The organism is Thermomonas alba (assembly GCF_022419205.1).
GTDB classification, from domain to species: Bacteria; Pseudomonadota; Gammaproteobacteria; order Xanthomonadales; family Xanthomonadaceae; genus Thermomonas; species Thermomonas alba.
Window position 1 is genome coordinate 1 of record NZ_JAJOZU010000002.1, and the last position, 114462, is coordinate 114462.

At 69.4% G+C, this 114462-nt stretch carries 104 protein-coding genes, 1 tRNA gene, 1 other RNA gene and 1 pseudogene (1 of these 107 only partly in view); 57 read left to right on the forward strand and 50 right to left on the reverse strand.

The genetic code is table 11. The annotated features are described in order from the left end of the window. Nucleotides 1-314: 314 nt before the first annotated feature. Nucleotides 315-761: a DUF192 domain-containing protein gene (locus ML342_RS02515; RefSeq protein WP_240125362.1), complete on the forward strand. Its 447-nt coding sequence runs from the start codon at nt 315-317 to the stop codon at nt 759-761. Nucleotides 762-785: 24 nt separating this feature from the next. On the opposite strand, the gene ML342_RS02520 is transcribed toward ML342_RS02515, so the two are convergent. Continuing rightward, nucleotides 786-977 carry a rubredoxin gene (locus ML342_RS02520; protein ID WP_240125363.1) on the reverse strand — a complete coding sequence of 64 codons (192 nt, stop codon included), beginning with the start codon at nt 975-977 and terminating at the stop codon, nt 786-788. 96 nt (nt 978-1073) lie between these two features. Between ML342_RS02520 and hemL the strand changes: the two genes are divergently transcribed. Both hemL and ML342_RS02530 read left to right on the forward strand, forming a co-directional pair. Next, the gene (gene hemL, locus ML342_RS02525) at nt 1074-2369 is read left to right on the forward strand and encodes a glutamate-1-semialdehyde 2,1-aminomutase (protein WP_240125800.1); all 1296 of its coding nucleotides are present in this window, start codon (nt 1074-1076) and stop codon (nt 2367-2369) included. Beyond that, on the forward strand, nt 2366-3493 hold the full coding sequence (locus ML342_RS02530; protein WP_240125364.1) for a trans-sulfuration enzyme family protein: 1128 nt from the start codon (nt 2366-2368) through the stop codon (nt 3491-3493). The genes hemL and ML342_RS02530 overlap by 4 nt, the downstream gene beginning before the upstream one ends. A gap of 169 nt (nt 3494-3662) precedes the next feature. Here ML342_RS02530 and ML342_RS02535 read toward each other — a convergent pair whose 3' ends face one another. The 3 genes from ML342_RS02535 to ML342_RS02545 are packed head-to-tail and all read right to left on the reverse strand — an operon-like array spanning nt 3663 to nt 6195. Next, nucleotides 3663-4886 (reverse strand): acetylornithine transaminase, encoded by a 1224-nt coding sequence (locus ML342_RS02535; protein WP_240125365.1) that lies wholly within the window; start codon nt 4884-4886, stop codon nt 3663-3665. Nucleotides 4887-4891: 5 nt separating this feature from the next. Continuing rightward, nucleotides 4892-5326 carry a VOC family protein gene (locus ML342_RS02540; RefSeq protein WP_240125366.1) on the reverse strand — a complete coding sequence of 145 codons (435 nt, stop codon included), beginning with the start codon at nt 5324-5326 and terminating at the stop codon, nt 4892-4894. Between the two features lie 47 nt (nt 5327-5373). Continuing rightward, a complete protein-coding gene (locus tag ML342_RS02545; protein WP_240125367.1) occupies nt 5374-6195 on the reverse strand; it encodes an SDR family oxidoreductase in 822 nt (273 codons plus the stop codon). Nucleotides 6196-6256: 61 nt separating this feature from the next. On the opposite strand from ML342_RS02545, the gene ML342_RS02550 reads away from it, so the two are divergent. After that, a complete protein-coding gene (locus tag ML342_RS02550) occupies nt 6257-8182 on the forward strand; it encodes a bifunctional DedA family/phosphatase PAP2 family protein (RefSeq protein ID WP_240125368.1) in 1926 nt (641 codons plus the stop codon). A gap of 21 nt (nt 8183-8203) precedes the next feature. On the opposite strand, the gene mpl is transcribed toward ML342_RS02550, so the two are convergent. Then, nucleotides 8204-9565 (reverse strand): UDP-N-acetylmuramate:L-alanyl-gamma-D-glutamyl-meso-diaminopimelate ligase, encoded by a 1362-nt coding sequence (gene mpl / locus ML342_RS02555; protein ID WP_338064977.1) that lies wholly within the window; start codon nt 9563-9565, stop codon nt 8204-8206. Nucleotides 9566-9694: 129 nt separating this feature from the next. Then, nucleotides 9695-10273: an adenylate kinase gene (locus ML342_RS02560; protein WP_240125369.1), complete on the reverse strand. Its 579-nt coding sequence runs from the start codon at nt 10271-10273 to the stop codon at nt 9695-9697. Nucleotides 10274-10378: 105 nt separating this feature from the next. On the opposite strand from ML342_RS02560, the gene ML342_RS02565 reads away from it, so the two are divergent. The 8 genes from ML342_RS02565 (at nt 10379) to ML342_RS02600 (ending at nt 16930) form a co-directional block, all read left to right on the forward strand. Beyond that, complete coding sequence (locus ML342_RS02565) at nt 10379-11632, forward strand: 6-phosphofructokinase (protein WP_240125370.1); 1254 nt, start codon at nt 10379-10381, stop codon at nt 11630-11632. Between the two features lie 67 nt (nt 11633-11699). After that, entirely contained in the window at nt 11700-12491 is a 792-nt protein-coding gene (locus ML342_RS02570; RefSeq protein ID WP_240125371.1) for a CsgG/HfaB family protein, read from the forward strand. Nucleotides 12492-12585: 94 nt separating this feature from the next. Further along, nucleotides 12586-12810, forward strand: coding sequence for a DUF167 domain-containing protein (locus ML342_RS02575; protein ID WP_240125372.1), 225 nt, complete (start codon nt 12586-12588; stop codon nt 12808-12810). Between the two features lie 139 nt (nt 12811-12949). Further along, nucleotides 12950-15082: a sodium-translocating pyrophosphatase gene (locus ML342_RS02580; RefSeq protein ID WP_240125373.1), complete on the forward strand. Its 2133-nt coding sequence runs from the start codon at nt 12950-12952 to the stop codon at nt 15080-15082. Between the two features lie 63 nt (nt 15083-15145). After that, entirely contained in the window at nt 15146-16141 is a 996-nt protein-coding gene (locus ML342_RS02585; RefSeq protein ID WP_240125374.1) for a GGDEF domain-containing protein, read from the forward strand. Between the two features lie 106 nt (nt 16142-16247). Further along, nucleotides 16248-16454 (forward strand): cytochrome oxidase putative small subunit CydP, encoded by a 207-nt coding sequence (gene cydP / locus ML342_RS02590; RefSeq protein ID WP_240125375.1) that lies wholly within the window; start codon nt 16248-16250, stop codon nt 16452-16454. A 75-nt stretch (nt 16455-16529) separates the two neighbouring features. Beyond that, complete coding sequence (cydX, locus tag ML342_RS02595; RefSeq protein WP_114960595.1) at nt 16530-16655, forward strand: cytochrome bd-I oxidase subunit CydX; 126 nt, start codon at nt 16530-16532, stop codon at nt 16653-16655. An 11-nt stretch (nt 16656-16666) separates the two neighbouring features. After that, the gene (locus ML342_RS02600; RefSeq protein ID WP_240125376.1) at nt 16667-16930 is read left to right on the forward strand and encodes a cyd operon YbgE family protein; all 264 of its coding nucleotides are present in this window, start codon (nt 16667-16669) and stop codon (nt 16928-16930) included. Between the two features lie 27 nt (nt 16931-16957). Here the strand turns inward: ML342_RS02600 and ML342_RS02605 are convergent, their stop codons facing one another. Genes ML342_RS02605 through ML342_RS02645 form a run of 9 tightly spaced genes read right to left on the reverse strand, consistent with a single transcriptional unit; the run spans nt 16958 to nt 25758 of the window. Beyond that, nucleotides 16958-18088 (reverse strand): NAD(P)/FAD-dependent oxidoreductase, encoded by a 1131-nt coding sequence (locus ML342_RS02605; RefSeq protein WP_240125377.1) that lies wholly within the window; start codon nt 18086-18088, stop codon nt 16958-16960. Further along, entirely contained in the window at nt 18085-18606 is a 522-nt protein-coding gene (locus ML342_RS02610) for a protein tyrosine phosphatase family protein (protein WP_240125378.1), read from the reverse strand. Before ML342_RS02610 ends, ML342_RS02605 begins: the two co-directional genes overlap by 4 nt. Beyond that, entirely contained in the window at nt 18603-18962 is a 360-nt protein-coding gene (locus tag ML342_RS02615; RefSeq protein ID WP_240125379.1) for a carboxymuconolactone decarboxylase family protein, read from the reverse strand. The genes ML342_RS02610 and ML342_RS02615 overlap by 4 nt, the downstream gene beginning before the upstream one ends. 15 nt (nt 18963-18977) lie before the next feature. Beyond that, nucleotides 18978-19415: a thioredoxin TrxC gene (gene trxC / locus ML342_RS02620; RefSeq protein WP_240125380.1), complete on the reverse strand. Its 438-nt coding sequence runs from the start codon at nt 19413-19415 to the stop codon at nt 18978-18980. Beyond that, a complete protein-coding gene (locus ML342_RS02625; protein ID WP_240125381.1) occupies nt 19412-19888 on the reverse strand; it encodes an OsmC family protein in 477 nt (158 codons plus the stop codon). The genes trxC and ML342_RS02625 overlap by 4 nt, the downstream gene beginning before the upstream one ends. Before the next feature lie 20 nt (nt 19889-19908). Next, on the reverse strand, nt 19909-23163 hold the full coding sequence (locus ML342_RS02630) for an efflux RND transporter permease subunit (RefSeq protein WP_338064978.1): 3255 nt from the start codon (nt 23161-23163) through the stop codon (nt 19909-19911). Beyond that, nucleotides 23156-24244 carry an efflux RND transporter periplasmic adaptor subunit gene (locus ML342_RS02635; RefSeq protein WP_240125382.1) on the reverse strand — a complete coding sequence of 363 codons (1089 nt, stop codon included), beginning with the start codon at nt 24242-24244 and terminating at the stop codon, nt 23156-23158. Before ML342_RS02635 ends, ML342_RS02630 begins: the two co-directional genes overlap by 8 nt. Then, nucleotides 24231-24437 carry a YgaP family membrane protein gene (locus ML342_RS02640; RefSeq protein WP_240125383.1) on the reverse strand — a complete coding sequence of 69 codons (207 nt, stop codon included), beginning with the start codon at nt 24435-24437 and terminating at the stop codon, nt 24231-24233. Before ML342_RS02640 ends, ML342_RS02635 begins: the two co-directional genes overlap by 14 nt. Nucleotides 24438-24477: 40 nt before the next feature. Continuing rightward, nucleotides 24478-25758: an NAD(P)/FAD-dependent oxidoreductase gene (locus ML342_RS02645; protein WP_240125384.1), complete on the reverse strand. Its 1281-nt coding sequence runs from the start codon at nt 25756-25758 to the stop codon at nt 24478-24480. Between the two features lie 154 nt (nt 25759-25912). On the opposite strand from ML342_RS02645, the gene ML342_RS02650 reads away from it, so the two are divergent. Next, nucleotides 25913-26269 (forward strand): ArsR/SmtB family transcription factor, encoded by a 357-nt coding sequence (locus ML342_RS02650; protein WP_240125385.1) that lies wholly within the window; start codon nt 25913-25915, stop codon nt 26267-26269. A gap of 40 nt (nt 26270-26309) precedes the next feature. Here ML342_RS02650 and recG read toward each other — a convergent pair whose 3' ends face one another. From recG to ML342_RS02680, 6 genes are all read right to left on the reverse strand, one after another. Then, nucleotides 26310-28403, reverse strand: coding sequence for an ATP-dependent DNA helicase RecG (gene recG / locus ML342_RS02655; RefSeq protein WP_240125386.1), 2094 nt, complete (start codon nt 28401-28403; stop codon nt 26310-26312). 40 nt (nt 28404-28443) lie between these two features. Next, nucleotides 28444-28827: a RidA family protein gene (locus ML342_RS02660; protein ID WP_240125387.1), complete on the reverse strand. Its 384-nt coding sequence runs from the start codon at nt 28825-28827 to the stop codon at nt 28444-28446. Between the two features lie 64 nt (nt 28828-28891). After that, nucleotides 28892-31069, reverse strand: coding sequence for a RelA/SpoT family protein (locus ML342_RS02665; protein ID WP_240125388.1), 2178 nt, complete (start codon nt 31067-31069; stop codon nt 28892-28894). 142 nt (nt 31070-31211) lie between these two features. Further along, on the reverse strand, nt 31212-31511 hold the full coding sequence (gene rpoZ, locus ML342_RS02670) for a DNA-directed RNA polymerase subunit omega (protein ID WP_240125389.1): 300 nt from the start codon (nt 31509-31511) through the stop codon (nt 31212-31214). Nucleotides 31512-31609: 98 nt separating this feature from the next. Beyond that, the gene (gmk, locus tag ML342_RS02675; protein ID WP_240125390.1) at nt 31610-32245 is read right to left on the reverse strand and encodes a guanylate kinase; all 636 of its coding nucleotides are present in this window, start codon (nt 32243-32245) and stop codon (nt 31610-31612) included. Nucleotides 32246-32249: 4 nt separating this feature from the next. Next, nucleotides 32250-33116, reverse strand: a complete 867-nt coding sequence (locus ML342_RS02680) for a YicC/YloC family endoribonuclease (RefSeq protein WP_240125391.1) — start codon at nt 33114-33116, stop codon at nt 32250-32252. Between the two features lie 65 nt (nt 33117-33181). On the opposite strand from ML342_RS02680, the gene rph reads away from it, so the two are divergent. The 6 genes from rph (at nt 33182) to pepQ (ending at nt 39781) form a co-directional block, all read left to right on the forward strand. Further along, on the forward strand, nt 33182-33910 hold the full coding sequence (rph, locus tag ML342_RS02685; protein WP_240125392.1) for a ribonuclease PH: 729 nt from the start codon (nt 33182-33184) through the stop codon (nt 33908-33910). Beyond that, nucleotides 33907-34497, forward strand: coding sequence for an RdgB/HAM1 family non-canonical purine NTP pyrophosphatase (gene rdgB / locus ML342_RS02690; RefSeq protein ID WP_240125393.1), 591 nt, complete (start codon nt 33907-33909; stop codon nt 34495-34497). The genes rph and rdgB overlap by 4 nt, the downstream gene beginning before the upstream one ends. 32 nt (nt 34498-34529) lie before the next feature. Then, on the forward strand, nt 34530-35690 hold the full coding sequence (hemW, locus tag ML342_RS02695; RefSeq protein ID WP_439655152.1) for a radical SAM family heme chaperone HemW: 1161 nt from the start codon (nt 34530-34532) through the stop codon (nt 35688-35690). Between the two features lie 108 nt (nt 35691-35798). Continuing rightward, nucleotides 35799-38063 (forward strand): DUF1631 family protein, encoded by a 2265-nt coding sequence (locus ML342_RS02700; RefSeq protein ID WP_240125395.1) that lies wholly within the window; start codon nt 35799-35801, stop codon nt 38061-38063. Next, nucleotides 38053-38394 carry a PilZ domain-containing protein gene (locus ML342_RS02705; RefSeq protein ID WP_240125396.1) on the forward strand — a complete coding sequence of 114 codons (342 nt, stop codon included), beginning with the start codon at nt 38053-38055 and terminating at the stop codon, nt 38392-38394. The genes ML342_RS02700 and ML342_RS02705 overlap by 11 nt, the downstream gene beginning before the upstream one ends. 67 nt (nt 38395-38461) lie before the next feature. Continuing rightward, nucleotides 38462-39781: a Xaa-Pro dipeptidase gene (pepQ, locus tag ML342_RS02710; RefSeq protein WP_240125397.1), complete on the forward strand. Its 1320-nt coding sequence runs from the start codon at nt 38462-38464 to the stop codon at nt 39779-39781. A gap of 13 nt (nt 39782-39794) precedes the next feature. Here the strand turns inward: pepQ and ML342_RS02715 are convergent, their stop codons facing one another. Continuing rightward, entirely contained in the window at nt 39795-41117 is a 1323-nt protein-coding gene (locus ML342_RS02715) for an aminopeptidase P N-terminal domain-containing protein (RefSeq protein WP_240125398.1), read from the reverse strand. Between the two features lie 9 nt (nt 41118-41126). Beyond that, nucleotides 41127-41660 carry a UPF0149 family protein gene (locus ML342_RS02720; RefSeq protein WP_240125803.1) on the reverse strand — a complete coding sequence of 178 codons (534 nt, stop codon included), beginning with the start codon at nt 41658-41660 and terminating at the stop codon, nt 41127-41129. Nucleotides 41661-41756: 96 nt separating this feature from the next. Here ML342_RS02720 and ML342_RS02725 point away from each other — a divergent pair, with 96 nt between their 5' ends. From ML342_RS02725 to ML342_RS02770, 10 genes are all read left to right on the forward strand, one after another. Further along, a complete protein-coding gene (locus ML342_RS02725; protein ID WP_240125399.1) occupies nt 41757-44054 on the forward strand; it encodes a putative bifunctional diguanylate cyclase/phosphodiesterase in 2298 nt (765 codons plus the stop codon). Nucleotides 44055-44064: 10 nt separating this feature from the next. Then, complete coding sequence (locus ML342_RS02730) at nt 44065-44286, forward strand: TIGR02449 family protein (RefSeq protein WP_240125400.1); 222 nt, start codon at nt 44065-44067, stop codon at nt 44284-44286. Then, nucleotides 44283-44567, forward strand: a complete 285-nt coding sequence (locus ML342_RS02735; protein WP_275672367.1) for a cell division protein ZapA — start codon at nt 44283-44285, stop codon at nt 44565-44567. Before ML342_RS02730 ends, ML342_RS02735 begins: the two co-directional genes overlap by 4 nt. Before the next feature lie 65 nt (nt 44568-44632). Further along, nucleotides 44633-44816: non-coding RNA, 6S RNA (gene ssrS / locus ML342_RS02740), on the forward strand. 27 nt (nt 44817-44843) lie between these two features. Beyond that, nucleotides 44844-45440: a 5-formyltetrahydrofolate cyclo-ligase gene (locus tag ML342_RS02745; protein ID WP_240125401.1), complete on the forward strand. Its 597-nt coding sequence runs from the start codon at nt 44844-44846 to the stop codon at nt 45438-45440. Continuing rightward, nucleotides 45437-45907 carry an EVE domain-containing protein gene (locus ML342_RS02750; protein ID WP_240125402.1) on the forward strand — a complete coding sequence of 157 codons (471 nt, stop codon included), beginning with the start codon at nt 45437-45439 and terminating at the stop codon, nt 45905-45907. Before ML342_RS02745 ends, ML342_RS02750 begins: the two co-directional genes overlap by 4 nt. Nucleotides 45908-45957: 50 nt before the next feature. Next, nucleotides 45958-46605: a ribose-5-phosphate isomerase RpiA gene (gene rpiA / locus ML342_RS02755; RefSeq protein WP_240125403.1), complete on the forward strand. Its 648-nt coding sequence runs from the start codon at nt 45958-45960 to the stop codon at nt 46603-46605. Between the two features lie 53 nt (nt 46606-46658). Then, nucleotides 46659-47339 (forward strand): TetR/AcrR family transcriptional regulator, encoded by a 681-nt coding sequence (locus ML342_RS02760; RefSeq protein ID WP_240125404.1) that lies wholly within the window; start codon nt 46659-46661, stop codon nt 47337-47339. Between the two features lie 137 nt (nt 47340-47476). Next, on the forward strand, nt 47477-48130 hold the full coding sequence (locus ML342_RS02765) for a protein-L-isoaspartate O-methyltransferase family protein (protein WP_240125405.1): 654 nt from the start codon (nt 47477-47479) through the stop codon (nt 48128-48130). 16 nt (nt 48131-48146) lie between these two features. Further along, a complete protein-coding gene (locus tag ML342_RS02770; protein ID WP_240125406.1) occupies nt 48147-49475 on the forward strand; it encodes a TolC family outer membrane protein in 1329 nt (442 codons plus the stop codon). A gap of 84 nt (nt 49476-49559) precedes the next feature. Here ML342_RS02770 and waaA read toward each other — a convergent pair whose 3' ends face one another. After that, the gene (gene waaA / locus ML342_RS02775; RefSeq protein WP_240125407.1) at nt 49560-50849 is read right to left on the reverse strand and encodes a lipid IV(A) 3-deoxy-D-manno-octulosonic acid transferase; all 1290 of its coding nucleotides are present in this window, start codon (nt 50847-50849) and stop codon (nt 49560-49562) included. Between the two features lie 43 nt (nt 50850-50892). Here waaA and lpxL point away from each other — a divergent pair, with 43 nt between their 5' ends. Continuing rightward, complete coding sequence (lpxL, locus tag ML342_RS02780; RefSeq protein WP_240125408.1) at nt 50893-51801, forward strand: LpxL/LpxP family Kdo(2)-lipid IV(A) lauroyl/palmitoleoyl acyltransferase; 909 nt, start codon at nt 50893-50895, stop codon at nt 51799-51801. Here lpxL and ML342_RS02785 read toward each other — a convergent pair. The 5 genes from ML342_RS02785 to ML342_RS02805 all read right to left on the reverse strand — a co-directional run bounded on the left by ML342_RS02785 (nt 51792) and on the right by ML342_RS02805 (nt 55817). After that, on the reverse strand, nt 51792-53099 hold the full coding sequence (locus tag ML342_RS02785; RefSeq protein WP_240125409.1) for an O-antigen ligase family protein: 1308 nt from the start codon (nt 53097-53099) through the stop codon (nt 51792-51794). The genes lpxL and ML342_RS02785 overlap by 10 nt on opposite strands. Further along, complete coding sequence (locus ML342_RS02790; protein ID WP_240125410.1) at nt 53096-54205, reverse strand: glycosyltransferase; 1110 nt, start codon at nt 54203-54205, stop codon at nt 53096-53098. The genes ML342_RS02785 and ML342_RS02790 overlap by 4 nt, the downstream gene beginning before the upstream one ends. A 13-nt stretch (nt 54206-54218) precedes the next feature. Then, complete coding sequence (locus tag ML342_RS02795; protein ID WP_240125411.1) at nt 54219-54416, reverse strand: zinc-finger domain-containing protein; 198 nt, start codon at nt 54414-54416, stop codon at nt 54219-54221. A 78-nt stretch (nt 54417-54494) separates the two neighbouring features. Next, nucleotides 54495-55202: a pirin family protein gene (locus ML342_RS02800; RefSeq protein ID WP_240125412.1), complete on the reverse strand. Its 708-nt coding sequence runs from the start codon at nt 55200-55202 to the stop codon at nt 54495-54497. Nucleotides 55203-55226: 24 nt separating this feature from the next. Further along, nucleotides 55227-55817 carry a malonic semialdehyde reductase gene (locus ML342_RS02805; RefSeq protein ID WP_240125413.1) on the reverse strand — a complete coding sequence of 197 codons (591 nt, stop codon included), beginning with the start codon at nt 55815-55817 and terminating at the stop codon, nt 55227-55229. 92 nt (nt 55818-55909) lie between these two features. Between ML342_RS02805 and ML342_RS02810 the strand changes: the two genes are divergently transcribed. Next, on the forward strand, nt 55910-56881 hold the full coding sequence (locus ML342_RS02810; RefSeq protein ID WP_240125414.1) for a mitochondrial fission ELM1 family protein: 972 nt from the start codon (nt 55910-55912) through the stop codon (nt 56879-56881). Here the strand turns inward: ML342_RS02810 and glnE are convergent. From glnE to groES, 4 genes are all read right to left on the reverse strand, one after another. Further along, nucleotides 56855-59692: a bifunctional [glutamate--ammonia ligase]-adenylyl-L-tyrosine phosphorylase/[glutamate--ammonia-ligase] adenylyltransferase gene (gene glnE, locus ML342_RS02815; RefSeq protein WP_240125415.1), complete on the reverse strand. Its 2838-nt coding sequence runs from the start codon at nt 59690-59692 to the stop codon at nt 56855-56857. The genes ML342_RS02810 and glnE overlap by 27 nt on opposite strands. 253 nt (nt 59693-59945) lie before the next feature. Next, nucleotides 59946-61580, reverse strand: a complete 1635-nt coding sequence (locus tag ML342_RS02820) for a phytoene desaturase family protein (RefSeq protein WP_439655137.1) — start codon at nt 61578-61580, stop codon at nt 59946-59948. Between the two features lie 106 nt (nt 61581-61686). After that, nucleotides 61687-63321 (reverse strand): chaperonin GroEL, encoded by a 1635-nt coding sequence (groL, locus tag ML342_RS02825; protein WP_240125417.1) that lies wholly within the window; start codon nt 63319-63321, stop codon nt 61687-61689. Nucleotides 63322-63375: 54 nt separating this feature from the next. Then, on the reverse strand, nt 63376-63666 hold the full coding sequence (gene groES, locus ML342_RS02830) for a co-chaperone GroES (RefSeq protein WP_240125418.1): 291 nt from the start codon (nt 63664-63666) through the stop codon (nt 63376-63378). Nucleotides 63667-63858: 192 nt separating this feature from the next. Here groES and cutA point away from each other — a divergent pair, with 192 nt between their 5' ends. From cutA to gstA, 14 genes are all read left to right on the forward strand, one after another. Beyond that, the gene (gene cutA / locus ML342_RS02835; protein WP_240125419.1) at nt 63859-64188 is read left to right on the forward strand and encodes a divalent-cation tolerance protein CutA; all 330 of its coding nucleotides are present in this window, start codon (nt 63859-63861) and stop codon (nt 64186-64188) included. A 4-nt stretch (nt 64189-64192) separates the two neighbouring features. Beyond that, complete coding sequence (locus ML342_RS02840; RefSeq protein ID WP_240125420.1) at nt 64193-66505, forward strand: protein-disulfide reductase DsbD family protein; 2313 nt, start codon at nt 64193-64195, stop codon at nt 66503-66505. Further along, on the forward strand, nt 66505-67122 hold the full coding sequence (locus ML342_RS02845) for a TlpA family protein disulfide reductase (RefSeq protein ID WP_240125421.1): 618 nt from the start codon (nt 66505-66507) through the stop codon (nt 67120-67122). Before ML342_RS02840 ends, ML342_RS02845 begins: the two co-directional genes overlap by 1 nt. A 167-nt stretch (nt 67123-67289) precedes the next feature. Continuing rightward, nucleotides 67290-67730, forward strand: coding sequence for a type II 3-dehydroquinate dehydratase (gene aroQ / locus ML342_RS02850; protein ID WP_240125422.1), 441 nt, complete (start codon nt 67290-67292; stop codon nt 67728-67730). Between the two features lie 27 nt (nt 67731-67757). Beyond that, complete coding sequence (gene accB, locus ML342_RS02855) at nt 67758-68240, forward strand: acetyl-CoA carboxylase biotin carboxyl carrier protein (RefSeq protein ID WP_240125423.1); 483 nt, start codon at nt 67758-67760, stop codon at nt 68238-68240. Nucleotides 68241-68296: 56 nt separating this feature from the next. Then, nucleotides 68297-69664 (forward strand): acetyl-CoA carboxylase biotin carboxylase subunit, encoded by a 1368-nt coding sequence (accC, locus tag ML342_RS02860; RefSeq protein ID WP_240125424.1) that lies wholly within the window; start codon nt 68297-68299, stop codon nt 69662-69664. A 127-nt stretch (nt 69665-69791) separates the two neighbouring features. Continuing rightward, nucleotides 69792-71468, forward strand: a complete 1677-nt coding sequence (locus ML342_RS02865; RefSeq protein ID WP_240125425.1) for a GGDEF domain-containing protein — start codon at nt 69792-69794, stop codon at nt 71466-71468. Nucleotides 71469-71474: 6 nt separating this feature from the next. After that, nucleotides 71475-72302 (forward strand): hypothetical protein, encoded by an 828-nt coding sequence (locus tag ML342_RS02870; protein ID WP_240125426.1) that lies wholly within the window; start codon nt 71475-71477, stop codon nt 72300-72302. Between the two features lie 29 nt (nt 72303-72331). Next, complete coding sequence (prmA, locus tag ML342_RS02875; protein ID WP_240125427.1) at nt 72332-73258, forward strand: 50S ribosomal protein L11 methyltransferase; 927 nt, start codon at nt 72332-72334, stop codon at nt 73256-73258. Continuing rightward, on the forward strand, nt 73255-73761 hold the full coding sequence (locus ML342_RS02880; protein WP_240125428.1) for a DUF3426 domain-containing protein: 507 nt from the start codon (nt 73255-73257) through the stop codon (nt 73759-73761). The genes prmA and ML342_RS02880 overlap by 4 nt, the downstream gene beginning before the upstream one ends. Nucleotides 73762-73840: 79 nt before the next feature. Further along, entirely contained in the window at nt 73841-74101 is a 261-nt protein-coding gene (fis, locus tag ML342_RS02885; protein WP_240125429.1) for a DNA-binding transcriptional regulator Fis, read from the forward strand. Between the two features lie 54 nt (nt 74102-74155). After that, nucleotides 74156-75772, forward strand: coding sequence for a bifunctional phosphoribosylaminoimidazolecarboxamide formyltransferase/IMP cyclohydrolase (gene purH, locus ML342_RS02890; RefSeq protein WP_240125430.1), 1617 nt, complete (start codon nt 74156-74158; stop codon nt 75770-75772). A 148-nt stretch (nt 75773-75920) separates the two neighbouring features. Further along, nucleotides 75921-77210, forward strand: coding sequence for a phosphoribosylamine--glycine ligase (gene purD, locus ML342_RS02895; protein ID WP_240125431.1), 1290 nt, complete (start codon nt 75921-75923; stop codon nt 77208-77210). Between the two features lie 93 nt (nt 77211-77303). Next, nucleotides 77304-77912, forward strand: coding sequence for a glutathione transferase GstA (gene gstA / locus ML342_RS02900; RefSeq protein ID WP_240125432.1), 609 nt, complete (start codon nt 77304-77306; stop codon nt 77910-77912). Nucleotides 77913-78040: 128 nt separating this feature from the next. Here gstA and ygiD read toward each other — a convergent pair whose 3' ends face one another. Together ygiD and ML342_RS02910 are read right to left on the reverse strand one after the other, a co-directional pair. Continuing rightward, nucleotides 78041-78847, reverse strand: coding sequence for a 4,5-DOPA-extradiol-dioxygenase (gene ygiD / locus ML342_RS02905; protein ID WP_240125433.1), 807 nt, complete (start codon nt 78845-78847; stop codon nt 78041-78043). 23 nt (nt 78848-78870) lie between these two features. Further along, nucleotides 78871-79992 (reverse strand): NADH:flavin oxidoreductase/NADH oxidase, encoded by a 1122-nt coding sequence (locus ML342_RS02910; protein ID WP_240125434.1) that lies wholly within the window; start codon nt 79990-79992, stop codon nt 78871-78873. Nucleotides 79993-80193: 201 nt separating this feature from the next. Between ML342_RS02910 and ML342_RS02915 the strand changes: the two genes are divergently transcribed. Then, on the forward strand, nt 80194-80970 hold the full coding sequence (locus ML342_RS02915; RefSeq protein WP_240125435.1) for a hypothetical protein: 777 nt from the start codon (nt 80194-80196) through the stop codon (nt 80968-80970). A 223-nt stretch (nt 80971-81193) separates the two neighbouring features. Here the strand turns inward: ML342_RS02915 and ML342_RS02920 are convergent, their stop codons facing one another. From ML342_RS02920 to ML342_RS02940, 5 genes are all read right to left on the reverse strand, one after another. Beyond that, nucleotides 81194-83821 (reverse strand): TonB-dependent receptor plug domain-containing protein, encoded by a 2628-nt coding sequence (locus tag ML342_RS02920; RefSeq protein ID WP_240125436.1) that lies wholly within the window; start codon nt 83819-83821, stop codon nt 81194-81196. Between the two features lie 173 nt (nt 83822-83994). Continuing rightward, nucleotides 83995-84837 (reverse strand): NYN domain-containing protein, encoded by an 843-nt coding sequence (locus ML342_RS02925; protein WP_240125437.1) that lies wholly within the window; start codon nt 84835-84837, stop codon nt 83995-83997. Next, complete coding sequence (locus ML342_RS02930) at nt 84834-87650, reverse strand: class I SAM-dependent DNA methyltransferase (RefSeq protein ID WP_240125438.1); 2817 nt, start codon at nt 87648-87650, stop codon at nt 84834-84836. Before ML342_RS02930 ends, ML342_RS02925 begins: the two co-directional genes overlap by 4 nt. 57 nt (nt 87651-87707) lie before the next feature. Next, nucleotides 87708-88397, reverse strand: coding sequence for a hypothetical protein (locus ML342_RS02935; RefSeq protein ID WP_240125439.1), 690 nt, complete (start codon nt 88395-88397; stop codon nt 87708-87710). Continuing rightward, nucleotides 88384-88917 carry a MarR family transcriptional regulator gene (locus ML342_RS02940; RefSeq protein ID WP_240125440.1) on the reverse strand — a complete coding sequence of 178 codons (534 nt, stop codon included), beginning with the start codon at nt 88915-88917 and terminating at the stop codon, nt 88384-88386. The genes ML342_RS02935 and ML342_RS02940 overlap by 14 nt, the downstream gene beginning before the upstream one ends. Before the next feature lie 136 nt (nt 88918-89053). Here ML342_RS02940 and ML342_RS02945 point away from each other — a divergent pair, with 136 nt between their 5' ends. After that, nucleotides 89054-90970, forward strand: a complete 1917-nt coding sequence (locus ML342_RS02945; RefSeq protein ID WP_240125441.1) for an MFS transporter — start codon at nt 89054-89056, stop codon at nt 90968-90970. A gap of 30 nt (nt 90971-91000) precedes the next feature. On the opposite strand, the gene ML342_RS02950 is transcribed toward ML342_RS02945, so the two are convergent. Genes ML342_RS02950 through erpA form a run of 3 tightly spaced genes read right to left on the reverse strand, consistent with a single transcriptional unit; the run spans nt 91001 to nt 93193 of the window. Continuing rightward, the gene (locus ML342_RS02950) at nt 91001-91882 is read right to left on the reverse strand and encodes a hypothetical protein (protein ID WP_240125442.1); all 882 of its coding nucleotides are present in this window, start codon (nt 91880-91882) and stop codon (nt 91001-91003) included. A gap of 10 nt (nt 91883-91892) precedes the next feature. Then, nucleotides 91893-92825 (reverse strand): NAD(+) diphosphatase, encoded by a 933-nt coding sequence (gene nudC, locus ML342_RS02955; protein ID WP_240125443.1) that lies wholly within the window; start codon nt 92823-92825, stop codon nt 91893-91895. Then, nucleotides 92822-93193, reverse strand: a complete 372-nt coding sequence (gene erpA, locus ML342_RS02960) for an iron-sulfur cluster insertion protein ErpA (RefSeq protein ID WP_240125444.1) — start codon at nt 93191-93193, stop codon at nt 92822-92824. The genes nudC and erpA overlap by 4 nt, the downstream gene beginning before the upstream one ends. A gap of 283 nt (nt 93194-93476) precedes the next feature. On the opposite strand from erpA, the gene ML342_RS02965 reads away from it, so the two are divergent. After that, on the forward strand, nt 93477-95171 hold the full coding sequence (locus ML342_RS02965) for an EAL domain-containing protein (RefSeq protein WP_240125445.1): 1695 nt from the start codon (nt 93477-93479) through the stop codon (nt 95169-95171). Continuing rightward, nucleotides 95168-97483, forward strand: a complete 2316-nt coding sequence (locus ML342_RS02970; RefSeq protein ID WP_439655138.1) for an ATP-binding protein — start codon at nt 95168-95170, stop codon at nt 97481-97483. Before ML342_RS02965 ends, ML342_RS02970 begins: the two co-directional genes overlap by 4 nt. A gap of 13 nt (nt 97484-97496) precedes the next feature. Here ML342_RS02970 and queD read toward each other — a convergent pair whose 3' ends face one another. Beyond that, a complete protein-coding gene (gene queD, locus ML342_RS02975) occupies nt 97497-97850 on the reverse strand; it encodes a 6-carboxytetrahydropterin synthase QueD (RefSeq protein ID WP_240125446.1) in 354 nt (117 codons plus the stop codon). Between the two features lie 69 nt (nt 97851-97919). Further along, a tRNA-Met gene (locus ML342_RS02980) sits at nt 97920-97996 on the reverse strand. Nucleotides 97997-98117: 121 nt separating this feature from the next. Here ML342_RS02980 and ML342_RS02985 point away from each other — a divergent pair. The 6 genes and pseudogenes from ML342_RS02985 to sppA form a co-directional block, all read left to right on the forward strand. After that, a pseudogene (locus ML342_RS02985) lies at nt 98118-98609 on the forward strand (RNA pyrophosphohydrolase); the annotation flags it as partial. 205 nt (nt 98610-98814) lie between these two features. Continuing rightward, nucleotides 98815-99216, forward strand: a complete 402-nt coding sequence (locus ML342_RS02990) for a phasin family protein (RefSeq protein WP_240125447.1) — start codon at nt 98815-98817, stop codon at nt 99214-99216. A 245-nt stretch (nt 99217-99461) separates the two neighbouring features. Further along, entirely contained in the window at nt 99462-100655 is a 1194-nt protein-coding gene (locus ML342_RS02995) for an efflux RND transporter periplasmic adaptor subunit (protein WP_240125448.1), read from the forward strand. Between the two features lie 83 nt (nt 100656-100738). Next, nucleotides 100739-103915: an efflux RND transporter permease subunit gene (locus tag ML342_RS03000; protein WP_240125449.1), complete on the forward strand. Its 3177-nt coding sequence runs from the start codon at nt 100739-100741 to the stop codon at nt 103913-103915. Nucleotides 103916-104528: 613 nt separating this feature from the next. Further along, entirely contained in the window at nt 104529-105917 is a 1389-nt protein-coding gene (locus ML342_RS03005; protein WP_240125450.1) for an MATE family efflux transporter, read from the forward strand. A 73-nt stretch (nt 105918-105990) separates the two neighbouring features. Continuing rightward, nucleotides 105991-107892 (forward strand): signal peptide peptidase SppA, encoded by a 1902-nt coding sequence (gene sppA, locus ML342_RS03010; protein ID WP_240125451.1) that lies wholly within the window; start codon nt 105991-105993, stop codon nt 107890-107892. 25 nt (nt 107893-107917) lie between these two features. Here sppA and ML342_RS03015 read toward each other — a convergent pair whose 3' ends face one another. After that, complete coding sequence (locus ML342_RS03015) at nt 107918-108148, reverse strand: hypothetical protein (protein ID WP_240125452.1); 231 nt, start codon at nt 108146-108148, stop codon at nt 107918-107920. 62 nt (nt 108149-108210) lie between these two features. On the opposite strand from ML342_RS03015, the gene ML342_RS03020 reads away from it, so the two are divergent. Then, the gene (locus ML342_RS03020; protein WP_240125453.1) at nt 108211-108990 is read left to right on the forward strand and encodes an SDR family oxidoreductase; all 780 of its coding nucleotides are present in this window, start codon (nt 108211-108213) and stop codon (nt 108988-108990) included. A 30-nt stretch (nt 108991-109020) separates the two neighbouring features. Here ML342_RS03020 and acs read toward each other — a convergent pair whose 3' ends face one another. Beyond that, nucleotides 109021-110964: an acetate--CoA ligase gene (acs, locus tag ML342_RS03025; protein WP_240125454.1), complete on the reverse strand. Its 1944-nt coding sequence runs from the start codon at nt 110962-110964 to the stop codon at nt 109021-109023. 199 nt (nt 110965-111163) lie between these two features. On the opposite strand from acs, the gene ML342_RS03030 reads away from it, so the two are divergent. After that, entirely contained in the window at nt 111164-113278 is a 2115-nt protein-coding gene (locus ML342_RS03030) for a M13 family metallopeptidase (RefSeq protein WP_240125455.1), read from the forward strand. A 139-nt stretch (nt 113279-113417) separates the two neighbouring features. Here the strand turns inward: ML342_RS03030 and ML342_RS03035 are convergent, their stop codons facing one another. The 3 genes from ML342_RS03035 to ML342_RS03045 form a co-directional block, all read right to left on the reverse strand. Continuing rightward, nucleotides 113418-113630 (reverse strand): cold-shock protein, encoded by a 213-nt coding sequence (locus ML342_RS03035; RefSeq protein WP_240125456.1) that lies wholly within the window; start codon nt 113628-113630, stop codon nt 113418-113420. A gap of 247 nt (nt 113631-113877) precedes the next feature. Continuing rightward, on the reverse strand, nt 113878-114213 hold the full coding sequence (locus tag ML342_RS03040) for an EF-hand domain-containing protein (protein WP_240125457.1): 336 nt from the start codon (nt 114211-114213) through the stop codon (nt 113878-113880). Next, a protein-coding gene (locus ML342_RS03045) for a DesA family fatty acid desaturase (protein ID WP_240125458.1) crosses the window boundary here: on the reverse strand, nt 114210-114462 show its final stretch. The gene runs 950 nt beyond the window's last position; only the last 253 of its 1203 coding nucleotides appear in the window; its start codon lies beyond the right edge, outside the window; its stop codon occupies nt 114210-114212. The genes ML342_RS03040 and ML342_RS03045 overlap by 4 nt, the downstream gene beginning before the upstream one ends.

Below are 114462 nucleotides of genomic sequence, written 5' to 3' on the forward strand. Positions count from 1 at the left end.
CGCATCAGCGCCCGAGTGAGCCGCCCATCATACAGGAGTTTCGACGACTGTCAACACCCCGCGATGAACTTCTTTACCACCCCGCCTCGGAAACCATAGCCCCTCGGCAAGGGCGCGCATCATACCCGGAACCATATGCCTGTCAAGCACCGGATACTGCTCTTGCCCTGACCGCCGCCGACTTGGGCCGGCGGCGACAGGCCGCGCATGATGCACGTGACCGCACGCGATGAGAAGACTTGACGTGTTGACGAAGTGCGTGCAGCGCGCGAGTCTGCGATAGAGTCGGCTGTCCCCTTCATGGAGCCTTCCCCGTGCGTCGCCTCGCTCTCCTCGCGCTTCTTGCCCTGTCCAACACCGGCTGTGCGGACACCCAAGAACCCTGGGTGGAACTGGCCGGACGCCGCTACAGCGTAGAGCTGGCGGTGGACGACGCCCAGCGCGCGCGCGGGCTGATGTTCCGCGACGCGATGGCGCCGGACCACGGGATGCTGTTCATCCACGAGGCGCAAGAGCCGCAGGCATACTGGATGAAAAACACCAAGATTCCGCTGGACATCCTGTACTTCGACAACGACCGCAAGCTGGTGGCGCAGCAGCGCAACGTGCCGCCGTGCACGCTGGGCGATGCCTGTCCAGCCTATCCGAGCAAGGCGCCCGCGCGCTACGTGCTCGAGCTCAACGCCGGCCAGGCCGATCAGCTGAAGCTGCAAAACGGCGCCGTTCTGGTCTTTGGGCCCGGCATCCCCGCCAGCAAGTGAGGATGGCGCGTCGCCGCCGCGGCATCAGCCCTCGTAGAGCTCGAAATCATCTTTGGTAACGCCACAATCCGGGCACGTCCAGGTCTCCGGCACGTCTTCCCAGCGCGTGCCCGGCGCCAGGCCGTCCTCGGGCGCGCCCAGCGCCTCGTCATAGACGTAGCCGCAGACCACGCACATCCATTTGCGATAGGGGCCAAGAGAGTCGGAAGCGGGCATCGGAGCGATAATCAGACGAACACGCCGCGATTGTCCCACCGCCGGATGGCCAGCGAAAGCGGCTGCTCCCTTCTTCCCGAGACTTCCGCCATGCCCATGCACACTGAAGGTTCGCACGCCCTGTTCACCCGCGCCCAGGCTCTGCTGCCCGGCGGCGTCAACTCGCCGGTGCGCGCCTTCAAGTCGGTCGGCGGCGAGCCGTTCTTCGTGCAGCGTGCCGAAGGCCCTTACCTGTACGACGTGGACGGCAACCGCTACATCGATTACGTCGGCTCGTGGGGCCCCATGATCGTCGGCCACAACCACCCCAAGGTGCTGGAGGCGGTGATCGCCACCGCCCGCGACGGCCTGTCCTTCGGCACCCCGAATCCGCTCGAGGTGACGATGGCCGAAACCATCACCCGCCTGGTGCCCAGCTGCGAGATGGTGCGGATGGTGAACTCCGGCACCGAAGCCACCCTGTCGGCGATCCGGCTGGCGCGCGGCGCCACCGGCCGCAGCCGCATCGTCAAGTTCGAGGGCTGCTATCACGGCCACGGCGACAGCTTCCTGGTGAAGGCCGGCAGCGGCGCACTGACCTTCGGCGTGCCGACCTCGCCGGGGGTACCGAAGGCGCTGGCCGACCTCACCCTCACCCTGCCATACAACGATTTCGACGCCGCCACGGCCCTGTTCGACGCCTGCGGCGAGGAAATCGCGGCGCTGATCATCGAGCCGGTGGTCGGCAACGCCAACTGCCTGCCGCCGCGCGAGGGCTACCTGCAGCACCTCCGCGCGCTGTGCACGCAGCATGGCGCGCTGCTGATCTTCGACGAGGTGATGACCGGCTTCCGCGTCGCGCTCGGGGGCGCGCAGGCGCGCTACGGGGTGACGCCCGATCTCACCACTTTCGGCAAGATCATCGGCGGCGGCATGCCGGTCGGCGCCTACGGCGGGCGCGCCGAGCTGATGCGGCAGATCGCACCCGCGGGCCCGATCTACCAGGCCGGCACACTGAGCGGCAACCCGGTGGCGATGGCGGCCGGGCTGGCGATGCTGGAGCTGGTGCAGGCGCCCGGCTTCTACGCCGCGTTGGAAGCAAAAACCAATGCGCTCTGTGACGGCCTGGAAGCGGCCGCGCGCGAGGCTGGCGTGGCGTTCACCACCCAGCGCGTGGGCGGCATGTTCGGGCTGTTCTTCAGCGCCGAGAGAGTAGATACCTTCGCGCAGGCGATGGCCTGCGACATCGCCGCATTCAACCGCTTCTTCCACGCCATGCGCGAACGCGGGGTGTACCTTGCGCCATCTGCGTTCGAGGCCGGCTTCATCTCCAGCGCGCATGACGACGCCACCATCGCCGAAACGCTCCGCGCCGCGGAAGCCGCGTTCCAGGCCATCGGGAGCGCCGCATGAGCACGCACCTGCCGGGCACCCTCGCGGTGCATGCCGGCCAGCAGCCCGACCCCGCCACCGGCGCGGTGGCCCCGCCCATCCACCTGTCCACCACCTTCCGCCACGGCCCCGCCGGCGAGCGCCTGGGGGGCTACGAGTACCAGCGCGAGGGCAATCCCACCAACGATCGCCTGCGCGAGGCGCTGGCCGCGCTGGAAGGCGGCGCCACCGCGCTGACCTTCGCCTCCGGCATGGCGGCGATGACCACCCTGCTGGAATCGCTGCCGGCAGGCAGCCGCGTGCTGTTCCCCGACGACTGCTACAGCGGGCTGCGCATGCTGTTCAGCGAGTTCCTGCCGGAGCGCGGGCTGGTGGTCGAAACCATCGACATGGCCGACCTCGACGCCGTGCGCGAAGCGTGCGCGAGGCCGCTGTCGCTGCTGTGGGTCGAAACCCCGTCCAACCCGCTGCTGAAGGTCTACGACATCGCGGCGCTCGCCGACCTCGGCCACGCCGCCGGCGCCCTGGTGGTGGCGGACAACACCTTCGCCACGCCGCTGCTGCAGCGCCCGCTGGCACTGGGCGCGGACATCGTGATGCATTCGACCACCAAGTATTTCGGCGGCCATAGCGACGTGCTGGGCGGCGCGCTGGTGTTCGCGCGCGACGACGACTTCACGCGCAAGGTGGCGCACCGGCTGCACATCACCGGCGCGGTGCTGGCGCCGTTCAGCGCGTGGCTGATCCTGCGCGGCTGCCGCTCGCTGGGCGCGCGCATGGCCATGCATTGCGCGAATGCGCGCAGGCTCGCCGCATTCCTGGCGGCGCATCCGGCGGTGGCGCGGGTGAACTGGCCGGGTCTGCCCACGCATCCAGGGCATGCGGTCGCGGCGGCACAGATGCGCGACTTCGGCGCGATGCTCAGCATCGAGCTGCGCGGCGGCCGCGAGGCCGCGCTGGCGGTGGCCGGCAGGCTGCGCCTGTTCACCAATGCCACGTCGCTGGGCGGCTGCGAGTCGCTGGTGGAGCACCGCGCCTCGGTGGAGGGGGCGAACCCGCGGTCGCCGCAGAACCTGCTGCGGATCTCGGTGGGGCTGGAGGACGCCGACGACCTGATCGCCGACTTCGCGCAGGCCCTGGGCTAACAAGGAACCTCTGATCAACTTCAGAGGTTCCCGCCGGCCAGGGAGGCCGGCCACGCCTCCATCATGCAAGGGATCGATGATGTGTGTGAGCCGAGTCCGGGCCTGCACCGGACTCGGCGTGGGCTGACAACGCCTGGATGGCGTTGTTCAGACCTTCCCCAAGGGCGGCTCAGCCGCCCACGAACGCCGCGAGCGCCTGCCGCAGGCGCGCCAGGCCGTCCGCCACTTCGTCATCACGGATGTTGAGCGCGGGCACCAAGCGCAGCACGTCGGGACCGGCCTGCAGCAACAGCAGGCCGCATTCGGCCGCGAGGTCGCCGATGGCGCCGGCCTGACCGGCGTGTTCGGGCTTCAATACCGCGCCCAGCATCAGCCCACGACCGCGCACCTCGGCGAACAGGCCGAACTCGCGGTTCAGCGCCTGCAGGCCATCGCGGAGCGCCTGCGACTGTCGCGCGACGTTCGCGACGATCTCCTCCGACGCCAGCCGCCGCAGCGCCACCCGCGCCACCGCCGCAGCCAGCGGATTGCCGCCGAAGGTGGTGCCGTGCGCGCCCACCACCATCGCACCCGCCACCTTCGGACCGGCCAGCAGCGCGCCGACCGGAAATCCGCCGCCGAGCGCCTTGGCCAGGGTCACGATGTCCGGCACCACGCCGTCCTGCCAGTGCGCGAACAGCGTGCCGGTACGGCCCATGCCGCACTGGATCTCGTCCAGCACCAGCAGCGCGTCGCAGCGGTCGCACAGCGCGCGCGCCGCCTGCAGGTAGCCAGGCGCGGCCGGCAGCACACCGCCCTCGCCCTGCACCGGCTCCAGCATCACCGCGGCCACGTCGCCGCCGGACAGCGCCGCTTCGAGCTGCGCGATGTCGTTGAAATCGACGTAGCGGAACCCCTCCGGCAGCGGCTCGAACCCCTGCTGGTACTTCGGCTGCGCGGTGGCGGTGACGGTCGCCAGCGTGCGGCCGTGGAAGCTGCCGCGGCAGGTGACGATCACCCGCCGCTGCGGAGGCCGGCCGGCATTGGCGGCCCACTTGCGCACCAGCTTGATCGCGGCCTCGTTGGCCTCGGCGCCGGAATTGCACAGGAACGCGCGCTCGGCGAAGCGCGAGGCGGCCACCAGCTCCTGCGCCAGGCGCAGCGGCGGCTCGCTGACGAACACGTTGCTGGTATGCCACAGGCGGCCGGCCTGCTCGACCAGCGCGGCGGTCAGCTCCGGATCGCAGTGGCCGAGGCTGCAGACCGCGATGCCGGCGGCGAAGTCCACGTAGTCGCGGCCGCTGCTGTCCCACAGGCGCGCGCCCTGGCCGCGCGCCAGCACCAGCTGGCGCGGCGCGTACACCGGCAGCAGTACGTCGCGCGCGAGCGCGAGCAGATCCTCCGCGTGGGTCATCGCGCTCACCAGACGCCGGTGTTGGGCATCGACGCCCAGGGTTCCTGCGGCGGCAGCGCAGGCCCCTGCTGCAGCAGCTCGATCGAAATCAGGTCGGGCGAGCGCACGAACGCCATGTGGCCATCGCGCGGCGGACGGTTGATGGTGTAGCCCATCTCCAGCAGGTGCTGGCAGATGGCGTAGATGTCCGCGACCCGGAACGCAAGGTGGCCGAAGTTGCGGGCGCTGCCGTAGTCCTCGGTGTTGCCGTTTGCGTCCGGCCAGTTGTAAGTCAGCTCGATCTCCGCCTCCGGGCTTTCGTCGGCGGCCAGGAACACCAGGGTGAACTTGCCCTGCGGGTTCTCCATCCGGCGCACCTCGCGCAGGCCCAGGCCATCGCAGTAGAAGCGCAGCGAGGCCTCGAGGTCGCGCACGCGCACCATCGTATGCAGGTACTTCATGGTGGGATCTCCGTGGGGGAATACACCATGATCCCATGACGCCGGGGTCAAGGCTCGACGTAGAGGTCCGGCAGCAGCGGCTGCGACGGATCCACCGCATAGCCGGAAAAATCGGTGACGCCGGCCTCGCGCAGCACGTCCTCGTCGATCAGGAAGCGCCCGCTGAAGCCCGCGGCCGGGCGCACCAGCACCGCGTGCGCGGCATCCGCCATGATCGCCGGGGTGCGCGCGTTGCTGGCGCTCACGCCGGGAATCATGTTCAGCGCATCGGTGGCGATCAGGGTGCGCGGCCACAGCGCATTCACCGCCACGCCCTGCGGCCCGAACTCGGCGGCCAGGCCCAAGGTGACGAAGCTCATCCCCATCTTGGCCAGGGTGTAGGCGGTATGCGGGCCCCACCACTTCGGGTCCAGCGAGGGCGGCGGGCACAGGGTGAGGATGTGCGGGTTCGGAGCCTGCAGCAGGTGCGGCAGGCAGGCCTGCGCGCACAGGAAACTGCCGCGGCTGTTGACCTGCTGCATCAGGTCGAAGCGCTTCATCGGCGTGTCCAGCGCGCCGCGCAGCCAGATCGCGCTGGCGTTGTTGACCAGGATGTCGATCCCGCCGAACGCGTCCACCGTGGCCGCGACCGCCGCGCGCACCGCGTCTTCGTCGCGGATGTCGCACTGCAGGGCCAGCGCCTTGCCACCGGCGGCCTCCACCGCAGCGGCGGCGGTATGGATGGTGCCCGGCAGCTTCGGATTGGGCACCGCCGACTTGGCGGCGATCGCCACGTTGGCGCCGTCGCGCGCCGCGCGCAGCGCGATCGCGAGGCCAATCCCGCGCGAGGCGCCGGTGATGAACAGGGTCTTGCCGGCCAGCGTGGACATGCGCATTCACTCAGATTCCTCGACATGCGGAAGTGTAGCCTGCGGCACCTATAATCCGGCCATGCCCAGCGCCTGGTTCGACAACGCCGTTGCCTGGATCGGCGCGCACCCGCACGCGGCGGGCCTGCTGATCTTCCTGATCGCCTTCAGCGATGCCCTGATCGTCCTGGGCGCGTTCGTGCCGGCGCTGCCGCTGCTGATCCCGGTCGGCGTGCTGATCGGCATGGGCACCCTGTCCGGGCCATACGCGGCGGCCTGCGCCGCGCTTGGCGCGCTGGCCGGCGATGGCCTGAGCTACTGGATCGGCCGCCGCTGGGGCGATCGCCTGCGCGGCATGTGGCCGTTCCGGCGCTATCCGCAGATGCTGGAACGCGGCGAGGGGTCGTTCCGCCGCAATGCCTTCAAAAGCATTTTGATCGCGCGCTACGTGGGGCCGATCCGCCCGTTCGTGCCCGCCATCGCCGGGATGGCGGGCATGCCGACCGTGCGCTACCTGCAGGCCAGCCTGCTCGCCTGCGTGAGCTGGGCGGTGCTGTTCCTGCTGCCCGGCTGGGTGCTGGGCCAGGCTTACGAAGCCGTGGCAGCCGTCGCAGACAAGCTGGTGCTGGTGCTGCTCGCCCTGCTGGCCGCGCTGGCGTTGGCGTGGGCCATGGTGCTGTACGGCTGGCGCTGGTTCGCCCTGCACGCCGACAGTCTGCTGGCACGGCTGCTGCGCTGGAGCGACCGGCACCCGCTGCTGGGCCGCTATGCCGCCGCGCTGATCGACCGCCGCCGTCCGGAAACCGCGCCGCTGCTGCTGCTGGCGGTCTGCCTGTTCGCGGTGGCCTGGCTGTGGGCCTGGCTGAGCGCCGCGCTGGTGCTGCGCGGCGGCCCGCTGCGGCTGGACCACGACGTGCACGCGCTGATGTTCGCGCTGCGCAACCCACTGGCCGACCGCATGATGGCCGCGCTGGCCGGGCTGGGCAGCGCGCCGGTGCTGGGCAGCGCGTTCGCGGCCGCGCTGCTGTGGCTGCTGTGGCGGCGGCGCTGGCTGGCGGCGGGACACTGGCTGGGCGCGGCCGCGGTCGGGCTGGGGCTGACCGCCGGGCTGGACGCGCTGGTGGACATGCCGCGCCCGCCCACCGCCGCCGCCGGCTTCGGCTTCCCCTCGATCGCGGTGACCATGACCACCGTGGTGTTCGGCTTCTTTGCGGTGCTGATCGCGCGCGAACTGCCCGGACGGCAGCGGGTATGGCCCTACCTGCTGGCCGGCATCGCCACCGCGCTGGTCGGCTTCGCGCGCCTGTACCTGGGTGCGCACTGGCTGTCCGACATCCTCGGCGGGGTGCTGCTGGGCAGCGCGTGGCTGCTGCTGATCGGCATCGCCTACCGCCGCCGCCGCGAGCGCGCGTTCTGGATGCGGCCGCTGGCGTGGACGTTCTACGGCGCGTTCGCGCTGGCCGCCGGCTGGCACGCCCCGCGCAGCGCGGCGCAGACACTGGCGCAGTTCCAACCGCCGCCACCCGCGCGGGTGCTGACGCTGGCGGACTGGCGCGCACACGGGATCCATGATCCGCGCCACCGCTTCGACCTGGAGATCGCAGGGCCCCTGGACGTGCTGCAGCAGCGCCTGCTGGCGCAGGGCTGGCAGGTACAGCCGGCGGCCGACTGGCTGGCAGTGCTGGGCCTGCTGGACGATGGCCTGACGCCCGCGCAGCGGCCGGTGCTGCCGCTGGCGCTGGATGCCCGCCCGGAGGCGCTGCTGCTGCGCCGCGCCGATCCGGTCGATCCTGAACGCATCGCCGTGCTGCGCCTGTGGCCGGCGCCGGCGCGGCTGGCCGATGGCACCCCGCTGTGGGTGGCGCGCTACGATCAGATGCGGCTGCGGCGGCGACTGCGCCTGCTCACACTGTGGACGCCAACGACCCCGACCCACGCGCTGCCGCCGGAACTGGCGACTCTTGCGGATGCGGATCGCCGTCTGCAGCTGGTGGCGCACCCGCGCTGACAGGCAGACCGCGCAACGATTTCATTGCGCGCGAAGGGCGTGCAGGAAGCGCCGCGGCGCGCCGTCGAAACCGCCGTTGGACATGAACACCACGTGATCGCCGGCGCGCGCGCGCGCCACCAGCGCCGCGATCAAGGCCTCGGCATCCGCCACCGCCACGCCCTCGCCGCGCAGCGCCGCGATCACCTTGCCGGCGTCCCACGGCAGCTCCGGTCGCGCCAGAAAGACCACGGCATCCGCCAGCTCCAGCGACGGCGCCAGCGCATCCGCATGCGCGCCCAGCCGCATCGAATTGCTGCGCGGTTCCATCGCCACCAGGATGCGCGCCGGCCCCACTTTCGCACGCAGCCCGGCCAAGGTGGTGGCGATCGCGGTAGGGTGGTGGGCGAAATCGTCGTACACGGTGACGCCAGCGTGCGCGCCCACCACTTCCAGCCGGCGCTTCACGCTGCGGAAGGCGGCCAGCGCCGGGAGGACGGCGGCAACGTCCACGCCCACCGCTGCGCAGGCCGCCAGTGCGGCCAGGCCGTTGAGCACGTTGTGGTCGCCAAGCAGCGACCATTCGACCCTTCCCATCTCGCGCCCGCGATGGAAGACGGCGAAGGCGCTGCCATCCTCGCGCAGCTTGCGCGCGCTCCATTCGAAAGCAGCATCGAAGCCGAACCGCTCTACCGGCGTCCAGCAGCCCATCGCCAGCACTTCGGCCAGGCGCTGGTCGTGGCCGTTGACGATCAGCCGGCCGCATCCCGGCACGGTACGCACCAGGTGGTGGAACTGACGCTGGATCGCGGCCACGTCGGGAAAGATGTCGGCGTGGTCGTACTCCAAGTTGTTGAGGATGGCGACCCGCGGCCGGTAGTGGACGAACTTGCTGCGCTTGTCGAAGAAGGCGGTGTCGTATTCGTCGGCCTCGACCACGAACTCACGGCCAGCGCCCAGCCGCGCCGACACCCCGAAGTCCTCGGCCACGCCGCCGATCAAAAAACCCGGAGCACGCCCGGCACGGTCGAGCAGGAACGCGAGCAGACTGGTGGTGGTGGTCTTGCCGTGGGTGCCGGCCACCGCCAGGGTGGTGCGCCCGGGCAGCACGCGCTCGGCCAGCCACTGCGCGCCGGAGGTGTAGCGCATTCCGGCGTCCAGCACGTGCTCCACCGCCGGGTTGCCGCGCGACAGGGCATTGCCGATCACCACCTCGTCGCAATCACCGGCGAGATTGGTGGGCGCATAGCCTTGCTTCAGCGCGATGCCCAGCTGCTCGAGCTGGGTGGACATCGGCGGGTAGATGTTGGCGTCGCTGCCTTCGACCGCATGGCCAAGCTCGCGCGCCAGCGCGGCCACGCCGCCCATGAAGGTGCCGGCGATGCCGAGGATGTGGAGTTTCACGTGCGACTCCCGAAATGATCCAGACCAAGGCTCGAAGCAGGCGAAGCGGCGCGGGGCCGGCCTCGCGACGAAGCGAGCATCGGGGCACGACGTGCAAGACCCCGCCGCTTCGCCGGTCGCCCACGAAAGTCAGCCGACCTCGTGCCCGCTCTGGATCGCTTCCACGATCCGGGTGAACACCTCGTCCAGCGAGCCCACGCCATCCACCACCGCCAGGCGCCCACGCTGACGGTAGTAGTCGATGACGGGCGCGGTTTTTTCGTCGTATACCTTCAGGCGATGGCGCACCGACTCCGGGGTGTCGTCGGCGCGCCCCTCGATCTTGGCACGCTCGGCCAGCCGCGCAATGATCTGCTCGTTGTCCACCGCCAGCTGCACGGCGAAATCGAAAGATTGCCCCAGCTCCTGCAGCAGCGCATCCAGCGCGGCCGCCTGGGCCAGGTTGCGCGGATAGCCGTCGAGGATGAAGCCGTTGCGGGCATCCTCGCGCGAGAGCCGGTCCTTGAGCATGCCGAGCAGGATCTCGTCACTGACCAGATCGCCGCGGGCCATGACCTCGCCTGCCTGACGGCCGAGCGGGGTGCCGGCGGCGACCTCGGCGCGCAGCAGATCGCCGGTGGAGATGTGCGGCACCTGCAGATATTCCTTCAGCCGTGCCGCCTGGGTGCCCTTGCCCGACCCCGGCGCGCCCAATAGAACCAGTCGCATCGATTGACTCCTGATGTAATGTCATTGCAGGGCGGCGCTAGACTGCACCTGCCTGCTGCTTGGTCAGCTTACCGCATTCAGCCCAGCCCCCGCCCGGAGACCGTCATGCCGACCGGCAATCTACTCTACGCACAGAGCGGCGGGGTCACCGCCGTCATCAACGCCACCGCTGCCGCGGTGCTCAAGGCCGCGCGCGCGCGCAGGGTGCGCGTGCTGGCGGCGCGCAATGGCATCCTCGGCGCGCTGCGCGAGGATTTGATCGACGCCTCCGCGCTCACCGCCACCGAGATCGAGGGCCTGGCGCACACCCCCGGCGGCGCGTTCGGAAGCTGCCGGGTGAAGCTGAAGTCACTGGCCGAGGACCGCGCCAAGTACGAGCGCCTGCTGGAAGTGTTCCGCGCCCACGACGTGCGCTGGTTCCTCTACAACGGCGGCAACGACTCCGCCGACACCGCGCTCAAGGTCTCGCAGCTGGCGGCCGAGTTCGGCTATCCGCTGACTTGCGTGGCCGTCCCCAAGACCATCGACAACGATCTGGCCGTCACCGACTGCAGCCCCGGCTTCGGCTCGGCCGCCAAGTACACGGCCGTGTCGGTGCGCGAATGCGCGCTGGACGTGGCGGCGATGGCGGAAACCTCCACCCGGGTGTTCGTGTACGAGGCGATGGGCCGGCATGCCGGCTGGCTGGCCGCCGCCGCCGGCCTGGCCGGGACCGGGCGCAATGATGCGCCACACCTGATCCTGTTCCCAGAGCGGGTGTTCGACGAGGCCGATTTCCTGGCCCGAGTGGATGCGGTGGTCAAGCGCGTCGGCCACTGCGTGGTGGTGGCCAGCGAGGGCATCCGCACCGCCGACGGCCGCTTCGTGGCCGAGGCCGGCGGCCATGACAGCTTTGGCCACGCCCAGCTGGGCGGCGTGGCCGCCTATCTGGCCGGGCGGGTCAAGGACGCACTGGGCCACAAGGTGCACTGGGCGCTGCCCGACTACCTGCAGCGCTCGGCCCGTCATCTGGCTTCACGGACCGACCTCGAGCACGCGATGGCGGTCGGCCGCGCCGCGGTGGAGTGCGCGCTGGCCGGACAGAATGCGGTGATGCCGGTGATCGTGCGCGATGGTGATGCGCCCTACCGCTGGCACGTGGACATCGCACCGCTTGCGGATATTGCCAACCGCGAAAAAACCATGCCCACGCGCTTCATCCGCAAGGATGGCTATGGCATCACCGCGGCCGCCCGCCGCTACCTCACGCCGCTGGTCGCCGGCGAGGCCCATCCACCGTATGGCCGGGATGGGCTGCCGGATTACGTTGTCCCCCGCATGCGGACGGTTCGCCGGCGGTTGCCGCGCTGGGGCCGCTGAGTCGCCAATGTCCCTATAGCTCGCCGTCGGCATACCCTCCACCATCCCCCCATCCGACAGGATCCCCATGAACCGCTACCTCACCACTTCTTTCCTGGCCCTTGCCTTGAGCGCCTGCCTCCCGGCGCATGCGCAATGGAGCAAAAAGCAGAACGACCCGCAGGGCGCCGCCGCCGGCGCCAACTCGCAGGGCGCCGCCGCCAACCTGGAGCACTGCGCCGAGCCGATGGGCACGATCGCGGTGGTCGAGGAGCAGGAAGGCGACTGGTACCGCTACCTGACCACCGACCTGCGCCTGCCCTCGACGGTGCCGGTGATCCGCATGCTGATCCAGCAGTCCAACTGCTTCGTGGTGGTCGAGCGCGGCCGCGCGATGCGCAACATGATGCAGGAACGCGCGCTGATGGACAGCGGCGAACTGCGCCAGGGCAGCGACTTCGGCAAGGGCCAGATGGTCGCCGCCGACTACACCCTGAATCCCAGCATCAACTTCTCGCAGAGCAACGCCGGCGGCATCGGTGCAGCGCTGGGCGCGTTCGGCGGCCCTCTTGGCGCGGTGGGGGCATTGGTCGGTGGTCTGAAGTTCAAGAAAGCCGAAACCATGCTGACCATGATCGACAACCGCTCCGGTGTGCAGATCGGCGTGGCGCAGGGCAACGCCACCAAGACCGATTTCGGGCTAGGGGCCGGCGGCGGTTTCGGCGCGCTCGGCGGCTACAGCAACACGCCGGAAGGCAAGGCGCTGGCGGCCGCGTTCGCCAATGCCTACAACAACCTGGTGCGCGCGATGCGCGACTACAAGCCGCAGCAGGTCCAGGGCGGCCTCGGCAAGGGCGGCAAGCTGAAAGTCGGCAACTGATTGCCTCCCGCAGATTTTCCCGCAAACGCACGAACGCCCGGCCAACGCCGGGCGTTTGCTTTCGTGCTCACACCGGCCATGCGATCCTGTGCATATGCCGATCCTCATGATCAAGGCCAAACCCAACAGCCGCATCTCCGCGCTCACGCGGCAGGAGGACGGCACGTGGCTGGCGCAGCTGAAATCGCCACCGGTGGACGGCAAGGCCAATGCCGAGCTAATAGCGTTGGTGGCGCAGCACTTCGGCTGCGCAAGATCACAGGTGCTGGTGAAAACCGGTGCCGGCGCGCGCCTGAAACGCGTCCAGATCCCCGATTGAACCGGCCCGCTGGATGTGCGGTTGCAGCATCCCCCACTGCCGCAAGTCTCGCCCAGGTATGCGATAGTCAGGCCGTGTCCGCCGCGCGGCGGGCGCGACAACCTGCTGTCTTCCATTCGAATACCCGGGGAGGGGTTTCATGCTGGAGCAATATGGTTTGGTGCTGGCGCTGGCCTGTGCCGTCGTCGCAATCGCATATGGCCTGTGGGCCGCCCTTTGGATCGATCGGCAACCCGCCGGCAACGAGCGCATGCAGCAGATCGCCGGCGCGATCCAGGAGGGCGCGCGCGCCTATCTCAACCGGCAGTACACCACGATTGCCGTCGCCGGCGTGGTGCTGCTGCTGCTGATTGGTTTCTTCCTGAGTTGGCATACCGCGATCGGGTTCGCGATCGGCGCGGTGCTGTCCGGCGCAGCCGGCTACATTGGCATGAACGTGTCGGTACGCGCCAACGTGCGCACCGCCGAGGCCGCGCGCAGCGGCATGGGCCCGGCGATGAACGTCGCCTTCAAGGGCGGCGCGATCACCGGCATGCTGGTGGTCGGCCTGGGCCTGCTGGGCGTGGCCGGCTACTGGTACGTGCTCACCCACCCGATGGGCGCGACCCAGGCCGAGGCGCTGCACGCGCTGGTGGGCCTGGCCTTCGGCAGCTCGCTGATCTCGATCTTCGCGCGCCTGGGCGGCGGCATCTTCACCAAGGGCGCCGACGTCGGCGCCGACCTAGTGGGCAAGGTCGAAGCCGGCATTCCCGAGGACGACCCGCGCAACCCGGCGGTGATCGCCGACAACGTGGGCGACAACGTGGGCGACTGCGCCGGCATGGCCGCCGACCTGTTCGAGACCTACGCGGTGACGGTGATCGCCACCATGCTGCTGGGCGGGCTGATGGTCGCCAGCGTCGGCCAGCATGCGGTGCTGTATCCGCTGGTGCTGGGCGGCGCGTCGATCCTCGCTTCGATCATCGGTACCTTCTTCGTGAAGGTCTCCGGCAGCAACCCCAACATCATGGGCGCGCTGTACCGCGGGGTGATCGTGTCGGCCGCGCTCGCGGCCGTCGCCTTCTACCCGATCACCACCCAGCTGATGGGCGACTCCAGCTTCGGGGCGATGAACCTGTACGGCTGCGCGCTGATCGGCCTGGCGCTCACCGGCGCCATCGTCTGGATCACCGAGTACTACACCGGCACCCAGTACGCGCCGGTGAAGCACGTCGCGCAGGCCTCCACCACCGGCCACGGCACCAACATCATCGCCGGCCTCGGCGTGTCGATGAAGGCCACCGCGCTGCCGGTGCTGGCGGTGTGCGCCTCGATCCTCGGCGCCTACACGCTTGGCGGGCTGTACGGGATCGCAATCGCCGCCACCTCGATGCTGTCGATGGCCGGCATGATCGTGGCGCTGGACGCCTACGGGCCGATCACCGACAACGCCGGCGGCATCGCCGAGATGAGCGAGCTGCCGCCGGAGGTGCGCAGCGTCACCGACCCGCTGGACGCGGTGGGCAACACCACCAAAGCGGTCACCAAGGGCTACGCCATCGGCTCGGCCGCGCTGGCGTCGCTGGTGCTGTTCGCGGACTACACCCACAACCTGCAGACCCAGCATCCCGATGCGACCTTCACCTTCGACCTGTCCAACCACATGGTCATCATCGGGTTGCTGATCGGCGGCCTGATCCCGTATCTGTTCGGCGCGATGGCGATGGAAGCCGTGGGCCGCGCGGCGGGCAGCGTGGTGGAGGAGGTGCGCCGCCAGTTCCGCGAGATCAAGGGCATCATGGACGGCAGCGGCAAGCCGCAGTACGACAAGGCGGTGGACATGCTGACCAAGTCGGCGATCAAGGAGATGATCCTGCCCTCGCTGCTGCCGGTCGTGGTGCCGGTCGTGGTCGGCCTGACCCTGGGAGCGCAGGCGCTGGGCGGGCTCTTGATCGGCACCATCGTCACCGGCCTATTCGTGGCCATCTCGATGACCACCGGCGGCGGCGCGTGGGACAACGCCAAGAAGCACATCGAGGACGGCCACTTCGGCGGCAAGGGCTCCGAGGCGCACAAGGCGGCGGTGACCGGCGACACCGTCGGCGATCCCTACAAGGATACCGCAGGCCCCGCAGTGAACCCGCTGATCAAGATCATCAACATCGTGGCGCTGCTGATCGTGCCGCTGCTGCCGGTCACACCCGCCACGCCGGTCTCCAGCGCCACCCCGGCGGCCACGACCGTCAGCGCGCCTGCGCCAGCGGCCATGCCAACCGGCGGAACATCGCGCTGATCCTGCCGCGCCGCTCGCCTACACGGCGGGCGGCGCGCATCGTAATCAAGCCTGCGATCGACCATGAAAGCCGCGCTCTCCAACGTCCTGTTCCGGCTGCGCAATGACTTTCAGCTGAGCATGATCTCGGTGCTCGGCGCGATCGGCGTACTGGCCATCCTGCCGTTCAGTCTTCTGCGCTTCTGGCAAGGCAACCCGGTGGCCGGCACCGCCGATCTGCTGGTGGCCAGCGCCATCTGCGGCAGCGCGCTGTACGCCTGGCGCAGCGGCAAGCTCGACCGCGCCGGGGTGATCATCGCGCTGTGCAATACGGCCGGCAGCCTGGCAGTGGAAGTCCTGCTGGGCAAGCCGGGTCTGTACTGGATGTACGTGGCCATGCTGGCCAACTTCTTCATCGTCGGCCGCAATATCGCCGTCAGCCTGGCCCTGGCCGGGATCGCGCTGGCGCAGTTCATCCCCGGGGCATTCGATGATCCCGTGCAGCGCGCCAGCGTGATCACCACGCAGCTGCTGGTCGCGCTGTTCGCGTTCATTTTCGCTCACCGCACGGCCATACAGCATCAGATGCTGGAACGCCTGGCTACTCACGATGCCTTGACCGGCGCCCGTAACCGCCGCGCTCTGGAGCAAGAGCTGGACATCGCCATGGCCACCGGCGCGCGCCAGATGCGTCCGAGCGCGCTGCTGCTGCTGGACCTCGATCACTTCAAGCAGGTCAACGACCGCTACGGCCATGAAGCTGGCGACCAGGTGCTGTGCCAGTTCGTGGACCTGATCCATGCGCATACCCGCGCTGGTGATCGCCTGTTCCGCTACGGCGGCGAGGAGTTCGTACTGCTGCTCGAGAACACCGGCATCGCTGGCGCCCAGGCGGCCTTCGCCAAACTGCAGGCGCTGGTCCACGCCAGGCTGCGCATCCAGCAGATGCCGGTGACCATATCGGCCGGGGCTGCCGCCTTGCACCCGGGAGAAACGCGCGAGCAGTGGCTTGCGCGCGCCGATGCCGCGCTGTACCGGGCCAAGCAGAACGGCCGCGACCGCCTGGAAATCGCGGATTGATCGCGCTGGACATTTTGTCCCACGGTGGCTTGCGCTCTTGTATATTAGAAAAAGCTGAAATAATGTGCGCAGGGTTCCTGAAGAGCAAACCTCCATGCATCCGGCGATGGCGAACCCCCCATCCCATGGCACGACGCCGCCCTCCCCTTGGGCCTGGCTGCGACGCCACCTGCTGCTGTTGATCGCGATCAAGCTGTCGCTGCTCGCCCTGCTCTACGTCCTGTTCTTCGGGCCCGGCCAGCGCCCGGCAGTCGATGCCGACGCGGTGGCCCGCCAGCTGCAATCCTCTTCCGTTCCCTCGTCTTCGAGGTAAGCCGTCATGCCCGATGCGCGGGCAGGTGACCCGCGCGCACGTCGAAGAACAAGCCCGCAATGGAGGTGGCTACTGATGTGGTACTTCTCGTGGATCCTCGGCATTGCCTTCGCGGCGGCCTTCGCCATCCTCAATGCGATGTGGTACGAGATGAAGAGCGACCGCGCGCGCGGCGTGAAGGCGCCGTTCGAAGCGCCCTAAAGGGGACGACGATGGCACGCCTGGGCTCCCTGCTGCTGGGCGCGCTGCTCGCGCTCGGCCTGCTCATCCTGCCCGCGGCGCGCGGGCGGGAACTGAGCGCCGCCGAACACGGCTGGATGACCCTGGTGCTGCTGGCGGTCTGCGCCCTGTTCGTGCACGGCAGCGGCTTCCGCTTCGAGTCCGGCATGCTGCGCCGGCTGTTCTCCCCGTGGCTGCTGTGGCCGCTGGCGCTGGCCTGTACTGCTGGCTTCGCCTGGCGCGCCGCGGGCGGGTGAAGCCCGCGGGTGCCCGCATGCCGCCGCTCAGCGGTACTGGCGCAGATAGCGCTTCTCGAACGCGGCCTTGGCCCAGTGCATCAGCCGCAGCGGCGGCAGCGCGCGCGCACTGTCCCCCTTGCGGCTGACCAGCAGGCCGCGATCGAGGGTGTCCACGATGCACACCAGCTCGGCGGTGAACGCTTCCTCCACCGGCTCGCCGCGCAGGGTGCGCAGCAGGTTGCGTGCCGCCACCCCGGCCTGCAGATCGGCCTGATGCGCCTGCTTGGGCAACCAGTCCGGGCCGGGGAAGCTGCCGCCATCGCCCGCGACGAAGGTGCAGGCCACGCCCGGTACCCGGCACTGCGCATCGCCCTGCACGAACCCGCCCGGCGAGCGCGGCAGCGTGGTCGCATCCAACCAGGCCTGGCCGGTCAACCCGGGCATGAAGACGGTCATCGCGCTGTCGAGGCGGGTGCGCTCCAGCTGCACCGCGTCGGCCTCGAAACGCACCGGCTTCTCGCCCAGCACGGTGTCGATGCCGCGCTTGCGCATCTCGCCCAGGATCATGCCGACCGCCTTCTCGCCCAGCCGCTGGCCGGGCTTGTCGGAGGGGCTGAAGAACACCAGCCGGAAACGCTCGCGGCGGCGCTGCCGGCGCAGCAGGGTGTCGATCCCGAACAGGAACTCGAACACCGGGCCGCCGCGCATGGCGACCGGCTCGTTCGGATTGGCGCCAAAGCCGAAGCACAGCGTGCCGCCCTGCAGCGCCGCCAGGCGGTCGCGGATGGCCTCGCCGGCGGCGATGCCATCGCAGGGGATGATGGCGTGCTCGATCCCCGGCAGCTTGCGCAGGAAGCGCGCGCCGGTGGCCAGGATCAAGCCGTCGTTGCGGACATCGCCGGCGTCGGTGTGCAGCACCCGCGCGTCTTCCGACAGCCCGGTGGCCTGCGCCTGGTGGAAGTGGATGCGCTGGCGGGCGAGGAAGCGGTCCAGCGGCACCACCAGGTCCTCGCGCCGGCGAGTGCCGGCGGGCAGCCAGATGCTGCCCGGCAGGTAGTGCAGCTCGGCGCGCGGCGCGACCAGGGTCAGCTCGGCCTCGGGCGCGTGCCGACGCAGGGTGCGCAGCGCGGTCAATCCGGCGAAACCGGCGCCGACCACGGTGATGCGCGGATTCATTTCGCCTCCGGCGCGCTCAGGCCCAGATGCTGCCGCAGCAGCGCTTCCAGATGGGTCAGCCCGGCCGCCTTGCCCAGGGCCAGCGCCTGCTCCGCCGCGGCGTGATCGAGCTCGAACTGTTCCAGCGCCAGCAGCGCGCCGGCGCGGTTGCCGCTGGAGCAATGCACCAGCACCCCGCCGTGGGCCGGCGCCAGCACCGCGTGCAGGGCGCGCGCGTTGGCGTCGGTCAGGCCCTGGCCGCCGTCCACCGGGATGTTGACGTAGCGCAGCCCGGCAGCGCGCACTTCGGCGGCCTCGTCGCGCCCCTTCAACTCGCCCGGCACGCGCAGGTCCACCACCGTGCGCACCCCGCGCGCCTTCAGCGCGCGCCAGTCGCCCGGCGCCGGCTGGCCGGAGGTGTACAGCCCCGGCAGCGGCTCGTGCAGTTGGACTTCGGTCACTGCCGGCGGCGGCGCATGCGCGCAGCCGCTGGCCACGGCCACCGCCAACAACACGCTGAGCAATGCGCGCGACCTCATGCCTCGGCCTCCTGCGGGGCAGAGAGCTCGTCGAAGGCGCGCAGCGCCTCGGCGGCATAGATCATCGACGGCCCTGCGCCCATGTAGATCGCCATCGACAGGGTTTCCAGAACTTCCTCGCGGGTCGCGCCGGCCTTGATCGCGGCCTTGGCGTGGAAGCCGATGCAGCCGTCGCAGCGGGTGGCGATGACGATCCCCATCGCGACCAGCTCCTTGGTCTTCACGTCCAGCGCGCCGGGCTTGAGCGCCTCGCGCGCGAGCATGGAAAAGCCGCGCATCGGCTCGGGGGCGCCCGCGCGCAGCTTGGCGATGGCCGCATTGAGATCGTCGATCAACTCCGGATAGGACTGGCTCACGCTCCGCTCCTCGGGTCAAAGATGCTGACGCGTCCAGCGCACGATGTCGGCGGCGCCCATGGCCCCGGCCTGGCGCGCCAGCTCGCGCCCGCCGCGGAACAGGGCGAGCGTGGGAATGCTGCGGATGCCGAAGCGCGCGCCCAGCGCCGGCTGCGCCTCGGTATCCACCTTCGCCAGCCGCACATACGGCTCCAGTTGCGCCGCCGCGGCCTCGAACTGCGGGGCCATCATCCGGCACGGGCCGCACCACGGCGCCCAGAAATCGACCAGCACCGGCAGCTCGGCGCGCTCCACGTGGGCATGGAACCCGGCGGCATCCAGCGCCACCGGCTTGCCGGCAAACAGCGCCGCGCCGCATTTTCCGCACTTGGGACGCTCCGCCAGCCGCGCCTGCGGCACGCGGTTGAGCGCGTGGCAGGCCGGGCAGGCCACTAGCAGGCTGGGGTCCCTCATGCCGCACCCTCGCTGATCCCGGTGACGAAGGCCTGGCCCTCGGCATCGATCACCCGTACCTCGACGTCGATGCCCTCGCGCACGCTCTGGGTGACGATGCAGAACTGCTCGAACTGCGCCAGCACGCGCTCGAAATGCTCCAGCTTCGCCGCCGAATCGGCGAGGCGGATGGTCACCTCCGCGCGCGGGATGCGCCAGCGCCCGGCTTCGTTGCGCGCCTTGTGGGCGACGATCTCGGTGCGGATCGGGCCGGGCGCGTTCTTGAACTTGCGCAGCGCGAACAGCAGGCTGGCGGACAGGCAGTTGGCCACGCCCGCCAGCAGCAGGTGCGAGGGATTGGGCCCCGCGCCGCCGCCCAGCGGCGGTGGCTCGTCGGTGTGCAGCGCCTCCAGATCGGTGCCTTCGAAGCGGATCCGGAAGGCATAAGGACCCTCCTGTTCCAGCACCAGACGAATGCCCGCGTCTTCACTCATGCGTTTGCTCCCTTCGTCGGTCATGATGCCGCAGTATGGGCCTGCTGGCGCTTGCGCAGCACGTAGTACAGCAGCGGGATCACCACCAGCGTGAGCAGCGTGCTGACGAAGATGCCGAAGATCAGCGAGATCGCCAGCCCGTTGAAGATCGGGTCGTCGAGGATGAAGAACGCGCCCAGCATCGCCGCCACGCCGGTCAGCGCGATCGGCTTGGCGCGCACCGCGCAGGCGTCGATCACCGCCTCCACCAGCGGCACCCCGCGCGCGGTCTCCTGGTTGATGAAGTCCACCAGCAGGATCGAGTTGCGCACGATGATGCCGGCCAGCGCGATCATGCCGATCATGCTGGTGGCGGTGAACTGCTTGCCCAGCAGCGCATGGCCCGGCATCACCCCGATGATGGTCAGCGGGATCGGCGCCATGATCACCAGCGGCACCAGGTAGCTGCGGAACTGCGCCACCACCAGCAGGTAGATCAGCACCATGCCGGCCGCGTAGGCGATGCCCATGTCGCGGAAGGTTTCGTAGGTGATCTGCCACTCGCCGTCCCACTTGATGGCGTAGTCGCTGGTATCGGCCGGCTGCGCGATGAAGGTCTGCGCCAGGGTCTGGCCCGCCACCTTTTCTTTATCCAGCTTGCCGACGATCCCGAACATGCCGTACAGCGGACTGTCGAGCTTGCCGGCCTCATCTGCGGTGACGTACACCACCGGCAGGCCGTCCTTGTGGTAGATCGCGCCGTCCCAGCGCGCCCGCACCACCCGCACCAGCTCCGACAGCGGCACCAGCTGGCCCTGCGCGCCGCGCACCTTCAGCGCCAGCAGCGAGGACAGCGCCGCCTGATCCTGCGCCGGCAGGCGCAGGCGCACCGGGCGCGGGTACTTCGAGGCGCCGTCGTGCACGTAGGTGGCATCCAGCCCCGAGACCGCCATCGCGATAGCGTCGGCGATGGCGGACTGCGGCACGCCCAGGCGCGCGGCACGCTCGCGGTCCACCACGATCTGCTCGCGCGGCGCCTCCGCCTCGACCGTGGTGTCGATGTCCACGATGCCTTCGGTGCGTGCGAACGGCCCCTTGGCCAGCGCCAGCGCGACCTTGCGCTGGCCGGCGTAGTCCGGCCCGTAGACCTCGGCCACCAGCGGCGACAGCACCGGCGGGCCCGGCGGCACTTCCACCACCTTCACCGAGGCGCCGTACTTCTCGCCCAGTTTGGCCAGCATCGGCCGCATCGCCAGCGCGATCTCGTGGCTCTGGCGCTTGCGATGGTGCTTGTCCACCAGGTTGATCTGCAGATCGCCCATGTTCGCCGCGCTGCGCAGGAAGTACTGGCGCACCAGACCGTTGAAGTTGATCGGCGAGGCGGTTCCGGCATAACCCTGGTAGTTCAGCACTTCCGGCACCGTATCCACTGCCGCGGCCAGCTCGGTCAGCAGCGCGTTGGTCTGCTCCACGGTGCTGCCCTCGGGCATGTCGACCACCACCTGCACTTCCGACTTGTTGTCGAACGGCAGCATCTTCAGCACCACCAGCTTGAACACCGCCAGCGACCCCGCCAGCAGCACCAGGCCCACCATCGAGGCGAACAGCAGGTTGCGCTTGCGGTCGGCGCCATCGCCGCGCAGGAACGGCGACATCACCCGCTGAAACAGGCGATGCAGCCAGGTCTGCTGATGCACCTCGTGATCATGATCGGTCGCGGCGGCGTGGCCGTGGCGGGCCAGCAGCTTCAGCGACAGCCACGGCGTGACGATCAGGGCAACCGCCAGCGACAGCAGCATGCCGACCGATGCGTTGATCGGGATCGGCCGCATGTACGGGCCCATCAGCCCGGACACGAACGCCATCGGCATCAGCGCCGCGATCACCGTCAGCGTGGCCAGGATGGTCGGCCCGCCGACTTCGTCTACCGCCAGCGGAATGACCTCACGCAGGCTGCGTTTGCGCCCATCCGCATCCGGAATGGCCAGATGCCGGTGGATGTTCTCCACCACCACGATGGCATCGTCCACCAGGATGCCGATCGAGAAGATCAGCGCGAACAGCGACACCCGGTTCAAGGTAAAGCCCATGACCTTGGACGCGAACAGCGTCAGCGCCAGCGTCAGGATGACAGCGCTGCCGACCACGATGGCCTCGCGCCAGCCCAGCGCGAACAGCACCAGCAGCACCACGCTGCCGGTGGCGAACACCAGCTTCTGGATCAGCTTCTGCGCCTTGTCGCTGGCGGTCGCGCCGTAGTCGCGGGTGACGCTGACGTGCACACCGGCCGGGATCAGCTCGCCCTTCAGCTGCTGCACGCGCGCGGCCACGGCACGGGTGATGTCGGAGGCATTGCTGCCCGGCTTCTTGGCGATGGCGATGGTGACCGCCGGTGAAATACCCGCCTGCGGTCCCGGGCGTCCTGGCGGCGCGCCGTACCAGACGTAACGGCTGGCGAGATCGCCGCGCGGCTCGATGCGGGCCACGTCGGAGAGCAGGATCGGCTTGCCGTCGCGGCTGCCGATCACCAGGTTGGCGACATCGTCGGCATCGGCCAGATAGCGGCCGGCGGTCACCGGCACCACGCCCCGCGCCGCGTCCACGCGCTCGCCGGCCTGGTGCACCAGATTGGCCGCCTGCAAGGCCTGGGCGAGATCGTTGACACCCATGCCATAAGCGGCGAGCTTGGCCGCATCCAGCGTCACCAGCACGCTGCGGTCGGGCGCGCCGATGGTGTAGATGTCGCGGGTGCCGGGAATGCGCTTGAGTTCGGCCTCCAGCGTGTGCGCGACCTCCGCCAGCCGGGTGGCGTCCGTATGCGGATCATCGCTCCACAGGGTGAGCGCCATCACCGGCACATCGTCGATGCCCTTGGGCTTGACCAGCGGCTGGCCGACACCGGCGCGCTGCGGCAGGAAATCGGCGTTCGAGAACACCTGGTTGTACAGCCGCACCAGCGCCGGCTGACGCGGCACGCCGACCTCGAACTCCACGGTCAGCGCCGCCACGCCCGGACGGCTGATGGAATAGACGTGCTTGACGCCCTCGATCTCGGACAACTTTTGCTCGAGCGGGGTGGCCACCCATTGCTCGACGTCGCGGCTGCTGGCGCCATCGAACGGGACGATGACGCTGGCCATCGTCACGTCGATCTGCGGCTCCTCCTCACGCGGCGTGATGACCACCGCCAGCAGGCCCAACAGCAGCCCCATGATCGCCAGGATCGGGGTCAGCGGATTGTTCTGGAATGCCGCCGCCAGCCGCCCGGAAATCCCCATGCGCGTGCGCTCAGCCACGGCCTTCCCCCGCCTTTCTCTGGGCTGCCAGCGCCTGCAGCGCGGCGACCGGGTCCTGCGCCACCACGTCGCCCGCCTTCAGTCCGGAAATGATCTCCACCTGATCGCCCACGCGTGCGCCCAGGCGCACCTGGCGCAGCAGCAGGCGACCATCCTGCACCACGTAGACGCCGGTCAGTTCGCCGCGCTGGGCGATGCTGGCCGCCGGGATGCGGATCGCGGCGGCGGCTTCGGCCGGGCCGACGCTGTCCGCCGCGAACACCACCTTGGCGGTGGTGCCGGGCGCCACCGGTGGATCCAGCGTCGGCAGGTTCACGCGCACGTTCACGCTGTGGCTGAGCGGATCGGCGGCCGGAAACACGATTACGCTGGTCGGGGTGAGCGTGCGGCCATCGCCCAGGGTGACGCTGGCGGCCGGATTGCGCCGGATCGCATCGGCACGGCTCTGCGGCACCGCGACCTCGATGCGCAGCGCATCGGGCGCGTACACGCTCATCAGCGGCATGCCCGGCGCGACGGTCTCGCCCGGCTCCACGGCGCGGCGCGCCACCACGCCGGCATACGGCGCGCGCACCACAGTGTAGGCAGCCTGCTGGCTGGCCTGGGTCAACGCGGCGGCCGCCGCGTTGCGCGCGGCGATGGCCGCATCCCGCGCCGCCTTGACCTGATCGAGCTGAAGCTTGGAGACGTACTGCGTCTCGGCCAGCGCAAGATAGCGGCGATAGGTCTGCTCCGCTTCGGCGGCATTGGCCTCGGCCGCACGCAGCTGCGCGCGCGCCAGTTCGGCGCCGGCCTGCTGCTCCACCGCGGTGATCCGCAGCAGCACCTGGCCTGCCTTGACCGGCTGGTTCACGTCCACCAGGACCTCCTGCACGCGGCCTGCGGTCTGCGCCGCGAGGTCGGCGCGACGCACCGCCTCGACCACGCCGTCCCAGCCACGGCCGGGCAGGCCCTGTCCGGCCTCGACCTTGAAGGTGGCAAGACCCGCCGGCAACGCCGGCACCTGCGCCGGCTTTTCGCCGCCGCAGGCCGCCAGCGCCAGCGCCAGCGCGGCAGGCAGTAGCGCCTTAGTTGAACGCACAGCCGCCTCCGCGCACGCCGAGCTTCTTGAAGATCATCGCCGCCGGGCAGAAGCCGGTGAAGCTGGCCTGCAGCATGTTCAGGCCGATGAACGCGGTGAACAGCAGCCACTTGGGCGAGACGAAATAGACCAGCAGCACGCTGACCAGGATCATCACGCCGGCAAAGGCCATCACGGCACGGTCGAGGTTCATGGGGAAATCTCCTTGGATCGAAATGTGGACGTCGGCAAACTCACTTGGCGTCTTTCAGACGCTCGATCCCGAGCAGGCTCAGGATGTGCTTTTCGTAGATTGGCTCGCTGGTGCCATTGCGCATCTTGTAGAGGAAGTACTTCTCGAAACCGATCTTGGCCAGGTGCACCCACTTGCCGATCTTGGTCCAGGTGACGTTGCGCGGCGGGATCTGCGGCAGCGCCACGAAAGCCGCGCCGGTATCACCCATGTCGGCCAGGCACACGGCATTCCAGGTGCCTTCGTAATCGGGCGTCTTGCCTTCCAGCTCGGCCTTGATGTTGCGCACGATGGTGGTGACCATCGACTCGATCATGAAGCCGGTCTTGGGCGCGCCGGTCGGCACCGGGGTCGCCTCCACCGGCGGAATCGCCACGCATACGCCGGCCGCGAAGATCTTCGGGTACTTCGGGCTGCGCTGGTGCTTGTCCACGATCACGAAGCCGCGGGGGTTGCACAGGCCTTCGACCGCGGCCACCGCCTCCACGCCCTTGAACGCCGGCAGCAGCATCGAGAACTTGAACGGCAGCACCTGCGGCTCCAGCGGCTGCCCCTTGGCATCGTGCGGCACCACGGTCATCTCGCCCTCGCGCACCTCGGCGACCTTGGCGTTCTCGATCCACTTGATGTGGCGCTGGCGCATCTCCGATTCCATCAGGCCCTTGGAATCGCCGACGCCGCCAAGCCCCATGTGGCCGATGTAGGGCTCGCTGGTGACGAAGGTGATCGGCACCCTGTCGCGCAGCTTGCGCTTGCGCAGGTCGGCATCGACGATCATCACGAACTCATACGCAGGGCCGAAGCAGCTCGCGCCTTGCACCGCGCCGATCACGATCGGGCCGGGGCTCTTCAGGAACTCCTGGTAGGCCTGCCAGGCGTGCTCGGCGTGCGGGGTGGTGCACACCGACTGGGTATAGCCACCCTCCGGACCGGTGCCCGGCACCTCCTCGAACGCCAGCTTGGGGCCGGTGCAGATCAGCAGATAGTCATATTCGATGCGCTCGCCGGCCTCGGTGATCACCGCATCGCCCGCGGCGTCGATCCTGGCCACGCCATCGCCGTTGAAGCGGATGCCGTGCTTGCCGACGTAGTCGGACACTTTGAGGGTGATGTCCTCCGGCTTGCGCCAGCCCACCGCCAGCCAGGGGTTGGACGGCGTGAAGCTGAACACATCGCCCTTGCCCACCAGCACGATCTCGTGCTTCTTGCCCAGCACCTCGCGCAGCTCGTACGCCGCGCTCATGCCACCCAGCCCTGCACCCATCACTACGATCCTGGCCATTGCATCGATCCCCGTTGACGCCTGTTTGGCGGCCTCTAAACTTTAGATGTTGCTTATATTAGTGTCAACTGATATAAAATCAAGCCTGAACCCGCTCCCGGCAGCCGCCAGCCATCGCTGGCACACTGCCACCCTTTCGATGCCACCCCCGACCATGAGCAAGGCCCGCCGCTCCCCGCCACCGCCATCGCTGGAACTCGACCCGGAAGCCATGCGCGAGCACGCCTCCGACGCCGCCCGGCTGCTGCGCACACTGGCCAACGACAAGCGGCTGATGCTGCTGTGCCTGCTGGTGGGCGGCGAGCGCTCGGTCAGCGAGCTGAATGCCAAGGTGGAGCTGAGCCAGTCGGCGCTCTCGCAGCACCTGGCGGTGCTACGCGCCGATGGCCTGGTCACCACCCGGCGCGAAGCGCAGACCATCTATTACCGGCTCGCGGACGGCCCGGCCCAGCGCATCCTGGCCCTCCTGCACGACATCTACTGCGGCAACGCTCAGGCCTGCCCGGCCTGAGCGGCCGCCTGCGATCAAGCCCGGCGATCAAGTCCGGCAATCAGGCCGCCGCGTAGCGCGCGGCGCCCCCGACCCAACGCGCGATGATGCGCTCGGCCAGCTCCGGCGCCTCGCGCAGCAGGCGATCGGACAAGGCATGGACCTGCGGCAGCAGGTCGGCATCGCGCCCGAGGTCGGCGATGCGGAAGCTGGCCAGCCCGGTCTGGCGGGTGCCGAGCAGCTCGCCGGGACCGCGCAGTTCGAGGTCTTTTTCCGCGATCACGAAGCCGTCGTTGGTCTGGCGCAGGGTGTCCAGGCGCTGCCGCGCCAGCATCGATAGCGGCCCCTGGTACAGCAGCACGCAGGTGGAAGCGGCGCGCCCGCGTCCGACCCGCCCGCGCAACTGGTGCAGCTGGGCCAGCCCCAGGCGCTCGGCATTCTCGATCACCATCAGCGAGGCATTGGGCACGTCCACCCCGACCTCGATCACCGTGGTCGCCACCAGGAGATCGCACGCGCCGTCCTTGAAGGCCCGCATCACCGCCTGCTTTTCCGCCGCCTTCATGCGGCCGTGCACCAGCCCCACGCGCACCCCCGGCAGCGCGGCCTGCAGGGCCTCGAACGTTGACTGCGCAGCCTGCGCCTGCACCTCGTCGGAGTCGTCGATCAGAGTACACACCCAGTAAGCCTGGCGCCCCTCGCTGCAGGCGGCGCGGATGCGCTCGACCAGCTCCGGACGGCGCTCGGCGGACAGCGCGATGGTGGTGACCGGCGTGCGCCCGGGCGGCAGTTCGTCGATCGCGGACACGTCGAGGTCGGCATAGGCGCTCATCGCCAGCGTGCGCGGGATCGGGGTGGCGGTCATCACCAGCTGGTGCGGCACGCCGCGTCGCCCCTTGTCGCGCAGCGCCAGCCGCTGGTGCACGCCGAAGCGGTGCTGCTCATCGATGATGGCCAGCGCCAGATCGTGGAACTCCACGCCCTCCTGCATCAGCGCGTGGGTGCCGACCACTACCTGCGCCGCGCCCGAGGCCACCGCCTGCAGCGCCTGCGCGCGCGCCTTGCCAGTGACCTTGCCCGCCAGCCAGCACACTTCCACACCCAGCGGCTGCAGCCACGCGCGCAGGTTGGCCAGGTGCTGCTCGGCCAGCAGCTCGGTCGGCGCCATCAGCGCGGCCTGGCGGCCATCGGCCACCGCCAGCAGCGCCGCCAGCGCGGCCACCACGGTCTTGCCACTGCCGACATCGCCCTGCACCAGCCGCAGCATCGGGCGCGGCTGCATGAGGTCCGCGCGCAGCTGCGCGTACACCCGCTCCTGGGCGGCGGTCAACGTGAACGGCAGCGCCGAGCGCAGCCGTCGCACCAGCGTCTCGTCTCCGCGCAGCGGGCGCGCGCCCTCCGCCTGCAGCGCCAGCCGCTGCCGGCGCAGGCCAAGCTGGTGCGCCAGCAGTTCCTCCAGCGCCAGCCGCCGCTGCGCCGGGTGGCGGCCGGCCTGCAATGCCGTCAGATCAGCCTCCTTGGGCGGCATGTGCAGGGTGAGGATGGCCTGCCGCAGCGAGGGCAGGCCGAGCGCTTGCAGCCAGCCTTCGGGCAGCAGTTCCAGCGCGTGCTCGTCCGGCAGATGACGCAACGCCTGCAGCACCAGCCTGCGCAGGCTGGCTGGCCCGACGCCTTCGATCGCGGGATAGACCGGATCCAGGGTCTGCCCCAGCGCATGCTCGCCTGCCGCGAGCAGGCGGTAGCTGGGATGCACGATTTCCAGCCCCTGCGGCCCCAGTCGTGGGGTGCCATAGGCGCGCACGCGCGTGCCGACCGCGAACTGCGCCGCCTGCGCCGCGCGGAAATGGAAAAAACGCAGCAGCAAGGTCGCGCGCGAGTCGTCGCTCAGCGCCACCTTCAGCTGCGGCCGATAGCGGAAGCCGCGTTCGACCGCCTCCACCCGGCCCTCGACCTGCGCCGGCACGCCCGGCTGCAGAGCGCGGATCGGCGTCAGCGTGGTGCGATCTTCGTAGCTGCGCGGCAGGTGCAGCCATAGATCCTGCACCGTCAGCAGCCCGCGCGCTGCCAGTTTCTCGCCCAGCGCAGGCCCGACCCCGGACAAGGCGGTCAGGGGAAGATCGGCGCCTGCGCGGGTATGGAGGACTGCGGCCGGCATCCCGACAGGATGCCGGCACGCGCCGGTTTGCGCCAGTCGATCAATCCAGCACCATCACGGCGTCCACCTCGAACGCCGCGCCGCGCGGCAACGCCGCGACCCCAATGGTGGAACGCGCCGGATATGGCGCAGTGAAATACTCTTGCATCACCGCATTGACGTGGGCGAAGTCGGACAGGTCGGTGAGATACAGGCCCAGCCGCACGACATGGTCGAACGATCCGCCGGCGGCCTCGCAAACCGCCTTGAGATTCTCGAACGCCTGCCGTGCCTGCGCCTGGATGTCGCCATCGACCAACGTCCCGGCAACCGGATCCAGCGGAATCTGACCGCTGAGAAACACCATGTTGCCGGCGCGGATCGCTTGCGAATACGGGCCGATGGCGGCGGGCGCGGCGTCGGTCTGGATCGGTGTGCGGGGCATGGCGGCTCCTGTCGGTCAGATGCAAGTAGGCGGCAGGATTCTAGCTGCCTCCCGCGCATCGGACTCAGCCGCGCTGCACGCCCTGCACCACCCGCAGCCGGCGCACGCCGCGGATCACTTCGTCCAGATGACGCTCGTCGGTCACCTCGATCCCGAAGCGCAGCACCGCGATGCTGCTGTCGCGTTCCAGGTATTCGACCTTGTCGATGTTGGATTCGGCGCGGGCCACCGCCGCGGCGACCTGCGCCAGCACGCCCGGCCGATTCTCGACCTCGATCCGGATCGAGACGTTGAAGTTGCCGGCGACCTCGCGCGCCCAGTCCACCGGCACCCAGCGCTCCGGCGATTTGCGGTATTCGGCGACGTTCGGGCAATCCAGCCGATGCACCACGATGCCCTTGCCGGCCGTGTGGTAACCCATGATCGGATCGCGCGGGATCGGCTGGCAGCACTGCGCGAAGCTGATGACGCCGCGCTCGTTGCCGGTGATCGAGATCCGCTCCTGCGCCGCCACCGGCGGCTCCGGGCTGCCGGCATCGCCCGTGGAAACCTGCGCCAGCGCCTGCGCTACCTGCGCCGGCATGCGGTTGCCGAGGGCGATGTCGGCAAGCAGGCCTTCCAGCCGCGAATAGCGGTTTTCCGCGAGGAAGGCATCCAGCCGCTCGATCGGGATCCGATCCAGCGCCGTGCCCTGCGCACCGAGCGCGCGATCGAGCATGTAGTGCCCCAGCTGCACCGCCTCTTCGTGCTCGAGCTGCTTGAGCTGCTGGCGGATCGCGGTGCGCGCCTTGCTGGTGACCACGAACTCCAGCCACTGCGCGCTGGGAGTGGCCGATTTGGCGGTGATGATCTCCACCGATTGCCCACTCACCAGCTTGGTGCGCAGCGGCGCCAGGCGCTTGTCCACCCGCGCAGTGACCGCATGATTGCCGACGTCGGTATGCACCGCGTAGGCGAAATCGAGCGCGGTGGCGTTGCGCGGCAGCGCCAGGATGTCGCCCTTGGGCGTGAACAGGTAGACCTCGTCGGGGAACAGATCGACCTTGACGTTCTCCAGGAACTCCAGCGACGAGCCGGTGCCGCGCTGGCTTTCCACCAGGTTGGCGATCCAGGCCGCTGCGCGACTCTGCGCGCTGTTGCCGACATCCTGCTCACCGGTCTTGTAAGCCCAGTGCGCGGCCACTCCGCGCTCGGCGATCAGGTCCATTTCGCGGGTGCGGATCTGCACCTCGATCGGCGAACCGTACGGGCCGAACAGCACCGTGTGCAGGGACTGGTACCCGTTCGCCTTGGGAATCGCGATGAAATCGCGGAAACGTCCGTCCAGCGGCTTGTACGCGGCATGCACCACCCCCAGCGCGTGGTAGCAGTCGGCCACCGTGTCCACCACGATGCGGAACCCAAACACGTCCATCACCTGGTCGAAGCTGCGCCCTTCCGTGCGCATCTTGGTGTACACGCTCCACGGCGCCTTCACCCGACTGACCAGGCGATGTTCCAGCCCCTCCATCGCCAGCCGCTGCGCCAGTCGCGCCTCGATCTGGGCCAGCGCCTCGCGGCGCACGAGCGGCTGACTGCGGATCCGTTTTTCGATCACCGCGTGCCGCCACGGATGCAGCGCCCGGAACCCGAGATCCTGCAACTCGGCCTTGAGCAGATTCATGCCCAGCCGCTGCGCGATCGGGGCATAGATCTCCAGGGTCTCGATCGCGATCCGCCGGCGCGCCTCGGGCGACTGCGCGCCCAGCGTGCGCATGTTGTGCAGGCGGTCGGCCAGCTTGATCAGGATGACGCGCAAATCGCGCGACATCGCCAGCAGCATCTTGCGGAAGCTCTCGGCCGCCGCCTCCTGGCGGTTGGCGAAACGCACCTTGTCCAGCTTGGTGACGCCGTCCACCAGCTCGGCCACGGTCTCGCCGAACTGGGCCGCGACCTCGGCGCGGGTGAGCGGCGTGTCTTCGATGGTGTCATGCAGGATCGCCGCCACCAGGGTTTCCACGTCCAGCCCCTGCTCGGCCAGCACCTGCGCCACCGCTACCGGATGGGTGATGTAAGGCTCCCCGGATTTGCGGGTCTGGCCCGCATGCGCCGCCGCGCCTACCGCCCAGGCCCGCCGCAGCATCGCCCGCTGTTCGGCATCCAGATAGCTGGCAGCACGCTCCAGTGCCTGCACATAGTCCGGCACCGGGTCCTCCGCAGGCGCGGCAGGAAGTGGGGCGAGCTCGGGATCAGCGGGGGTCATGGCGCGAGACTAACCCCGCCAAGGCCCACACGTAAACGGAAATCAGGTGCAACCGCACCCACGGTCGGACGCGCCTCGATGGGGCATCAAACAAAACGGCCCCGCAGGGCCGTCCGTCATAGGATCGCGCGTGCTTCAGCGCTCAGTCATCGCCCTTCATGTCGTCATCGCCGGCCACGACCTCGGCCGCCGCCCACTCCAGCGCCTCGCGCTCCTTGCGCTCGCGCTCGGCCTTCTCGACCGCCTCGATGTACTGGCTGTCGATCGCGCGCGCCGCGATCTCGCGCAGCGCCAGCACGGTGGGCTTGTCCTGGGCTTCGCTGTTGTCGATCCTGGGCTCCACGCCAGCAGCCAGCTGGCGCGCCCGCTTGGCCGCCATCATCACGAGTTCGAAGCGGTTATCGACTACCTGCAAGCAGTCTTCGACGGTAATCCGGGCCATACGATGTCCTGCGGCACTGCCGCTGCGAGGTTCGAAAGGGCGCGCAGTATAGCGGCCACCGCCGCCGCTGGCAAGCCAAGACCTTTCAAATCATCAACTTACGCAAACTGCCGCGGCTCATCCCCGTCGAGCAACGCCGCCAGCAGGGCGGCATGCCGTGCCGCCTGCACCTCTCGCCGCAGCCGGCTGGCGGCAAAGATGCAGCACATTTCCTGCACCGCGGTATCGAACACCTCGTTGACGATCACGTAATCGAACTCGGCATAGTGGCTCATCTCCTCGCGCGCCGCGGCCAACCGGCGCTGGATGACGTCCTCGCTATCCTGTCCGCGCCTACGCATGCGCTCCTCCAGCGCGGCGCGCGACGGCGGCAGGATGAACACGCTGACCGCATCCGGTACCTTGGCCCGCACCTGGCGGGCGCCTTGCCAGTCGATCTCCAGCAGAACGTCGTAGCCGGCCGCCAGGGCGGGCTCCACCGACTGCCGCGCGGTGCCCTTCCAGTCGCCGTGCACCAGCGCGTACTCGAAGAACTCGCCAGCCTCGATCATGGCCTGGAACTGCGCCGCGCTGACGAAATGATAGTGCTCGCCATCCCGCTCGCCCGGGCGCGGCGGACGTGAGGTGAACGAGATCGACAGGCGGATGCTGGGATCGCGCGCCAGCACGGCATTGACGATGCTGGACTTTCCAGCGCCCGAAGGCGCGGCGACGATGAAAAGGGTTCCGCGCATGTGGCTACTCGATGTTTTGGATCTGCTCGCGGATCTGGTCGATCAAGACTTTGAGCTCCACCGCCGCAGCGCTGGTGCGCGCATCCACCGACTTGCTGCCCAGGGTATTGGCCTCGCGGTTGAACTCCTGAAGCAGGAAGTCCAGCCGCCGCCCGACCGGCGCCGGGCCGCCCCGGAGGATGCGCCGCAACTCGTCCAGATGGCTATCCAGACGGTCCAGCTCTTCATCCACGTCGAGCTTCTGCAGCCACAGCACCAGCTCCTGCTCCAGCCGTCCGGGATCGGCCGGCTGGGCGAGCTCGGCCAGGCGTGCCTCCAGCTTCTGACGCTGGGCGGCGCGGATCAGTGGCAGCAGCGTGCGCACCTCGGCCACGATGCGGGCGATGGCATCGGCACGCTCGGTGATCGCAGCGGCCAGCTTGCCACCTTCACGCTCGCGGGCTGCGCTGAAATCGTCCAGCACGGTGTCCAACAGCGCCAGCGCCTCGCGCTGCAAACCTTCGCCATCGACCCCCTGCGACTGCAGTACTCCGGGGAACTGCAGCAACTCGGTGAACGCCACCTGCAGCTGCGGAAAGCGCGACTGCAGGCGCGCGGCCAGCTCACTCAGCCGCGCCAGCAGCGCCTCATCCACCTGAAGCTGCTCCGCCACGGCCGGTTGCGCGCGCAGGCGCAGCACAAGGTCCAGCTTGCCGCGTGCGACCCGTGACGAGATTCGCTCGCGCAGGACGGATTCCGCGCTGCGCAGCTCATCCGGCAGGCGCAGGCCAAGGTCGAGGAAGCGGTGATTTACCGCACGCAGCTCGGCCGACAGCACGCCCCATTCGGTGGCGCGCTCGCCGGCGGCATACGCGGTCATGCTGCGGATCATGCGAAATCCAGGGCGTCGAAATGCGAATGGTAATCTAGCATCCCGCCGTTTCCTGACCTGCTTGCATGACCTTCGCCCGCCCCAGTGGTCGCGCCGCCGACCAGTTGCGTCCCATCACCCTGCAGCGCGGCTTCACCCGCCACGCCGAGGGCTCGGTGCTGGCTTGCTTCGGCGACACCCACGTGCTGTGCACCGCCAGCGTCGAGGCCAAAGTACCGGCGTTCCTGCGCGGCAAGGGCGAAGGCTGGGTCACCGCCGAATACGGCATGCTGCCGCGCGCCACCCACACCCGCAGCGAGCGCGAGGCCGCGCGCGGCAAGCAGGGCGGGCGCACGCTGGAAATCCAGCGCCTGATCGGACGCAGCCTGCGCGCCTGCGTGGATCGCGAAGCGCTCGGCGAGCGCACCATCACCCTCGACTGCGACGTGCTGCAGGCCGACGGCGGCACCCGCACCGCCGCCATCACCGGCGCCTACGTCGCGCTGGTGGATGCGGTCTCGGGCCTGCTGGCGCGCGGCGAGCTCAAGCGCAATCCGGTCTTCGGCGCGGTTGCCGCGGTTTCCGTGGGCATCTACCAGGGCGTGCCGGTGCTCGACCTCGACTATGCCGAGGACAGCGCCTGCGACACCGACATGAACGTGGTGATGAACGACGGCGGCGGTTTCATCGAACTGCAGGGCACCGCCGAAGGCCATGCTTTCCGCCGCGACGAGCTCGATGCTCTGCTGACGCTGGCAACCCAGGGCTGCCAGACCCTGTTCGCGCTCCAGCGCGCCGCCCTCGAGCAGACATGAAACTGGTGCTGGCCAGCGGCAATCCCAGCAAGCTGGCAGAGCTGCGCGCTCTGCTCGGCGAGCGGATCACCCTGCACGCGCAGTCCGAGTTCGGCGTGACCGATGCCGAGGAAACCGGGCTGTCGTTCGTCGAAAACGCGATCCTCAAGGCCCGCCACGCCGCGCGCGCCAGCGGCCTGCCGGCGCTGGCGGACGATTCCGGGCTGTGCGTGGACGCGCTGCGCGGCGCCCCCGGCCTCTACTCGGCGCGCTATGCCGGTCACCATGGCGACAGCGCGGCGAACATCGACAAACTGCTGCGCGAGCTCGACGGCGTACCCGATGCTGAGCGCAGCGCGCGCTTCGTGTGCGTGCTGGCGCTGCTGCGGCATGCCGAAGATCCGCTGCCGCTGATCGCGCAAGGGATCTGGGAAGGCCGCATCCTGCGCGCGCCGCAGGGCAGCGGCGGGTTCGGCTACGACCCGGTGTTCTTCTCCCCAGCGCACGGCTGCAGCGCTGCGGAACTGCCGTCCGACGTGAAAAACCGCGACAGCCACCGCGGTCTGGCGCTGGCGCAGCTGCGCGCGCAACTGACGCTGCTGCGCTGAAGCCACACATGTCCGGCGCGCCCGCTGCTGAGATGCAGACCATCCTCACTCCGCCGCCCCTTGCGCTGTACGTGCACCTGCCCTGGTGCGTGCGCAAGTGCCCGTACTGCGACTTCAACTCGCACGAGCGCAAGGACGACCTTCCGTTCGACGCCTACGTCGATGCGCTCTTGCGCGATCTCGACACCGACCTGCCGCTGGCCTGGGGCCGGGTGGTGCACAGCGTGTTCTTCGGCGGCGGCACGCCATCGCTATTCCCGCCGCAGGCGATCGACCGCTTCCTGCAGGGCGCATCGGCGCGGCTGCGCTTCGCGCCGGACATCGAGATCACCCTGGAGAGCAATCCCGGCACGGTCGAGCACGGCCCGTTCGCCGGCTACCGCAGCGCCGGCGTGAACCGCCTGAGCTTCGGCGTGCAGAGTTTCGACGACGGCTGCCTGCAGCGGCTGGGACGGATCCACTCCAGCGGCGACGCCGAACGCGCGGTCAAGGCCGCGCAGGACGCCGGCTTCGACAACCTCAACCTCGACCTGATGTATGCGCTGCCGGGGCAGACCCTGGCGATGGCGGTGGATGACATCGAGCGCGCGCTGGCCCTGCAGCCCGCCCACATCAGCCACTACCAGCTCACCCTGGAGCCGGGCACACGCTTCGCCGCGCGCCCGCCGCAGGACCTGCCCGACATCGACACCGCCTGGGACATGCAGGAGGCCTGCCAGGCGCGGCTGGCCAGCGCCGGCTTCACCCAGTACGAGGTCAGCGCCTACGCGCGGCCCGACCGCCAGTGCCGGCACAACCTCAACTACTGGCAGTTCGGCGATTACCTCGGCATTGGCGCCGGCGCCCACGGCAAGCTCACGCTGGCGGCCGAGGGACGCATCCTGCGGCGCTGGAAGATCCGCCATCCCGCGCTCTACCTCGAGAAAGCCGGCACCGCTGCGGCGATCGGCGGCGATGAGACGCTGACCGCGACGCGCCTGCCGTTCGACTTCATGCTCAACGCCCTGCGCCTGAATGCCGGGGTTCCGCTGACGCTGTTCGAGGCGCGCACCGGGCTTGCCCGCACGGCGATCGCCGCCACCTTGGCCGACGCGCGCGCACGCGGCCTGCTGGACGAAGATCCGGACTGGCTGCGCCCGACCGAACTCGGCCGCCGCTTCGCCAACGACCTGATCGCGCTGTTCCTGGATTGACGCCGGCGCCCCTCGCGCTCGCACCGCGCGGTGCCAAGCACAGATTGAGCCGCCGATCAATCCCGCATACCATGCATCCGTCGGCGCGATGCAAGGAGTGCAACGGCAGTGGCGACCGCGGCCAGCACAACCCCACCACCACCTGCGACCCTCGCCGAGGCCGCACTCCCAAGGCGTGCCAGGCAGGCGCTGCAACGCCTACTGAGCGACGTCCGCGCGGAGTTTCAGCAGCGGCTGCCGCAACTGCTGGAAGACACCGCCTTCGTGCTCAGCCACGCCCCTGCCAGCCATGAGCCGGCCCTGGAAGCTGGGCGCCTGGCCGCGATTGGCAGCCTTACCCGCCATGGCCACGACTTCACCGCGCGCTTCGTGGCGCAAGTCGAATCCTCGCTGGCAACCCTGCAAACGGTTCGCATGCGGCACGCCGAGCCCCTCGCCCCCGCCGTGACCGAGCTGAAACTGCTGGAGGATGAAGAACTCAGCGACGAAACCACGCTGCAGAACATCGCCAGCCGGATGGAGGCGCGCAACAGCCTGGCCCTGCAGCTGCTGGGTCATCGGCTGGGAGTGCTCGCGGCCTCGCCCGCGCTGGAAGGCGAGGATCTGCCGCTGGGACCGTATGCCCTCTGCAACGCTCTGGCCGCCGCTGCAGACGGGCTGGAGCTGTCGCGCTATCCACGCTTGCTGCTGTTTCAGCAGTTCGAGCGGGCGATGGCGGAGTTCTACCCGTCGCTGCTGGAAGGTGCCAATGCGCGTCTGGCCCAGGACGGGATCCTGCCGTATCTGAGCTTCATCCCGGTGCGCGTGCGGCCAGGCTCGGCCGCTCCAGGATCGGCCCAGGCCGATGGCACCAGCTCTGGCGGGCCTGCCCACACTCCGGCTGCGCCAGGCGCCGCTGCTCGAGCCGGCCTGCAGAGCGGCGCGGCGGCGCGCGCTCCTGCCCCCGTCCCGCCGTCCGCCGATCCCGGCTTCCATGCGCTGCAAGCGCTGCTGCACAAACGCCGCCAGCTGCTGGCCAAGCTGCGCCCCGCGTCTACTGCCAACGAGCACGCGCGCGAAACCTTGCGCGCCGACGAAGTGCTGACCATCCTGCAACGGATGCGCAGCAGCGCCACCAAGGCCGCGAGTATCACCGACTACCGTCAGATCCTGCTCGCGCAGGCGCGCCAGCTGCATGGCCACGGCGTGATGCTCGCGCAGGCCGATCTCGACAGCTTCGAGCTGCTGGCCCTGTACCTGTCGCAGTTGCAGCGCGACCTGCGCCGGCACAGTCCAGGTGAGGCACTGGTGGAACGCCTGCACCTGCCGCTGATGCAGCTGGTGCTACGCGACCCGCGGTTCTTCACCGATCCGGCACATCCGGCGCGCCAACTACTGAACGCGGTCTCGCTGGCCGGCGCGCGCTGGCTGGCCGAGGACGACCTCGACGGCCAATGGCTGGGCCTGCTGCAGCGGGCGGTCGCCGCGGTGCTGCAGGATGGCGACGGCACCCCGGACGCCTTCCTCGAGGCCAACCGCATCCTGCAATCCGGGCTGCAAGTGCAGGCACGCAGGGCAGAAATGGCCGAACGCCGGCAGGTGGACGCGGCGCGCGGGCGCGAACGGTTGGCACTGGCGCGGATGCGCGCGCAGGAAGAAGTGGCCGCCCTGCTGCGTGGGCGCGATCTGCCTCGCTTTCAGAGGATTCTGCTGGAACAGGCGTGGATCGACGTGCTGGCCCTGACCTATCTGCGCGGCGGCGAGGAATCGGAAGCCTGGCACGCAGTGCTGGACACCAGCGCGAGCATCATCGCGATCGCGACCGGCGAAGTCGCTCCCAACCCAGAGGACGAATCGTTGTTCCTGCAGATTCGCGACGCGCTGGAGCAGGTGGGCTATCACCGCGAGGACGCTGCCACCATCGCGCGTCAGTTCGGGGCGGGCGGCCTTGCGGACAGCGACCTGACTTCGCGCACCGAACTCTTGCTGCAGCTGCGCGCGCGCGCCCGGCTGGGCGAGCAGAGCGGCGACGTGCCGATGCCGGAACAGGCGGCGCTGACTCCGAGCGAGCTCGCCGCCCGCGAGCAGCTGCGGGCCTTGCCGCTGCCGATGTGGGTAGAGCTGCTGGATCCGGACGATTTCCCGCTCCGTCGGCGGCTGGCCTGGGTCAGCCAGCGGACGGCGCAAGCCCTGCTGGTCAACCGCCGCGGCCAGCGTGTGACCACCGAAGATCTGGACGTGCTGGCGCGCATGCTCGCTGCTGGCCATCTGCGCCTGCTACAGGGCGATCCTTCGCCTGCCGAGAGCGCGTGGGAGGCGACCCTACAAACCCTGCAGCGGGTCGCACAGGAGCAGCAAGCCGGCAACGGCGCGGAGGTGACCGATGAAGGTTGAGGCCCGCCGCCAACCGCGCCGCAGCGTGCCCGGCATGGTCGAAGTGTTCGACACCATCCTCGAGGAACCGGTCGGCCATCTCGGCAATCTGTCGGTGGGCGGGATGCTGCTGATCGCCCATCGCCGCCTGCCCGACGACGCTCTGTTCCAGCTGCGCTTCCAGCTTCCCGACGGCCAGCGCGACGCCCCGCCCCTGGAGGTCGGCGCACACGTGCTGTGGCAGGCGCAGGCCGGCGCACCGGGGCAGTCATTGATCGGCATGCGCTTTCTGGGCCTGTCGCCGGATGCGCTGCAGCGTCTGCACCTGTGGGTGGCGCAGGCGGAGCGATAAGCGCCTGCGCGGCGGCGCAGGATGCGCGACAATCAGGGTTCACCCACGTCTGCGACCGGTTCCTACGATGTCCACGTCCTCGCTCGCTGCGCTGTATCCCGCCCATCTCGACACGCTGCAGGCGCGCGCCGCCGAAGCGCTGCGGCGCGGCGGCTTCGACCACCTCCTCATTCCCAGCGGCACTCTGCACTACCAGGCGTTCGACGATCGCGATTACCCCTACGCGGTGAACCCGCAGTTCAAGGCCTGGCTCCCACTGACCCAGGCACCGGGCAGCTGGCTGGTCATCACCCCGGGCAAGCGCCCAAGCCTGATCTTCCTACAGCCGCGCGATTACTGGCATGCCGTACCGGCGATGCCGCGCGATTACTGGGTCGAGCAGTTCGACATCCAGGTGATCCGCACGCCAGAGGAGGCCATCCGCCTGCTACCGCCGGCGTTCCGCTGTGCCATCCTCGGCGAGGCGCAGAGCGCGCTGGGCAGCTACGTGCCGAACAACCCGGAACCGGTGCTGCAGTACCTGGACTACCACCGTGCGTTCAAGACGCCCTACGAAATCGAAATGATGCGGCAGGCCAGCCGGATCGGCGTGCGCGCCCACCGCGCGGCCGAACGCGCATTTCGCGCTGGCGCCAGCGAGTTCGGCATCCACCTGGCCTACTGCCAGGCCGCCGGACAGGACGCCAATGATCTTCCCTATGGCAACATCGTCGCGCTCAACGAACACGCGGCGGTGCTGCACTACACCCAGCGCGATCGTCTGCCGCCGAAACCGGTGCGCAGCTTCCTGATCGACGCCGGCGCCAGCTTCGGCGGCTATGCCAGCGACATCACCCGCACCTATTCGGCGCACGACGATGCGTTCGCAGCACTGATCCGTGCGGTGGATGCGGTACAGCTGCAGCTGTGCGATCAGGTCCGCGCTGGAACCGACTACCGTCAGCTCCACCTCGATGCGCATCTGCGCCTGGCCGGTGTGCTGCACGAGTTCGGCCTGCTGCGGATCACACCGGAGGATGCCGTGGCACGTGGCGTGTCCAGCGCGTTTTTTCCGCACGGCATTGGCCACGGCATCGGCCTGCAAGTGCACGACGTGGGTGGCTTTGCCGCATCCGATGCCGGCGGCACGATCCCCAAGCCCGAAGGCCATCCTTACCTGCGCTTCACCCGCACACTGGAGCCGGGCATGGTGGTCACCATCGAGCCAGGCATCTATTTCATTGACATGCTGCTGGACGAGCTCAAGGCCAAAGGCTTGGGCGAGACGGTGGACTGGGAGCAGGTCGCCGCATTCAAGCCTTACGGCGGCATCCGCATCGAAGATGACGTGGTGTGCACCGACCAGGCCCCGTTGAACCTGACCCGCGAGGCATTCGCCGCCGGCTGACGCTCACCCGGCGCTAGCGCCCCATCAACGCCTCGATCTCATCCGCGCTGCGCTCCAGCGCGGCGCTGAGCACGCGCGGGCCGTCGCGGGTGATGAGCACATCGTCCTCGATGCGAATCCCGAGGCCGCGCCACTCCGGCGCCACCGTGGCATCGTCCACTGGGATATACAGCCCCGGCTCGATGGTGACCACCATGCCCGGCTCCAGCAGGCGCGATGCGCCGTCGATGCGATACTCGCCGGCGTCGTGTACGTCCAGCCCCAGCCAGTGCCCGGTCTTGTGCCGGTAATAGCGCTGATAGTCACCGTTGGCGATCACGTCCTGCAGACGGCCGCGCAACAGGCCGAGCGCGAGCAGCCCATCGGCCAGCGTGTGTACCGCCGCCTCGTGCATCGCAGAGAAAGGCCGCCCCGGTTGCGCCTGCGCCAGTGCCGCCGCCTGCGCGCGGCCGACCAGGTCGTGCAGCGCACGCTGCGCGCGGGTGAAGCGGCCGGATACCGGGAAGGTGCGGGTGATGTCGGCCGCATAGCCGGCGTATTCCGCCCCGGCGTCGATCAACACCAGCGCGCCAGCGCGCGCCCGCGCGCTGTTCGCGCCGTAATGCAGGATGCAGGCGTTGGCACCCGCCCCGACGATGCAGGGATAGGCCGGCTGCGCGCCATGCCGGCGGAACACATATTCCAGCTCGGCCTGCAGCTCGTACTCGCGGATCCCGGGGCGCGCCGCGCGCATCGCGGCGCGATGCGCCTGCACGCTGATATCGACGGCCTTCTGCATCAGTGCGATTTCCTCGGCCGATTTGAACAGGCGCATCTCATCCAGCAGATGCCCGAGCGCCAGGAATTCCTGCGGCGGCTGCGCGCCCTGGCGCGCCTGCGCGCGCACGCGGTTGAGCCAGCCGATCAGCTTGAGATCGAACTCGGCGTCGCGACCGAGTGGGTAGTACACCCGACGACGGCCTTCCAGCAGCCCCGGCAGGATCTCGTCGATATCGGTGATCGGATAGGCATCGTCCAGCCCCAGCGCCGCCACCGCGCCCTCCGGGCCCAGCCGCGGGCCGTCCCAGCCTTCCCGCTCGGGATCACGCTCGCGGCAAAACAGGATGGATTCGCCGTGACGGCGGCCGGGCACGAGCACCAGCACTGCCTCCGGTTCGGCGCAGCCGGTGAGGTACCAGAAATCCGAGTCCTGACGATAGGGATAGTAGGTGTCGCGGCTGCGGATGCGCTCCGGCGCCGCGGGCAGGATCAAGATCGCGCCATCCCCGGCGGCCTGCATCAGGGTCTGCCGCCGGTGCGCCAGAAGCTTGCGCCAGCGCGCGCTGATCGCCCGCATCGCGCACCTTCAGTGCAGGCGCTGGCGCCGCTGCGGCGCGAGCACGCAGTCGGCATGCAGCAACAGGACTGCCATGCGCAGATACTCTTCGATCTCGACCAGCGCCTCTTCGTCGCTGCCATCGTCATTGGCGTCGATCTGCGCCGCGCCCAGGCTGGCGAGGTCGCGCAGCGCTTCCTGCGCGTCCTCCGAGAGCGGCTTGCTGGCCACCGCCAGTCCAAACCCGCCAAGGAAGGCGCGACACCAGGCGAACAGCGCGGTGGCGCGCACCACCGGCCCCTCGCCTTCGGGCAGGAGCAGGGAAAATCCAAACTCGGGATCCGCGAACTGGGCGACGCTGGCGCGGCGCAGGCGATCGAGCACCTCCCCCGCCTGCGGCACGGGAATCCCCGGGTCGGCCAGCACCCGCGCCGGCCAATCGGGCGCGTCCTCGCCGCCAGCCGCCAGCCATCCACATAGCGCACCGTGCAGCTCGGCCGGTGTGCTGGCCAGGGCCAGGCGGTCGGCGGCCTGCGCCACTTCGTTCCAGTCCGGCAACTCGATCGCGCTCACGTGGGCTCCACTTTCCAGGGAAGCCGCAGTGTAGCAATCCACCGCAGGCGCTTGTTGCCACGCAAGCCTGCTGCCTACACTGCGCGCATGGGGCTCCTTCCGACGCCGCAATCGCTCTGGCCCGCCGGCCTGCTGCTGGCGCCGCTGGGCGCGCGCGCCGGCAACGCCGACACCAGCCTGAACGACGGCATGATCCTGCTGCTGGCAGTGCTGGTCCTGCTGCTGGCCTATCTGGCGCTGGCCGCGCGCCGCCGGCGCGAGCGCGACCAGCAGGCGCACCTGCGGCAGTTGCAGGAACGCGAGCAGCGTCTGCGCCTGGCGCTGTGGGCTTCGAACGAGCTGTATTGGCAGTTCGACCTGCGCAGGCACGCGCTGGAAATCACGCGCGTCGCGCCGGATCAGGCCAACGACCTGATCGTGCAGACCCTGCTCGACCAAGATCCGCACATCCATCCGGACGACCAGGAGGCGGTCCGCACCCGGCTGATCGCCTATCTGCGCGGGGATACCCCGATTTTCATCTCCGAGCACCGCATGCGCAGCGAGAACGGGCAGTGGCAGTGGATGCTCGCCCGCGGCCGCGCGATCGCGCGTGAGGCCAACGGCCGCGTCGTTCGCCTGGCCGGCACCGCCCGCAACATCGACGCCCTGCGCGAAATGGAAAGCGAACGCCAGGTCGCCGCCGAGGTGCTGCGCAACATGGCTGAATCGGTGGCCGTGCTGGATGAGGAGTTCAGGATCGTTGCCGCCAACCCCGCTTTCAGCCGCATGACCGGCTATGCCGTGGAGGAGGTGCTCGGCCAGGACACCAGTCTGCTCAACGGCGACCGTCATCCGCCGGAGTTCTACCAGCAGGCACGCCAGGCGATCCGCGCCGGCCGCAGCTGGAGCGGCGAGATGTGGCAGCGGCGCAAGGACGGCCGTGACTTTTTGTGCGCGATGCAGTGCAACGTGATCCTCGATCCCGGCACCCGCCGCCGGCTGTACGTGCTGGTGACCAGCGACATCACCGAACGCCGCCGGATCGAGCAGGAGCTGCGCTATCTGGCCAACTACGATCCGCTCACCAGCCTGCCCAACCGGACCCAGCTGGCGGAACGGCTGGCGCATGCGATCGTGCAGGCGCGGCGCAGCGGCCACAAGCTGGCGCTGCTGTTCCTCGATCTCGACAACTTCAAGGACATCAACGATTCGCAGGGCCACGCCACCGGGGACCGCGTCCTGCGAGCGGTGGCGCGCCGGTTGCAGGACGTGGTCGGCCCGGGCCACACGGTGGCGCGCATCAGTGGCGACGAGTTTGCGGTGGTGCTGGAAGACATCCGCGATGCCGCCGAAGCCGACCGCTGCGCCCAGCGGATCATCGCCGCATTCGAGACGCCGCTGCGTCTGGATGATCGCAATGAGGCCACCATCTCGCCCTCGATCGGCATCAGCCTGTTCCCGGATCACGCGCAGGTTCCCACCGATCTGCTCAAGCGCGCCGACACCGCGATGTATCGCGCCAAGCGCGGCGGCAAGCGCGGCTACGTGCGCTATGTGCAGGCCATGGAGGAGGACAGTCGCCGCCGCGCCGGCCTGATCGCCGCGCTGCGCCGCGCGATCGAACGCGACGAGCTGAGCCTGGCGTTCCAGCCGGTGCTGTCCCTGCGCGAGCAGCGCTATTGCAGCGTCGAGGCGCTGCTGCGCTGGAATAGCCGCGACTACGGCCGCATCGCTCCATGCGAGTTCATCCCGCTGGCCGAGGACTCCGGACTGATCGTGCCGATCGGGGAATGGGCGCTGCGCGAGGCCTGCCGCACCCTGGCCGACTGGATGCGCGCCGGCCTGGATCCCGACATCAAGCTGGCCGTGAATGTCTCTGCCGTGCAGCTGCTGCGCGGCGAGCTGCCGCGCACGGCAGCTTCGGCGCTCGCACAAAGCGGCCTGCCTGCCTCCTGCCTGGAGCTGGAGCTGACCGAAAGCGTGCTGATGGGCAATGCCGAGCAGGCCCTGCAACGCCTGGACGCATTCGCCGAGATGGGCGTTTCGATCGCGGTGGATGATTTCGGCACCGGCTATTCCTCGCTGTCCTACCTGCGCCGGCTGCCCATCCACACCCTGAAGATCGACAAATCCTTCATCGATGGCGTCGCCTCACCCGATGACCGCGAAGACGCCGCCATCGCCACCACCATCATCGCGATGGCCCGCGCGCTCGGCCTGCAGGTGGTCGCCGAAGGGGTGGAAACCGCCGCCCAACTCGCATTCTTGGAACGCAATGCCTGCGACCTGGTGCAGGGCTACTGGATTTCACGCCCGCTGGACGCGCAGGCATGCCTGTCTCTACTGCTGCGGGCGCAACGCCAACCCGGGGCGCGGCTTGACCCTGCCGCAACCCCTGCCTAAGGTGCACGCAATGGAACAGCGCGACCTGCCCACCGAGCTTCACAAACTGCTGGCGCGGATCGACTTGCTCGCGGCGCGCATGCAGCGCCTGCAGGACGAAAACCGCAGCCTGCGCGCGCAGGTGGAGCAGCTCCTGAGCGAGCGCGCCCAGCTGCTATCCAAGCAGGAGCAGGCGCGCAGCCGGGTGGAAGCGATGATCAGCCGCCTGAAATCGCTGGAGCAGCACACATGAGCACCGCGGTCACCGTGCGGATTCTCGACCGCGAATACACGGTCGGCGTGGACGAATCCGAGCGCGACTCGCTGCTCGCCGCGGCGCGTCTGCTGGATGCGCGCATGCGCGAGCTGCGCGGCAACAACAAGCTGGTCGCACTCGATCGCCTGGCCGTGCTCACCGCGCTCAACCTGGCGCATGAACTGCAACAGGGGCCAACCGGCCGGGGACAGGCGAGCGGCGATGCGCTCGCCCTGCTGGACGCAGCCAACCGCAAGCTGGACGCCCTGCTGGGGTGAGGCTGAACCGGTGCGCCCGCCGGCGCCCCGGGTTCCCTCGGCACCGCGCCGGGCTATACTGTCGCCGTTCTCTGCTGTGTGCGACAGCGTGCGCAACATTCGCCTTGTCCCTTAATGACGACCTTGGGGACACACCGGCAGCCGGGAGTGCATGTCCGCCACGCGCGGAAAGCCCGATGGCCGCCCAGCGTTCCCACTTGAACCTCGGGTTCAAGGTCGTTTCGCACGCATCGCCACGGCGGAGACATTATTCCTTCGCAGCCTGGTCCGCCCCGCGTGAGTCCATCCTCCGACCGCAACGCGCTGCGTCAGACCCTGCGCAAACGCCGCCGCGCCCTGCCTGCTGCCACCCGCCTCGCCGCTGCCGAGGCGCTGGCGGAGCGCCTGCTGGCGCTGCCGTTCCTGCCCGCGCGCGGCTACGTCGGCGGCTATTGGGCGATGGATGGCGAGATCGGCCTGCACGCGTTCCAGCTGCGGCTGCCGCCCGGGCTGGTGTACTGCCTGCCGCTGCTGCATCCCGATGGCCGCCTGCGCTTCGCGCCCTGGCGCGCGGGCGATCCACTGGTGACCAACCGGTATGGCATCCCCGAACCGGACATCCATCCCGATGCCGCCCTGCACGCCGCCGAGATGGCGCTGCTGGTGCTGCCGCTGGTCGGTTTCGACCCGGCCTGCCATCGACTGGGCATGGGCGGCGGCTGGTACGACCGCAGCCTGGCCTTCCGCCGGCACGCGGCGCCTCCGCCCTGGCTGGTGGGCGCCGCGTTTGCCGCGCAGCAGGTGGATGCACTGCCGCAGGCGGACTGGGACGTGCGCCTGGATGCCGTCTGCTGCGAGCAGAGCATCTTTCTCGCCAACGAGAGGACCGCATGACCCCCCGCAAACGCTACTGGATGATGAAGTCCGAGCCGGACACCTTCTCGATCGACGATCTGGCGCGGGTCGGGCGCGAACCCTGGACCGGGGTGCGCAACTACCAGGCGCGCAACTTCATGCGCGACGGGATGCAGGTGGGCGATGGGGTGATGATCTACCACTCCAACTGCAAGGTCCCGGGCATCGCCGGGCTGGCCACGGTGGCCAGCCACGCCTACCCGGATCCAACCCAGTTCGATCCGGATTCGGAATACTTCGACCCCAAATCCCGCCGCGAATCGCCCCGCTGGCAGCTGGTGGACGTGGCCTTCGAGCGCAAGCTGCGGCGGTTGATTCCGCTGCAGGAGATCCGGCGCCATGCCGATGCGCTGGGCGACGGCTTCCCCTTGACCGCGCGCGGCAACCGGCTGTCGGTCTTCCCGCTCACCGCCGCGCAGTGGCAGCTGCTGCTGTCGCTGGAATGATCACGCCTGCTGCGCCCCCACCGTTTTGACCTTTCACTGAGAACACCGCCATGTCCGACGCCAAGAAACTCGCCGCCGAAAAAGCCATCGACTACGTGCAGGACGGGATGATCGTCGGGGTCGGCACAGGCTCCACCGTCGCCTACTTCATCGACGCGCTGGCGGCATGGAAGGACCGCATCGCCGGCGCGGTGTCCAGCTCCGAGCAGAGCACCGCGCGCCTGCGCGCGCACGGGATCGAGGTGCTCGATCTCAATGCCACCGGCCCGCTGCCGCTGTATGTAGATGGCGCCGACGAGTGCGATCGGCACAAGCGCCTGATCAAGGGCGGCGGCGCCGCGCTGACCCGCGAGAAGATCATCGCCGAGGCGAGCGAACGTTTCGTCTGCATCATCGACCCCAGCAAGCAGGTCGAGGTGCTGGGCCGCTTCCCGCTGCCGGTGGAGGTGATCCCGATGGCACGCAGCCTGGTCGCGCGCGAAATCCTGCGCATGACCGGCGGCCAGCCGGTGTGGCGCGACGGCGTCATCACCGACAACGGCAACTGGATTCTGGACGTGCACAATCTCGCCATCACCGACCCGGTGGCGCTGGAGCGCGAGCTCAACCAGATTCCCGGGGTGGTCAGCGTGGGCCTGTTCGCGCGCCGCCCGGCCGACGTGGTCATCGTCGGCGGGCAGCCACCGCAGGTGCTGTGAAAGCCGCAGGGGGCTGCGCGCAAAATATAAACCAATCGGTTTATTATGCGGCCATGACCGCCCGCCCACCCCTTTCCCGCAAGGCCCGCAAGGTCGTCAAAACCGCCCCTCCCGGACGTCCCAAGGACCTTGCCAAGCGCGCCGCGATTCTGGAAGCGGCCAAGCGCATGTTCGTGCAGCACGGCTTCGACCGCGTCAGCATGGACCAGGTCGCCACCGAAGCGGGAGTCTCGAAGCTCACCGTCTACAGCCATTTCGGCGACAAAGACAACCTGTTCGCCGAAGCCGTGCGCGCCCACTGCGAGCAGAACCTCCCGCAGCGTCTGTTCGAACCGGCACCGGGCATTCCGCTGCGCGAACGCCTGCTGACGATCGGACAGGCGTTCTTCGCGATGGTCATGGCCCCGGACGCAGTGGCCGGGCACCGCATCCTGTGCTCGCCGGAAGTGGCCGCGCGCGGCATGGCGGCCACGTTTTGGGCCGCCGGCCCGGGGCGGGTCCAGGCGGCCTTCCGCGCCCTGCTGGAGGATCACATCGCGCGCGGCGAGCTCGAGATCGAGGACCCCTCCCGCGCCGCCGGCCACTTCTTCGCCCTGCTCAAGGGTGATCCGCATGCGCGGGCAGTGCTCGGCTGCCAGGGCGAGGACTGCCGGGAAGAGGCGCAGGCGCATGTGGCCAGCGTGGTGGATCTATTCCTGCGCGCTTACGCGGTTCGCGGCCATGGCCACAGCTGAACGTTCCCCCAGTGCCGCGGTGGCGATGACTTCTGGCACTGCGTGCGGGTGTACCAGCACGCCCACACTCCCCGGCACCCCCTGCGTGCGCGGCCCTACAATACGCAACTTCTTTGCATGCAACGGATTTTCGACCCATGAGCATCGACTTCGCCCGCGCCCGTGAAACCATGGTGGAACAGCAGATCCGGCCCTGGGAGGTGCTGGATGTGCGCGTGCTCGACACCCTTGCCCAGCTCCCGCGCGAGGCGTTCGTGCCCGAGGCGCTGCGCGCGCTGGCCTATGCGGATACCGAACTCCCGATCGGCCATGGCGAACGCATGTTCAAGCCGGTGCTGGAAGGCCGCACCCTGCAGGCGCTGGGCGTGCAGACCCACGAAAGCGTGCTGGAGATCGGCACCGGCAGCGGCTACATGGCCGCCTGCCTGGCCCGGCTGGGACGCGAGGTGGTCAGCCTCGAGCGCCATGCCGACCTTGCGGAGACCGCGCGCGCGCGGCTGGCCGCGCAGGGCATCGGCAACGTCAGCGTGCTCACGGCCGATGCATTCCAATGGACGCCAGGGCGGACCTTCGACGTGATTTGTGTCACTGGCGCGGTCGCCGAGATCCCCGCACGCTTCTGCGAGTGGCTGGCCAGCGGCGGCCGCATGTTCGTGGTGCGCGGCCGTTCCCCGGTGATGGAGGCGGCGCTGGTGCATCCTGGCGTCAACGGCCTGCGTATCGAATCGTTGTTCGAAACCGATCTGCCCTACCTCGCCGGCGGCGAACCCGCCCCTGTCTTTGCTTTGTGACCTATCAAGGCTCCCCATGTCACGTCGCCCGCTCGCCCTCGCCCTTGCCGCCCTCCTGCTGCCCGCTGCGGCGCAGGCGGATGATCTGCTGCAGAGCTATCAGAACGCCCGCAGCAACGACCCGCAGTACGCCGCCGCGGAAGCCAACCGCGCGGTGTCTGCGGAACTTCCGGTACGCGCGCGCGCGGTGCTGCTGCCGAACATCGGCGGCAGCGTCGGCAGTACCCGCTACGACAACGGCATGGGCGCGGTGCGCACCGGCTCCTGGGGCGTCAATCTCAGGCAGTCGCTGTTCGACTTCGGCAGCTATAAATCCCTGCAAGGCGCCAAGGCGCAGGACCGCGCCGGGGGCTTCACCCTGGAAGCCGCCGGCCAGAGCCTGATCACCCGCACCGCGGCCGCCTATTTCAACGTGCTGGTGCAGCTGGAGACGCTGGCCGCCGCCGATGCCGCCGAGACGGCCCTGAAGAAGCAATACGACTTCGCCAGCAAGCGCCTCGAGGTGGGGCTGGCGCCGATCACCGACGTGTATGAGGCGCGCGCCCAGTATGATGCCGCGCGCGCCAATACGCTGCTGGCGCGCAACGCCGCGCAGGACGCCTACCAGGCGCTGCTGGAAATCACCAATACCCCGGTCGGTAGCCTCAAAGGCCTGCCGGACGACTTCAAGCCGGCGCTGCCGGCGGGAAAGGACGCCGAGGCCTGGGTCGCGGAGGCGCTGGCCAACAATCCAGGATTGAAGGCACAGCAGGCCAACCTGGAAGCCGCCGAGGCCAGCGTCGCCAGTGCGCGCGCCGGGCATCTGCCGACGCTCGGCCTGCAGGCCTCCTACGGCAAGGCGATCCCGGGCCTGTATGACCCGCCTTTCGTCGGCGCCAACAAGGCCACCACCAACGTCGGGATCACCCTCAACATCCCGATCTTCTCCGGCTTTGCCGTGCAGTCGAACGTGCGCACCGCGCTGGCCCAGCGCGACGCCGCCGCCGACGCGCTGGAGCAGACCAAGCGCGCGATCGAGCGCAATACCCGCAGCGCGTATCAGGCCGTGATGGCCGGGCTGACCGAGGTCGAGGCGCGCCACCAGGCGCTGATTTCGGCGCAAAGCGCGTTCGATGCCTCGCAGGTCGGGCTGGAAGTCGGCACCCGCACCGTACTCGACGTCCTCACCAACCAGCGCAACCTGCTCGCCGCGCAGCAAGCCTATGCCCAGGCCAAGTACAGCTTCCTGCTCAGCCGCCTGCAGCTGGCGCAAGCGGTCGGCACCCTGGATGTCGCCGCCCTCGAGGACATCAACCGTCTGCTGACCGCGGACAAGCCGATCGACAAGACCATCGCCGGGCGCTGATCCGCGCGCCGGCACACATCGGCGATCTCATTTCACGCGCGAGCGGGCTTGGCCCGCTCTGCGCGCTTCAGGGGACAGCCCGGCTCAGTCCGGCAACAGCGGGGCGATCAGCGCCAATGTGCGCGCCAATGCGCCGCGCCCTTCCTCCAGTAGCCGTCTGGCAGCCTGCGCCATCGCCTGGCGCTCCTCCGGATGTGCGAACAGCCGGGCCAGCGCCTGCGCCAGCGCCGGCGCATCCGCCACCAGCTGCATCGCTTGCGCCTCCCGCAGGCGGCGCGCGATGTCGGCGAAGTTGTGCAGGTGCGGGCCGCTGAGGATGGCGGTCCCAGTCGCCGCCGGCTCCAGCAGGTTGTGGCCGCCGATGTCCTGCAGGCTGCCGCCGACGAACGCCACCTGGGCGCAGGCATAAAAGCGCAGCAGCTCGCCCAGGGTGTCCACCACGAACACCTCGGTCTGCGCCTGCGGCCACGCCTGCGCGCTGCGCTGGGCCACCGCGAAACCTGCCTCGCGCGCGCGCTGCGCCACCGCGCGGAAGCGCTCGGGATGCCGCGGCGCCCATAGCAGCAGCGCGTCCGGATAGCGCTGGCGCAGGCGCGCGTGCGCTTCCAGCACCGGCGCTTCCTCGTCCTCGTGGGTGCTGGCGGCGATCCACACCGGCCTCGGCTGCCCCAGCGCGGCGCGGAACTCGGCCACGAACTCCTGCACCTGCGGCGGCGGCAGATCGAACTTGAGATTGCCGATGGCCTGCACCCGCGCCGGCTCCGCGCCCAGCGCGATGAACCGCTGCGCATCCGCCTGCGACTGCGCCGCGACCAGCTGCACGCCCGCCAGCGCGCGCCGGATCAGCGGCGCCAGCAGCCGGTAGCCGCGCAGCGAGCGCGCCGACAGCCGCGCATTGAGGATGCAGGTGGGAATGCCGCGCGCGCGGCAGCCGAACAGCAGGTTCGGCCACAGCTCGGTTTCCACGATCAGCGCCAGGGCCGGGCGGAAATGACGCAGGAAGCGATCGACCGCGCCCGGCAGGTCGTAGGGCAGATACACATGCGCGACCGCATCGCCCCACAGCGCGCGCACGCGCTCGGAACCGGTGGGAGTGATGGTGGTGACCACCAGATGCAGGTTCGGATGCGCGGCACGCAGGCGGTCCACCAGCGGCGCGGCGGCATTCACCTCTCCGACCGACACCGCATGCACCCACACCGGCGCCGGCCGCCCAGGCGCGGCATAGCTGGCATAGCGCTCGTCCCAGCGCTGGAAATACGCGCGCTGACGAAATCCGCGCCAGATCAAGTGATACAGCGTGATCGGCAGCAGCAGATAGAGCGTGGCCGAGTACAGGCCGCGCAGCACGCGTTCGGTGAATTCGGCCCGCATCCGCACAGGATAGCGAAGCCGGCGTGCCCGGTAGAATCCCCGCATGCCCGAACGCCTGCCGCCCCGCCCGCCGTTCTCGCCGCGCCTGTGGCCGCAGTGGCTGGGCGTGGGCGTGATGGTGGCCGCCGCGCGCCTGCCGTGGTGGCTGCAACGCCGGCTGGGCGCGGCCGTCGGCTGGCTGGCGCGGCACCTGGCCCGCTCCCGGCGCGAGGCGGCGCGCACCAACCTCGCGCTGTGCCTGCCGGAGCTCGACGCGGCCGCGCGCGAGGCCCTGCTGCGTGCGCATTTCCGCGATGTTGGCATCGGCCTGTTCGAGTTCGCGCGCGCCTGGTGGGGCGATATCGCGCCGATGCGCGCCAGCGCCCGCATCGAGGGACTGGAGGTCCTGCAGCGGCTGCAGGCGGAGGGGCGCGGGATCCTGCTGGTCTCCGGGCACTTCATGACCCTGGAAATCTGCGGCCGGCTGCTGTGCGACCACGTGCCGCTGGCCGGGATGTACCGTCCGCACCGCGGCCCGGTGCTGGAGTGGGCGGTGCGACGTGGACGTTTGCGCTACGCCAGCGCGATGTTCTCCAACCGCGACACCCGCGGCGCGCTGCGCCACCTCAAGCGCGGCGGCATCCTGTGGTACGCACCCGACCAGGACATGCGCGGCAAGGACACCGTATTCGCGCCGTTCTTCGGCATCCCGGCGGCGACCATCACCGCCACCCACCAGTTCGCGCGGATGACCGGCTGCGCGGTGGTGCCGTTCTTCCATCGCCGCGAGGGCGACCGCTACCTGCTGCGGGTGGGCGAGCCGCTGACGCCGTTCCCGACCGACGATGCGGTGGCCGACAGCGCGGCGGTGAACGCGGCGATCGAGGCCATGGTGCGGCAGGCGCCCAGCCAGTACCTGTGGCTGCACCGCCGCTTCAAGCGCCAGCCCGACGGCGTCTCCCGCTACCGCTGATCCGGCTCCACCGGTCCCCACAGGCTGCCGGCATACAGCCCCGCCAGCAGGAGCAGCACGCTGCCCCAGAACGTCGAATACACCGCCAGATGGGTGTTCAGGGGGAACACGCTGACCGCCAGCGCCAGCATCGCCGGATACGCGCGGGCGCGCGCTTCGGGATCGGCGTAGCGCCAGGCCCGCCACGCCAGCGCGGCGCCCGCCAGCCACAGCAGCAGGCCGATCAGGCCGGTCTCGCTGGCCACTTCCAGCACCAGTTGGTGCGCATGCAGCGGCGGCCCCGCGCCCCACGCCGGCACCCGTTCCGGATGCGGATCGCACGCCGGAAACGCGGCGCGGAACCCGCGCACGCCGACCCCGTTGAGGGGATTCGCGCGCAGCATGCACAGCGCCCCTGACCAGATCCGCAGCCGCCCGGACAGCGCCGCATCCACGGCCTGCGGCTCCGCCGTCAGCATCTGCGCGCTGCGCTGCACCCGCTCCTGCAGCAGCGGCGAGCGCGCCGTCAGCGCGCCCATCCCCAGCAGTATCACCGCCAGCAGCGCCAGCAGCCCGCGCCGGCCCAGCGCGCGCCAGCCCGACCACAGCAGCACCAGCGCATACGTCAGCCAGGCCGCGCGCGCGCCGGCCAGCAGCACCACCGCGCCGATCGCCAGCGCCGCCAGCACCCAGCCGGGGCGTCCCGCTCGCTGCCACGCCATCTCCAGCGCGAACGGCGACAGGCTGGCCAGCACGATCCCAAGCTTGGGGTTGCACGGCCCGAACACCCCCGCCAGGCGTCCCGGCGCCAGCACGTCCTGCGGCTGGCACAGCGGCTGCCCCAGCAGTATCAAACGACCCTGGTCGAGCAGCCAGAACAGCGGGCTGATGCCGGTCGCGGCCGCGATCAGCGCATCCGCCGTCCACGCCAGCGCGATCAGGCCCAGCCCGGCGAACACCGTCTGCCGTCCGCGCGCAGGCGCCACTGCGGCGGCGGCCAGCCACAGCAGAGGCAGCGCCAGGATGTCGCCCAGCACCTTGCGTAGACCATGCACCCAGTCGACCGCGCCGATCAGCGACAGCAGCTCCGGCAGCCAGTAGGCGGCGAACAGCACGCAGGTGAGCGCCCATGCCGGCCCCGACATCAGGCCCAGCCCCCCACGGAAGCGGCGCAACGCCAGATCGCCTGCGGCCAGCAGCGCGCCCAGTGCCAGCAACGCCGTCGCGACCCCGTGCAGCGGCCACAGCGCGACCACCAGCAGCACCCAGGCCGGCGCCCAGCGCAGCGCGCGCGTCGGCTCGATCCGCGCTCCGTTCATGCTCCGAGGACTGTGTGGTAAAGCGCCAAGCCTGCCTCCTGCATCGCCTGCAGCGAAGGCGGCATCGTAGCCGGCAGCGGCGGCGGCTGCAGGCACCAGACGCGCGCGCGCGCCACCAGCGCGTCCAGATCGAACGGCGCGATCGCCCCCTGCGGCAGCCAGCGCCGCAGCGACTCGCCCACCCCGCCGTGCGCCCAGCCCAGCACCGGCCGCCCCACCGCCCACGCCTCGAGCACGCTGCGCCCGAACGCCTCCGGCTGGCGCGACAGCTGCAGCACCAGGTCGCTGGCCGCGTAGGCCGCGGCGATGGCCGCGGTGGGCGCGGTGATGGCCAGCGCCTGCGCCACTCCGGCGGCATGCGCCTGCGCCTGCAACTCGCGCACGTAGCGCTCCCGCCCCGGCTGCAGCGCGCCGGCCAGCCACAGGCGCGCGTCCAGCCCGTCCGCGCGCAGCCGCGCCAGCAGCGCGATGGCATCGGCATGGCCTTTCAGGCGGGTGCCGCGCCCCGGCAACAGCAGCAGCGGGCCGTCCCCGCCCAGCGCCGGATGCTCCTGCGCCACACGCGCACGCGCCAGCCGATCGGGATGCGGCCTACGCGGGAATGCGGCGGGATCGACCCCGCGCGGGATCACCACCAGCCGCGCGGGGTCGGTCGCCGGGTAATGCCGCAGCACGTGCGCGCGCACGGCTTCGGAGACGCATTCCACGCGCTCGCCGAAGGTCAGGATCGCGCTGTAGCGCGACGGCGAGTTCAGCCCGTGCACGCTGGTGACGAAATGCGGGCGGGTCGCATCCGGCATGCCGCGCAGCGCCAGCCAGGCCAGCCAGGCCGGCAGGCGCGAGCGCGCGTGCACGATGTCGGCGGTGGCGAACAGGCGGCGCAGCGCCGGCAGGTGGCGCAGCACCAGCGGCGACTTGCGGCCAATGTCCAGCGCGACGTGGGTCGCACCAAAGGACTGCAGGGCCGGCAGCAAGCGCCCGCCGGCCGAGACCACGCTGGCGCGATGCCCGGCAGCGCTCAGCGCCTGCGCGATCTCGAGGGTCGAGCGCTCGACGCCTCCGGCGTCCAGCGCGGGCAGCAGCTGGATGACGTGCAGGCGGCGCACGCCCGCAGCGCGGTCAGTCCACCAGCACGTATTCGGTGCCGCAGTACGGGCACTTGCTATGCCCGCCTTCCTCTGCAATCGGCAGGTAGACCCGCGGATGCTCGTTCCACACCGCCATCGACGGCAGCGGGCAGCTCAGCGGCAGCTCGGCGCGGCGCACCGGATGCGGCTGCGGGGCGGACGGCGACGAATGGGAAGCGGCTTGAGCCATGGCGATAGGACACGGTTGCGGAGGGCGTGCAAGTTTAGCGCGGCCGCGGCGGACGGCGGCGGGCTCGCCGGTTCACCGTCAGCCCGGCAGTTCGAACAGCAGCACGTCGCACGCGCCGGACAGGCCGCGCAGCGCATAGGTCCCGGCTTCACCCTCGAAGCCCAGCGCATCGCCCGCAGCGAGCCGGCGCGCCTCCAGCGCCAGTTCGCCCGCGGCCACCTGCAGCCAGTAGCGCTGGCCGGGCTGCAGCGCCAGGTCGAGCGCATCGCCGGCGTGCAAGCGGGTGGCCAGCAGGCGCGCCTGCTGGCGGATCGCGATCGACCCGTCCGCCCCGTCCGGCGAGGCCAGCGCCGCCCAGCGCGCGCGCCGCGCCTCGGGATCGAAATGGCGCTGGGCATAGGCCGGCGCGTGGTTGAGCCGCGCCGGCTGGATCCAGATCTGCAGGAAATGCACCGGCGTGGCGGGATCGGCGTTGTACTCGCTGTGCTCGATGCCGTGGCCGGCGCTCATCCACTGCACGTCGCCGGCGCGGATCACCCCGCTGTGGCCAGCGCTGTCGCGGTGCGCCAGCGCACCGTCCAGCACCACGCTGAGGATCTCCATGTTGGCGTGCCGGTGCGGGGCGAAGCCGCCGCCCGGGGCCACCACGTCCTCATTGATCACGCGCAGTACGCCGAAGCCCATCCAGGCCGGGTCGTAGTAGTGGCCGAACGAGAAGGTGTGGCGGCTGTGCAGCCAGTCCAGGCGGAACTCGCCGCGTTCGGCGGAGGGGCGTTCGACGATCATGTGCGCTCTCTGGACGGGCCGTGCTCAGACAATCTGGCAGGCTTCATCGAACGGCAGCCGCGGCGAGCGCGGGAAGAGGCTGGCCGGATCGCCGTGGCCGATGTTGACCAGGATGTTGGACCGGATCGAAGTGCCAGCGAAGAAGGCGGCATCCACCTTGGCATTGTCGAACCCGGTCATTGGGCCGCAGTCCAGCCCCAGCGCGCGCGCGGCCAGGATCAGGTAGGCGGTCTGCAGCGCGCTGCTGCGCATCGCCACCCACGCCAGGCTGGCTTCGTCACGGTGTTCGAACCAGGCTTTGGCGTCGGTGTGCGGGAACAGCACCGGCAGCTTCTCATAGAAGCGCAGGTCGTAGCCGACGATCGCCACCACCGGCGCCTCCATGGTCTTCTTGTAGTTGCCCTCCGACAGCGCCGGGCCGAGCTTGGCCTTGGCCTCCTGCGACTTCACGAACACGATCCGGGCCGGCGTGGTGTTGGCCTCGGTCGGGCCGAACTTCATCAGGTCATACAGCTTGCGCAGGGTCTCGTCCGACACCTCGCCGGTGAAAGCGTTGTAGGTGCGGGCAGTGCGAAAGAGCTGGTCGAGAGCGGCATCGTTCAATGGCGACGGCATATCAGGCTCCAAGCAATGAGGTCGATGCTAGACAGTTTATAGTTCCACCAGGACGCGCAATACCGCATGCGCGGAACGTATCAACGATCCGCATGAAACAATCTACCCCTGCCGCCGCTTCCGCCATCTGCCTGGCCGTCCACGATGGCCGCGCCGGCAATGCGCGGCAGGCGCTGGCGCTGGCGCGCGCGTTGCAGCCGCAGGCAGAAGCGCTGATCCTGCAACCTCGCGCACCCTGGCGCTGGTGGGCGCCGCGCCGGCTGCCGGGCGCCGCGTTCGGGCTCGGCGCACCATTGCGAACGGCGCTGATGCAGCCGCCCGGGCTGGCGGTGGGCTGCGGGCGTCAGGCCGCGCTCGCCACCCGCCTGCTGCGGCGAGCCGGCGCGCGCGTGGTGCAGATCCTCGACCCGCGCCTGCCGCCGCGGCACTGGGATGCGCTGGTCGTGCCCGAACACGACCGCCTGCGCGGCGACCACGTGATCACCCTGCTGGGCAGCCTGCACCCGGTGGACGATGCCTGGCTGAGCCAGGGGCGCGCGGCGTTCTCCTTTCTGGCCGCGCTGCCGGCGCCGCACACCGTGCTGCTGGTGGGCGGGCCCAGTCGGCACGCGGCGCTGGACGATGCTGCGTTTCAGGCCCTGCTGCGGCAGCTGGCGGCGCACGCGCGCGCCGAGGGCGGCAGCTTCAGCGCGATCGCCTCGCGGCGCACGCCGCCGGCCTGGCGCGCCGCGCTGGGCGCGGTGGACGCCGGCGTTCCCGGCCTGCGCTGGCGCGATACCGGCGACGGCGCCAACCCCTACGCCGGCCTGCTGGCGCATGCCGACCGCCTGGTGTGCACTCCGGACTCGGTGAACATGCTCAGCGAGGCGGCCGCCACCCATGCGCCGCTGTTCGTCTGGCAGCCCGAGCGCGTCCACGGCCGCGTGCGCCGCTTCATCGCCGCGCTGCTGGAACGCGGCCGCGCGCGGGCGCTGGATGCGACGCCTGCGGCGTTCGCGGTGGAGCCCCTGCGCGAAACCGCGCGGGTGGCGGCGCAACTACGCCAGCGGCTCGGCCTGGCCTGAGCCCGGCATCGATGCGCCGTCCACCGGCATGCCGCCCAGCAGCGCGGCGGTGGCGGCGCGGATGGCTGCGCGCGCCTGTTCGATCGCGGGCGTGCGCGGGGCGCGCCGCGGGCGACGGTCGAGCGTGCAGCGCAGACCGGCATCCAGCAGCGTCGCATGTGCCGCCTGCAGCGCTGCGTGAGTAGGTGCATCCAGCAGCCCGGCCGCAAGCGCGGCATCCAGCAGGCGCGCGGTGGCGCGTGGAATCAGCAGCTCTGGATACGCGCACGCATCGCGCAGCACCAAGTACTGCAACAGGAACTCCAGGTCCACCAGCCCGCCCTCGCCCTGCTTGAGGTCGAATAGCACCGCATCGCTGCGATCGCGCTCGGCGCGCATGCGCCGGCGCATCGCCGCCACATCCTCGCGCAGCCCAGACTCTGCGCGCGGGCGTGCCAGCACCTGCGCCCGCACCGCCTCGAAATCGGCGGACAGCGCGGCATCGCCGGCGATCGCGCGCGCGCGTACCAGCGCCTGGTGCTCCCAGGTCCAGGCGCGCTGGCACTGATACTCGCGGAAGCTGGCGAGGCTGGACACCAGCAGTCCCTTGGCGCCGTCCGGGCGCAGGCGCACGTCCACGTCGAACAAACGCCCGGCGCTGGTGCGCACCGCCAGCAGCGCCACCAGCTTCTGTCCCAGACGCGCGTACCAGCGCGGCGCATCCAGCGGCCGCGGGCCATCCGACAGGGCCTCGGCCGGGGCGTCATACAGGAACACCAGGTCGAGGTCGGAGCCGAAGCCCAGCTCTTCGCCGCCCAGGGTGCCGTAGCCGAGCACCGCGAAGCGGCCGTCGGGAATGCGCCCATGCGCGGCTTCCAGCTCGTCGCAGGCCAGGCGCAGCACGCCGGCCACCACCGCATCGGCCAGATGCGCCAGCCGCCGCGCACAGTCCTGCGCATCGATGCGGCCATCCAGCAGCGCCAGCGCGAAGCGGAAGCTGAGCGCCTGCCGCACCTCGTTGAGCGCATCCAGCGACGCCTCGGTGTCGCCGTCCCGCAGCACCGCGGCGCAGGCCGCCCGCATCTGCTCCGCATCCGGCAACGCGCCGCCCACGCGCACGTCCAGCAACTCGTCCAGCAGCAGCGGATAGGCGGCCAGACGCTCGCCGAGCAGGGCGCTGCGCGCCAGGGTGTCCACCAGCCGCGTCAGCGCCGCCGGCTGTTCGTCGAGCAGCGCCAGATAGCTGGTGCGGCGCAGGATCGCCTGCAGCAGCGGCAGCACCCGCCGCACCACCGCCTCCGGCTGCGCGCTGGACGCTGCTTGCGCCAGCAGCGCCGGCAGCACCCGGTCCAGACGCGCGCGCGCGGCATCCGACAGATCGCGCACGCCCGGACTACGCGCGAAATCGCGCAGGCTGGCGTGCAGTTCCTCAGGCGCCTGCGCGAAGCCAGCCGCTGCCAGCGCCTCGGCGCGCGCATGTTCCGGCAGCGCCTGCCAGTAGGCCGCAAGCCCCGCGCCGGCGCCACCCTCGCGCTGCCGCCGCGACGCCAGCAGCGCGGCGAATTCCTCGCTGACCCGCGCGCGCTGCGCATCCAACGCCGACCGCAGCGCCTCCCAGTCCGGATAGCCCAGGCCGCCTGCGATCCGCGCCTGCGCCAGCGCGTCCGCGGGCAGCGCATAGACCTGGGCATCGCCCAGCATCTGCAGGCGGTTCTCCAGTCGGCGCAAAAAACGGTAGGCCTGCGCCAGCGCGGTCGCGGTCTCGGCCTGCACGTGCCCGGCCGCGGCCAGCGCCTGCAGCGCGTCGAGCAGGCCGCGCCGGCGCAGCGCCGGCTCGCGTCCGCCGCGGATCAGTTGCAGCACCTGTACCAGGAACTCGATCTCGCGAATGCCGCCAGGGCCGCGCTTGATGTCGTCGGCCAGGTCCTGGCGCGTCACTTCGGCGGCGATCATCGCCTTCATCGCGCGCAGACCCTCGAGCGCGCCGTAATCGAGGTAGCGGCGATACACGAACGGCCGCAGCGTCTCCAGCAGGCGCGCGCCGGCATCGAGATCGCCCGCCACCGGGCGCGCCTTCTGCCAGGCGTAGCGCTCCCAGTCGCGGCCCTCGCGCTGGAAATAAGCCTCCATCGCGGCGAACGACAGCGCCACCCGGCCGGCGCTGCCGAACGGGCGCAGGCGCAGGTCCACGCGGTGGCAGAAGCCGTCCGCCGTCACCTCGTCCAGCAGCTTGGCCAACTGCTGGCCCAGCCGCGCGAAGTAGTCCTGCGCATGCAGGGCGCGCCCACCGTCGGACTCGCCCTCGTGTTCATAGGCGTACACCAGGTCGATGTCGGAGCTGAAGTTCAGCTCGCGTCCGCCCAGCTTGCCCAGCCCGAACACCACCAGCCGCTGCGCCCGGCCGTCGGGTGCGCGCACCACCCCGAAGCGCTGCGCGAACTGCGCCTCCAGCGCCTCCAGTGCCAGCCGCAGGCAGGTCTCGGCCAGCGCGCTGCTGCCGGCCAGGATCTCCTCCACCGGGGCCGCCTCCACCACGTCGCGCCAGACCAGGCGCGCCGATTCCGCCTGGCGGTAGCGGCGCAGCAGGCGCGGCCACGCGTCGGGGGCGTCCTCCGGCAGCGGCGGGGGCGGCAGCGGAGCGGTAGCGTCCGCGCGCAGGCGTGCCAGCAGTTCCGGCTGCCGCGTCAGGATGTCGATCGCGAAATCACTGGCCAGCGCCAGGCGCGCCACGTCCGCAGCCCCTGCGCCGGCCGCATCCCCAACCTCCTCGCGCAGCCGCTGCAAGGCGCGCTTCTGCAGCTCGATCAACGCCTGCGGAATGTTTTGGCTCATGTGCCGATTGTGGCATCGCCGCGCGGCGGCGGGCCCCATGCCGCGCCTCATGCCGCGCACGAGGCGATCACAAAAAAGCCCGCCTCGACCGAAGTCTCAGCGGGCCTGCTCCCTCCCCCACGTCGGGACGCGGGGAGATCGTGAAGGATTCCTGAGCGACTTTGCACGCTGCACCGCAAAATAGGACTTACGGGTATAGCAATGCCATCGAAATCCTGCTATGCCCCGGCCGGCTTGCAGGGAGCGGCCCCGCTCAATCCGGGCGCGGGGCGCGGCGCAGGTCGCGCAGGATCTCGCGCGCGGCGTTGCGCCCGGGCAGGCCGGTGACGCCGCCACCTGGGTGGCTGCCAGAGCCGCACAGATACAGCCCGCGGAACGCGCCGCGGTAGGCGCCCTGGCCCAGCAGCGGGCGCGCGCTGAACATCTGGTCCAGCCCCAGCGCGCCGTGGAAGATGTCGCCGCCGATCAGCCCGAAGCGGCGCTCCAGATCCAGCGGCGACAGCGCCTCGTAGCCCAGCACGCTGCGCGCGAAGTTCGGCGCGTAGGCATCGACGGTGTCGATCATCAGCTTCGCCGCGGTGTCGCGGTGCGCGTCCCAGCCGCCCTCCGCCTCGGCGATGGCCGGGTTCACCTGCTGGCAGAACAGGCTGGCCACGTGCCGCCCCGGGGGCGCCAGGGTGTCATCCAGGGTCGAGGAGATCACCATCTCGACGATAGGCTGGCGCGCCCAGCCGGGATTGTGCGCGCGCGACTTGGCATCGAAATACGCCTGCTCGAAATAGCGCAGCGATGGCCCGATCAGGATGCCGCTCTGATGATGTGGCTGTAGCTGCGTGCCCGGCATGGCGGTGAAGTCCGGCAGCTCGGACAGCGCCACGTTCATGCGGAAGGTGCCCGAGCCGCAGCGATAGCGGCGGATGCGCTGCGCGGTATCGTCATCGAGCTGACCTGGCTCCACCAGCTGCGTGTAGAGCAGCTTCGGATTGAGGTTGCTGGCAATCGTCGCCGCGCGCAGTTCGCGCCCGTCGGCCAGCGCCACGCCGACCGCCTTGCCGTCTTGCACCAGCAGCTTCACGACCTCGGCCCCGGTCTCGATCGCCACCCCGCGCGCCTCGCACTCCTTGCGCATGGCCTGGGTGATCGCGCCCATGCCGCCGATGGCGTGGCCCCAAACGCCGGCCTTGCCATTCACTTCGCCGAACACGTGGTGCAGCAGCACGTAGGCGCTGCCCGGCGTGTACGGGCTGGCGAAGTTGCCGACCACCGAATCCCAGCCCAGCGCGGCCTTCAGCGGCTCGCCCTCGAACCAGTCGTCCAGCAGCTCGCCAGCGGATTTGGTGAACAGGTCCAGCAGGTCGCGGCGGGTGCGCATGTCCAGCGACTTCAGCTGGCGTCCGGCGGCGAGCGCGTTGATCCAGTCCGCCAGCACGAAGCGGTCGCTGACGTTCGGCGGCGTGCGTCGCATCAGCGCGCGCAGCACCATCACGATGCGGTCGAGCATCGCGTAATACTCGGGCAGCCGCTGCGCATCGCGCGCCGACCACTTCGCCACGTCCGCGCGGGTGTGCTCGCCGCCGAAGCGGAAGCTGCGCCCGTCCGGCAGCGGCAGGAAGTTGGCATACGGCCGCTCGACCACGCGCAGGCCGTGCGCGTGCAGGCGCAGGTCGCGGATCACCGCCGGGTCGAGCAGGCTGACCGTGTAGCTGGCCACCGAGTTACGGAAACCGGGATGGAACTCCTCGGTCACCGCCGCGCCGCCGACCAGGTGGCGGCGCTCCAGTACCCGCACCTTCAAGCCGGCAGTTGCGAGGTAGGCGGCGCAGACCAGGCCGTTATGACCTCCACCGATGATCAGGACATCCTGCTTGGCATCGCGCACGGCATCCACCGACTCTCGAACGAGACGCCCGATGATCCATGCCGCAACAAAAAAACGGAAGGCCCGCCGAGGCGGGCCTTCCTGAGACTGCACGCAGCGGAAAGGACGACCGGGATCAGAAGTCCATGTCGCCCATGCCACCCATACCGGCACCGGCCGCCTTCTCTTCCTTCTTCGGCAGCTCGGCCACCATGGCTTCGGTGGTGATCATCAGGCCGGCGATCGACGCCGCGTTCTGCAGGGCGGTGCGGGTGACCTTGGTCGGATCCAGGATGCCCATCTCCAGCATGTCGCCGAACTCGCCGGTGGCGGCGTTGTAACCGAACGCACCGGTGCCTTCCATCACGCGACGCAGCACCACGCTGGGCTCCTCGCCGGCATTGGCGACGATCTCGCGCAGCGGGGCTTCCATCGCGCGCAGCGCGATCTGGATGCCGTGGTTCTGGTCCTCATTGGCGCCCTTGAGATCCTTGATCGCGGCCTTGGCGCGGATCAGGGCGACGCCGCCGCCCGGAACGATGCCTTCCTCGACCGCCGCGCGGGTGGCATGCAGCGCATCCTCGACGCGCGCCTTCTTTTCCTTCATCTCGACTTCGGTGGCGGCGCCGACCTTGATGACGGCCACACCGCCGGCCAGCTTGGCCACGCGCTCCTGCAGCTTCTCGCGGTCGTAGTCGGAGGTGGTCTCCTCGATCTGCGCCTTGATCTGCTTGATGCGCGCCTGGATGGCATCCGGCGAACCGGCGCCGTCGATGATGGTGGTGTTCTCCTTGCTGACCTGCACCTTCTTGGCGCGGCCGAGGTCCTTGATGGTGGCCTTCTCGAGGGTCAGGCCGACCTCCTCGGAGATCACGGTGCCACCGGTCAGGATGGCCATGTCTTCCAGCATCGCCTTGCGACGATCACCGAAGCCCGGCGCCTTGACGGCGCAGACCTTGACGATGCCGCGGATGGTGTTGACCACCAGGGTCGCCAGCGCCTCGCCCTCGACCTCCTCGGCCACGATCAGCAGCGGCTTGCCGGCCTTGGCCACGCCCTCGAGGACGGGCAGCAGATCGCGCACGTTGGAGATCTTCTTGTCGTGCAGCAGGATGTAAGGATCATCCAGCTCGCACTGCATGGACTGCTGGTTGTTGATGAAGTACGGCGACAGGTAGCCGCGGTCGAACTGCATGCCCTCGACCACGTCCAGCTCGTTCTCCAGGCCCGAGCCGTCCTCGACGGTGATCACGCCTTCCTTGCCGACCTTGTCCATCGCCTGCGCGATCAGCTGACCGATGTTGGCATCGCTGTTGGCGGAGATGGTGCCGACCTGGGCGATTTCCTTGCTGGTGGAGCTGGGCTTGCTGATCTTCTTCAGCTCCTCGACCGCCGCATTGACCGCCTTGTCGATGCCGCGCTTGAGATCCATCGGGTTCATGCCGGCGGCGACCGCCTTCATGCCCTCGCGGATGAAGGCCTGCGCCAGCACGGTGGCGGTGGTGGTGCCGTCACCGGCATTGTCGGAGGTCTTGGAGGCGACCTCCTTCACCATCTGCGCACCCATGTTCTCGAACGCATCCGCCAGCTCGATCTCCTTGGCGACGGACACGCCGTCCTTGGTGATGGTCGGGGCGCCGAAGCTCTTCTGCAGCACGACGTTGCGGCCCTTCGGGCCGAGAGTGGCCTTGACGGCATTGGCGAGAATGTTGACGCCACGCACCATGCGCACGCGGGCGTCTTCGCCGAAACGGATATCCTTGGCAGCCATTGCGATTTACCTCAGGTTTGAATCGTGAAAAGAGGGAGAGACGAGGACGCGCGATCAGCCGAGGATCGCGAACAGATCGTCTTCCTTGACCACCAGCAGCTCGACGCCGTCCAGCTTGACTTCGGTGCCGCTGTACTTGCCGAACAGCACCTTGTCACCCACCTTGACCTGCGGCGCGCGCACCTGGCCGTTGTCCAGCACCTTGCCAGGACCAACGGCGACGACTTCGCCCTTGATCGGCTTCTCGGTGGCGCTGTCGGGGATCACGATCCCGCCCGCAGACACCTTCTCTTCTTCCATGCGCTTGATGACCACGCGGTCGTACAGCGGCTTGATGTTGGACATGTGCAACCTCTGCAAATGGTTGATTGTGTGGATAAAACCCGGCCATTTTAGCAGTCGGCCATCGCGACTGCCAAAATCGGGGGCGCACGCACCCCCGGCACCGGGATGCCCGGAAGATGGGGCAGCCCCGTGAGGTTTCAAGGGGGGTGCGAAAGAAAGATCGCAGCGCCCGACCGCGCCGCAGCTTAGGCTATGCACATGCCGATCCTTCTATGCCTGACGACCTGCCCCGATGCCGGCAGCGCCGACCGCCTCGCCCGCGCGCTGGTAGAGGAACGCCTGGCCGCCTGCGTGAGCCGGCTGCCCGGGGTGCAGTCCACCTACCGCTGGCAGGGTGCGCTGGAGCAAGCCAGCGAATGCCTGCTGCTGATCAAGACCACCATCGCCGCCTACCCGGCGCTGCAGGCCCGCCTGCTCGAACTGCACCCGTATGAACTGCCGGAGCTGGTGGCGGTCGAATCCAGCGCCGCACTGCCGGCGTACCTGCACTGGGTGGCCGCCGCCACCGCGCCCCTGGAATGAGCCGATGACCGTCTTTCTCCCTCGCCTGCGCCGCTGGCTGGCCACGCTCGCACTCGCCGCCGGCCTACCCGCCGCGGCCCCCGCCCGGGCCGCCATCGTCGGCGAGCTGCCGCCGGTCGATTCCGTGTTCGTACTTTCGGCCCGGGCCACCGCCCCGGACCGGATCGAAGTGCGCTGGAAGATCGCCGACGGCTATTACCTCTACCGCCACCGCACGTCGGTGCAGGCCCGCGCCGGGTTCACCGGGGCGGTGCTGGCGCTGCCGGACGGCGACCGCCACCACGACGAATTCTTCGGCGACGTGGAGACCTACCGCCACCAGCTGGTCGGCGTGCTCAGCGGAACCCCGGCGCCCGGCGCGCAGGCGGTGGCGCTGACGGTGAAATACCAGGGCTGCGCGGATGCCGGGGTTTGCTACCCCCCGCAGACCCGCACCCTGAGCGTGGCGCTGCCGGCCGCGGGCGATGCCGGCGCCAATGCCGGTGCCGATCCCGCGCCACTGCTGGGTCGCGGCGGTCGTCGCGGCCTGTTCGCGCTGGACGGCGCGCCCGGCGCGCAGGAGGCCCCGCCGCTGCCGCCGGAGCAGGCCTTCGGAAGCGAGGTGATCGCGCTCGACGGCAACACCCTGCTGCTGCGGCTGACCCCGGCGCGCGGCTACTACCTCTACCGCGACAAGCTGTCGGCGCGGCTGGACGGCGCCGCCGGGCTGTCCGTCGCGCTGCCGCCGTCCCGTCTGCCTCCGGCGCAGGCCTTCCACGATGCGCATTTCGGCGACGTGGCGGTGTATTTCGACCAGGTGGAGATCCCGCTGCCGGTGGCGCGCACCCGCCCGACCCCCGCCGCGGCCACCCTGGTGCTGGGCCTGCAGGGCTGCCAGACCGACGGCATCTGCTATCCACCGATGACCCGCCGGCTGGCGGTGACGCTGCCGGCCGGCCGCCTGACCACCGCTGCGGAAAGCGCCGACCCGGCCGCGACGGCTGCCCCCCCGGCGGCGGAGTCCACCGCCACGCCGCAGGCCGTCGCAACCACCGGCGGCAGCGATGCCCTCCCGGCCGCCCAGACCCCGGCGCGCGAGATACCGCCGACCCGCGCCACGCCCGGCCTGCTGGCGGCGCTGCTGCTGGCATTGGGCGGCGGGCTGATCCTGAACCTGATGCCCTGCGTCTTGCCGGTGCTCTCACTCAAGACGCTGGGGCTGGCCCGTAGCGGCGATGGCCGCGCGCGCGCGCGCCAGCACGCGCTGGCCTACACCGCCGGGGTGATGGCGTCGATGCTGGCATTGGGCGCGCTGGTGCTGGCCCTGCGCCATGCCGGGCTGGCGCTGGGCTGGGGCTTTCAGCTGCAGCAGCCCCTGGTGGTGGCAGTGCTGGGGCTTTTGATCTTCGCTTTCGGGCTGAGCCTGTCCGGGATGTGGCAGCTGGAGATCCGCTTCGGCGCACGCACCAGCGCTCTGCTACGCCGCGACGGGGTGGCCGGGGACTTTTTCGCCGGTGTGCTGGCGGTGCTGCTGGCCACGCCCTGCACCGCGCCGTACATGGGCGCCGCCCTGGCCTATGCCTTCACCGGCCCGCTGCTGGGCGGACTGCTGGTATTCCTCGCGCTGGGGCTGGGGCTGGCGCTGCCGTTCCTGCTGATCGGCCTGATACCGGCGCTGGCACGCCGCCTGCCCAAGCCCGGCGCGTGGATGGAGCGCCTGAAACAGCTGCTGGCCTTCCCGCTGTATGCCACCGCCGCCTGGCTGCTGTTCGTGCTGGCCACGCTGCGCGGCCCCGAGGCGGTCTGGCAGTTCCTGCTCGCCGCGATCGCGCTGGCGCTGGCGCTGTGGTCGGCCACCCAGGCCCGCCAGGGCGGCGCGCGGGGCTGGCAGGCGCTCGCGCTGCTCGCCTTGCTGGCGGTGGTCTGGCCGCTGGCCAGCCTGCACCGCCTGCCACGCCCGCAGGCGGTGACCGCGCCCGCTGGCGACGGCCTGCCGCAGGTGGCCTGGTCGGAGCAGAAGCTGGCCGACCTGCGCCGCCAACACCGGGTGGTATTCGTCAACATGACTGCCGACTGGTGCGTGAGCTGCAAAGTGAACGACAAGACCGTGTTCGAACGCCCGGCCTTCCGCCGCTGGCTGGCACAGGCGAATGCCGTCTACATGGTCGGCGACTACACCGACGTCGATCCCGCCATCACCGCCTACCTACAGCGCTACCGTGCGGTGGGCGTGCCGTTGTACGTGGTGTACCCGCGCGATGGCGGGCCGGGCCGGGTACTGCCCACCCTGCTGACCCCGGGCCTGGTGGAAGCGGCCCTGCGCGAGGCCGCGCGCTGATGCCCTCGCATCGGGCGGTGGTGGCGGTGGCGCTGCTGGCCGGGCTGGCCGGCGCCACGGCCAGCCTGCTGCTGGAACCCATGATCGGCGTGCGCCTGGCATCCACCGCGCTCGGCCAGCGGGTGCTGGGGGCCGCGCTGCAGGCGCGCGCGCCGGCCCCGCCGGCCGGGCTGGCGATCGCCCGCATCGGCGCGCCGCTGCCGACCATGACCCTGCGCGACGCGGACGGCGCCACGGTCGAAATCCCACGCGCCTGGGCCGGACGCCCGACCCTGGTCAACCTGTGGGCCACCTGGTGCGCCCCCTGCCTGAAGGAAATGCCCGACCTGCAGGCCTTCGCCCGCACCCAGGGCGACCGCGGCGTGCAGGTGGTCGGGATCGCGCTGGACGATGCCGATGCCGTGCGCGCTTTCCTGCCGGCGCACGGCATCACCTATCCGGTGCTGATCGACGCGCCCGGTCCGGCGGATGCCGGAGTGCGGCTGGGCAATCCGGCCGGGGTGCTGCCGTTCTCGGCGCTGGTGGCGGCCGACGGCCGCCTGCTGAAAACCCGGATCGGCCCGTTCGCGGATGCCGCCGACATCGCGCACTGGGTGGCGGAGACGGCGACGCACTGATGCGATGCGCGCCTGACGCGATGGATGTCGCGAAGTTTAGAGTCGCAACTCAAACATCCGCTTAAAAAAGCGGTTATCCGGGAAAAGTTCGCCGAACTGGACAGCAACACCCAAATCGGGGGACACTGCGCGCCCATCGTTCGCCGCCGTCGCCCTGCCTTCCGCCCATGGCCAAGCTGCTGCTCCTGCACGGCCCCAACCTGAACCTGCTCGGCACCCGCGAGCCGGAGGTGTACGGGCGCACCACGCTGGCCGAAATCGACGCCGACCTCAGCGCACGCGCGCAGGCCGCCGGGCACGAGTTGGAGACGCTGCAGTCGAACGCCGAGCACGTGCTGGTGGAACGGGTGCAAGCCGCACGCCTGGATGGCACTGCTTTCATCCTGATCAATCCGGCCGCCTTCACCCACACCTCGGTCGCGCTGCGCGACGCGCTGGCGGCGGTGGCCCTGCCCTTCATCGAAATCCATCTGTCCAACCCGCATGCCCGCGAGCCCTTCCGCCAGCACAGCTATCTGAGCGACCTGGCGATCGGGGTGATCTGCGGTTTTGGCGCGGACTCCTATCGCTATGCGCTGGACGCCGCCCTCAAGCGACTGCCGGCCTGACCTGCACACATCCCAAGGAGCGTCCCCATGGACCTGCGCAAGATCAAAAAACTGATCGATCTGCTGGAAGAATCGAACCTGGCCGAAATCGAGATCAAGGAAGGCGAGGAGTCGGTGCGCCTGGCGCGGGTGCCCAAGGGCGCGGTCACCGCCCCGACCCCGGCCCCGGCGACACACCACGTGCCGGCGCCGGCCGCGCCGCCGATGCCGATGCAGTCGCCGACCGAGTCGGCGACCGGCGGCAGCCATAAGCCGGCCGTCCAGGACCTGCCCGACGGCCACGTGGTGCGCGCGCCGATGGTCGGCACCTTCTATGCCAGCCCGGCTCCGGACAAGCCGGCATTCGTCAGCCTCGGCCAGCAGGTCAAGGCCGGCGACACCCTCGGCATCATCGAGGCGATGAAGATGTTCAACCCGATCGAGGCCGAGGTCTCCGGCACCATCGTGGCGATCAAGTGCGAGAGCGGGCAGCCGGTCGAGTTCGACCAGCCGCTGTTCGTGATCGCCTGATCCTTCAGAGCTCCGCCGGCCACGGCGCCTCGCTTAAGGACGAACGGGAATCCTCCATGCTCGAAAAAGTCGTCATCGCCAACCGTGGCGAAATCGCGCTGCGCATCCTGCGCGCCTGCCACACGCTCGGCATCCGCACCGTGGCGGTGCACTCCACCGTCGATCGCAACCTCAAGCACGTCGCCATGGCGGATGAGTCGGTGTGCATCGGCCCGGCGCCTTCGGCGGACAGCTACCTCAACATGCCGGCGATCATCGCCGCCGCCGAGGTCACCGACGCCCAGGCCATCCACCCCGGCTACGGCTTTTTGTCGGAAAACGCGGATTTCGCCGAGCGGGTGGAGCAGTCCGGCTTCATCTTCATCGGCCCCAAGCCCGACACCATCCGCCTGATGGGCGACAAAGTGGAGGCGATCCGCGCCATGAAGGCCGCCGGCGTGCCCTGCGTGCCCGGCAGCGGCGGTCCGCTGGGCAACGATGCGGCCACCAACATCAAGATCGCGCGCGAGATCGGCTACCCGGTGATCATCAAGGCCGCCGGCGGCGGTGGCGGACGCGGGATGCGCGTGGTGCACTCGGAGGCGGCGCTGATCAACGCCATTGCCACTACCAAGGCCGAGGCCAAGGCCGCGTTCGGCAACGACATGGTGTACATGGAGAAGTTCCTGGAGAACCCGCGCCACGTGGAGATCCAGGTGCTGGCCGACGGCCAGGGCAATGCCATCCACCTCGGCGAGCGCGACTGCTCGATGCAGCGACGCCACCAGAAGGTGGTGGAAGAAGCGCCGGCGCCCGGCATCACCCCGGAACTGCGCGAGCAGATCGGCAAGGTCTGCGTGGAGGCCTGCCTGCGCATCGGTTACCGCGGCGCGGGCACCTTCGAGTTCCTCTACCAGGACGGGCGCTTCTACTTCATCGAGATGAACACCCGCATCCAGGTCGAGCATCCGGTGACCGAAATGGTCACCGGCATCGACCTGGTGCGCGAGCAACTGCTGATCGCCGCCGGCCACAAGCTGTCGATCAGGCAGAGCGACGTGGTCCTGCGCGGGCACGCGATCGAGTGCCGGATCAATGCCGAGGACCCGGACACCTTCTTCCCCTGCCCCGGGCTGATCCAGCACTTCCACGCCCCCGGCGGCCCGGGCGTGCGGGTGGACTCGCACATCTACGAAGGCTACCGCGTCCCGCCCAACTACGACTCGATGATCGGCAAGCTGATCGTGCACGGCGCCGACCGCGCACAGGCGCTGGCGCGCATGCGGGTGGCGCTGTCGGAGATGGTGATCGACGGCATCAAGACCAACATCCCGCTGCAGCAGCGGATCATGGCCGACGGCGGCTTCTGCCAGGGCGGTCAGAACATCCACTACCTGGAAAAGCGCCTGGCCGAACGCAAGGAAAAGGCGCTGTCGATCCTTTGACCGATCCTGTGCCGGCTTGCGGCCAACCGCGAGGCCAACCGCGAACGCTGCGTGCCGGGACAGGATCCGCTGCTCGGTTTAGGATGGGCCGATCGCGGCAGGGTGCGGCCCGCCGCATGGGGAGATCATGGCTCGATCCAGCATCCACGATCTGGGGCGACGACTGCTGCTGATGCTGGCCGTCTTGCTTGCCGGCATCGCCCTTGCGGGTGGACGTCCGTCCGATTTACAAGTGGAAGCGCTCGCCCCTGTCTGGGGCGACCCGCCGCTGCATCGGCTGCCGCATTTCCCGCAGGCCTGGCGCAGCCAGCCGGCGCATCTCCGTTGGGATACCGGCAGCCATTGGTGGCGCCTACGCCTGACCGATCCGCGCGCCGCAGGCGATCCCGACCCCTGGATCCTGCGCCTGCGCGAGCCTTACGACAACGTCGTGACCGTATATCTGCCGCCGGCCGATACCGCGCGCGTGCTTTCGCTGTATGACCCCGCGCTGCGGCAGCCCGGCTCGCGCCTGGGGCTGGCGGTTCCGCTGCAGCCCGCGCAGCGCACGGGATGGATCTATCTGCATATCGATTGGAAGCGGTATCAGCCCATCGCGCTGCAGGCCATGCCGCAGGCGGCCTATCTCGCCGCCGATCTCGATCACATCCGCCTGCTCTACAGCCTGCTCTCGGGCATGCTGGCCCTGGCCGCGCTGACCGCGCTGTTCGCCTTTGCCATGCAGCGCCAGATCCTGGTGCTGTTCAGTCTCTGGGTTCTGTGCAGCGCGGTGTACCACCTCGGAATGAGCGGGGAGATCGCCAGCCTGCTGCCTGGACTGTCGCGCTGGCTGACGCCCCTCATGCTGGCCACGGCGGCCGCGCACATCGGTCTGCTGGCCGCGTATCTGTTCGTGTACCGCTTCCTCGCCCTGCCGCGGCACTTCCCGCGCGCCGCGCGGATCTACCGTGGACTGCTCCGGTGCGGCGTCCTGCTGATCGTGCCCAGCATGGCCAGCCACCTCGCGCCCGCCTTCGCCGCCACGCTGAACGTGCTGTTGCTGGCGCTGTCATTGATGGTGCTCGCCTTGTCTGCCTGGCGCGCGCGCCAGGGGGATCCGCAAGGCTGGTTCTTCCTGATCGGATGGGGCGCCGTGACTCTGGTCCAGGTGCTGCGCGCCGTTTTTTTCCTGCTGCACGCCGGCACTCCTTCCTGGCTGGCGCTGCTGCACCCGGCGGCGGACGCGACTGGCGCCCTGGTGCTGGCCGTCGCGGTTGCGCGCGCGGCGCGCTATGCCGAACGCGAGATGCGCCACACCCGCGCGCATGCGCGTACCGATCCGCTCACCGGCCTGGCCAACCGCGCCGAGCTGGATGCCGCCCTGCCCGCGTGCCTGGCAAGCGCGACCCGCGAGCACCAGCCGATTTCGGTGCTGTTTCTGGATCTGGACCACTTCAAGTCGATCAACGATCGCCACGGCCACGCCGTCGGCGATCTCTGCCTGATCGAGACCGCCCGCATCCTGCGCCAGCACGTGCGTGCGCATGACTTGCTGGCCCGCTATGGCGGCGAGGAGTTCGTGCTGATCCTGACGGGCGCCGACGCCGGCACGGCCTTTGCCGTCGGCGAGGCCCTGCGCACCGCCGTGCAGCGCCATGGCCATACAATCCAAGGCCACACCCTCAAACTCACCGTGTCGGTCGGGATCGCCACGCATGTCGCCGGCGAAAGCGCGGATGCCCTGCTGCAACGTGCGGACATGGCCCTCTACCAGGCCAAAGCCGAAGGCCGTAATCGCTGCGTCATCGCACCCCTGTCATCTTGAGCCGATATGTCCGACACGTCTTCCACCATGGCCTGGGTCGATCCTGCAACGCTGCGCGCTGGCGACGTGCTGCTGATGCGCGGACTGGGCCCGGTGTCCGACCTGATCGCCTGGTTCGGAGACTCGACCTACAGTCACGCCGCGCTGATGGTGGATGCGCAGACCCTGGTCGAGGCGGCGCTACCCACCTCACGCACCGTTCTGCTGCAAACGCGCCTGGCTCAGGCAGATGCCTACGCGTTCATCGACGTCTATCGCCCAACCCGCGCCGACGGCACGCCCTTGCGCGACGCCGACCGTCAGGCCATCGCGCGCGCAGGCGGCGCGCTCACCGGGGTCGCCTATCCCCTCGATGGACTGCTGCAGCTGGCGGTGGTCGCCGCGCTGCGCAACCGCATCCCCGCCGATGCGGGCCTGCGCTGGCTGCTGCGAATGCTGATCGACCATCTGCTCACGTTCGACCCAACGCACATGGTCTGCTCCGAGCTGGTCTATACCGCGCTGCGCGACGCTGGGCTGCCCCCGACGCTGATCGTCAGCGCGCAGCTCGATCTGCCGCTGCCGCCGATCGACGTGCCCGCGCTGATCGAGGAGTGGCGGGCCGCGCATGCGCATGCGCATACCCTCACGCTCGATGCGGCATCCGCTCCCATCGGCGCGGACGAAACGGCGGCAGCATTCGCCCGCCTGCGCGCAGCGCGTGGGCTGCAGCCCATGCAATCGCTGGGGATGTCGTCCCTGCCCGCGCCCAATCCTGCCAACGTGCTGCCCGTCGATCTGGAAACCAGTCCGCAGCTGCGCCGGCTGGGACGCCTGGCACTGGCCGGCCAGTGACGGCGGCACCTCTCACCTACAATGCGCACATGCCCTACCTGCAACTCTCCACACCGTGCAGCGAAGCCGACTACCCGCGGTTCGAACGCGCGCTGGAAGACGTGGGCGCGCTGGCGGTGACCCTGCAAGACGCCCATCTCGACCAGCCCGATGAGCAGGCGATCTTCGAGCCGGGCGTCGGCGAGCTGCCGCTGTGGTCGCAGATGACTCTGAGCGCGCTGTTCGACGCCGACACCGACGGCCTGCTCCTGCTGGCCGCGCTGGAAGCGTTCGACCCGGCGCTGGACTGGTCGCAGGCGCGCTTTGCGCGGATCGAGGATCAAGTCTGGGAACGCGCCTGGCTGGACAGCTTCCAGCCGATGCGGTTCGGCGCGCGCACCTGGATCGTGCCGTGGAACCACCCGCTGCCGGCGGAGGCCGACGCCGCGGCGGCGATCGTGCGGCTGGATCCCGGGCTGGCGTTCGGCTCCGGCACCCATCCCACCACCGCGTTGTGCCTGCGCTGGCTGGACGCGCTGGCGCAGGCCGGCGAACTGCAGGGCAAGGCCGTGCTCGACTTCGGCTGCGGCAGCGGCATCCTCGCCCTGGCGGCGCTGAAGCTGGGCGCCGCCCGCGCGACCGGGATCGACAACGATCCGCAGGCGATCACCGCCACTGCCGACAATGCCGCGCGCAACGGCGTGGAGATCGCCACCTACCTGCCGCAGGACGCGCCTGCGGAATCCTATCCGGTGGTGGTCGCCAACATCCTGGCCTCGGCGCTGGATGCGCTGGCCGAAGTCCTGGCCGCGCGCACCGCGCGCGGCGGGCGGCTGGCGATGTCCGGCATCCTCGCCGGGCAGGAGGAGGCGCTGCTGGCGCGCTTCGCACCCTGGTTCGACGCGCTCCAAGTGACGCGCGAGGACGACTGGGTGCGCATCGATGGCCGGCGTAATGCCGTGGCGGTGCCCGCATGACCGCCACGCCCGGCTTCCTGCAACCGCCCGCCGCGCCGCCGCGCCGGCACGGCGAATGGTGGGCGCTGGGGCTGCTGGCGCTGCTGCTGGGCGGCCAGCTGCTGTGGCTGCGGTGGGATGCCCTGGCCGCAGACGCGCGCCTGCGGCCGGCCCTGGAAGCCATCTGCGGCCTGCTGCGCTGCCCGCTGCCGGCCTGGCGCGAGCCGGGCGCATTCAGCATGCTCGCGCGCGACGTGATCGCCCCGCCCGACCGCCCCGGCGTACTGCGCGTGCAGGCCAGTTTCCGCAACGACGCGCGCTGGGCGCAGCCGTGGCCGGCGTTGGTATTGACCCTGGCCGATGCCAACGGGCGCATTCTCGGCAGCCGCCGCTTCCTGCCGCGCGAGTACCTCGGCCCCGGGCCGCACCCGGCGCTGCTGCAGCCCGGCCAGGCCAGCCAGATTGCGTTCGACCTGATCGAGCCGGCGCCCAGCGTGGTCGCCTTCGACTTCCGCTTCGAATGACCACCCGCCCTGCGTCTGCGCTATAGTCACCGACCCGCCATGCACCCCGCCGGCCGGCGCGCTGGCATCGAGGCCCCGCTTGAACGCTCTTGGCCATCGTCAGGACATCGACCGCACGCCGCTGCGCGAGCACGTCACCCGCGCGGTGCAGCGCTATCTGCGGGATCTGGACGGCTGCGACACCGACGATCTGTACGACACCGCGCTGCGCGAGCTGGAAATCCCGCTGTTCACCGAGGTGCTGCGCCACTGCGGCGGCAACCAGAGCCGCGCCGCGGCGATGCTGGGCATCCACCGCGCCACCTTGCGCAAGAAGCTGCGCGAATACGGCATCGGCTGATGCGCTGGTGGGCGCGCCTATAATGGCGGGCTTTCCACCGCTGCATTTTTCCCCATGACCGCTGCCGCTCCCGCCAGCGACGCATTCGCCGGCCAGCCGGTGACCATCCGCCGCGCCCTGCTCTCGGTTTCCGACAAGACCGGCCTGCTCGACCTCGCCCGCGCCCTGGCGGCGCGCGGGGTGGAGCTGATCTCCACCGGCGGCACCGCGCGCGCGCTGCGCGAGGCGGGCCTGGCGGTGCAGGACGTCAGTGCGATCACCGGGTTCCCGGAAATGATGGATGGCCGGGTCAAGACCCTGCACCCGGTCGTGCACGGCGGCCTGCTCGGCCGCGCCGGAGTGGACGATGCGGTGATGGCCGAGCACGGCATCGGCGCGATCGACCTGCTGGTACTCAACCTGTATCCATTCGAGCAGGTGACGGCGCGCCCCGACTGCACCCTGGCCGAGGCGGTGGAGAACATCGATATCGGCGGCCCGGCGATGCTGCGCAGCGCGGCCAAGAACTTCGCGCGGGTCGCCGTCCTCACCGATCCAGCGCAGTACCCCGGCCTGCTGGCGGAGCTCGACGCGCGCGACGGCGCGCTGTCCGCACACACCCGCTTCGCGCTGGCGGTGGCGGCGTTCAACCGCGTCGCCCAGTACGACGCTGCGATCAGCAACTACCTTTCGGCCATCACCGACAGCTCTGCCGCCGTGCCCGTGCGCAGCCCGTTCCCAGCGCAGGCCAACGGCACCTTCGTCAAGGTGATGGATCTGCGCTATGGCGAGAACCCGCACCAGCAGGCCGCGTTCTACCGCGACCTGCACCCGGCGCCGGGCTCGCTGGCCACGCTGGAGCAGCTGCAGGGCAAGGCGCTCAGCTACAACAACATCGCCGACAGCGACGCCGCTTGGGAATGCGTGCGCCAGTTCGACGCCCCAGCCTGCGTGATCGTCAAGCACGCCAACCCTTGCGGGGTGGCGATCGGCCGCAACTGCGGCGAAGCCTACGAGGCGGCCTATGCCTGCGACCCGACCAGCGCCTTCGGCGGCATCCTCGCGTTCAACACGCCGCTGGACGGCGCCACTTGCAAGACCATCCTCGACCGCCAGTTCGTCGAGGTGCTGATCGCGCCGGACTACGACGCCGAGGCGCTGGCCTACGCATCGAGGAAAGCCAACGTGCGCGTGCTGAAGATCGCACTGGCGCCGCCGTCACCGGGCTTCATCGACACCAAGCGGGTCAACTCGGGGCTGCTGATGCAAACCTGCGACGACCGCGTGGTCACCCGCGACGAGCTGAAGGTCGTGACCAAGCGGGCGCCGACCGAGGCGCAGTTCGCCGACCTGCTGTTCGCGTGGAAAGTCGCCAAGTTCGTGAAGTCCAACGCCATCGTATACGCCAAGGACCAGCGCACGATCGGCGTCGGCGCCGGGCAGATGAGCCGGGTGTATTCAGCGCGCATCGCCGGCATCAAGGCGCAGGATGCGGGGCTGGCGGTGCCGGGGTCGGTGATGGCCAGCGACGCGTTCTTCCCGTTCCGCGACGGCATCGACGCCGCAGCCGAGGCCGGCATCACGGCGGTGATCCAGCCGGGCGGCTCGCTGCGCGACGCCGAGGTGATCGCCGCGGCGGACGAACACGGGATCGCGATGGTGTTCACCGGCGTGCGCCACTTCCGGCATTGATAGCGGCTGCGCCGGCATCGATCCCGAAGTTTGCTGCGCAGACTTCGGGCCCCGCCCGCACGGCCACACCCTCATTCGCGCCTCTGGCGCGAATCGCCCCCTGACTCAGGGGGCTGGATTCCTCCAGACAATCGGCAGGTGATGCAGCATGAAAATCCTCGTCATCGGTTCCGGCGGTCGCGAGCACGCCCTGGCCTGGAAGCTGGCGCAGTCGCCGCGGGTGTCCGAGGTGATCGTCGCCCCTGGCAATGCCGGCACCGCGTGCGAGCCCAAGTGCCGCAACGCGGCGGTGAAGGCCAGCGACCTCGACGGCCTGCTGCAGCTTGCACAGCGCGAGGACGTGGCGCTGACCGTGGTCGGGCCCGAGCAGCCGCTGGTGGCGGGCGTGGTGGACCGCTTCCGCGCCGCCTCCTTGCGCATCTTCGGGCCCACCGCCGCCGCCGCGCAGCTGGAAGGCAGCAAGGCCTTCGCCAAGGACTTCCTGGCCCGGCACGGCATTCCCACCGCGCACTACGCGGTGCATACCGAGGTCGAAGCCGCGCTGGCGTATGTCCGGCAGAAGGGCGCGCCGATCGTCATCAAGGCCGACGGCCTGGCCGCGGGCAAGGGCGTGATCGTGGCGATGACGCTGGCCGAGGCCGAAGCCGCGGTGCGCGACATGCTCAGCGGCAACGCCTTCGGCGATGCCGGCGCGCGGGTGGTGATCGAGGAGTTCCTGCAAGGCGAGGAAGCCAGCTTCATCTGCATGGTGGACGGCCGCCACGCGCTGCCGATGGCCACCAGCCAGGACCACAAGCGCGTGGGCGATGGCGACACCGGCCCCAATACCGGCGGCATGGGCGCCTATTCGCCGGCGCCGGTGGTGACGCCCGAGGTCCACGCCCGCATCATGCGCGAGGTGGTCGAGCCCACCGTGCGCGGCATGGCCGCCGACGGCGTGCCGTTCACCGGCTTCCTGTATGCCGGCCTGATGATCGACCCCAGCGGCGCGCCGAAGGTGATCGAGTTCAACGTGCGCTTCGGCGACCCCGAAACCCAGCCGGTGCTGCTGCGCCTGCGCTCGGACCTGGTCGAACTCATCGACGCCGCCATCGACGGCAGGCTAGACGGCGTGGACGCGCAGTGGGACGCGCGGCCCGCGCTGGGCGTGGTGATGGCCAGCCGCCCGTATCCGGACCCTCCGCTGACCGGCGAGGTGATCCACGGCCTGGACACGGTACCCGCCGACGTCAAGGTCTTCCACGCCGGCACCACCCTGGACCCCAATGGTCGCGTCCTCACCGCCGGCGGCCGCGTGCTGTGCGTCACCGCGCTGGGCGAGAATGTGGCGGCCGCGCAGCGCGCCGCCTATGCAGGCGTCTCGGCAGTGACATGGGCCAGTGAGTTCCACCGCACCGACATCGGCCATCGTGCGCTGGCACGCCTGCCGCGGGGCTGAACGCGCCACTGGTACGCAGCGTTCCGTGGCCAGCCGCACCGCAGATGCGCCGGCGCGCGTGACAATGTGGGCTCTATCTCGTCGGAGGATGTGATGAAGCTTTACTACCTGCCTGGAGCCTGCTCGCTATCGCCGCACATCGTGGCGCGCGAGGCCGGCCTGGACCTGACCCTGGATAAGGTGGACCTCGCCAGCAAGCGCACGGCCGCAGGCGAGGACTTCCTCGCCGTGAATCCCAAAGGCTACGTGCCCGCGCTGCGCCTGGACGACGGCGATGTGCTCACCGAGGGCGCGGTGATCGTGCAGTATCTGGCCGACCAGCGCCCGGATGCCGGGCTGCTGCCGGCCCAGGGCAGCCGGGCGCGCTACCACGTGCTGGAAAGCCTGAGCTACATCGGCACCGAACTGCACAAAACCTACAGCCCGCTGTTCAACCCGGCCACGCCCGAAGCCGTGCGCGCCGAGCGCATCGCCTACCTCAAGCGCCGCTACGGTCTGCTGGAAACGCGCCTGGCCAAACAGCCGTTCCTGCACGGCGAACAGTTCACGGTGGCCGATGCCTACCTGTTCACCGTCACCTCCTGGGCGGATTTCCTGAAACTCGACTTGAGCGAGTTCCCGGCACTGCGCGCTTTCCAGCAGCGGGTCGCCGCGCGTCCGGCGGTGCAGGCCGCGCTGCGCGCCGAGGGCCTGTCCGGCTAACGTCTGCCGCCGGGCGGCGGCAGCGCGTCCAGCGCGCAGGATTTCGTCGGCCAGCAGCGGCAGCGACCTGCCGGGACGCGATGCGTCGCACAAGCCGATGCCGCATGACCAGCCTGCGGCTCAATGCCCTAAGCCGGCAGCACGCGGTCGGCATCCAGGGTGAACGCGGCCATCGACAGCGAGCCGTAGGCGAACCCGTCCACCAGCACGTCGCTCGCCCGCCCCGCGGCGGCGGAGAGGCCGGCCAGGTACAGCAGCGGCAGGAAATGCTCGTCGGTCGGCACCGCCTTGCGGTAGTCCGGATGCGTGGCCAGCGCGGGCAGGTCGTGCGGACGCTCGGCCAGCACTGCGCGCGCATCGGCATCGAAGCGGCGTGCCCAGTCGAAGCCGCCCTCCGGCTGCGCCCAGTCGAGCGCGCGCAGGTTGTGCACCAGGTTGCCGCTGCCCATCACCAGCACCCCGCGCTGGCGCAGCGGGGCCAGCTTCGCCCCCAGCGCCAGGTGCCAGTCCAGCGGCTTGCGTGCGTCCAGCGACAGCTGCACCACCGGGATGTCGGCCTCGGGGAAGGCGTGCACCAGCACCGACCAGGTGCCGTGGTCGAGCCCCCAGCCGTCGCGGTCGGCGCCGACCACGAAATCCGGCGCCACCGTATCCGCCACTTCCTCCGCCAGCTGCGGCAGCCCCGGCGCCGGGTACTGCAGGTCGAACAGCGCCTGCGGGAAGCCGTAGAAGTCGTGGATGGTGCGCGGGCGCGGCATCGCGGTGACGGCCAGGGCATCGATATGCCAGTGCGCGGAGATGGCCAGGATCGCGCGCGGACGCGGCACCGCCGCGCCGAAGGCCCGCCACGCCGCGGTGTAGCGGTTCTCCTCCAGCGCGTTCATGGGGCTGCCGTGGCCGAGGAACGCGGCGGGCATCGGCGCGGGCATGGGCATAGCGGAGCCTCCGAGTTCGGGGATCAGTCGGCAGTGCCGGTAGCGGGCACCAGCAACGGTGGCAGGCCGTGCGGCAGCGCGCGCAGGAAGCGCGGCGAGGTGGCGACCGTCGCGCCCAGTTCGGCGGCGGCGTGCCACGGCCAGCGCGGATTCCACAGCAGCGCGCGCGCCAGCGCGATGGCGTCGGCGCGACCCTCGGCCAACGCGGCCTCGGCCTGCGCCGGGGTGGTGATCAGGCCCACGCCGATCACCGGCATCGCCACTTCGCGCCGGATCGCCTGCGCGAACGGCAGCTGGTAGCCGGGCTCCAGCGGGATCTGCTGGGCCGGATGCAGCCCGCCGCTGGAGACATGGATGTAGGCACAGCCGCGCGCGTCCAGGTGCTTGGCCAGCGCGATGCTCTGCGCCAGGTCCCAGCCGCCGTCCACCCAGTCGGTGGCGGAGATGCGCACGCCCACCGGCAGCGCCTCCGGCACCGCCGCGCGCACCGCGTCGAACACCTCCAGCAGCAGCCGCATGCGGTGCTCCAGACCGCCGCCGTAGGCATCCGTGCGGCGGTTGCTGAGCGGCGACAGGAACTGGTGCAGCAGGTAGCCGTGCGCGGCATGGAGTTCGATCACCTCCAGCCCCAGCCGCGCCGCGCGCCGGGCCGCGTCCGCGAACGCCTGCACCACGCGCGCGATGCCGGTGGCGGTAAGCGCCTGCGGCGGCGGATCCTGCTCCGCATACGGCAGCGCGGACGGCGCCACCACCTGCCAGCCGTGCGCGGCGTCCGGCGCGATCGCGCGCCCGCCCTGCTCCCACGGGCGATGGGTGGAGGCCTTGCGCCCGGCATGCGCCAGCTGCACGCCCACCGGCACCGGCGACCACCGGCGCACGCCGGCCAGCGCCTGCGCGAACGCGGCCTCGCAGGCGTCGTCGTAGAGGCCCAGATCGGCCCAGCTGATGCGCCCCTCCGGCAGCACCGCGGTGGCCTCGGTCAGCAGCAGGCCGGCGCCGGACTGCGCCAGCATCCCCCAGTGCTGCACGTGCCAGTCGTTGGCGCAGCCGTCGTCGGCACAGGCGTACTGGCACATCGGCGCCACCACGATGCGGTTGGCCAGCGGCAGCCGCCCGAGCGACAGCGGCGTGAACAGGTGCGACATCGGCGGCTCCGGGGCGGTCGGAAACGGGGATTTCCCACTATCCGCGCGCACGGGTCGCGGCATCAAGCGCATTCATGCAACGCAGCCTTGCAGCGGTCCGCGCCGGCCGCGCACCGGGGCTGCATCCAATCCGGACGCCCCGGCGTACGCCATGGCAACCGGCCCCGCGCCGGCCTTCCCCCCGAACAGGAGTCTCCCGAGATGAATCGCACCTCCGCAGTCCTGCTCACCCTGGCCCTGGCCGTTCCCGCCACCGCGATGGCGCAAAGCGCCCCCAGCTTCAGCCTGATCGCCGGTTACGACACCTCGGTCAGCGGCGACGTGCACAAGGGCGCGATCGCCCCGATCGCCGACCTCGGCCCGCTGAACCCGGCGCTGGCCGGGGTTTCCGCCGAGCTGCGGATCGGCGCGCGCTCGTACGACAAGATCTACGGCAAGGCCACCAACCTCGGGGTCGAAATGGCCTGGCCGATGGGCAACAACGACGAGGTGTTCGGCCAGCTGATGTACACCCGTACCGGTGCGGGCAGCACCCAGGTGGGCGGCGCCTTCGTTCCGGCACTGGAGACCACGCTGCCGGTGTACGGCCGCTTCGGCAGCTACGATGCGCTGGGGCTGGAAGGCGGCTACCGCTACTACTTCGGCAGCGGCGGCAGCGTGCGCCCCTACATCGCCGGCCGCCTGGGCGCCACCCACGTCAGCAGCATCAAGGCCACCTTCACCATCCCCGACGCCAACATCGCGCTGAATGACGTGCCGTTCTTCGACAGCGGCTGGCAGTTCAGCGGCGGCGCCGACCTCGGCGTGCTGTGGGCGCTGACCGAGAAGACCTCGCTGGGGCTGGAAGTGGGCGCGCGCTACCACGGCAACCTGTCCGGCAACGACAGCGCGCTGGCCGGGCTGGGCCTGGCCGGGATCAACAACACCGGCAAGCGCACCTCCTACCCGGTGAACCTGCGCCTGCAGATGCGCTTCTGACGTTCTCCTTCGCGCGTCGCCGCCACTCCCCCGTCCTCCTCCCCCGACGCGCGGCGGCGCGCTTCTTTTCCCAGCCACCGGGTCTGCGGCATTTTTCGGCAAGTCAAAGTCCCGCTCTTGGCATTGCGCTCTCACGCGATGGACATGTGATCGCCAAGAACGACCGGGCCCGGCAAGTGCCGGGCCCGATGGCGCTGAGCTTCCAGACGGAGCCCACCCAAAGTCAGAACTTCACGCTGATCCGGGCATACCAGAATGCTCCGTTGAACCCGAAAGGCGAAGTCAGCGCGTACTTGACGCCCAGGAACTGCAGCACCGGGTTCTGTTCCTTACCCGGATGGACATCGAACACATTGTCGCCTCCCACCGCCAGCTCGATGGCGTCATTGAGCTTGTAGCGTGCTTCCAGATCCACCAGCGTCTTGCCACTGTAGCTCACCGCATCGGAGGCATCTCCGTTACCGAACAGGCCGCCCGTCGTACTCCAGCCACCGTAGTTGTTCAACCGCAGCACACCGTGCCAGCGCTCGCGTCCGTAATCGAACGAAAGCACCGAGCGATTGCTGGGCACCTGGTGCTCGAGATCGTAGATGCGGTCACCATTGATGGTGCCCGGCTTGACGTGGACAACGTCCTGCTTGTTGTAGTTGTAGCGGAAGTCCACGTTGAGCACACCGCCCCACAGGTCATGCCGCGTGTCGATCACGAAGTCGACGCCGCGCACGTGCGAATCGAAGGCGTTGCCGAAATAGCTGGCAGCGCTTCCCAGCAGCAGGTTCGCATTCGGGTAGTTCATGGCGTTGAGCGCATTCACCGCATTTTGATCCACCGTCTTGGTGATCAGGCCGATGCGGTCGCGCACCTGGATCATGTAGGCATCCAGCGTGACCGTGACGTTCTCGCGCGGCAGCCACACCGCGCCCACGCTCAGATTGCGCGACTTCTCCGTCTGCAGCGGCTGCGCGCCCAGCGCTTGCGATACCGGATGCGAGACCGGATAGGTGCCGCTCGGAATCAGGTTGCCGCTGGCATCGGCGGTCGTAGTGACGTTGAGCGTGAATGCCTGTCCCGGGGTCGGCGTGCGGAAGCCGGTGTTGTAGGTGCCGCGCAGCGAGAACCTGTCGGTGAAGGCATACCGGCTCGAGAGCTTGTACACGAACGAAGAGCCGAAACGCTCGGCATGCTCGTAACGACCGGCCAGGGCCGCCGACCATTTTTCCGTCAACGAGGTCTCGGCATCGATGTAGGCCGACTGGCTCTTCTGCTTGAACGTGCCCGCCGACTCTGGGAAGAACCCCTGGAACCCGTCCGACCCGACGCCGAATACAGCCGCCGTCGGCCCGACCGCGATCGAAGCCGCATCGCCGGTGCCGATCTTGTAGGTTTCATCGCGCCACTGCGCGCCGTAAGCGAGCGTCATCGGCGAATCGGCGAAGTGCTGTACGAAATCCACGCCGAGCTCGCTCTCCTCCTGCGTCAGCGTGCCGGGTCGGAACGAAGTCGGTGAAAGCCGTCCAAGGCTGGGGTTGATCGAGTTTTCCAGCCGGTAATCGATCTGGTTACGGCCACGGCGGGCATGCACGTCCCACTGGAAGTCTCCCGACATGCCGCCGCGCACGCCGGCGACCAGCTCATAGTCGGAGATGTCGGCGCCGAAGAGCGGGCTGTAGCCGCCCGGGAACTTCTGATAGATCGGATTCAGCTCGACCCAGCCGCTGGGGCTGTTGGCATCGGCAGTGAGGTAATCGGCCGGATTGAGGCCGGCGTTGATGATGGCATCCACCAGCGACCGCGGCGCATTGTCCGGCAGGAAGTCGCCATTGCCATCATGAATCAGGGTGGAGCGGCCGTTGATCTGGTATTGCGGCGGCAGCACCGGCGCGCGATAGAAGAAGCCCGACAGCGTCTTGTTGTCCATATAGCTGCCAAAGCCGTACAACTCCTTGTCGCCTTCCAGCGGAAGAGCCGTATTGACGAACAGCTTGTTGGCGCGGATGTCGGGATCGCCCCAACGCTGGCCATAGCCGTTATACGGCACCTTGTCCGCCCCCACGATCGCAGCGATCGCAGCAGCATCTGCGCGCGGCACGCCGCGCGAGGTGATGTCCGAGGTATCGCGCTCGGCGCTGACATGCACGAAACCGGTCGCTCCCAACGGGAAGCCGGCATCGGCATCGATGCGCAGACGCGCGCCATCGCCCTTGCTGTACTTGCCGTGCTGAACGCTGACGCTGGCGCCCTCGGGACTGTCCTTGAGGATCACGTTGACCACGCCGGCGATGGCATCCGAGCCGTACAACACCGCAGCGCCGTCGCGCAGCACCTCGACGCGCTCCACCGCACTGGCAGGAATCGCGGAGAAATCGACCGCCTGCGCCCCCTGGTTGACGGTGCCAAGCGGCGCCAGCTGCAGGTTCACCAGCGCAGAGCGGTGCCGGCGCACACCGTTGACCAGCACCAGGGTCTGATCGGGCGAGAGGTTGCGTAGCGTCACCGGGCGCACGAACGCGGTGCCATCGGCGATCGGGAACCGCTGTGTATTGAGCGATGGCACGATCCGGGTGAGCGTTTCGGTGACATCCGCAGACCCTTGGCTCTGCAAGGCGGCGGCGCTGAAACTGTCGATCGGCGAGATCGACTCGACCGGCGACAGGCCGGCCTGATGGGTCCCGGTCACGACCACCGAATCGAGCTGGGTCACCCCTTGTTGCTTCTGCTCTTTCTTGTCCGCCTTGGCCGCCCCGCCAGTCGCCCCGGAATCCTGGGCCTGGACCGACAGTGCGCACAGCAAAGCAGCGGCCAGCACGGTGCAGCGAAGTGGCGTTGCGATATGGCGCGTCTTCGAAGACATGGCACTCCCTCGTTGAGATGACGACGATTCCCGGCCTGCGTGCGTTTCCCCCTCGATCACGGCGGCCGTCGCTGGAATCTAACAGAATTTTTACGCCCGCAAACATCCCTGCCTGCAGCGAGAAATCCGCCGCGTCCTGCGTCGTCGCAAGGCCACCGGCCGATGCTGCCGCATCAGCCCAGCGCCTTGACGTACAGCGTCTTGCCGCCCCCGCCGCTTTCGCGCTCGATCACGCTGAAGTGCTTGGGATGCTTGCGCAGCAGGTCGCTGAGTTTCTTCTGTCCGTACAGGCGCGGGTCGAAGTCGGGTTTGATCTTGTTGAGGTAGGCGCCCATCGCGCCCAGGTTCGCCCAGCCTTCGTCGTCGGACGCTTCCTCGATGGCCTGCCGCAGCAGGTCCAGCGGCACCGGCAGCGGCCCGGCTTTCGCGGGCGGCGCGGGCGGCTCTGCCGGCGCGGGCGGCGCTGGTGTCGGTGCCGGCTCCGGCGCGGGCTTTGGCTTCGCGGCCGGCTTCTCCGCGGCCGGCTTGGCGGCGGGCGCGGGCTCCGGCGCCTCGGCGCGCAGCACCTCGGTGTAGATGAACTTGTCGCAGGCCTGCACGAACGGGTCCGGCGTCTTGCGCTCGCCGAAACCGTACACCGTCAGCCCCTCCTCGCGCAGGCGCTGCGCCAGCCGGGTGAAATCGCTGTCGCTGGAGACCAGGCACATGCCGTCGAAGCGGCCGGTGTACATCAGGTCCATCGCGTCGATGATCAGCGCGCTGTCGGTGGCGTTCTTGCCGCTGGTGTAGGCGAACTGCTGCACCGGCGTGATCGAATGCTTCAGCAGCACTTTCTTCCACTGCGCCTGCTGCTGGGTGGTGAAGTCGCCATAGATGCGCTTGACGCTGGCCAGCCCGTACTTGGCCACCTCCGCCAGCAGGCCCTCGATCACCGACGCCTGCGCGTTGTCGGCGTCGATCAGCACCGCCAGCCGGCGCTGGCCGTCGTCATGGAGTACGTGGGGGCGGGATTTCATGGCGTCTGCTCCTTAAACCCTGCGGTAATGGAACGCGCCGTGCGCGCGGGCTTCTTCGGCTTCGCCGCCGGTAGCAGGCTGGTCAGCGCCTGGTAGCGCTGGAACAGGAAGGCCACGCGCTCGGCGTCGGTGGAGAGTTTCGGCGGTTTGCGGCCGGCGGCTTTTTCGGCGGCGAGGTAGGCGGCGTCCACCGCCTTGTCCAGCGCGGCGTGGGCCTTCACCAGCGCGGGAGGCATGGTCAGCGGGTCGTAGAGGTCGGCCAGCGTCGCCTCGGGGAACTGCGCGCGGGCGTCCAGCACGCCCTGGGCGGCGGCTTCGATGGCGGCGCGGTGTTTGTCATCGTCGCCCAGCTCGGGCCAGGGGAAGTTGTTGTAGACGATGCCGGCGGAGTAGCGGTAATCGCTTTTCAGGCGGCCGCAGACGGTGCGTACCCAGGCCATGTGCATGGTGGAGGTGACGATGCCGAAGTGGAACGGAGTGGCATTGGGAACGATCTTCACCAGATTGCTACACAACGTGTCTGGTGTCATGAAGCCGATGGGAATGAACGTGCGCCGCTCAGAGGACACCTCCGGAATCACCAGATAGTTGTCATCCGGAATGTTCTCGACGTGGAACCGCGTCGGCGTCTCTGCCAGCTTGCGCGTCGGCGCACTGCGGCTTTCCTTGCGTAGCGCGCGCACGGCCTCCACGCGCTTGAGACACTCCGGCATCGCGCGCAGCTCGGAAGGCGGACAGTCGCCCAGCCACAGGCACCAGCGCTCCCAGCCATTGATGAACTCGTCCGAACCCAGCCAGCGCCGGAACCATGCCGCCGATGCTGGCTCCTTGGCGATGAAGGCATCGCGCTCTTCGGTGGTGAACAGGTAGTTCCCGCCGTCGATCGGCTTGTTGCCGATGCCGATCTCCGGAACATCGCAAATCGGCTTGCTGCGGTTCGGCAGCAGCACATCTGCCGCATCCACCAAATACGGATTGATGTTGCCTGCCAGCAGGCGGTGCGGCTCGCCGGCGATGTCCTCGTAGTCGAACAGCTGCTTGGGCGTCACCTCGCCCGCCGCGAAGCCGATGATCACGCAATGCACCGCCGCCACGCCGCGCGCTTCGTTGTTCCAGCGGAAGGTGCGGTGGGCGAAGAAGATGCGCAGCCCTCGCCGCAGCAGCTCGCCCCACAAAACGCCGACCTGTTCACCCTGGGTGATGGAGTTGGTGGAGACGAACGCCGACCGAATCCGCGGATTGGCCTGCATCGCCGCGGCCGCCTTGAGATACCAGGCGCTGACGAAGTCGAGGATGCCGGCGCCTTTCAGCGTGCCTGCCACGGCCCGTAGGTCCTCGCGCTGGTCGGCGCTCATCAGTTTCGAACCGACGAACGGCGGATTGCCCAGGATGTAGTGCAGCCGCTCCGCCGGCACCACGTCGTTCCAATCCATCCGCAGCGCGTTGCCGTGGACAATCGTGGCGGATTTCTTCAGCGGCAGGCGCACCACGTTCTCGCCGAACTGCTCGGACACGCGCAGATTCATCTGGTGGTCCATCAGCCACATCGCCACCTGCGCGATCTGCGCCGGGAACTCCTCGATCTCGATGCCGTAGAACTGGTCCACGTCCACCAGCACGTGGTCCTGCACGTGCGCCAGCACCGACTGCTGGGTGGCGAACTGGCGCTTGAGGATTTCCAGCTCCAGCGCGCGCAGCTCGCGGTAGGCGATCACCAGGAAGTTGCCGCAGCCGCAGGCCGGGTCGAGGAAGGTCAGCGTGGCCAGCTTGCGGTGCAGCTGCGCCAGCTTCTTTTCGTCATGGCCGGCCTTGTCCAGCTCGGCCTTCAGCCCGTCCAGGAACAGCGGGCCGATCAGCTTGAGGATGTTCTTCTCGCTGGTGTAGTGCGCACCCAGGTTGCGGCGGGCCTTGGCGTCCATCACCGACTGGAACATGGCGCCGAAGATGGCCGGGCTGATGCGTCCCCAGTCCAGCGTGCTGGCGTCCAACAGCAGACCGCGCATCTGCGCGTTGAAGTCGGCCAGCGGCAGCCGCTCTTCGAACAACCGGCCATTGACGTAAGGCAGTTCCGCCAGCTGCTCGTCCAGCGTGGACTGGCGCTTTTCCGGCGGCGTGTTGAGCACCTGAAAGATGCGCTCCAACCACATGCCCAGATCGCTGCCGTCTTCGCGGGTGCGCTGAACGATGAGGTCGTGGAAGCTCTGGCGCGGGAAAATGCCAGTGTCATCGGCAAACAGGCAGAACAGCAGCCGCACCAGCAACACTTCCAGCGGGTGGCCGTCGTAGCCTGCTGCTTTCAGTGCATCGTGCAGCCGCCCCATGCGCTCGGCGGCCTGCAGGTTGACGGGATCTTCTTCCTTGTAGCTGCGGGTCTGGTAGCCGCTGATGAAGCCAAAGCGGCCGATCTGCTTGTGCAAGTCGGCCAGCGCGAAGTCAGTCCGTTCGCCGGTTTCCAGATCATGCAGGCGGAACCGCTGGAAGTCCGAGACCAGCACGTAGCGCGGCAGCTCGGCGTCCTTCAGCCCGGCGAAATAATCGGTGGCCTGCTCGAACGCGGCGTCCAGGTCGGCCCCTCGGCTCTTGTGCTCCGCCAGCATCACGCCGGGCCAGAACACATCGATGCGCCCGCAGCTGCTGCCGGTGAAGCGGGCGGCCTTCTGCTCGAACACCGCCACGCGCCGGCGGTTGACGCCGAACACGCTGAAGAAGTCGTTCCAGAAGCTCTGCGCCTCGGCACGCTCGCTGGATTCCCCGGCCCATTCCTTGGCGAACGCGCGGGCACGCTCGCGGATTTCGTTGAGGCTCAGTGGCATTGGTTCCCTCCACGCGCAGGATAAGCCACGACGGTCTGCTGCTCAGCAATGCCCGGCTCAAGCCAACTCGGCTATGGACCGCATTCGCTCCAGGACAATCTGGCTGCGGCTGGGATCCGCCAGCATGCCCGGCAAGGCGTTCCCGAAATCCGCGTCCGCCAGCAGCCTCTTGAAGGCCATCGCTACCGTTTCCCGGACATCGGCAGGAGCCCGCGCAAGCTCTCCTGCCAGCTCCTGGCGAGCATCGACGATGTTGAGGACATCTTCCAGATCATGGCTGCCCAGCACATCGCCAGCACCGCGCGCCGCGAAAGCCTCCAGCTTGGTGGCGACGAATGCGACGGCAGTGGCCCGCCGGATCAGCAGGCCATCGCCCAGATCCTGTACTTCCGCCGTTTCCGCGGCGTATCGATACCACCGATTCGAGAATCCAAAGACGGCGGGATCCACAGGCATCAGGTCGAACACGATCCCGCTCTCACAGTGCACCCAGCGGAAGATCACCGCGCTGTCCGGATCGCGCCGGAACCCCCGGCTGGCGACTTCCTTCTCGACTTGATGGAATCGCGCACGCGCTTCCTGCGCAATCGCATCCACATCCTGCGTTGACCGTACCGCTTCAGCCAGTGGATCGGTGATCAACAGGCCTGCGACAGCTCCGCCGATAAACACCAGCTGGTCGACCAATGGCCCCAGCGCATCGGCAACGATGCGCAACGCTTGCACATTGGGATCATCCGCGCGCATTGGCCTGCTCCAGACGCTGCTTCAGATGTTGGGCCGCCAAGCTTCTCTCACGTGCACGTCCGATCCGGAGAGCATCCTGTAGAGATAGCAATTCGTGGAGCGCCGGATCTTCCAGCGCAGCCTGCGCGGCCGTGGGACTGAGCGGGGTGAGGCTGGGTCCTCGCGCCGTACCATCGGGATGCGGCCATACCGGCGCATCACCCGGCGCCGCTGAAATTTCCAATGCCAGTGGCGGCGCACCGAAAGATGTGGGAATTCCTCGCTTGACTGCCCCCAACGTCGCCGGGAACGCATATCGCACCCCGTGCACCGCGAATTCATAGAGAGCACCGCGCACAGGCTGCCAGTCGCCGCGACCATGCTCCACCGCCAGCCCGGCGATCAGGCAACGCTTGACGCTGCGGTGCACTTGCGACGCGCTGAGGTGCAGCGCCTGGCCAAGCCCCGCGTAGGTCCAATCCCGCCCGGGCGCGGCAATGCGCTTGAACAGCACCAGTAAATCCTGCGGCTTGAGCTCCATCACCCACTCATTCCATATTCCAGAACATGGAATGTCCGCTTTTTTTGACTGTCGCGCAAGCATGCAAGGGATTGCCGATACCGCTAAAGGCTAGCTGGGCTTCCGCTATCCTCCGCGCATCCATCCGGGGGATGCCATGGCCCACTCGCAGTTCGACCTGCTCCGGCAGCGCCGCTTCCTGCCCTACTTCGTGGTGCAGGCGCTGGGGGCGTTCAACGACAACGTGTACCGGCAGGCGATCATCGGGCTGCTGGCGTACATGGCGGTGGATAGCCGCCAGATGGGGCTGTACGCGAACCTGGCGCCGGCGGTCTTCATCCTGCCGTTCTTCCTGTTCTCGGCCAGCGCCGGGCAGATCGCGGAGAAGCTGGAGAAGCACAAGCTCATCGTGATCACCACCTCGATGGAGATCGCGGTGATGTCGCTGGCGGCGGTGGGCTTCCTGCTGCAGAGCATGCCGGTGCTGCTGGTGGCGCTGTTCGGCACCGGGCTGCAGTCCACCCTGTTCGGGCCGGTGAAGTATTCGATCCTGCCCTCGGTGCTGAAGCCGGAGGAACTGACCGGCGGCAACGGGCTGGTGGAGATGGGCACCTCGGTGGCGATTTTGCTGGGGATGATCTACGGCGGCGCGGTCTTCCAGCTGGCCGGCGATCACGGCCCGCAGCTGGCGGCGGCCTCGGTGGTGCTGCTGGCGATCGCCGGCAACACGCTGGCGCGGCGCATCCCGAAGGTGGATGCCGGCGACCCGGGCCTGAAGGTGGACTGGAACATCCTGCGCGAGTCCTGGCGCATCTGGCAGCTGACGCGCCGGCAGCTGGCGGTGCGCAACGCGGTGCTGGGCGTGAGCTGGTTCTGGTTCGTCGGCACCGTGCTCACCGCGCAGCTGCCGGTGTACGCGCAGGCCAACCTCGGCGGCACCCAGGCGCTGTACATCTTCGCGCTGGCGCTGTTCTCGGTGGGCGTCGGGATCGGCTCGATTTCGTGCGAGAAGCTGTCCTCCCGCACGGTGGAAATCGGCCTGGTGCCGCTGGGCGCGTTCGGCGTCAGCGCGTTCCTGCTCGACCTGTATTTCGCGCGGCCCGGGCAGGCGCTGGCGCACGGGCTGTCGGTGCTGGAGTTCGTCCACGTCCCCGGCAGCTGGCGGATCATGCTGGACCTGACCGGCATCGGGGTGTTCACCGGCTTCTTCGTGGTGCCGCTGTTCGCGCTGATCCAGAGCCGCACACCGCGCAACGAGCTGGCGCGGGTGATCTCCGGCATGAATATCCAGAACGCGATGTTCATCGTCGCCGCCGCGCTCATTGGTCTGGCGCTGCAGCGCATCCTCGGCTGGACGATCCCGCAGGTGTTCCTGGCGCTGGCGATCGCCAACACGCTGGTGGCGCTGTGGATCTTCACGATCGTGCCCGAGTTCTTCATGCGCTTTTTGAGCTGGCTGCTGGTGCGCACGCTGTACCGGGTGAAGCTGCACGGCATCGAAGACCACGTGCCGGACGAGGGCGCGGCGCTGCTGGTATGCAACCACGTCAGCTATATGGATGCGCTGATCCTGTCCGCCAGCATCCCGCGTCCGATGCGGTTCGTGATGTATTACAAGATCTTCGATATCCCGGTGCTGCGCTGGATCTTCCGCACCGCCAGGGCGATCCCGATCGCCGGGGCCCGCGAGAACCCCGAGATCATGCAGCGCGCGTTCGACGCGGTGGACGCGGCGCTGGCCGCGGGCGAGCTGGTGTGCATCTTCCCGGAAGGCGCGCTGACGAAGGACGGCCAGATCGCGCCGTTCAAGTCCGGGGTGGAGAAAATCCTGCAGCGCGCCGCCGCGCGCGGGCAGGACGTGCCGGTGGTGCCGCTGGCGCTGCGCAACATGTGGGGCAGCATGTGGAGCCGGCGCAGCGCGTCTGCCGAAAGCGGGCGCCTGGGCCGCATGCGCCTGCCGCGCCGGCTGCGCGCGCATATCGAGGTCGTCGCCGGGGCGCCGATTCCGGGCACGCAGGCCAGCGCCGCCCTGCTGGAAGCCCAGGTCCGCGCCCTGCGCGGGGATGCGGCATGAACCGGAGCGGACGCGGTATCTCGGCGCGCCTCAGCCCACCCAGCCGGCCACCACGAACAGGGCCAGCACCACCAGCCATAGCAGCAGGATGCGCCAGATCAGGTTCATCGCCTCGCGCAGCTCCGGCAGCGGGCCGAACACCTCGGCCAGCGCGGCCTCGGCGGGAATGCCGGCGGCGGTGTAATCGGCGACTTCCTCGGCGATGTCGGTACGCACGCTGGCGCGCGCCGCCGCGCCCAGCAGGCCGCCCTGCAGCCCGAATGCGCCGGGCCGGCGCCAAGCCGCGGTGACCGCGACGGCATCGCCCACCACCGCCAGCGCCAACAGCATCAGCTGGGTCACCGGCCAGTCCAGCAGCGCCAGCAGGGTGCGCGCAAGCGGCTGTGCGGCCGCGGGCACCGCCTCGGCCTGGTCTTCCGCCGCCAGCGCCGCCAGCCGGTACAGCAGCGCGCCCGCCGGCCCCAGCAGGCAGAACCAGAACAGCACGCCGAACCAGCGCCGGCGCGCGCCGCGAAACACCGCTTCGACGCAGGCTCCGGCGTCGGCCGGCGCGCCTGCCGGCGGCCACAGGCGGGCGGCGGCGGCGCGGCGGGCGGTCTCGTCCGGGGCCGTCAGCACCGCCGCCACGTCGCGGTCGAGGTCGCGCGGGCCCCAGCACCAGAACAGCACGGCGATCCCCAGCAGCAGGCTGGGCAGGCCCCAGCCCAGCGGGCGCAGGCCCAGCTGCACCAAGCCCAGCGCCAGCACCGGCAGGCCCGGCGCCAGCAGCAGGTACAGCGCCGCCGGCAGGCGCGGCCCCGGCCAGCGCAGCCAGGCGCGATAGGCCTCGAACCGCCGCAGGCGCGCGGCCAGGCCCGGCGCCAGATGGCCCAGGGCCAGGGCGATGACGACCGCAAGCAGGGTGATGGCCATGCCCGCCAGTCTAGCCGGCGGCGCGCGCGGCGTCGTATTCGTCCAGCCAGGTCTGGATCACGTGGCGGGCGATGGAAATGGGCGACGGCAGCACGATGTCGTCGCCGGGGCCGTCGGCATCGGTCCAGTCGCGCGCCAGCGCCGCGCGCACCTCCTCGGCGCTGAACCAGCGCGCGGCCTCGATCTCCTCCCCGACCTGCGGCGGATCAGGTTCGGCGCGGGCGATGAAGCCGAGCATCAGGGAGCCCGGGAACGGCCACGGCTGCGAGGCGAGGTAGCGCGCGCTGCGGGCGTGCACGCGCACGCCAGTTTCCTCCATCGCCTCGCGCACCACCGTCTGCTCCAGGGTCTCGCCGGGTTCGACGAAGCCGGCCAGCACCGACCAGCGCCGCCGCGGCCAGCGGGCCTGGCGCGCCAGCAGCAGGCGCTCGCCGTCGGTGACCGCGGCGATCATGGCCTGGTCGGTGCGCGGGTAGTGCTCGCTGCCGCAGGCATCGCACACGCCCAGCCAGCCGCCGCGGGCGAACCGCAGCGGACCGGCGCAGGCCGGGCAGAACCGGTGGCGCTGGTGCCAGTGCTGCAGCGCGCGCGCCTGCGCGAACAGGGTGGACTGCCAGGCCGGCCACTGCACGGCGGCGCTGCGCAGATCCAGCCAGCCGGCAGCCGCGGGCGCGGCGGCCTCGGCCAGGAACCAGGCGCGCCCGTCGCGCAGGCCGAGGAAGGTGCAGCCCTGGGGACCGCCCGCCACCGCGGCGGCGGCCAGTTCCAGCAGCTGCCCGCCGGCATCCACCGGCGCCTGCCCGCGCGCGTCCAGCGCGATCACGCCGGCCTGCGGCCACAGCGCGGCCAGGGCCGCAGGATCGCTGCGCAGATGGTCGGCGCGGTCGAGCGCGCCATCCACGAATGCGAACGGGCACGCCGGCGCTGCCGGGGCCGCGGTCATACGGTGAAGCTGCTGCCGCAGCCGCAGGTGGTCTTGGCGTTGGGGTTGCGGATCACGAACTGGGCGCCGGCCAGCGACTCGCTGTAATCGACCTCGGCGCCCATCAGGTATTGCAGGCTGAGCGGATCGACCAGCAGCGTGGCGCCGTCGGTGGCGATCGCCAGGTCGTCCGGCTCCTGGCCCTCGTCGAACTCGAAGCCGTACTGGAACCCGGAGCAGCCACCGCCCTGGATGTACACCCGCAGCTTCAGCCCCGGGTTGCCCTCCTCCGCCACCAGTTCGCGCACCTTGGCCGCGGCGGCGGGGGTGAAACGCAGCGGAGCTGCAGGGGCAGGTGATGCAGGAGAATCGAGCTGATGCAGTTCCATGCCGACAGCATGGGGCGTGCGTCGCCCGGATTCAACCGCCGTCCGCCCTGCACGCATGCGCGAGGCCAGCAGACGGCCTGCGGCGACACGCTGCAGTACGCGAAACAGACGTTTAGACTGAAAGCTTCCAGCCTTCGCGCAGCGCTTGCGCGGACGCGCCGCCGTCCCCTGCCGCCTGCGTTTTACGTCAGAATCCCGATATGGACGTGCCACCTCGCCCCATGGAGCCTGCTATCGCCCGCGACGCGCTGCCGAGCCTCCCTCCGGTCACAGAGCATTCCGCATGAGCAACCCGCAGGACTCCACCTCTCCCGATGCGCTTCCCTACCGCGTACTGATCGTGGAGGACGATCGCAGCCAGGCGGTTTTCGCCGAGGCGATCCTACGCGGCGCCGGCATGCAGACCGAGGTCATCGCCGTTCCGGAGCGCGTGCTGGAAGCGGTGGAACGCTTTGCCCCCGACCTGGTGCTGATGGATTTGCACCTGCCCGGCCTCAGCGGCACCGAACTGACCCGGCAGATCCGCGCGCTGCCGCGCTTTCTGCACATGCCGGTGGTATTCCTGACCGGCGATCAGGACCCCGACCGCCAGCTGGAGGTGCTGGAGCACGGCGGCGACGACTTCATCCTCAAGCCGGTGCGGCCGCGCCACCTGGTCGTGGCCGTGCAGAGCCGCATCAAGCGCGCGCGGGCCCTGCAGGCATTGCAGGCGACGATGCCGCAGGAATCCGAGCGCCACCCGAGCACTGGCCTCTACCACCGGACCGCGCTGATGCAGCGGCTGGAGGCACAGCTGGCCACCGGCAAGGGCGGCGCGCTACTGCTGGAGATGGGCCACGCCAGCGCGCTGCGTGGCCGCTACGGCTATGCCGCCTACGAAACCCTGATGAACGATGCCGGCGGCGTCCTGGCCAAGCTGGTCGGGGATTACCCGGCCGCGCGCATGGCCGACAACGTGTTCATGGTGGCGGCTCCGGGGCTGGATCGCGCGGGGCTGGACGAGTTGGCCCGCCGCCTGCGCGACGGCATCGGCTACCACGACTTCCAGGTCAACGGTGAATCTCTGCGGCTGCGCTGCACGGTGGGATACGCCAGCTATGAGCACGGTTTTGCAGATGCCGGCGCCGCACTGGCGGCCGCGGAGGAAGCCGCGCGCGAGGCCCAGGCGTCTCCTGCCGGGATCGCCAGCTACACCCCGCACGACGCCACCGGCAACACCGCGCTGGTGCAGGAGCTGCGGGCGGCGCTCGCGCCCGGTGGCCGCGGCTTGTATCTCGTCTTTCAGCCGGTGGTGGCGGTGGCCGGCAGCGACGAGGCGCAGTTCCAGGTGCTGCTGCGCATGACCGGGCCGGACGGCAGCGTGCGCCGCGCGGCCGAGTTCCTGCCCGCCGCGCAGACCGCCGGGCTGATGCCGGCGCTGGACCGCTGGGTGATGGAGCAGGCGCTGGATCTCATGCAAAAGCGTCGCGCGGAAGACCGTCCGATGCGCCTGTTCGTCTCACAGTCTCCGCACACCCTGGGACAGGAAGGTTACGCCACGTGGCTGCGGCAGGCGCTGGAAGCACGCCAGCTGGATGGTCCGCAGCTGGTGATCGACCTGCGTCTGGAAGACGCCATCGTGCACGTGGTGCTGCTGCAACAGCTCTGCGAGCAGCTGGTGCCGGTCGGCGTGCAGTTCTGCCTGAGCCAGTTCCGCTACACCGAGGACGCCAGGCAGCTGCTGCAGGAGCTGCCGCTGGGCTTCGTGCGCCTGTCCGCCGAGTTCGCCCGCCACCCGCTGCCGCGCGAGCTGCGCGATGAAATGCGGCTGGCGATCGACCATGCGCATCGCCTGGCGCTGCAGGTGATCGCGCAAGCGGTGGAAGATCCGCAGGCAGCCTCTGCGCTGTGGCTGGCCGGCATCGACTACATCCAGGGCAACCTGATCCAGCATCCCGACCAGGCGCTGGATTTCGATTTCCGGAGCGCCACCCTGTGAACGCCGCGGGCGGCGCTCGCCTGACGCTGACCAGCATCCGCTGGATGGCCCTGGGCGCGGCCGCCGGCGCGGCGCTGGCGCTGGTGACAGAACGCCTGGGCGTGCAAGGGCCGTGGGAGCTGATCGCCCTGGTACTGATCCTGCTGGCCATGTTCGGTGGCGCCACCTATGCGCTGGCCGTGCGCAACCGCGAGCTCGAACTGCGCGAGCAGGTCGAGCAGGCACAGCACCAGGTGGAGGAAATCAGCCAGCTGCAGCGCGAGCTCGACCGACGCGCCAGGCTGGAAGAAGAGCTCACCCGCGCCAAGCAGGCGGCGGAAGCGGCGGCAATGGCCAAGGGCGAGTTCCTGGCCACCATGAGCCATGAGATCCGCACCCCGCTCAACGGCATCATCCCGATGCTGGACCTGCTCGCCAACTCGCGCCTGAGCCCGGATCAGCAGGAAATCCTGCGCACCGCGATCGCCTCGGCGCAGCAGCTGTTGCGCATCGTGGACGACATCCTCGACTACTCCAAGCTGGAGGCCAACCGGCTGGAGCTGGAGACCACCGCGTTCAACCTGCGTGAGCTGCTGCAGAGCGTGATCACCTTGATGGAGCGCTCGGCCGCCGCCAAGAATCTGCACCTGACGCTCTACATCGACCCCGCGGTGCGGCTGCCGGTGCGCGGCGATCCGGTGCGCCTGCGCCAGGTTCTGAGCAATCTGGTGAGCAATGCGATCAAGTTCACCGAGCGCGGCAGCGTCACCGTCACCGTCAAGCGTATCGGCGAAACCCCGGCCCAGCACCTGCTGCGCTTCGAAGTGCAGGACACCGGCATCGGCATCGAACCGGAGGTGCGCGACAAGCTGTTCCAGCCCTTCAGCCAGGCCGATGCCTCCACCACCCGCCTGTATGGCGGCACCGGGCTGGGCCTGGTGATCTCGCAGCGGATCGTGGCCCTGATGGGCGGCAAGATCGGGGTGGAGTCACAGCCGGGCCTGGGTTCCACTTTCTGGTTCGAAATCCCACTGCTGAAGATCGCCGGCGACATGCCGACCCAGCAGCAGGACCTCTACGGTGGGCGAGTGCTGTTGATCACCACCGATTCGCGCCTGCGCATGCGCCTCACCACGCTGCTGCCGAACTGGGGGCTGCGCGTCACCACCGTGGAGAACACCCACGACGCGCTGGAGCGCCTGCGGCAGGCGCACGCGCAGGGCGAGCCCTGGCGCTACTCGGTGGTGCTGGCGGATCTGTCCAGCATCCGCAGCACCGCCCTTTCGCTGGCACGCAACCTGGAGCGCCGCCAGCAGTACGGCGATGCACGCTTGGTGTACCTGCGCGGGGATGACGTCACTTCGCTCGACCTGCCGGTTTCCGCCACCATCATTCCGCGCAACGTCGAAGACGTCGATCTGCGCGCGGCGCTGTCGAGATCCGGGGTGGCGTGGGCACAGCACGATCCGCATCCCGCACCGGTTCAGCAGTCCACCCCAGACGAGGCCAAGACCGCCAGCACCCACGCGCCGCGGGTGCTGTTGGTGGAAGACAATCCGGTCAATCTGATGGTGGCGCAGCGCCTGCTGCAGGTGCTGGGCGCGGAGTGCGAGACCGCCGGCAACGGCCAGGCGGCGTTGGAAAAGCTCGAATCCGGTCAATACGACCTGGTGCTGATGGACTGCCAGATGCCGGTGCTGGATGGCTATACCGCCACCCGCAAGTGGCGGGAGATCGAGCAGCAGCGCAAGCCCGCGCGGCGCATGCCGATCGTGGCGATGACCGCCAACGCGATGGCCGGCGACCGCCAGAAGTGCCTGGATGCCGGAATGGACGACTATCTGGCAAAACCGGTCACGCGCGCCGAGCTGGAGCAATGCATCAAGCGCTGGAAAGACAGCCGCATGCGGGTGCCGGAGACCCCGCCGCCGGAATCCTCCCCAGCCTCGGCCGATCAACCCACCGGGCGCGCGCCGTCCGTGCTCGACGGCAACGTGCTGGGCGAACTGCGCGAGGTGCTGGGCGATGAGGTGGACAACATCATCTCCGTATATCTGGAAGACGCGCCGCGCCTGATCGCACAGCTGGAGCGCGCCGCGGTCACGAGCGATCCGATCGCGCTGCGGGTGACCGCGCACACCTTGAAGTCCTCCAGCGCCAACGTCGGCGCCACCACCCTGGCCAACGCCGCGCGCGAGCTCGAGCACGGCGCGCGGGACGGCACGCTGACCGATCCGGCGTCCGCCGTGGCCGCGATCGTCACCGAGTTCGAACGCGTGCGCGCGGCCCTGCAGTCGCAACTGAAGAAGGACGCCGGCAAGACCCCGGGCTGATCGCGAAACGCCGTCAGCCGCTGTAGCGGCAGCCGGACGTGCAGGTTTCGCGTACCACCACGGCCGACAGCAGCGGCACCTGCGGTTTCAGCCGCTCCCAGATCCAGATCGCCAGGCGCTCGCTGGTGGGATTCTCCAGCCCCTCGATCTCGTTGAGGTAATGATGGTCCAGCTGCTCGTACAGCGGCCGAAATGCCGCCTTGAGCTCGGCGAAATCCATCACCCAGCCGGTTTCCGCGCCCGGCTCGCCGCTGACGTGCAGCTCGATCACGAACGAATGCCCATGCAGGCGCGCGCATTTGTGCCCGGCCGGCACGTTCGGCAACCGATGCGCAGCCTCGATGGTGAAGGTCTTGTAGATGTCCATGGGCAGGCGAAAGGCCGGGACGCAGACGAAAAACCCCGCCAAAGTGCGGGGTTGCAAGCGCCATGGCGGTGGTGGCTATGGGTGGACTCGAACCACCGACCCCAGCATTATGAGTGCTGTGCTCTAACCGGCTGAGCTACATAGCCGACACGGAGCCAAGCATTATCCTGATCCCGCCTGCCGTCGTCAAATCGACGCGCCGGCGCTTGCCGTCCGCGGCGGCGGCTGGCACAGTCGGGCCAACGAGTGATTCGCGGAGTCCGCACCGTGGTCGATCCGGACGGCTTTCGCCCCAATGTCGGAATCGTGCTGATGCGCGACGACGGCCGCGTGTTCTGGGCGCGGCGCGTCCGCCGCGACGGCTGGCAGTTCCCGCAAGGCGGCATCCATACGGATGAAACCCCGCTGGAAGCGATGCACCGCGAGCTGCGCGAGGAGACCGGCCTGCGCCCCGAGCACGTGGAAGTGCTGGGCGCCACCCCCGGCTGGCTGCGCTACCGGCTGCCGCCGCACGCGATCCGCCACCGCGACCGGCTGGTCTGCATCGGTCAGAAACAGGTGTGGTTCCTGCTGCGCTTTCTCGGGCGGGAGCAGGACTTGCGCCTGGATCTGACCGACGCTCCCGAGTTCGACGGCTGGCGCTGGGTGGACTACTGGTATCCGCTGGCGCACGTGGTGCCGTTCAAGCGCAGCGTCTATGCCCGCGCCCTGCACTATCTAGCGCCGTTGGCGCGCGCGGTGGCCGGCGCGCAGGCCATCCCCGAACCAGCTCCCGACACCCCTCCACGCCTGCGCCAGCGCTGATCCCGCGCCGCATCGGCGCATGCCGCCCAGCTAAAATCATGAACCGAGCATGAATAGTAAGCGGCGACAGGCGGCCGCGTGTTGCATCGCAACAAATCCCCGCATATGCTGCATTGCACAAACCGGCAATCCCTGCCGGGCCGCCACGCAGGAGACCGCCATGTATTCGTTCAATCTCAACGAGCAGTTCAGCAAGACCGCCGCCCAGTTCGCCGATGCGGCGGCCGAGATCCATCGCTTGGCGCTGAGCAATGCCGAGAAGGCGCTCGGTCTGCACATGGCCGCGCTCGAGGAAAACCTCAGCGCCACCTTTGCCTTCGCCGGTGAGTTGGTGGACGTGCGCGACCCCGAAGCGCTGAAGACGGTATGGCCGAAGGGCCTGCAGGTTGCCCGCACCAATGCCGAGCGCAGCCTGGGCGCCGTCCAGGAAGCCTTTGCGCATACCCTGAAGACCTACGAGGCGGTCGGCACGCTGGCCAAGCGCCAGTTCGAGCAGGTCGGCGAGCAGGTCAAGGCCGAGGCCGAGAAGACCGCCAAGGCCGGCGCCAAGGCCGCCAAGTAAGCCCGCAACCGCATTCCACTCCAGGAATACCGCCGACACGCTCCCCCTCCGTTCGGCGCGTTTTACGCCCGGCAGCTCCGCTGCCGGGCGTTTTTGTCTGTGCCGGCGTTGCTCCTGGCGATCCGGCCACCGGCGCCTTCCGTACAGGGCAACGCGCGGCAGACAGCATGCGTCAATATGTGTACCGAAAAGTTCACTAAACATGCTAGCCTTGCCACGTCTTCCGCTTCCCTCCCGGAAAACCCATGTCTGCCACCTCCCCCCATTCCTCCAAGCCCAATGTCCCGCTGCGCTGGATCCTGATGCTGGCTGGCGTGCTCGTCGTGTTCGGCGGCGTATTCCTGGTCAAGGCGGTGTTCGCGCGCAAGACCAACGCGTTCTTCGACCACATGCCGCAGCCGGCGGTGGCGGTGAGCACCTATGCCGCCCGCAGCGAGCGCTGGAACGAGCAGGCGCAGGCGGTCGGCACCCTGGTGGCGGTCAACGGCACCAACGTCACCACCGAGTCCGGCGGCGTGGTGCGCAGCATCGAGTTCCAGGCCGGCCAGCCGGTGCGCGCCGGCGACGTGCTGGTGCGGCTGAACACCGCCAATGAGGAAGCCACTCTGAAAGCGCTGGACGCGGCTGCAGCATTGGCGCAGGCACAGGCCGAACGCTGGACCCGGCTGGGCCAGGATCAGCTGGTGTCGAAGGACGACGTGCAGCAGAAGCAGACCGCCGCCGCCAGCGCACGCGCACAGGCCGAGGCACAGCGCGCGCTGATCGCGCAGAAGACCATCCGCGCGCCGTTCTCCGGCGTGCTCGGCATCCGTCAGGTCAACCTCGGCCAGTACGTGGCGCCAGGCGCGACGATCGTTTCGTTGCAGCAGCTGGATCCGATCTACGTCAACTTCTCCCTGCCCGAGCAGATGATCGACGAGGTCACGCCCGGCACCGCGGTGACCGCCACCGTGGACGCACTGCCCGGCAAAGTATTCGTGGGCAAGGTGAATGCCGTGGAGCCACAGGTGAACCCGAGCACGCGCAACTTCGGGGTGCAAGCGACCTTGCGCAATCCAGAGGGTTTGCTGCGTCCGGGTAGCTTCGCCCGGGTCGCTTTCGATCTCGGCAACGCCCAAGATGTCGTGGTGATTCCGCAGACCGCGGTCAGCTTCAACCCGTACGGCAACGTGGTGTTCGTGGTGACCAAGGTCGCGCGCAAGCCCGGCGAGACCGACATGCAGGGCAAGCCGCTGACCGGCGACAAGCTGGTCGTCACCCAGCGTTTCATCAAGACCGGCGCCACCCGCGGGGATCTGATCGCGGTCAGCGACGGCCTGAAACCGGGCGAGACGGTGGTGACCTCCGGGTTGCTGAAGCTGCGCAACGGCGCCGAAGTGACCATCAACAACCGCGTGCAGCCGGCCGCCGACCTGCACCCACAGGTGCAGAACAGGTAAGGAGCCACCCCGCGCTGGGCATGCGGCGCCTCCGGTCCGCTCCTAGCCTGCTCCTAGCCTGCCGTCGTCTCCAGGACATCCTCATGAAGTTCACCGACATCTTCATCCGCAAGCCGGTGCTGGCGATGGTCGTCAGCCTGTTCATCCTGCTGCTGGGCCTGCGCGCCTTCAGCGAACTGAACGTGCGCAAGTATCCGGAGCTGCGCAATGCGGTGGTCAACGTCACCACCGCCTATTACGGCGCCGACGCCAACCTGATCCAGGGCTTCATCACCACTCCGCTGGAGCGCGAGATCGCGAGCGCCGAGGGAATCGACTACATCGCCTCCACCAGCTCGGCCGGGGTCAGCAGCATCCAGGCCTACATCCGGATGGACAAGGATCCGAACCAGGTGCTGACCCAGATCAGCGCCAAGGTCAACAAGCTGCGCGGCCAGCTGCCGCCGCAGTCGCAGGATCCGGTGATCGACCTGCAGCAGGGCGAGCAGATCGCGGCGATGTACGTTTCCTTCGCCAGCAACACTCTGACCAACAACCAGATCAGCGACTACCTGACCCGGGTGATCCAGCCCAAGCTGGTGACCGTGCCCGGCGTGCAGCGCGCCGAGATCCTGGGCGCCGGCACCTTCGCCATGCGCATCTGGCTGAAGCCGGAGAAGATGGCCGCGCTCAAGGTCACCGGCAGCGACATCCAGAATGCGCTGCAAGCCAACAACGTGCTGGCGGCGGTCGGCTCCACCAAGGGCCAGATGGTGGCGATCGACATGACCGCGCGCACCGACCTGCGCAATGCCGACGAGTTCCGCAAGCTGATCGTGCGCGAGCAGGACGGTGCGATCATCCGCCTGGGCGATGTGGCCGATGTCGTGCTGGGCTCGGAGAGTTACAGCACCTCGGTACGCATCAACGGCGAGGCCGCCACGTTCATGGGCATCTACGTCGCGCCCGATGCGAACTCGCTGGAGGTCATCAAGGCCGTGCGCAAGCTGTGGGACAGCCAGATCGTGCCGCAGCTGCCGCAGGGCATCACCGCCACCATTCCCTATGACAGCACCGAGGCGATCAACGACGCCATCAACGAGGTGATCCGCACCATCGTCGAGGCGCTGGTCATCGTCATCGTGGTGATCTACCTGTTCCTGGGCTCGCTGCGCAGCGTGCTGATCCCGGCGGTCACCATCCCGCTGTCGCTGATCGGCGGGCTGTTCCTGATGCTGGTGCTGGGCTTCTCGATCAACCTGCTCACCCTGCTGGCGATGGTGCTGGCGATCGGCATCGTGGTGGACGATGCGATCATCGTGCTGGAGAACATCCACCGCCACATCGAGGAAGGCATGTCGCCGTACGATGCCGCCATCCGCGGTGCGCGCGAGCTGGCCTGGCCGGTGGTGGCGATGACCACCACCCTGGTCGCGGTGTACCTGCCGATCGGCTTCCAGGGCGGCCTCACCGGCGTGCTGTTCACCGAGTTCGCGTTCACCCTGGCCGGCGCAGTGCTGCTGTCCGGCGTGATCGCGCTCACCCTCACCCCGATGATGAGCTCGCGCATCCTCAAGGCGCACGACCCCGAGCACCCCAAGAGCCGGCTCGAGGACTGGCTGGACCGCCGCTTCGAAGCGCTGCGCCAGGCCTACCAGCGGCGCCTGCATGGCGCGCTGGAAACCAAATCGGTGATCGCCGCGTTCGGCCTGATCGTGCTCGTCAGCTGCGTGTTCCTGTACAGCACCGCGCCGAAGGAACAGGCGCCGCTGGAGGACGAGGGCTTCATCTTCTCGGTCGCCAGCGCCGACCCCACCGCCACCCTCGACTACGTCGAGCGCTATACCGCCGAGATCAACCGGATCGCCAAGGGCGTGCCGGAGGTGCAGGACCGCTTCCTGTTCAACGGCGGCTTCGGCGGCGGTGGCGGCGGCGCCAGCCCGATGGCGATGGGCGGCTTCGTGCTCAAGCCGTGGAGCCAGCGCAGCCGCTCCACCAACCAGGTGCTACAGCAGGAACTGCAGCCGAAGCTGGCGCAGGTGACCGGCCTCAACGTGTTCTCGCTGGTGCCGCCCTCGCTGCCCAGCGCCGGCGGCGGCCCCAGCGGCGGCGAGTTCATCATCGGCGGCGTGGGTGAGCTGTCTCAGCTATCCGAACTGGCGGATGCGGTGCTGGCCAAGGCCCGCGCCAGCGGGCGCTTCATCTTCCTCGACAAGGACCTGAAGATCGACAAGCCGCAGATCGAGGTGGTGGTGGACCGCGACAAGGCCGCCACCCTCGGGATCGACATGCGCACCCTCGCCGCCGACATGTCGGCGATGCTGGCCGGCGGCTACACCAACCTGTTCTCGATGCAGAACCGCTCCTACCGGGTGATCCCGCAGGTCGAGCGCCAGCGCCGGCTGAACGCGCACGACCTCGAGAACTACTACACCCGCACCCGCGACGGCCAGCTGATCCCACTGTCCACCCTCGTCACCCTCAAGGAGAGCACCCAGCCGCAGTCGCTCAAGCGCTTCCAGCAGCTCAACGCGGTGGCCATCACCTTCGCGCCGCGCCCGGGCGTGACCAAGGGCGAGGCGCTGGCGATCCTGGACCAGGCCGCCAAGGACGTGCTGCCGCAGGGGTACAGCGTGGACTACGCCGGCGAATCGCGGCAGTTCAAGCAGGAGGGCTCGGCCATGCTGCTGACCCTGGTGCTGGCGCTGCTCGTGATCTACCTGGTGCTGTCGGCGCAGTTCGAGAGCTTCCGCGACGCGCTGATCATGCTGCTGACCGTACCGATGGCGATCAGCGGCGCGCTGCTTGCGCTGAACGTGCTGGCGCTGGTGGCCAACGTGCTGCAGTTCGCCGGGATCGAGGCCTTCCCCGGGATGAGCATCAACATCTACACCCAGGTGGGCTTGGTGACCCTGATCGGGGTGATCTCCAAGCACGGCATCCTGATCGTGGAGTTCGCCAACAAGCTGCAGGAGCAGGGCCTGTCCAAGCGCGAGGCGATCGAGCAGGCCACCGGCATCCGCCTGCGCCCGGTGCTGATGACCACAGCCGCGCTGGTGTTCGCGATGATCCCGCTGCTGCTGGCCAAGGGCCCGGGCGCGGCCTCGCGCTTCTCGATGGGCATGGTGATCGCCTCCGGCATGACCATCGGCACCCTGTTCACCCTGTTCGTGCTGCCGGCGTTCTACCTCTACCTGGCGCGCGACCATGCCCACGATCGCAAGCCGGACGCCGAGGCGGCAAGCGACGCCCTGCCGCCGCCGGAGCCGCGGCAGGCCTGATCGCGATAGCGGCCTGAGACAAGAACGCCCGGGCCTGCCCGGGCGTTCGTATTTATGCGCCAAACCCATTGCGCCAGCGCGAAGAAGTCTCAACTTCCGTACCAGCTGAGCCGGTCAAAGACTGCCTCCCCTCCCCAAGCTCAGGACGAACGAGCTTCAAATCACCATGCCGGATCAATAGTTGTGCTGGCCTCCCGCGCACGCGGGGATCGACCTTAATCGCGATTAATGTCAAACGCTTGGCGCGGGGTCTCCCGCGCACGCGGGGATCGACTCGCGATAAAAGGCACGGCGGCATGGTCGGCTAGGGGTCTCCCGCGCACGCGGGGATCGACTGCAAAGAGAGCAGTTCCCGCTCGTGATCAAGATGAGCACCGACGGCCGCCAGGTAGCGCAGGCCCACACCGCGTTCGTGCTGCCGCTGCTGACGCCGGCGGACCGGGCCGGCGTTTCCGAGGCGGGCAGGACGCCGCCCAGGGTTCAGGACGCTCGCTCGAGCGATCAGACAAGGTGCGCTTGCGCCGCCCCAAGGGCACGCCGTACGCCGTACTCACGCATCCCGGTAGAATGCGCGCAGACGCATCGGCCAGCGTGGTCCGCGTCCCTCACCCCCATGCCCTCCCCGTTCTCCCGCCTCCGCCACGATGCGGCCCTGACCGCGCGCCTGGCCGCGCCGCTGGCGGCCGGGCATTTGTCGCATGGGTTGGTGGGCCTGATCGACACCGTGGTCGCCGGCCACCACGGTACCACCACCCTGGCCAGCGTCTCGGTCGGCGCGGCGCTGTTCTGGCTGCCGATGCTGGCGCCGATGGGCACCCTGATGGCGCTGCCGCCGTCGGTGTCGCAGCTGGACGGCGGCGGCCGCCGCGCGGAGATCGGCCCGCTGTTCCGGCAGGCGCTGTGGCTGGCGGCGATGCTGGGGGGGCTGCTGTTCGCGCTGATCTCGCTGCTGCCGCTGGCGCTGCGACCGATGGGGATCGCGCCCGACATCGCACCCGGCGCAACCGCCTTCCTGCACGCGATCCGCTGGGGCATCCCCGGCTTCACTCTGTATCTGGCCATGCGCTATCTGAGCGACGGCCTGCACTGGTCGCTGCCGACCATGGTGGTCGGCTTCGGCGGCTTGCTGCTGCTGGCGCCGGTGGGCTATGCGCTGACCAATGGCCTGCTGGGCCTGCCCGAGCTGGGCGCCGCCGGGGTGGGCATCGCTTCGGCGCTGATGTTCTGGCTGCAGGCACTGGCGCTGGCGCTGTACCTGTGGCGCGCGCGCCGGTTCGCCGATCTCGCCCTGTTCGCGCACTGGGAGCCGCCGCGCTGGGCGGTGATCGCCGGCCTGCTGCGCACCGGGCTGCCGATCGGGGTGACGGTGCTGATGGAAGGCGGGCTGTTCGCGGCGACCGCGCTGCTGATCGGGCGCCTGGGCGAAGTGCCGGCGGCCGCGCATCAGATCGCGCTGAACGTGGCCTCGCTGTGCTTCATGGTGCCGTTCGGGCTGGCCGAAGCCACCACCGTTCGGGTGGGCCACGCGCTCGGCCGCGGCGACCGCGAGGGCGTGCGCCGCGCCGCGTTCGCCGGGTTCGCGCTGGCGCTGGCCACCCAGGCCGGCTCGGCGCTGACGCTGCTGCTGGGGCACACCGCGATCGCCACGCTGTACACGACCGATCCCGCGGTGATCGCGCTGGCCGGCCGCCTGCTGCTGCTTGCCGCGTTGTTCCAGTTTCCCGATGGTATCCAGGTGGTGTCGGCGGGCGCCCTGCGCGGCCTCAAGGACACCCGGGTGCCGATGTGGCTGGCGGCGCTGGCGTACTGGGGCATCGGCATGCCGGTCGGCGCCGGGCTGGGGCTGGCCCTGGGCTGGGGCGCGCCCGGCATGTGGCTGGGCCTGACCGCCGGCCTGACCGTTGCCGCGACGCTGCTGCTGCGGCGCTTCTTGCGCAGCAGCCGGCGCCTCCCCATGCCGTCTTCACCCGCGCCGGTGGTCACCATGACCGATGCCGGATGATTCCCTCCACCATCCCCACTAGCATTCCCTCCCGCGCCGCGCGCCGTCGGCGCATCCCCCACGGAGCACCCCAATGAACGAACCGCGCCGCCGCGGCCCCATCGTCCGCCTGATCATCGCCAGCTGGCAGGCCCTCGACTTCACCCGTCGGCTGCTGCTGAACCTGCTGTTCCTGATCGTCGTGCTGTTGCTGCTGCTGGCCATGCTGGGCAGCGGCCGGCTGGCGCCGCTGCAATCCCGCACCACTCTGGTGTTCGCGCCGCAAGGCCGGCTGGTGGAGCAATACAGCTGCGACCCCTTCAGCCGCAGCCTGGCGCGCGCCGCCCACAGCGAGGATTGCAGCGAAGTCCGGCTGCGCGACGCGCTGCGCGCGCTCGACGCCGCGCGCACCGATGCGCGGATCGAGCGGGTGGCGGTCTTCCTGGATGACCTGCAGCCCTCCGGTTTTGCCTCGCTGCGGGAAATCGCCGCCAAGCTGGCCGCGCTCCGCGCCGCCGGCAAGCAGGTGATCGCCTATGGCGAGGGCTATTCGCAGGGCCAGTATCTGCTGGCCGCGCAGGCCAACGAGATCTACCTCGACCCGATGTCCCCCAGCGGCGTGATGCTGGACGGCCTGGCCGCCTATCGCCAGTACTACCGCGAGGCGCTGCAGGACAAGCTCGGCGTGGACATGCATCTGTTCAAGGTCGGCACCTACAAGTCCGCAGCCGAACCCTATGTGCTGGATGCCGCCTCGCCGGCTGCCAAGGAAGCCGACCTGTACTGGATGGGGGACGTCTGGCAGCGCCTGCTGGACGACATCGGCCGCGCGCGCGGGCTGACCCCTGCGCAGCTTCAGCACTACGCCGACACTCTGCCGCAGCAGGTGGTGGCGGCTCGCGGCGACCTGGCGCAGCTGGCGCTGCAGCAGAAGCTGGTGACCGCGCTGAAGACCCGCGACGAGGTGGATGCGCTGCTGGCCGAACGCGGAGTGGCCGACCCCGATGCCGACGGCGGCTTCCGCCAGGTCGGGCTGGACACCTATCTGCAGCACATGGACGGCGCGCTACCGCAGACCGACGCGCGCCCGCAGGTGGCGGTGGTGGTGGCCGAAGGCGAAATCAGCGGCGGCATCCAGCCACCCGGCAGGATCGGCGGCGATTCCACCGCCGCCCTGCTGCGGCAGGCGCGCGACGATGACGCCGTGAAGGCGGTGGTGCTGCGCGTGAACTCACCGGGCGGCGAGGTGTTCGCCTCCGAGCAGATCCGCCGCGAAGTCGCGGCGCTGAAGCAGGCCGGCAAGCCGGTGGTGGTGTCGATGGGGGATGTGGCCGCCTCCGGCGGCTACTGGATCAGCATGGACGCCGACCGCATCTATGCCAATCCGTCCACCATCACCGGCTCGATCGGCATTTTCGGCCTGTTCCCCACCATCGATCGCACGCTCGGCAAGCTCGGCGTGCACACCGACGGCGTAGCCACCGCGCGCTACGCCGGCGCGTTCGACATCACCCGTCCGCTCGACCCGGGCGTGGCTGCCACCGTGCAGGCGGTGATCGAGAAGGGCTACCGAGATTTCACCGGCAAGGTGGCCAAGGCGCGCGGCAAGCGCGTGGAGCAGATCGACGCGGTCGCGCAGGGCCGGGTGTGGAGCGGCGCACAAGCCAGGCAGCGCGGGCTGGTGGACGCCTTCGGCGGGCTCGACGACGCCATCGCCGATGCCGCCGCACGCGCCAAGCTGGGCGCGCGCGAACACTGGCAGGTGCGCTTCCTGGAAGCGGACGCGACCACGTTCTCGCAGTGGCTGAGCGATCTGATGCAAAGCCGCGCCGGGCTGGCGCTGCTGCGCACTACTGGGGCCGCCGACTGGCTGCTGGCCAGCCGTCTGCACGGCCTGAGCCAGACCGCGCCGCTGCGCTTCGCGCAGGCCGCGCTGGACCGCCGCGGCCCGCCGCGGGTGACGGCGCTCGCCTACTGCTTCTGCGAGCCGCGCTGAGCCGCCGCGCGGGCGGTGGGCGGCCTCATTGCGCCGCCTGCTCCGCGGCTCGCGCCTGTTCCGCGGCCTGCGCCTGGGTCGCATCCACCGCCTCGCGCGCGGCGTCCTTGTAGGCGTTGGCGGTCGCGGTGATCGGCGAGGCTGGCGCAGGCGACGCCTTCGGCACCGGCGGACGCTCGGGGTTCGGCGGCGCCGGATCCGAACAGGCCGTGAGCAGCGTAGCGAGGGCGAACGGCAGCAACAGGGCGCGCGACATGGCGATCTCCGGCGACGGGCTTGGCCTATCATCCTACGCCGGACGCCGCAATGGAGACCCTCATGCATTCGCCCCGCTGGAGCCTGCTCGGACAACGCGCGCTGGTGACCGGCGCCAGCGCCGGCATTGGCCTGGCGATCTGTCGCGAACTGCTCGGCCTGGGCGCGCAGGTGCTGATGGTGGCGCGCGATGCCGACTTGCTGGAACAGGCCCGCGCCGAGCTGGAAGAGGAGTTCCCCGGGCCGGAGGACGCCGTGCTGGCGCTGCCCGCCGACGTCACCGACGACGAACAGCGCGCCGAGATCATCGACTGGGTTGCCGATCAGGGGGGGATGCACATCCTCGTCAACAATGCCGGCGGCAACCTCACCCGTCCCACGCTGGACTATGGCGAGGACCAGTGGCGCGGGATCTTCGAGACCAACCTGTTCTCCGCCTTCGAGCTATGCCGGCTCGCACATCCGCTGCTGTCGCGGCATGCCGCCTCGAGCATCGTCAACATCGGCAGCGTCGCCGGCCTCACCCACGTGCGCAGCGGCGCGCCCTACGGCATGAGCAAGGCCGCGCTGCACCAGATGACCAAGAACCTTGCGGTGGAGTGGGCGGAGGACGGCATCCGCGTGAACGCGGTGGCGCCGTGGTACATCCGCACCCGCCGCACCCAAGCCAAGCTGGCCGACCCCGACTACCTGGACGAAGTACTGCTGCGCACACCGCTTGGCCGCGTGGGCGAGCCAGAGGAAGTCGCAGCGGCGGCCGCCTTCCTGTGCCTGCCCGCGGCCAGCTACATCACCGGCGAATGCATCGCCGTGGACGGCGGCTTCCTGCGCTACGGGTTCTGAAACGACCCAGCGGGGCAGCGCCGCTGCGCATCAAGCCGATGACCGACCGCGCACCAACGCGTCCACCACCGACGGATCGGCCAGGGTGCTGGTGTCGCCCAGCTGATCGGGCGCGTTCTCGGCGATCTTGCGCAGGATGCGGCGCATGATCTTGCCACTGCGGGTCTTGGGCAGGGCCGGCGCGAACTGGATCGCATCGGGCGTGGCGATCGGGCCGATCTCGCGGCGCACCCAGGCCACCAGCTCGGCGCGCAGGGCGTCGCTTTCCTGCTCGCCCGCCAGCAGGGTGACGTAGGCGTAGATGCCCTGGCCCTTGAGGTCATGCGGGAAGCCCACCACCGCGGCCTCGGCCACCTTCGGGTGCGCCACCAGCGCGCTTTCCACCTCGGCGGTGCCGATGCGGTGGCCGGAGACGTTGATGACATCATCGACGCGACCGGTGATCCAGTAATCGCCGTCGGCGTCGCGGCGGCAGCCGTCGCCGGTGAAATACATGCCGGTGTAAGTCTTGAAGTAGGTGTCGATGAAGCGCTGATGGTCGCCGTACACCGTGCGCATCTGGCCCGGCCAGGAATCGAGCAGCACCAGATTGCCTTCGGCCGCCCCGTCCAGGCGCTCGCCGGCGGCGTCCACCAGCGCTGGACGGATCCCGGGCAACGGGCGGGTGGCCGAGCCAGGCTTGAGGTCGGTGGCGCCGGGAATGGGGGCAATGAGGATGCCGCCGGTCTCGGTCTGCCACCAGGTATCCACGATCGGACAGCGGCCTTCGCCAACGACCTCGTAGTACCAGCGCCAGGCCTCGGGGTTGATCGGCTCGCCCACGCTGCCCAGCACGCGTAGCGACTGCCGTGAGGTGCGTTTCACCGGCGCCTCGCCCTCGCGCATCAGCGCGCGGATGGCGGTCGGGGCGGTATAGAAGATCGATACCCGGTATTTATCGACCACCTGCCAGAAGCGCGAGACATCGGGGTAGTTCGGCACGCCCTCGAACAGCACCTGGGTGCAGGCGTTGGCCAGCGGGCCATACACGATGTAGCTGTGGCCGGTGATCCAGCCGATGTCGGCGGTGCACCAGTACACATCGTCGGGCTTGAGATCGAACACCAGCGCGTGCGTGTAGCTGGCCCACACCAGATAGCCGCCGGTGGTGTGCAGCACGCCCTTGGGCTTGCCGGTGCTGCCGGAGGTGTAGAGGATGAACAGCGGATCTTCCGCGTTCATGCGCTCCGGCTCGCAGGTTTCCGGCTGGCCATCCACCACCGCGTCGAACCAGCGGTCGCGCGGCATCTGCATGGGCACCGCGGCGCCGGTGCGGCGCACCACCAGCACGGTCTCCACCGACTGCGTGCCGGGCAGCTTCAGCGCTTCGTCCACGTTCGCCTTCAGCGGCACCTTGCGGCCGCCACGCACGCCTTCATCTGCGGTAATGATGAGCTTGCTGCCGCAGTCGGCGATGCGGTCGGCGATCGAGTGCGGAGCGAAACCGCCGAACACCACCATGTGCACCGCCCCGATGCGCGCGCAGGCCAGCATCGCCACCACCGCCTCCGGGATCATCGGCAGGTAGATCGTCACCCGGTCGCCCTTGCGCACGCCGAGATTGCGCAGCGCGTTCGCCAGCCGGCACACGCGCGCGTGCAGCTCGCGGTAAGTGATGCGCTGCCCCGGCGCGGCCGGATCATCCGGCTCGAACATCAGCGCGACCTTCTCGCCATGTTCCGCGAGGTGGCGATCCAGGCAGTTCACGCTGGCATTGAGCTCGCCGTCGGCATACCAGCGGATGCGGAACTCCCTCAGGTCATAGCTGACGTCCTTGATCTGGGTGGGCACCCTGTACCACTCAAGGCGCTGGGCCAGACCGGCCCAGAACGCTTCGGGCGCTTGCTCCGCCTGCGCCACCGCGCGCGCCAGCGCCTCGCGGGTGGTGTTGGCCTGGGCCGCGAATGCGGCATCCACCGGGTACAGGTCGCTCATCGGGTCGTCCTCCTGCAGACACGGGCGCGGCCACCCGCGCCGGGATCGAGTGTGCCGCAGGCGGCCGCCCGCGGGGTTGGGCGAATGTTAAACCGCGTGCCAGCGCCGCCGCGTCCCCGCGACGGGCTGACTTCCTGCACTGGATCCCGTCCTGCATCGGTGCAAGATAAGCGGGCGCCTTTCCACCCATGAGCCGCCCATGTCCGCTTCCTCCTTCCGCCGCACCCCGCTGGCCATCGCCACTCTGCTCGCCGTCGCCGGCCTGACCCTGGCCGCCTGCAAGCCCGCCGAAGCCCCCAAGGCCGCCACCGCGGCCGCCCCGGTCGCGCCCCCGTCGATCGGCATCGACCTCGCCGGAATGGACAGGTCGGTGGCGCCGGGCGACGACTTCTACGCCTACGCCAACGGCACCTGGCAGAAGACCGCCGAGATCCCGGCCGACCGCAGCAGCACCGGCGTGTTCTACACCGTGTTCGAAAAGGCCGAAAAGCGCCTGGCCGATCTCGTGCAGGGCCTGCAGAAGCAGAATCCGCCGGCCGGCAGCAACGCGCGCAAGATCGCCGACTACTACGCCGCCTACATGGACGAAGCCGGCATCGAGAGCCGCGGCCTGGCGCCGCTGCAGCCGACCCTGGACGCGATCGCCCAGATCAACGATCGCAAGGCGCTCTCGGCCTACCTCGGCAGCACCCTGCGCGCCGACGTGGACCCGATCAACGCCACCAACTACTACACCGAACACCTGTTCGGCCTGTTCGTGGCCGCCGGCCTGGACGACCCCGGAAAGAACGTCGGCTATCTGCTGCAGGGCGGCCTGGGCATGCCGGATCGCGAGTACTACCTCTCCTCCGACCCGGCGATGGCCAAGAACCGGCAGGCCTACAAGGCCTACATCGCGGCCCTGCTGAAGCAGGCCGGCACGCCCGAGGCGGAGGCGAAGAAGCAGGCCGATGCGATCTTCGGCCTGGAGGTGCAGATCGCCAAGGCGCATGCCAGCGTGGTGGACACCCAGGACATCCACAAGGCCAATAATCCGTGGCTTACCTCCGAGCTCGGCAAGCGCGCGCCGGGCATCGACTGGCCGGCCTTCCTCGAGGCCGCGCAGCTGTCCGCGCAGCCGACCCTGGTGGCGTGGCAGCCGGAGGCGGTGAAGAAGCTGTCGGCGCTGGTCGCCAGCGCGCCGCTGCCGGTGTGGAAGGACTACCTGCGCTTCCACGCGATCAACGAGAACGCCGCGCTGCTGCCCAAGGCCTATGCCGACCTGCGCTTCGGGTTCTACGGCACCCAGCTGTCCGGCGCCACCCAGCAGCGCGACCGCTGGAAGCGCGCGCTGGCTGCCACCAACGCCGCCCTTGGCGACGCCATCGGCCAGCTGTACGTGAAGCAGTACTTCCCGGCCAGCTCCAAGGCGCAGGTGGAGGCGATGGTGGGCAACATCCTGGCCGCGTTCCGCGACGGCGTGGACCAGCTCGCGTGGATGAGCCCGCAGACCAAGGCCGAAGCCAAGCGCAAGGCCGAGAACATGCGGGTGATGGTCGGCTACCCCGATCACTGGCGCGATTATTCCTCGCTGGACGTGAAGCCGGACGACGCCCTCGGCAACGCCCAGCGCGCCCAGCTTGCCGAATACCGCCACCAGCTGGCCAAGCTGGGCCAGACCCCCGACCGCGGCGAGTGGTGGATGACCCCGCAGACGGTGAACGCGGTGAATCTGCCGCTGCAGAATGCGATGAACTTCCCGGCCGCGATCCTGGAGCCGCCGTTCTTCGACCCGAATGCGGATGCCGCCGCCAACTACGGCGCGATCGGCGCGGTGATCGGCCACGAGATCAGCCACGGCTTCGACAACCTCGGCGCCGAGTTCGACGCCGAGGGCCGCCTGCACAACTGGTGGACGCCGCAGGATGCAGCCCACTTCAAGGCCGCCACCGAGAAGCTGGTCAAGCAGTACGACGCCTACGAGGTGCTGCCGGGGCTGCACATCAACGGCCAGCAGACGCTGGGCGAGAACATCGCCGACGTGGCCGGCCTGCAGGCCGCGCTGAAGGCCTACCACAAGTCGCTGGGCGGCAAGCCGGCCCCGGTAATCGACGGTCTCACCGGCGACCAGCGCTTCTTCATCGCCTTCGCCCAGGCCTGGCGGACCAAGATGCGCGATGCCGCCCTGCGCGCGCAGGTGGTGGGGAACGAGCACGCCCCCGGCCCGTGGCGCGCGCTGACGGTGCGTAACCTGGACGGCTGGTATCCGACCTTCGACGTGAAGGAAGGACAGAAGCTGTACCTGGCGCCGGACGCGCGGGTGAAGATCTGGTGAGCGGCCGCGCCCGCCGCGGTTCCCCGCAACGCCGGCCTCGCGCCGGCATTCGGTTGGCCGGGTTCGCGCCGGTCCGACATTCTCGAAAACGAAACGCCCGGCACGGGCCGGGCGTTTCGGATCACGCGTGGGCGTGGCTTTAGAGCGGGCGAACCTGCTCGGCCTGCATGCCTTTCTGGCCCTTCACGGCCACGTAGGAGACCTTCTGGCCTTCCTGCAGGGACTTGAAGCCCGAGGACTCGATCGAGCGGAAGTGGACGAACAGGTCGCCACCACCGCCATCCTGGGTGATGAAGCCAAAGCCCTTGGCATCGTTGAACCACTTCACGGTACCGGTTTCGGTATTGGACATTGCAATTACTCCTTGGAACGGATGAAGCCGCAGGTGCGGCGGAAATGCTGGCGCCAAGGAGAATTGAGAAGCGGGTGTAACGATGCAGAGGAACGAGCGACTGCAACATCAGGCCACGATTCAAGGTGACCCTTGTCATTCAGCCAAGCCACGATAAGCGCAATCGCAGCAGAAAGCAAATCGGCGCAAGGATGCGGTTCAGCAAGCACCGTGCGCCGGATGCGCGAAAACGCACGCAAACGAAGGCTCAGCGCGGCGGCGCGGCCAGTTCGCGGGCATCGAGATAGCCGTCGTGGTTGGCGTCCTGGCGATGGAAGCGTTCGGCCAACTGCGCGCGATGCGCCTGCCGGGTGAGCGCCCGGCCCTTGCCGCCCGGCAGCTCGTCCGCCTGCAGCACGCCGTCGTGGTCGCGATCCATGCGATCGAAGGCGTAGCCCATCCAGGCCAGGTATTCCTCCAGCGATACCCGGCCATCGCCATCGGCATCCATGCGCGCCAAATAGTCGCTGGTGCGCTGCACCTGCTGCGCGCCCGCCGCCAGCGGCAGCAGGGCACACAAGAGCGCGGCGGGACGCCGGATCACGCCTGAGCCAGGGCATAGCCGCGCAGGCGCGCGGCGTACTCCTGCAGCGCGCGCACACCGCTGGCTTCGGCCTCCGCGCACCAGGCCTGCAACCGACGCAGCCGCTCGGCGGCGTCGTGGCCGCGGCTTTCCAGCACCTCGGCCAGGCGCCGGCGCTGTTCGAGCAGGCTGCGGATGCGCGGGCGCGCCTCCACCCAGGCCTGCAGCTGCGCGCGCGCGTCCGCCTTCAGCCAACGGCCGTCATCGGCC

Bases quoted from the DNA above. Each gene is read 5' to 3' on its own strand.
- ML342_RS02640 (WP_240125383.1), bottom strand. From the start codon at position 24,437: ATGAACCTCGACCGTGCCGTGATGGCCTTTGCCGGCGTGATGATCCTG.
- ML342_RS03015 (WP_240125452.1), bottom strand. From the start codon at position 108,148: ATGTCGCGCGCCCTGTTGCTGCCGTTCGCCCTCGCTACGCTGCTCACG.
- ML342_RS02680 (WP_240125391.1), bottom strand. From the start codon at position 33,116: ATGATCCGCAGCATGACCGCGTATGCCGCCGGCGAGCGCGCCACCGAA.
- ML342_RS03000 (WP_240125449.1), top strand. From the start codon at position 100,739: ATGAAGTTCACCGACATCTTCATCCGCAAGCCGGTGCTGGCGATGGTC.
- ML342_RS02520 (WP_240125363.1), bottom strand. From the start codon at position 977: ATGCCCGCTTCCGACTCTCTTGGCCCCTATCGCAAATGGATGTGCGTG.
- gmk (WP_240125390.1), bottom strand. From the start codon at position 32,245: ATGCGCGGAACCCTTTTCATCGTCGCCGCGCCTTCGGGCGCTGGAAAG.
- ML342_RS02910 (WP_240125434.1), bottom strand. From the start codon at position 79,992: ATGTCGCACCTGTTCACGCCGCTGTCGCTCGGGCGGCTGCCGCTGGCC.
- ML342_RS02920 (WP_240125436.1), bottom strand. From the start codon at position 83,821: ATGTCTTCGAAGACGCGCCATATCGCAACGCCACTTCGCTGCACCGTG.
- ML342_RS02645 (WP_240125384.1), bottom strand. From the start codon at position 25,758: ATGGCCAGGATCGTAGTGATGGGTGCAGGGCTGGGTGGCATGAGCGCG.
- ML342_RS02945 (WP_240125441.1), top strand. From the start codon at position 89,054: ATGGCCCACTCGCAGTTCGACCTGCTCCGGCAGCGCCGCTTCCTGCCC.
- trxC (WP_240125380.1), bottom strand. From the start codon at position 19,415: ATGAGGGACCCCAGCCTGCTAGTGGCCTGCCCGGCCTGCCACGCGCTC.
- prmA (WP_240125427.1), top strand. From the start codon at position 72,332: ATGCCCTACCTGCAACTCTCCACACCGTGCAGCGAAGCCGACTACCCG.
- ML342_RS02715 (WP_240125398.1), bottom strand. From the start codon at position 41,117: ATGCGGGCGATCAGCGCGCGCTGGCGCAAGCTTCTGGCGCACCGGCGG.
- ML342_RS02570 (WP_240125371.1), top strand. From the start codon at position 11,700: ATGAACCGCTACCTCACCACTTCTTTCCTGGCCCTTGCCTTGAGCGCC.
- ML342_RS03035 (WP_240125456.1), bottom strand. From the start codon at position 113,630: ATGTCCAATACCGAAACCGGTACCGTGAAGTGGTTCAACGATGCCAAG.
- ML342_RS02840 (WP_240125420.1), top strand. From the start codon at position 64,193: ATGACCGTCTTTCTCCCTCGCCTGCGCCGCTGGCTGGCCACGCTCGCA.
- acs (WP_240125454.1), bottom strand. From the start codon at position 110,964: ATGAGCGACCTGTACCCGGTGGATGCCGCATTCGCGGCCCAGGCCAAC.
- ML342_RS02610 (WP_240125378.1), bottom strand. From the start codon at position 18,606: ATGAGGTCGCGCGCATTGCTCAGCGTGTTGTTGGCGGTGGCCGTGGCC.
- ML342_RS02805 (WP_240125413.1), bottom strand. From the start codon at position 55,817: ATGCCGTCGCCATTGAACGATGCCGCTCTCGACCAGCTCTTTCGCACT.
- cydP (WP_240125375.1), top strand. From the start codon at position 16,248: ATGGCGAACCCCCCATCCCATGGCACGACGCCGCCCTCCCCTTGGGCC.
- ML342_RS02810 (WP_240125414.1), top strand. From the start codon at position 55,910: ATGAAACAATCTACCCCTGCCGCCGCTTCCGCCATCTGCCTGGCCGTC.
- ML342_RS02925 (WP_240125437.1), bottom strand. From the start codon at position 84,837: ATGAAATCCCGCCCCCACGTACTCCATGACGACGGCCAGCGCCGGCTG.
- groL (WP_240125417.1), bottom strand. From the start codon at position 63,321: ATGGCTGCCAAGGATATCCGTTTCGGCGAAGACGCCCGCGTGCGCATG.
- nudC (WP_240125443.1), bottom strand. From the start codon at position 92,825: ATGACCGCGGCCCCGGCAGCGCCGGCGTGCCCGTTCGCATTCGTGGAT.
- cutA (WP_240125419.1), top strand. From the start codon at position 63,859: ATGCACATGCCGATCCTTCTATGCCTGACGACCTGCCCCGATGCCGGC.
- ML342_RS02865 (WP_240125425.1), top strand. From the start codon at position 69,792: ATGGCTCGATCCAGCATCCACGATCTGGGGCGACGACTGCTGCTGATG.
- ML342_RS02930 (WP_240125438.1), bottom strand. From the start codon at position 87,650: ATGCCACTGAGCCTCAACGAAATCCGCGAGCGTGCCCGCGCGTTCGCC.
- ygiD (WP_240125433.1), bottom strand. From the start codon at position 78,847: ATGCCCATGCCCGCGCCGATGCCCGCCGCGTTCCTCGGCCACGGCAGC.
- ML342_RS02990 (WP_240125447.1), top strand. From the start codon at position 98,815: ATGTATTCGTTCAATCTCAACGAGCAGTTCAGCAAGACCGCCGCCCAG.
- ML342_RS02625 (WP_240125381.1), bottom strand. From the start codon at position 19,888: ATGAGTGAAGACGCGGGCATTCGTCTGGTGCTGGAACAGGAGGGTCCT.
- ML342_RS02870 (WP_240125426.1), top strand. From the start codon at position 71,475: ATGTCCGACACGTCTTCCACCATGGCCTGGGTCGATCCTGCAACGCTG.
- hemW (WP_439655152.1), top strand. From the start codon at position 34,530: ATGCAGACCATCCTCACTCCGCCGCCCCTTGCGCTGTACGTGCACCTG.
- ML342_RS02530 (WP_240125364.1), top strand. From the start codon at position 2,366: ATGAGCACGCACCTGCCGGGCACCCTCGCGGTGCATGCCGGCCAGCAG.
- ML342_RS03030 (WP_240125455.1), top strand. From the start codon at position 111,164: ATGTCCGCTTCCTCCTTCCGCCGCACCCCGCTGGCCATCGCCACTCTG.
- ML342_RS02935 (WP_240125439.1), bottom strand. From the start codon at position 88,397: ATGCGCGCGGATGATCCCAATGTGCAAGCGTTGCGCATCGTTGCCGAT.
- ML342_RS02735 (WP_275672367.1), top strand. From the start codon at position 44,283: ATGAGCACCGCGGTCACCGTGCGGATTCTCGACCGCGAATACACGGTC.
- ML342_RS02560 (WP_240125369.1), bottom strand. From the start codon at position 10,273: ATGCGACTGGTTCTATTGGGCGCGCCGGGGTCGGGCAAGGGCACCCAG.
- ML342_RS02575 (WP_240125372.1), top strand. From the start codon at position 12,586: ATGCCGATCCTCATGATCAAGGCCAAACCCAACAGCCGCATCTCCGCG.
- ML342_RS02540 (WP_240125366.1), bottom strand. From the start codon at position 5,326: ATGAAGTACCTGCATACGATGGTGCGCGTGCGCGACCTCGAGGCCTCG.
- gstA (WP_240125432.1), top strand. From the start codon at position 77,304: ATGAAGCTTTACTACCTGCCTGGAGCCTGCTCGCTATCGCCGCACATC.
- ML342_RS02660 (WP_240125387.1), bottom strand. From the start codon at position 28,827: ATGCCCCGCACACCGATCCAGACCGACGCCGCGCCCGCCGCCATCGGC.
- ML342_RS02845 (WP_240125421.1), top strand. From the start codon at position 66,505: ATGCCCTCGCATCGGGCGGTGGTGGCGGTGGCGCTGCTGGCCGGGCTG.
- purD (WP_240125431.1), top strand. From the start codon at position 75,921: ATGAAAATCCTCGTCATCGGTTCCGGCGGTCGCGAGCACGCCCTGGCC.
- erpA (WP_240125444.1), bottom strand. From the start codon at position 93,193: ATGGAACTGCATCAGCTCGATTCTCCTGCATCACCTGCCCCTGCAGCT.
- cydX (WP_114960595.1), top strand. From the start codon at position 16,530: ATGTGGTACTTCTCGTGGATCCTCGGCATTGCCTTCGCGGCGGCCTTC.
- ML342_RS02965 (WP_240125445.1), top strand. From the start codon at position 93,477: ATGAGCAACCCGCAGGACTCCACCTCTCCCGATGCGCTTCCCTACCGC.
- ML342_RS02770 (WP_240125406.1), top strand. From the start codon at position 48,147: ATGTCACGTCGCCCGCTCGCCCTCGCCCTTGCCGCCCTCCTGCTGCCC.
- ML342_RS02535 (WP_240125365.1), bottom strand. From the start codon at position 4,886: ATGACCCACGCGGAGGATCTGCTCGCGCTCGCGCGCGACGTACTGCTG.
- aroQ (WP_240125422.1), top strand. From the start codon at position 67,290: ATGGCCAAGCTGCTGCTCCTGCACGGCCCCAACCTGAACCTGCTCGGC.
- ML342_RS02600 (WP_240125376.1), top strand. From the start codon at position 16,667: ATGGCACGCCTGGGCTCCCTGCTGCTGGGCGCGCTGCTCGCGCTCGGC.
- sppA (WP_240125451.1), top strand. From the start codon at position 105,991: ATGAACGAACCGCGCCGCCGCGGCCCCATCGTCCGCCTGATCATCGCC.
- ML342_RS02940 (WP_240125440.1), bottom strand. From the start codon at position 88,917: ATGGAGCTCAAGCCGCAGGATTTACTGGTGCTGTTCAAGCGCATTGCC.
- ML342_RS02785 (WP_240125409.1), bottom strand. From the start codon at position 53,099: ATGAACGGAGCGCGGATCGAGCCGACGCGCGCGCTGCGCTGGGCGCCG.
- ML342_RS02580 (WP_240125373.1), top strand. From the start codon at position 12,950: ATGCTGGAGCAATATGGTTTGGTGCTGGCGCTGGCCTGTGCCGTCGTC.
- pepQ (WP_240125397.1), top strand. From the start codon at position 38,462: ATGTCCACGTCCTCGCTCGCTGCGCTGTATCCCGCCCATCTCGACACG.
- ML342_RS02880 (WP_240125428.1), top strand. From the start codon at position 73,255: ATGACCGCCACGCCCGGCTTCCTGCAACCGCCCGCCGCGCCGCCGCGC.
- ML342_RS02915 (WP_240125435.1), top strand. From the start codon at position 80,194: ATGAATCGCACCTCCGCAGTCCTGCTCACCCTGGCCCTGGCCGTTCCC.
- rdgB (WP_240125393.1), top strand. From the start codon at position 33,907: ATGAAACTGGTGCTGGCCAGCGGCAATCCCAGCAAGCTGGCAGAGCTG.
- ML342_RS02765 (WP_240125405.1), top strand. From the start codon at position 47,477: ATGAGCATCGACTTCGCCCGCGCCCGTGAAACCATGGTGGAACAGCAG.
- ML342_RS03005 (WP_240125450.1), top strand. From the start codon at position 104,529: ATGCCCTCCCCGTTCTCCCGCCTCCGCCACGATGCGGCCCTGACCGCG.
- glnE (WP_240125415.1), bottom strand. From the start codon at position 59,692: ATGAGCCAAAACATTCCGCAGGCGTTGATCGAGCTGCAGAAGCGCGCC.
- groES (WP_240125418.1), bottom strand. From the start codon at position 63,666: ATGTCCAACATCAAGCCGCTGTACGACCGCGTGGTCATCAAGCGCATG.
- hemL (WP_240125800.1), top strand. From the start codon at position 1,074: ATGCACACTGAAGGTTCGCACGCCCTGTTCACCCGCGCCCAGGCTCTG.
- rpiA (WP_240125403.1), top strand. From the start codon at position 45,958: ATGTCCGACGCCAAGAAACTCGCCGCCGAAAAAGCCATCGACTACGTG.
- ML342_RS02730 (WP_240125400.1), top strand. From the start codon at position 44,065: ATGGAACAGCGCGACCTGCCCACCGAGCTTCACAAACTGCTGGCGCGG.
- purH (WP_240125430.1), top strand. From the start codon at position 74,156: ATGACCGCTGCCGCTCCCGCCAGCGACGCATTCGCCGGCCAGCCGGTG.
- lpxL (WP_240125408.1), top strand. From the start codon at position 50,893: ATGCCCGAACGCCTGCCGCCCCGCCCGCCGTTCTCGCCGCGCCTGTGG.
- ML342_RS02545 (WP_240125367.1), bottom strand. From the start codon at position 6,195: ATGTCCACGCTGGCCGGCAAGACCCTGTTCATCACCGGCGCCTCGCGC.
- ML342_RS02750 (WP_240125402.1), top strand. From the start codon at position 45,437: ATGACCCCCCGCAAACGCTACTGGATGATGAAGTCCGAGCCGGACACC.
- recG (WP_240125386.1), bottom strand. From the start codon at position 28,403: ATGCCGGCCGCAGTCCTCCATACCCGCGCAGGCGCCGATCTTCCCCTG.
- ML342_RS02665 (WP_240125388.1), bottom strand. From the start codon at position 31,069: ATGACCCCCGCTGATCCCGAGCTCGCCCCACTTCCTGCCGCGCCTGCG.
- rpoZ (WP_240125389.1), bottom strand. From the start codon at position 31,511: ATGGCCCGGATTACCGTCGAAGACTGCTTGCAGGTAGTCGATAACCGC.
- ML342_RS02705 (WP_240125396.1), top strand. From the start codon at position 38,053: ATGAAGGTTGAGGCCCGCCGCCAACCGCGCCGCAGCGTGCCCGGCATG.
- ML342_RS02565 (WP_240125370.1), top strand. From the start codon at position 10,379: ATGCCGACCGGCAATCTACTCTACGCACAGAGCGGCGGGGTCACCGCC.
- ML342_RS02585 (WP_240125374.1), top strand. From the start codon at position 15,146: ATGAAAGCCGCGCTCTCCAACGTCCTGTTCCGGCTGCGCAATGACTTT.
- ML342_RS02795 (WP_240125411.1), bottom strand. From the start codon at position 54,416: ATGGCTCAAGCCGCTTCCCATTCGTCGCCGTCCGCCCCGCAGCCGCAT.
- ML342_RS03020 (WP_240125453.1), top strand. From the start codon at position 108,211: ATGCATTCGCCCCGCTGGAGCCTGCTCGGACAACGCGCGCTGGTGACC.
- queD (WP_240125446.1), bottom strand. From the start codon at position 97,850: ATGGACATCTACAAGACCTTCACCATCGAGGCTGCGCATCGGTTGCCG.
- ML342_RS02550 (WP_240125368.1), top strand. From the start codon at position 6,257: ATGCCCAGCGCCTGGTTCGACAACGCCGTTGCCTGGATCGGCGCGCAC.
- ML342_RS02950 (WP_240125442.1), bottom strand. From the start codon at position 91,882: ATGGCCATCACCCTGCTTGCGGTCGTCATCGCCCTGGCCCTGGGCCAT.
- accB (WP_240125423.1), top strand. From the start codon at position 67,758: ATGGACCTGCGCAAGATCAAAAAACTGATCGATCTGCTGGAAGAATCG.
- rph (WP_240125392.1), top strand. From the start codon at position 33,182: ATGACCTTCGCCCGCCCCAGTGGTCGCGCCGCCGACCAGTTGCGTCCC.
- ML342_RS02725 (WP_240125399.1), top strand. From the start codon at position 41,757: ATGGGGCTCCTTCCGACGCCGCAATCGCTCTGGCCCGCCGGCCTGCTG.
- ML342_RS02760 (WP_240125404.1), top strand. From the start codon at position 46,659: ATGACCGCCCGCCCACCCCTTTCCCGCAAGGCCCGCAAGGTCGTCAAA.
- ML342_RS02650 (WP_240125385.1), top strand. From the start codon at position 25,913: ATGAGCAAGGCCCGCCGCTCCCCGCCACCGCCATCGCTGGAACTCGAC.
- accC (WP_240125424.1), top strand. From the start codon at position 68,297: ATGCTCGAAAAAGTCGTCATCGCCAACCGTGGCGAAATCGCGCTGCGC.
- ML342_RS02800 (WP_240125412.1), bottom strand. From the start codon at position 55,202: ATGATCGTCGAACGCCCCTCCGCCGAACGCGGCGAGTTCCGCCTGGAC.
- ML342_RS02605 (WP_240125377.1), bottom strand. From the start codon at position 18,088: ATGAATCCGCGCATCACCGTGGTCGGCGCCGGTTTCGCCGGATTGACC.
- ML342_RS02995 (WP_240125448.1), top strand. From the start codon at position 99,462: ATGTCTGCCACCTCCCCCCATTCCTCCAAGCCCAATGTCCCGCTGCGC.
- waaA (WP_240125407.1), bottom strand. From the start codon at position 50,849: ATGCGGGCCGAATTCACCGAACGCGTGCTGCGCGGCCTGTACTCGGCC.